This window comes from Pseudomonas sp. NPDC096925 (assembly GCF_044762545.1).
Taxonomy (GTDB): domain Bacteria; phylum Pseudomonadota; class Gammaproteobacteria; order Pseudomonadales; family Pseudomonadaceae; genus Aquipseudomonas.
Map to the genome: position 1 here is coordinate 1,158,233 of NZ_JBIWEM010000001.1, position 102,779 is coordinate 1,261,011.

Annotated in this window: 95 protein-coding genes (1 of these 95 cut by a window edge); 51 read left to right on the forward strand and 44 right to left on the reverse strand. The window is 63.5% G+C overall.

The genetic code is table 11. The features are described from left to right. The 3 genes in view from ACIQYU_RS05535 to mfd are tightly spaced (at most 9 nt apart) and all read right to left on the reverse strand, a layout consistent with a single transcriptional unit that may run on beyond the window. Positions 1-1,672, reverse strand: the 5' portion of a protein-coding gene (locus tag ACIQYU_RS05535) for a DEAD/DEAH box helicase (protein WP_233694885.1). 1,637 nt of this gene lie to the left of the window's left edge; only the first 1,672 of its 3,309 coding nucleotides appear in the window; it begins with the start codon at positions 1,670-1,672; its stop codon lies beyond the left edge, outside the window. Between the two features lie 4 nt (positions 1,673-1,676). After that, positions 1,677-2,249 carry a CsiV family protein gene (locus ACIQYU_RS05540; protein WP_207831690.1) on the reverse strand — a complete coding sequence of 191 codons (573 nt, stop codon included), beginning with the start codon at positions 2,247-2,249 and terminating at the stop codon, positions 1,677-1,679. Between the two features lie 9 nt (positions 2,250-2,258). Next, complete coding sequence (gene mfd, locus ACIQYU_RS05545; protein WP_207831688.1) at positions 2,259-5,708, reverse strand: transcription-repair coupling factor; 3,450 nt, start codon at positions 5,706-5,708, stop codon at positions 2,259-2,261. Positions 5,709-5,875: 167 nt separating this feature from the next. Here mfd and ACIQYU_RS05550 point away from each other — a divergent pair, with 167 nt between their 5' ends. From ACIQYU_RS05550 to sthA, 3 genes are all read left to right on the forward strand, one after another. Further along, on the forward strand, positions 5,876-7,339 hold the full coding sequence (locus ACIQYU_RS05550; protein WP_207831686.1) for a glyceraldehyde-3-phosphate dehydrogenase: 1,464 nt from the start codon (positions 5,876-5,878) through the stop codon (positions 7,337-7,339). A 195-nt stretch (positions 7,340-7,534) separates the two neighbouring features. Further along, positions 7,535-8,533: an FAD:protein FMN transferase gene (locus tag ACIQYU_RS05555; RefSeq protein WP_402798472.1), complete on the forward strand. Its 999-nt coding sequence runs from the start codon at positions 7,535-7,537 to the stop codon at positions 8,531-8,533. A 202-nt stretch (positions 8,534-8,735) separates the two neighbouring features. After that, a complete protein-coding gene (gene sthA, locus ACIQYU_RS05560; RefSeq protein ID WP_063913906.1) occupies positions 8,736-10,130 on the forward strand; it encodes a Si-specific NAD(P)(+) transhydrogenase in 1,395 nt (464 codons plus the stop codon). A gap of 48 nt (positions 10,131-10,178) precedes the next feature. On the opposite strand, the gene ACIQYU_RS05565 is transcribed toward sthA, so the two are convergent. Together ACIQYU_RS05565 and ACIQYU_RS05570 are read right to left on the reverse strand one after the other, a co-directional pair. Further along, entirely contained in the window at positions 10,179-10,895 is a 717-nt protein-coding gene (locus ACIQYU_RS05565; protein WP_402798474.1) for a glycerophosphodiester phosphodiesterase, read from the reverse strand. Positions 10,896-10,926: 31 nt separating this feature from the next. Then, positions 10,927-11,511, reverse strand: a complete 585-nt coding sequence (locus tag ACIQYU_RS05570) for a PilZ domain-containing protein (RefSeq protein WP_063913908.1) — start codon at positions 11,509-11,511, stop codon at positions 10,927-10,929. A 93-nt stretch (positions 11,512-11,604) separates the two neighbouring features. Between ACIQYU_RS05570 and ACIQYU_RS05575 the strand changes: the two genes are divergently transcribed. The 3 genes from ACIQYU_RS05575 (at position 11,605) to ACIQYU_RS05585 (ending at position 14,849) form a co-directional block, all read left to right on the forward strand. Further along, entirely contained in the window at positions 11,605-12,855 is a 1,251-nt protein-coding gene (locus ACIQYU_RS05575; RefSeq protein WP_015269543.1) for a lipoprotein-releasing ABC transporter permease subunit, read from the forward strand. Positions 12,856-12,862: 7 nt separating this feature from the next. Beyond that, on the forward strand, positions 12,863-13,546 hold the full coding sequence (gene lolD / locus ACIQYU_RS05580; RefSeq protein WP_169774647.1) for a lipoprotein-releasing ABC transporter ATP-binding protein LolD: 684 nt from the start codon (positions 12,863-12,865) through the stop codon (positions 13,544-13,546). Between the two features lie 61 nt (positions 13,547-13,607). After that, positions 13,608-14,849 carry a lipoprotein-releasing ABC transporter permease subunit gene (locus ACIQYU_RS05585; RefSeq protein WP_085601690.1) on the forward strand — a complete coding sequence of 414 codons (1,242 nt, stop codon included), beginning with the start codon at positions 13,608-13,610 and terminating at the stop codon, positions 14,847-14,849. A gap of 134 nt (positions 14,850-14,983) precedes the next feature. Here ACIQYU_RS05585 and ACIQYU_RS05590 read toward each other — a convergent pair whose 3' ends face one another. Further along, entirely contained in the window at positions 14,984-16,336 is a 1,353-nt protein-coding gene (locus tag ACIQYU_RS05590; protein ID WP_402798478.1) for a heavy metal sensor histidine kinase, read from the reverse strand. Then, a complete protein-coding gene (gene cinR, locus ACIQYU_RS05595) occupies positions 16,333-17,013 on the reverse strand; it encodes a two-component system response regulator CinR (protein ID WP_015269546.1) in 681 nt (226 codons plus the stop codon). Before cinR ends, ACIQYU_RS05590 begins: the two co-directional genes overlap by 4 nt. A gap of 264 nt (positions 17,014-17,277) precedes the next feature. Here cinR and queF point away from each other — a divergent pair, with 264 nt between their 5' ends. Continuing rightward, complete coding sequence (gene queF / locus ACIQYU_RS05600) at positions 17,278-18,108, forward strand: NADPH-dependent 7-cyano-7-deazaguanine reductase QueF (RefSeq protein WP_233687103.1); 831 nt, start codon at positions 17,278-17,280, stop codon at positions 18,106-18,108. 143 nt (positions 18,109-18,251) lie between these two features. Here the strand turns inward: queF and ACIQYU_RS05605 are convergent, their stop codons facing one another. Beyond that, positions 18,252-18,515 (reverse strand): DUF4404 family protein, encoded by a 264-nt coding sequence (locus tag ACIQYU_RS05605; RefSeq protein WP_207831674.1) that lies wholly within the window; start codon positions 18,513-18,515, stop codon positions 18,252-18,254. Between the two features lie 122 nt (positions 18,516-18,637). Beyond that, positions 18,638-19,204 (reverse strand): phosphonoacetaldehyde phosphonohydrolase-related protein, encoded by a 567-nt coding sequence (locus ACIQYU_RS05610; RefSeq protein ID WP_207831672.1) that lies wholly within the window; start codon positions 19,202-19,204, stop codon positions 18,638-18,640. A gap of 201 nt (positions 19,205-19,405) precedes the next feature. Here ACIQYU_RS05610 and ACIQYU_RS05615 point away from each other — a divergent pair, with 201 nt between their 5' ends. Continuing rightward, positions 19,406-20,113, forward strand: a complete 708-nt coding sequence (locus ACIQYU_RS05615) for a VacJ family lipoprotein (protein WP_137163349.1) — start codon at positions 19,406-19,408, stop codon at positions 20,111-20,113. A 153-nt stretch (positions 20,114-20,266) separates the two neighbouring features. On the opposite strand, the gene ACIQYU_RS05620 is transcribed toward ACIQYU_RS05615, so the two are convergent. Next, a complete protein-coding gene (locus ACIQYU_RS05620; protein ID WP_207831670.1) occupies positions 20,267-20,566 on the reverse strand; it encodes a PilZ domain-containing protein in 300 nt (99 codons plus the stop codon). 281 nt (positions 20,567-20,847) lie between these two features. Between ACIQYU_RS05620 and rssB the strand changes: the two genes are divergently transcribed. Beyond that, complete coding sequence (gene rssB / locus ACIQYU_RS05625) at positions 20,848-22,032, forward strand: two-component system response regulator RssB (RefSeq protein WP_063914082.1); 1,185 nt, start codon at positions 20,848-20,850, stop codon at positions 22,030-22,032. Continuing rightward, a complete protein-coding gene (gene rssC / locus ACIQYU_RS05630; RefSeq protein WP_051098867.1) occupies positions 22,029-22,511 on the forward strand; it encodes an anti-sigma factor antagonist RssC in 483 nt (160 codons plus the stop codon). Before rssB ends, rssC begins: the two co-directional genes overlap by 4 nt. A gap of 139 nt (positions 22,512-22,650) precedes the next feature. On the opposite strand, the gene ACIQYU_RS05635 is transcribed toward rssC, so the two are convergent. From ACIQYU_RS05635 to ACIQYU_RS05655, 5 genes are all read right to left on the reverse strand, one after another. Beyond that, positions 22,651-24,501, reverse strand: a complete 1,851-nt coding sequence (locus ACIQYU_RS05635; protein ID WP_233694845.1) for an alkaline phosphatase D family protein — start codon at positions 24,499-24,501, stop codon at positions 22,651-22,653. Positions 24,502-24,707: 206 nt separating this feature from the next. Beyond that, the gene (gene tal / locus ACIQYU_RS05640) at positions 24,708-25,634 is read right to left on the reverse strand and encodes a transaldolase (protein WP_207831665.1); all 927 of its coding nucleotides are present in this window, start codon (positions 25,632-25,634) and stop codon (positions 24,708-24,710) included. Between the two features lie 346 nt (positions 25,635-25,980). After that, positions 25,981-26,958: a tRNA dihydrouridine(20/20a) synthase DusA gene (dusA, locus tag ACIQYU_RS05645; RefSeq protein WP_207831663.1), complete on the reverse strand. Its 978-nt coding sequence runs from the start codon at positions 26,956-26,958 to the stop codon at positions 25,981-25,983. 236 nt (positions 26,959-27,194) lie between these two features. Further along, entirely contained in the window at positions 27,195-28,064 is an 870-nt protein-coding gene (locus ACIQYU_RS05650; protein WP_207831661.1) for a GyrI-like domain-containing protein, read from the reverse strand. Positions 28,065-28,374: 310 nt separating this feature from the next. After that, positions 28,375-30,786, reverse strand: a complete 2,412-nt coding sequence (locus tag ACIQYU_RS05655) for a TonB-dependent receptor (RefSeq protein WP_233688176.1) — start codon at positions 30,784-30,786, stop codon at positions 28,375-28,377. A 244-nt stretch (positions 30,787-31,030) separates the two neighbouring features. Between ACIQYU_RS05655 and ACIQYU_RS05660 the strand changes: the two genes are divergently transcribed. Further along, the gene (locus ACIQYU_RS05660) at positions 31,031-32,068 is read left to right on the forward strand and encodes a sterol desaturase family protein (RefSeq protein ID WP_233688177.1); all 1,038 of its coding nucleotides are present in this window, start codon (positions 31,031-31,033) and stop codon (positions 32,066-32,068) included. Positions 32,069-32,403: 335 nt separating this feature from the next. After that, on the forward strand, positions 32,404-33,933 hold the full coding sequence (locus ACIQYU_RS05665; RefSeq protein WP_333957970.1) for an FAD-dependent oxidoreductase: 1,530 nt from the start codon (positions 32,404-32,406) through the stop codon (positions 33,931-33,933). 18 nt (positions 33,934-33,951) lie between these two features. Here ACIQYU_RS05665 and ACIQYU_RS05670 read toward each other — a convergent pair whose 3' ends face one another. Further along, complete coding sequence (locus ACIQYU_RS05670; protein ID WP_402798486.1) at positions 33,952-34,845, reverse strand: polysaccharide deacetylase family protein; 894 nt, start codon at positions 34,843-34,845, stop codon at positions 33,952-33,954. Further along, entirely contained in the window at positions 34,845-35,717 is an 873-nt protein-coding gene (locus tag ACIQYU_RS05675; RefSeq protein WP_063913925.1) for a GNAT family N-acetyltransferase, read from the reverse strand. The genes ACIQYU_RS05670 and ACIQYU_RS05675 overlap by 1 nt, the downstream gene beginning before the upstream one ends. Before the next feature lie 296 nt (positions 35,718-36,013). Between ACIQYU_RS05675 and ACIQYU_RS05680 the strand changes: the two genes are divergently transcribed. Further along, a complete protein-coding gene (locus ACIQYU_RS05680) occupies positions 36,014-36,874 on the forward strand; it encodes an OST-HTH/LOTUS domain-containing protein (RefSeq protein WP_333957967.1) in 861 nt (286 codons plus the stop codon). Between the two features lie 214 nt (positions 36,875-37,088). On the opposite strand, the gene ACIQYU_RS05685 is transcribed toward ACIQYU_RS05680, so the two are convergent. The 5 genes from ACIQYU_RS05685 to ACIQYU_RS05705 form a co-directional block, all read right to left on the reverse strand. Next, complete coding sequence (locus tag ACIQYU_RS05685) at positions 37,089-37,448, reverse strand: cupin domain-containing protein (protein ID WP_019472176.1); 360 nt, start codon at positions 37,446-37,448, stop codon at positions 37,089-37,091. Beyond that, entirely contained in the window at positions 37,445-38,038 is a 594-nt protein-coding gene (locus tag ACIQYU_RS05690) for a GNAT family N-acetyltransferase (protein WP_402798489.1), read from the reverse strand. The genes ACIQYU_RS05685 and ACIQYU_RS05690 overlap by 4 nt, the downstream gene beginning before the upstream one ends. Positions 38,039-38,384: 346 nt before the next feature. Then, entirely contained in the window at positions 38,385-38,891 is a 507-nt protein-coding gene (locus ACIQYU_RS05695) for a GNAT family N-acetyltransferase (RefSeq protein WP_082888368.1), read from the reverse strand. A gap of 110 nt (positions 38,892-39,001) precedes the next feature. After that, the gene (locus ACIQYU_RS05700) at positions 39,002-40,078 is read right to left on the reverse strand and encodes an NAD(P)/FAD-dependent oxidoreductase (RefSeq protein ID WP_402798492.1); all 1,077 of its coding nucleotides are present in this window, start codon (positions 40,076-40,078) and stop codon (positions 39,002-39,004) included. A 107-nt stretch (positions 40,079-40,185) separates the two neighbouring features. Then, positions 40,186-40,746: a nucleotidyltransferase family protein gene (locus tag ACIQYU_RS05705; RefSeq protein ID WP_063913929.1), complete on the reverse strand. Its 561-nt coding sequence runs from the start codon at positions 40,744-40,746 to the stop codon at positions 40,186-40,188. A gap of 288 nt (positions 40,747-41,034) precedes the next feature. Here ACIQYU_RS05705 and ACIQYU_RS05710 point away from each other — a divergent pair, with 288 nt between their 5' ends. The 9 genes from ACIQYU_RS05710 (at position 41,035) to ACIQYU_RS05750 (ending at position 49,210) form a co-directional block, all read left to right on the forward strand. After that, positions 41,035-41,325 carry a hypothetical protein gene (locus ACIQYU_RS05710; RefSeq protein ID WP_063913930.1) on the forward strand — a complete coding sequence of 97 codons (291 nt, stop codon included), beginning with the start codon at positions 41,035-41,037 and terminating at the stop codon, positions 41,323-41,325. A gap of 11 nt (positions 41,326-41,336) precedes the next feature. Continuing rightward, the gene (locus ACIQYU_RS05715; RefSeq protein ID WP_063914083.1) at positions 41,337-41,969 is read left to right on the forward strand and encodes a hypothetical protein; all 633 of its coding nucleotides are present in this window, start codon (positions 41,337-41,339) and stop codon (positions 41,967-41,969) included. A gap of 413 nt (positions 41,970-42,382) precedes the next feature. After that, complete coding sequence (locus tag ACIQYU_RS05720) at positions 42,383-42,538, forward strand: hypothetical protein (protein ID WP_241106455.1); 156 nt, start codon at positions 42,383-42,385, stop codon at positions 42,536-42,538. Positions 42,539-42,641: 103 nt separating this feature from the next. Beyond that, positions 42,642-42,929 (forward strand): DUF3077 domain-containing protein, encoded by a 288-nt coding sequence (locus ACIQYU_RS05725; RefSeq protein ID WP_207831651.1) that lies wholly within the window; start codon positions 42,642-42,644, stop codon positions 42,927-42,929. Between the two features lie 117 nt (positions 42,930-43,046). Next, positions 43,047-43,622 (forward strand): hypothetical protein, encoded by a 576-nt coding sequence (locus tag ACIQYU_RS05730; protein ID WP_207831649.1) that lies wholly within the window; start codon positions 43,047-43,049, stop codon positions 43,620-43,622. Positions 43,623-44,086: 464 nt separating this feature from the next. Beyond that, positions 44,087-44,569: a formate dehydrogenase subunit gamma gene (locus tag ACIQYU_RS05735; RefSeq protein WP_015269625.1), complete on the forward strand. Its 483-nt coding sequence runs from the start codon at positions 44,087-44,089 to the stop codon at positions 44,567-44,569. Continuing rightward, entirely contained in the window at positions 44,563-46,131 is a 1,569-nt protein-coding gene (locus ACIQYU_RS05740; protein WP_333957965.1) for an NADH-ubiquinone oxidoreductase-F iron-sulfur binding region domain-containing protein, read from the forward strand. Before ACIQYU_RS05735 ends, ACIQYU_RS05740 begins: the two co-directional genes overlap by 7 nt. After that, positions 46,128-49,010, forward strand: a complete 2,883-nt coding sequence (gene fdhF / locus ACIQYU_RS05745; RefSeq protein ID WP_233688184.1) for a formate dehydrogenase subunit alpha — start codon at positions 46,128-46,130, stop codon at positions 49,008-49,010. The genes ACIQYU_RS05740 and fdhF overlap by 4 nt, the downstream gene beginning before the upstream one ends. Further along, positions 49,007-49,210: a formate dehydrogenase subunit delta gene (locus ACIQYU_RS05750; RefSeq protein WP_233688185.1), complete on the forward strand. Its 204-nt coding sequence runs from the start codon at positions 49,007-49,009 to the stop codon at positions 49,208-49,210. The genes fdhF and ACIQYU_RS05750 overlap by 4 nt, the downstream gene beginning before the upstream one ends. 130 nt (positions 49,211-49,340) lie before the next feature. Here the strand turns inward: ACIQYU_RS05750 and ACIQYU_RS05755 are convergent, their stop codons facing one another. Continuing rightward, positions 49,341-50,204 (reverse strand): universal stress protein, encoded by an 864-nt coding sequence (locus ACIQYU_RS05755; protein WP_284382739.1) that lies wholly within the window; start codon positions 50,202-50,204, stop codon positions 49,341-49,343. Positions 50,205-50,359: 155 nt separating this feature from the next. Here ACIQYU_RS05755 and ACIQYU_RS05760 point away from each other — a divergent pair, with 155 nt between their 5' ends. After that, complete coding sequence (locus ACIQYU_RS05760; protein WP_402798497.1) at positions 50,360-50,977, forward strand: tRNA-(ms[2]io[6]A)-hydroxylase; 618 nt, start codon at positions 50,360-50,362, stop codon at positions 50,975-50,977. 22 nt (positions 50,978-50,999) lie between these two features. Here the strand turns inward: ACIQYU_RS05760 and ACIQYU_RS05765 are convergent, their stop codons facing one another. Next, positions 51,000-51,320: a YqjD family protein gene (locus ACIQYU_RS05765; RefSeq protein WP_207831642.1), complete on the reverse strand. Its 321-nt coding sequence runs from the start codon at positions 51,318-51,320 to the stop codon at positions 51,000-51,002. A 129-nt stretch (positions 51,321-51,449) separates the two neighbouring features. Between ACIQYU_RS05765 and ACIQYU_RS05770 the strand changes: the two genes are divergently transcribed. Beyond that, entirely contained in the window at positions 51,450-51,713 is a 264-nt protein-coding gene (locus ACIQYU_RS05770) for a hypothetical protein (RefSeq protein WP_025338356.1), read from the forward strand. 18 nt (positions 51,714-51,731) lie between these two features. On the opposite strand, the gene ACIQYU_RS05775 is transcribed toward ACIQYU_RS05770, so the two are convergent. Next, positions 51,732-52,214: an LEA type 2 family protein gene (locus tag ACIQYU_RS05775; protein WP_207831640.1), complete on the reverse strand. Its 483-nt coding sequence runs from the start codon at positions 52,212-52,214 to the stop codon at positions 51,732-51,734. Between the two features lie 135 nt (positions 52,215-52,349). Here ACIQYU_RS05775 and ACIQYU_RS05780 point away from each other — a divergent pair, with 135 nt between their 5' ends. Both ACIQYU_RS05780 and ACIQYU_RS05785 read left to right on the forward strand, forming a co-directional pair. Continuing rightward, entirely contained in the window at positions 52,350-53,471 is a 1,122-nt protein-coding gene (locus ACIQYU_RS05780; protein ID WP_207831639.1) for a sigma-70 family RNA polymerase sigma factor, read from the forward strand. 230 nt (positions 53,472-53,701) lie between these two features. Further along, positions 53,702-56,128: a TonB-dependent receptor gene (locus ACIQYU_RS05785; RefSeq protein ID WP_402798537.1), complete on the forward strand. Its 2,427-nt coding sequence runs from the start codon at positions 53,702-53,704 to the stop codon at positions 56,126-56,128. 114 nt (positions 56,129-56,242) lie between these two features. Here the strand turns inward: ACIQYU_RS05785 and ACIQYU_RS05790 are convergent, their stop codons facing one another. Then, on the reverse strand, positions 56,243-57,133 hold the full coding sequence (locus ACIQYU_RS05790; RefSeq protein WP_207831637.1) for a LysR family transcriptional regulator: 891 nt from the start codon (positions 57,131-57,133) through the stop codon (positions 56,243-56,245). Between the two features lie 102 nt (positions 57,134-57,235). Here ACIQYU_RS05790 and ACIQYU_RS05795 point away from each other — a divergent pair, with 102 nt between their 5' ends. The 6 genes from ACIQYU_RS05795 (at position 57,236) to ACIQYU_RS05820 (ending at position 62,807) form a co-directional block, all read left to right on the forward strand. Beyond that, positions 57,236-58,315, forward strand: a complete 1,080-nt coding sequence (locus ACIQYU_RS05795; protein ID WP_063913944.1) for an extracellular solute-binding protein — start codon at positions 57,236-57,238, stop codon at positions 58,313-58,315. A 25-nt stretch (positions 58,316-58,340) separates the two neighbouring features. After that, positions 58,341-59,306 (forward strand): agmatinase, encoded by a 966-nt coding sequence (gene speB / locus ACIQYU_RS05800; protein ID WP_063913945.1) that lies wholly within the window; start codon positions 58,341-58,343, stop codon positions 59,304-59,306. 208 nt (positions 59,307-59,514) lie between these two features. Beyond that, positions 59,515-59,832 (forward strand): hypothetical protein, encoded by a 318-nt coding sequence (locus ACIQYU_RS05805; RefSeq protein ID WP_063913946.1) that lies wholly within the window; start codon positions 59,515-59,517, stop codon positions 59,830-59,832. Between the two features lie 23 nt (positions 59,833-59,855). Continuing rightward, the gene (locus tag ACIQYU_RS05810) at positions 59,856-61,004 is read left to right on the forward strand and encodes a PQQ-dependent sugar dehydrogenase (protein ID WP_207831631.1); all 1,149 of its coding nucleotides are present in this window, start codon (positions 59,856-59,858) and stop codon (positions 61,002-61,004) included. 100 nt (positions 61,005-61,104) lie between these two features. Further along, positions 61,105-62,211, forward strand: coding sequence for a cell division protein ZapE (gene zapE, locus ACIQYU_RS05815; protein ID WP_233688188.1), 1,107 nt, complete (start codon positions 61,105-61,107; stop codon positions 62,209-62,211). A 14-nt stretch (positions 62,212-62,225) separates the two neighbouring features. Continuing rightward, positions 62,226-62,807 (forward strand): DinB family protein, encoded by a 582-nt coding sequence (locus ACIQYU_RS05820; protein WP_207831627.1) that lies wholly within the window; start codon positions 62,226-62,228, stop codon positions 62,805-62,807. Between the two features lie 317 nt (positions 62,808-63,124). Here the strand turns inward: ACIQYU_RS05820 and ACIQYU_RS05825 are convergent, their stop codons facing one another. Beyond that, positions 63,125-63,562 (reverse strand): YqaA family protein, encoded by a 438-nt coding sequence (locus ACIQYU_RS05825; protein ID WP_207831624.1) that lies wholly within the window; start codon positions 63,560-63,562, stop codon positions 63,125-63,127. Beyond that, positions 63,562-63,990 carry a DUF411 domain-containing protein gene (locus tag ACIQYU_RS05830; RefSeq protein ID WP_402798539.1) on the reverse strand — a complete coding sequence of 143 codons (429 nt, stop codon included), beginning with the start codon at positions 63,988-63,990 and terminating at the stop codon, positions 63,562-63,564. The genes ACIQYU_RS05825 and ACIQYU_RS05830 overlap by 1 nt, the downstream gene beginning before the upstream one ends. Before the next feature lie 238 nt (positions 63,991-64,228). Here ACIQYU_RS05830 and ACIQYU_RS05835 point away from each other — a divergent pair, with 238 nt between their 5' ends. Then, the gene (locus ACIQYU_RS05835) at positions 64,229-64,879 is read left to right on the forward strand and encodes a hypothetical protein (RefSeq protein WP_207831622.1); all 651 of its coding nucleotides are present in this window, start codon (positions 64,229-64,231) and stop codon (positions 64,877-64,879) included. Positions 64,880-64,888: 9 nt separating this feature from the next. Here the strand turns inward: ACIQYU_RS05835 and yegQ are convergent, their stop codons facing one another. Then, positions 64,889-66,208, reverse strand: coding sequence for a tRNA 5-hydroxyuridine modification protein YegQ (yegQ, locus tag ACIQYU_RS05840; protein ID WP_207831620.1), 1,320 nt, complete (start codon positions 66,206-66,208; stop codon positions 64,889-64,891). 133 nt (positions 66,209-66,341) lie between these two features. On the opposite strand from yegQ, the gene ACIQYU_RS05845 reads away from it, so the two are divergent. Both ACIQYU_RS05845 and ACIQYU_RS05850 read left to right on the forward strand, forming a co-directional pair. Continuing rightward, positions 66,342-67,406 (forward strand): AI-2E family transporter, encoded by a 1,065-nt coding sequence (locus tag ACIQYU_RS05845; protein ID WP_207831618.1) that lies wholly within the window; start codon positions 66,342-66,344, stop codon positions 67,404-67,406. A gap of 81 nt (positions 67,407-67,487) precedes the next feature. After that, positions 67,488-68,894 carry a PLP-dependent aminotransferase family protein gene (locus ACIQYU_RS05850; protein ID WP_233694869.1) on the forward strand — a complete coding sequence of 469 codons (1,407 nt, stop codon included), beginning with the start codon at positions 67,488-67,490 and terminating at the stop codon, positions 68,892-68,894. Here ACIQYU_RS05850 and panB read toward each other — a convergent pair. The 3 genes from panB to ACIQYU_RS05865 form a co-directional block, all read right to left on the reverse strand. Next, positions 68,882-69,697, reverse strand: a complete 816-nt coding sequence (panB, locus tag ACIQYU_RS05855; RefSeq protein WP_402798504.1) for a 3-methyl-2-oxobutanoate hydroxymethyltransferase — start codon at positions 69,695-69,697, stop codon at positions 68,882-68,884. The two genes, ACIQYU_RS05850 and panB, sit on opposite strands and share 13 nt — an antisense overlap. Positions 69,698-69,821: 124 nt before the next feature. Then, positions 69,822-70,649, reverse strand: coding sequence for a phosphonoacetaldehyde hydrolase (gene phnX / locus ACIQYU_RS05860; RefSeq protein ID WP_207831612.1), 828 nt, complete (start codon positions 70,647-70,649; stop codon positions 69,822-69,824). 34 nt (positions 70,650-70,683) lie between these two features. After that, positions 70,684-71,790, reverse strand: coding sequence for a 2-aminoethylphosphonate--pyruvate transaminase (locus tag ACIQYU_RS05865; protein ID WP_207831610.1), 1,107 nt, complete (start codon positions 71,788-71,790; stop codon positions 70,684-70,686). Positions 71,791-71,902: 112 nt separating this feature from the next. On the opposite strand from ACIQYU_RS05865, the gene ACIQYU_RS05870 reads away from it, so the two are divergent. The 12 genes from ACIQYU_RS05870 to ACIQYU_RS05925 all read left to right on the forward strand — a co-directional run bounded on the left by ACIQYU_RS05870 (position 71,903) and on the right by ACIQYU_RS05925 (position 86,872). Next, a complete protein-coding gene (locus ACIQYU_RS05870) occupies positions 71,903-72,766 on the forward strand; it encodes a LysR substrate-binding domain-containing protein (RefSeq protein WP_233688192.1) in 864 nt (287 codons plus the stop codon). Positions 72,767-72,830: 64 nt separating this feature from the next. Then, positions 72,831-73,853, forward strand: a complete 1,023-nt coding sequence (locus ACIQYU_RS05875) for an AraC family transcriptional regulator (RefSeq protein ID WP_207831605.1) — start codon at positions 72,831-72,833, stop codon at positions 73,851-73,853. 359 nt (positions 73,854-74,212) lie between these two features. After that, positions 74,213-78,760, forward strand: a complete 4,548-nt coding sequence (locus tag ACIQYU_RS05880) for an NEL-type E3 ubiquitin ligase domain-containing protein (RefSeq protein WP_402798505.1) — start codon at positions 74,213-74,215, stop codon at positions 78,758-78,760. Positions 78,761-78,888: 128 nt separating this feature from the next. Beyond that, positions 78,889-80,535, forward strand: a complete 1,647-nt coding sequence (locus ACIQYU_RS05885) for an acyl-CoA synthetase (protein ID WP_233688195.1) — start codon at positions 78,889-78,891, stop codon at positions 80,533-80,535. Positions 80,536-80,548: 13 nt separating this feature from the next. Further along, the gene (locus ACIQYU_RS05890; protein ID WP_207831597.1) at positions 80,549-81,316 is read left to right on the forward strand and encodes an SDR family NAD(P)-dependent oxidoreductase; all 768 of its coding nucleotides are present in this window, start codon (positions 80,549-80,551) and stop codon (positions 81,314-81,316) included. Between the two features lie 11 nt (positions 81,317-81,327). Then, positions 81,328-82,521, forward strand: coding sequence for an acetyl-CoA C-acyltransferase (locus ACIQYU_RS05895; RefSeq protein WP_087502979.1), 1,194 nt, complete (start codon positions 81,328-81,330; stop codon positions 82,519-82,521). A gap of 8 nt (positions 82,522-82,529) precedes the next feature. Beyond that, complete coding sequence (locus tag ACIQYU_RS05900; RefSeq protein ID WP_025338375.1) at positions 82,530-83,657, forward strand: acyl-CoA dehydrogenase; 1,128 nt, start codon at positions 82,530-82,532, stop codon at positions 83,655-83,657. A 13-nt stretch (positions 83,658-83,670) separates the two neighbouring features. Next, on the forward strand, positions 83,671-84,444 hold the full coding sequence (locus tag ACIQYU_RS05905; protein WP_207831593.1) for an enoyl-CoA hydratase: 774 nt from the start codon (positions 83,671-83,673) through the stop codon (positions 84,442-84,444). 564 nt (positions 84,445-85,008) lie between these two features. After that, a complete protein-coding gene (locus ACIQYU_RS05910; protein WP_003259022.1) occupies positions 85,009-85,413 on the forward strand; it encodes a TraR/DksA C4-type zinc finger protein in 405 nt (134 codons plus the stop codon). 178 nt (positions 85,414-85,591) lie between these two features. Further along, complete coding sequence (locus ACIQYU_RS05915) at positions 85,592-85,786, forward strand: hypothetical protein (protein WP_025338376.1); 195 nt, start codon at positions 85,592-85,594, stop codon at positions 85,784-85,786. Positions 85,787-86,192: 406 nt separating this feature from the next. Beyond that, positions 86,193-86,663 (forward strand): hypothetical protein, encoded by a 471-nt coding sequence (locus ACIQYU_RS05920; protein ID WP_207831591.1) that lies wholly within the window; start codon positions 86,193-86,195, stop codon positions 86,661-86,663. Beyond that, on the forward strand, positions 86,660-86,872 hold the full coding sequence (locus tag ACIQYU_RS05925; RefSeq protein ID WP_003259019.1) for a hypothetical protein: 213 nt from the start codon (positions 86,660-86,662) through the stop codon (positions 86,870-86,872). Before ACIQYU_RS05920 ends, ACIQYU_RS05925 begins: the two co-directional genes overlap by 4 nt. Before the next feature lie 12 nt (positions 86,873-86,884). Here ACIQYU_RS05925 and ACIQYU_RS05930 read toward each other — a convergent pair whose 3' ends face one another. The 7 genes from ACIQYU_RS05930 to ACIQYU_RS05960 all read right to left on the reverse strand — a co-directional run bounded on the left by ACIQYU_RS05930 (position 86,885) and on the right by ACIQYU_RS05960 (position 94,043). Beyond that, on the reverse strand, positions 86,885-87,250 hold the full coding sequence (locus tag ACIQYU_RS05930) for a Na+/H+ antiporter subunit G (RefSeq protein WP_233688196.1): 366 nt from the start codon (positions 87,248-87,250) through the stop codon (positions 86,885-86,887). Beyond that, complete coding sequence (locus tag ACIQYU_RS05935; protein ID WP_003259015.1) at positions 87,247-87,525, reverse strand: K+/H+ antiporter subunit F; 279 nt, start codon at positions 87,523-87,525, stop codon at positions 87,247-87,249. The genes ACIQYU_RS05930 and ACIQYU_RS05935 overlap by 4 nt, the downstream gene beginning before the upstream one ends. Further along, a complete protein-coding gene (locus tag ACIQYU_RS05940; protein WP_241106461.1) occupies positions 87,522-88,010 on the reverse strand; it encodes a Na+/H+ antiporter subunit E in 489 nt (162 codons plus the stop codon). Before ACIQYU_RS05940 ends, ACIQYU_RS05935 begins: the two co-directional genes overlap by 4 nt. Beyond that, on the reverse strand, positions 88,007-89,686 hold the full coding sequence (locus ACIQYU_RS05945) for a monovalent cation/H+ antiporter subunit D (protein WP_207831587.1): 1,680 nt from the start codon (positions 89,684-89,686) through the stop codon (positions 88,007-88,009). Before ACIQYU_RS05945 ends, ACIQYU_RS05940 begins: the two co-directional genes overlap by 4 nt. After that, a complete protein-coding gene (locus ACIQYU_RS05950; protein WP_013971840.1) occupies positions 89,683-90,027 on the reverse strand; it encodes a Na+/H+ antiporter subunit C in 345 nt (114 codons plus the stop codon). Before ACIQYU_RS05950 ends, ACIQYU_RS05945 begins: the two co-directional genes overlap by 4 nt. Further along, on the reverse strand, positions 90,027-92,942 hold the full coding sequence (locus ACIQYU_RS05955) for a monovalent cation/H+ antiporter subunit A (protein ID WP_207831584.1): 2,916 nt from the start codon (positions 92,940-92,942) through the stop codon (positions 90,027-90,029). The genes ACIQYU_RS05950 and ACIQYU_RS05955 overlap by 1 nt, the downstream gene beginning before the upstream one ends. Before the next feature lie 150 nt (positions 92,943-93,092). Next, positions 93,093-94,043, reverse strand: a complete 951-nt coding sequence (locus ACIQYU_RS05960) for a DMT family transporter (RefSeq protein ID WP_241106462.1) — start codon at positions 94,041-94,043, stop codon at positions 93,093-93,095. A gap of 83 nt (positions 94,044-94,126) precedes the next feature. Here ACIQYU_RS05960 and ACIQYU_RS05965 point away from each other — a divergent pair, with 83 nt between their 5' ends. Further along, positions 94,127-94,690 (forward strand): helix-turn-helix domain-containing protein, encoded by a 564-nt coding sequence (locus tag ACIQYU_RS05965; protein ID WP_207831580.1) that lies wholly within the window; start codon positions 94,127-94,129, stop codon positions 94,688-94,690. Positions 94,691-94,835: 145 nt separating this feature from the next. Here ACIQYU_RS05965 and ACIQYU_RS05970 read toward each other — a convergent pair whose 3' ends face one another. After that, positions 94,836-95,384, reverse strand: a complete 549-nt coding sequence (locus tag ACIQYU_RS05970; RefSeq protein WP_402798508.1) for a cysteine hydrolase family protein — start codon at positions 95,382-95,384, stop codon at positions 94,836-94,838. A gap of 82 nt (positions 95,385-95,466) precedes the next feature. On the opposite strand from ACIQYU_RS05970, the gene ACIQYU_RS05975 reads away from it, so the two are divergent. Continuing rightward, the gene (locus ACIQYU_RS05975; protein ID WP_343586060.1) at positions 95,467-96,450 is read left to right on the forward strand and encodes a helix-turn-helix domain-containing protein; all 984 of its coding nucleotides are present in this window, start codon (positions 95,467-95,469) and stop codon (positions 96,448-96,450) included. A gap of 106 nt (positions 96,451-96,556) precedes the next feature. Then, a complete protein-coding gene (locus ACIQYU_RS05980; protein ID WP_207831575.1) occupies positions 96,557-96,913 on the forward strand; it encodes an antibiotic biosynthesis monooxygenase in 357 nt (118 codons plus the stop codon). Between the two features lie 2 nt (positions 96,914-96,915). Here the strand turns inward: ACIQYU_RS05980 and ACIQYU_RS05985 are convergent, their stop codons facing one another. Together ACIQYU_RS05985 and ACIQYU_RS05990 are read right to left on the reverse strand one after the other, a co-directional pair. Continuing rightward, positions 96,916-97,686, reverse strand: a complete 771-nt coding sequence (locus ACIQYU_RS05985; RefSeq protein ID WP_207831573.1) for a S9 family peptidase — start codon at positions 97,684-97,686, stop codon at positions 96,916-96,918. Next, a complete protein-coding gene (locus tag ACIQYU_RS05990) occupies positions 97,670-98,782 on the reverse strand; it encodes a DUF3182 family protein (protein WP_402798512.1) in 1,113 nt (370 codons plus the stop codon). Before ACIQYU_RS05990 ends, ACIQYU_RS05985 begins: the two co-directional genes overlap by 17 nt. Positions 98,783-99,008: 226 nt before the next feature. Between ACIQYU_RS05990 and ACIQYU_RS05995 the strand changes: the two genes are divergently transcribed. Next, positions 99,009-100,817: an aminopeptidase P family protein gene (locus ACIQYU_RS05995; RefSeq protein WP_207831568.1), complete on the forward strand. Its 1,809-nt coding sequence runs from the start codon at positions 99,009-99,011 to the stop codon at positions 100,815-100,817. A gap of 37 nt (positions 100,818-100,854) precedes the next feature. Here ACIQYU_RS05995 and ACIQYU_RS06000 read toward each other — a convergent pair whose 3' ends face one another. Then, positions 100,855-101,136 carry a hypothetical protein gene (locus ACIQYU_RS06000; protein ID WP_025338390.1) on the reverse strand — a complete coding sequence of 94 codons (282 nt, stop codon included), beginning with the start codon at positions 101,134-101,136 and terminating at the stop codon, positions 100,855-100,857. Between the two features lie 190 nt (positions 101,137-101,326). Next, the gene (rhtA, locus tag ACIQYU_RS06005) at positions 101,327-102,214 is read right to left on the reverse strand and encodes a threonine/homoserine exporter RhtA (RefSeq protein ID WP_343586052.1); all 888 of its coding nucleotides are present in this window, start codon (positions 102,212-102,214) and stop codon (positions 101,327-101,329) included. Between the last annotated feature and the right edge of the window lie 565 nt (positions 102,215-102,779).

Genomic DNA, 102,779 nt, shown 5'->3' on the forward strand with positions numbered 1-102,779 from the left:
CATAGGGCAAGGCAACGCGCAGGGCCGGGGCATCGAGGCGGCCGCGGTTGAGGTCGATCAGCAGGTGCTCGTCGTCACTGCGCCGGGCCAGTTCGCTGGGGCGCAGCAGTTCCGGGTTGCTGCGCAGCAGTTGCAGCACGATCGGCAGCAGGCTGTGACGCTGGCCATCGACCACGATGCCCAGCTCCAGGTCGAACCATTCATGGCCGGGCGCTTCGTCGATGGTCGCGTACCAGTCGTCCACCTCCTGCAGGTTGAAGGCGAAGTCGCGGTGGATATCGATGTCCCAACCGGCTTCGCGCAGGTGCGGCAGGCCTTCGCGGGCAAAGCGCAGCCAGGCTTCGTCATCGGGCAGCTGGAGCATCTCGCCGGCGCTGTCAGGCAGGGCCTTGCTCTGACGGGTCGCGGCCTTGAATCCGAGGTCGCGTAGCACCTTGCGCAGCGCCTGCTCAGCCTGGGGCTGGCGGCGGATGCGCTGGCTGGTGTCGCCGACCAGGCGGGTCAGCGGTTTGTCGTCGCTGCCGCTGGCGCGCAGCCCGTCGTAGTCGAATGCCAGCGCTGCACGGTGTTGCATCTGCCGTTGCATCCGCCCGGTCTTGGGCATGTAGGCGCTGAATTCGAGGCTGCCGAGGGTCAGGTGCGGCCTGGGTGGTAGATCGTCGATGAGTTGTTCGTTCAGCGTTGTCGGCGTCGGGAGTTGGTGGTTCAAGGCGTTGAGCTTGTGGCTGAGGGGGACTACGAGGTGTTCCGGGACATCGGGGGCGATTGTCAGTTGCAGGGCAATGTGTGAATCGAGTGAGTGTTCGATCTTGCCCACTTCACTGGTGGCGAAATTGAAATAATAAAGGGGCAGTAGCGGAATCACGCAGTTCAGGGGCGTTTCGCCGTGATACCAGATGCCGCGATAGTGGCCGTTGTCCAGGCGTACCCAGCGGAATTCCGCCGCAAGCGTCGCACCCTCGCGCAGCATTGGCTTGTATTCGTCGTAAAGCATGCGGCCGGTATCCAGGGCGCGCTGGAACAATTCGCCGCCTTCACGGCCCTTGAGCTGGTAACCACGGTCCTGGCTGCCGACCTGATTCAGGGCCGAAAGCAGGCGCAGGATGCGGATATCCTCTTCCCTGACGAAGCGAGGGGGCTCGTACAGAAATTCATACAGTGACTGCACGCGGCTGTAGCGTATGCCGTTTTCTTCGCGGATGCCTTTGCGCACTCGCAAGGCGCAGCCAGGCTCGTCGGTCAGCCTGAGCTGATAGCAGACCATGCGGCCGCGTTTGTCTTGCGCTTCGGCGGGTTGCTGAGCTGGCTGTTCCAGGCCCTTGAGCCAGCGTTGGAGGTTGGCCGGCAGTGTCTCACCGCCATTGTCCCACGCGGCCTGCGGCTCGCTCAAAACGAACAAGGCAGCGGCGCAATGCTTGCAATTGTGTCCTACGGGGCAGCTGCACTGGCCGCGTACGTGGCAGCGGCCAGCCATGGCGCTGAGCGTGATCTTCTGGCGATACGGGCTGCCTTCGCTTCCGCAGCAGGTGGCTTCGATGAGCGGGCCACTGCATTTTTCGATTTTTACCCGGTCTTCCCGGGCGTAACGCTCACCGCGCTGCAGAACCGGGTCGGTGAACGACTGGGTCCAGTTCGGGTACTCGCGCAGCAACTGGAGAGCGTCACGACTCATTGCATCACTGCTCCATCATCTCCGGGTCCATCACCGGCATTTTCGGCGTACCCGGTGGCGTCACCTTCAGCAGCACCGCCAGGTGCCCGCCGTCGAGGAAGGTCAGCTGGCCGCCCTTGACGTTGCTGTTGCTCTGCTTGAACTGTTCGCTTTGCAGCACGCTGCCGTTGCCGTCCAGCTGGTTGACCCAGAAGTTGGCCTCGACCGCGATGAAGCGGCCCTCGGCGATGCTCAGGTTGCCTTCGATAGGGAAGTGGCCGAACTGCTCGGCGCCTTCGCCCAGGGCGATGCGGCTGGGCTCGCTGCCCACGTGCTGCTGCCAGGCCTTGTGCAGCAGCACGGTGTAGTCGGCGGTGGCTTCCAGGCGGGTGGCTTCGTCTTCCAGCGCCAGGCGGCGCTCGGCGTCCTTCTCCAGGCGTGGAGCGCCGGCGCTCCAGTCTTCGGGGGCGAACGGGCTGGTGAAGGCGGGCACGCTGTTCTGCCGCACCAGGATCATTTCTACCTGATACAGGCCTTCGGCGAAGGCGGCCGGGGCGAACAACGCCAGCAGCAGGGTCAGGCAACGGATGGCACGCATGGGTCTTCCTTAAGCAGGCTGTGGGGTCAGGCGCTCGAACAGCGCCTCCAGGGTATTGAAGCGTTCGTCGGGGCGTTCCATCGGCACCAGGAAGCGGAACTGGGTGGCGCCTTCGAACTTGTAGCGTTTGGGCTGGCCCTGGATCAGCTTGATCAGGGTCAGCGGGTCGACCGGGGTCTCGGCCTCGAACTCGAGCTTGCCGCCGTTGGGGCCGGCGTCGACTTTCTTGATGCCGAGCTTTTCCGCGTGCAGCTTGAGCGAGGTCAGACGCATCAGGTTCTTGGTCGGCTCGGGCAGCAGGCCGAAGCGGTCGATCATTTCCACTTGCAGGTCCTTGAGGCCTTCTTCGTCGGCGGCCGAGGCAATGCGCTTGTACAGGATCAGCCGCGCATGCACGTCGGGCAGGTAGTCCTCGGGGATCAGTGCCGGCAGGCGCAGGTTGATTTCCGGGCCGCCGCCCAGCGGCTGCTCAAGGTTTGGCTGGGTGCCCTTGCGGATCGCCTTGACCGCGCGTTCGAGCATTTCCATGTACAGGGTAAAGCCCACCGCCTGGATCTGCCCGCTCTGGCCTTCGCCCAGCAGCTCGCCGGCGCCGCGAATTTCCAGGTCGTTGGTGGCCAGCACGAAGCCGGCGCCCAGGTCCTGGGTGTTGGCAATCGCCTCCAGGCGTTTTTCGGCGTCGGCACTGACCTTCTGCCGGGTTGGCGTCAGCAGGTAGGCGTAGGCCTGGTGGTGGCTGCGGCCCACCCGGCCGCGCAGCTGGTGCAGCTGGGCCAGGCCGAACTTGTCGGCGCGCTCGATGACGATGGTGTTGGCGCTGGGCACGTCGATGCCGGTTTCGATGATGGTCGAGGCCACCAGCACGTTGAAGCGCTTGTGGTAGAAGTCGCTCATCACCTGTTCCAGCTCGCGCTCGCGCATTTGCCCGTGGCCGATGCCGATGCGCGCCTCGGGCACCAGTTCGGCAAGGTCGGCGGCGCATTTCTCGATGGTTTTCACATCGTTGTGCAGGTAGTACACCTGGCCACCGCGCAGCAGCTCACGCAGCAGCGCCTCCTTGACCGTGCTCTTGTTCTGTTCCATGACGAAGGTGCGTACCGACAGGCGGCGCGCCGGCGGCGTGGCGATGATCGACAGGTCGCGCATGCCCGCCACCGCCATGTTCAGCGTGCGCGGGATCGGCGTGGCGGTGAGGGTGAGGATGTCCACCTCGCTGCGCAGGGCCTTGAGCTGTTCCTTCTGGCGCACGCCAAAGCGGTGTTCTTCGTCGATGATGGCCAGGCCCAGGTCCTTGAAGCGCACATCGTCCTGCAGCAGCTTGTGGGTGCCGATGAGGATGTCGATCTTGCCTTCGGCCAGGTCGGCGGCGGCGTTGGCCACTTCCTTGGCCGACTTGAAGCGGCTCATCACTTCCACGGTCACAGGCCAGTCGGCGAAGCGGTCGCGGAAGCTGTTGTAGTGCTGTTGGGCGAGCAGGGTGGTGGGTACCAGCACGGCCACCTGGCGGCCGCTGTGCACGGCGATGAACGCCGCGCGCATGGCCACTTCGGTCTTGCCGAAGCCGACGTCGCCGCACACCAGGCGGTCCATCGGCTTGGGCGCCAGCATGTCGGCGCGCACGGCTTCGATGGCAGCTTGCTGGTCCGGGGTTTCCTCGAACGGGAAGCCGGCGCTGAAGGTGGCGTAGTCGGCGGACGGGTCGGCAAACGCATAGCCCTTGCGCGCGGCGCGGCGGGCATAGATGTCGAGCAGTTCGGCAGCCACGTCGCGCACCTGTTCAGCGGCCTTGCGCTTGGCCTTCTGCCAGGCCTCCGAGCCCAGCCGGTGCAGCGGTGCCAGGGCATCGTCGCTGCCGGTGTAGCGGGCGATCAGGTGCAGGTTGGCCACCGGCACGTACAGCTTGGCGCCCTCGGCGTATTCCAGGGTGAGGAATTCGGCGGCCTGGCCGTCGATTTCCAGGGTGGCCAGGCCCAGGTAGCGGCCCACGCCATGGTCGATGTGCACCACCGGTGCGCCTTCGCGCAGCTCGGTAAGGTTCTTGATCACCGCGTCGTTGGCAGTTTCGCCGCGCTTGTCGCGGCGGCGGCGCTGCATCACCCGCTGGCCGAACAGCGGGCTTTCGGCGACCAGGGCCAGGCCTGGGTCGTCCAGCAGCAGGCCGTCGTCCAGCGGGGCGATGGTGATCGCCAGGCGCTCGCTGCCGGTGATGAAGTCGGCCCAGCCGTCGACGCTGTGTGGGCGCAGTTTCAGCCGTTCGAGCAGCTCCAGCAGCACTTCGCGGCGGCCCGCCGATTCGGCGGTGAACAGCACGCGGCCGGGGAACTGGTCGAGGAAATTGGCCAGTTCGGCCAAGGGCTGGTTGGCCTTGGCCTCGATTGCCAGGTTGGGCAGCGCGCGCGCCGGGAAGCGCTCGCGGCCCGCGCCCGGGTCGAGGTCTTCAGTGCTGACCACTACCCGTGGCCATTGCTTGAGCCGGGCGAAGCAGTCTTCCACCGGCAGGAACAGCTCGGCCGGCGGCAGCAGCGGCCGGCTCAGGTCGCCACGGCGGTCTTCATAACGCCCGCGCACGTCGTTCCAGAAGTGTTCGGCGGCCTGTTCCACGCCAGGCAGCGAAAACACCTGGGTGTCGGCCGGCAGGTAGTCGAACAGGGTCGAGGTTTCTTCGAAGAACAGCGGCAGGTAGTACTCGATGCCAGCGGGGATGATGCCGCTGGCCAGGTCCTGGAAGATCGCGCTGCGGCGGAAGTCGACGTCGAAGCGTTCACGGAAGCGCGCCTTGAAGCGGGTCACTTCTTCTTTCTGCATCGGGAACTCGCGCGCCGGCAGCAGGCGTACCGAATCCACCTTGTCGATCGAGCGCTGGGTCTCGGGGTCGAAGGTGCGCAGCGTCTCGATTTCGTCATCGAACAGGTCGATGCGGTAGGGCAGCTTGCTGCCCATCGGGAACAGGTCGATCAACGCGCCACGTACGGCGAACTCGCCATGCTCGTAGACCGTGTCGACGCAGCGGTAGCCGCTGGCCTCCAGGCGCAGGCGCATCTGTTCCACGTCGATGGTCTGGCCCACGTCCAGCACCAGGCTGCTGCCCAGCAGGAAACGGGTCGGCGCCAGGCGGTGAAGGGCGGTTGTGACCGGCACCACGAGGATGCCGTGGCTCAGCTCCGGCAGGCGGTAGAGGCTGGCGATGCGCTGGGAAATGATGTCCTGGTGCGGCGAGAACAGGTCGTAGGGCAGGGTTTCCCAATCGGGGAACGGCAGCACCGGCAGGTCCGGGGCAAAGAAGCGAAGTTCCTGTTCCAGACGATCGGCAGCCTGGCTGTCGGCAGTCAGCAGCAGAGTGAAGCGGCCCGCGCTGCTGGCGGCCTCGGCGATGGCCAGGCTGAGGGCGGCACCGGGTAGATTGCCCCAGGTTTGTTTGCCGGCCGTGGCCGACATTTGCGGTAGGCGCAGAACTGACACGGGAGATCGCACTCCAAGCGTTGCGGCAAAGAGATCGATTGTACCGGTGACGATGCCGGCTGTCAGGCTCGAAAGGGCATGAACGCTGGCTTGCGTGGTCGCGACAGGCGCTCATTGCCCGCAACGCGTTGGGGCGTCATAATGTAGCCCCTTTTTTCTGTCCCTACATGTGGAAGGTTCCCGTGACTCAGAAGCCCGACCAGTGTCTTGGTGAGTGGATCGATCGTGAAGCCCTGGCTGAAGCGATGATCCCGCTTATCGGTCAGCTCTACCGCAACAACAATGTGGTGAGCTCGATTTATGGCCGTAGCCTGATCAACCGTTCGGTTATCTCGATCCTCAAGGCGCACCGCTTTGCGCGTCATCGTCAAGCCGACGAAACCGAACTGTCCGTCCACGAGACATTCCCCCTGCTCAAGGCCATGAGCGAGCTGAAACTGGGCGCCGCTTCGGTCGACCTGGGCAAGCTGGCCAACAAGTTCAAGCAGGAAGGCAATGGCCGTACTGCCGAGCAGTTCGTCCGTGAAGAACTGGCCGAGGTGGTTGGCCAGCAGAACGCTTCGGCGCGCAAAGGCACCGACGTTGTCCTGTACGGCTTCGGCCGCATCGGCCGCCTGCTGGCGCGTATCCTGATCGAGAAGACCGGTGGTGGCGACGGCCTGCGCCTGCGCGCCATCGTCGTGCGCAAAGGCGCCGAGAACGACCTGGTCAAGCGTGCCAGCCTGCTGCGCCGTGACTCGGTGCACGGCCCGTTCGATGGCACCATCACCATCGACGAAGCCAACAACACCATCACCGCCAACGGCAACCTGATCCAGGTTATCTACGCCAAGAGCCCGAGCGAAGTCGACTACACCCAGTACGGCATCGAAAACGCGCTGATCGTCGACAACACCGGCGTATGGCGTGATGCCGACGGCCTGGGCCAGCACCTGGCCTGCCCGGGCGCTGCCCGCGTGATCCTTACCGCACCTGGCAAGGGCGCGCTGAAGAACATCGTGCACGGCATCAACCACGGTGACATCGCTGCCGATGACAAGATCATCTCGGCCGCTTCCTGCACCACCAACGCCATCGTGCCGGTGCTCAAGGCCATCAACGACCAGTACGGCATCGTCAACGGCCACGTCGAAACCGTTCACTCGTTCACCAACGACCAGAACCTGATCGACAACTTCCACAAGGGCAGCCGCCGTGGCCGTGCCGCGCCGCTGAACATGGTCATCACCGAAACCGGCGCCGCCACTGCTGCCGCCAAGGCACTGCCAGTGCTGAAGGGCAAGCTGACCGGCAACGCCATTCGCGTACCGACGCCGAACGTTTCGATGGCCATCCTCAACCTGAACCTCGAGAAGGCCACCAGCCGCGACGAGATCAACGAGTACCTGCGCCAGACCGCCATGCACTCGGAACTGCACAAGCAGATCGATTACGTCAGCTCGCAGGAAGTGGTTTCGACCGACTTCGTAGGTTCCCGCCACGCCGGTGTGGTTGACGCCGAAGCGACCATCTGCAACGACAACCGCGTTGTTCTGTACGTGTGGTACGACAACGAATTCGGTTACAGCTGCCAGGTGGTTCGTGTGATGGAAGAGATGGCCGGTGTGAACCCGCCAGCGTTTCCGCGCTGATCCGCTTGTAAGGCAATGAAAAAACGGGAACCTTCGGGTTCCCGTTTTTTTATCCAGAATTTGTGTTGCCTGTGCCGGCCTCTTCGCGGGTGAACCCGCTCCCACAGGGGCGCGTCGTCCGTGAGGGCAGTGGTATACCTGTGGGAGCGGGTTTACCCGCGAAGAGGGCGGCACAGGCAACCGAGAGCCCGAACCTTGCGCACAGCCTTGCTGTTCATCCTCATGCTGCTCACCGCCTGCGACCAGGGCCCCACCCTGGAGCGCCTGGGCGGCCCGACCATGGGCAGCAGCTACAGCATCCAGTACGTGCGCGAGCCCGGTGGCCCGGCGCCGGCCCAGGTGCAGGCTGCGGTCGAAACCATCCTGCATGACATCGACCAGCACTACTCGACCTACCGCGGCGACTCCACCGTCAGCCGTTTCAACCAGTTGCCCGCCAACCAGTGCCTGGCCCTGCCGCCCGACATGCTCGAACTGGTCAGCCTTGGTCAGCAGTTGGCCGAGCAGAGTGATGGCGTCTTCGACCTCACCGTCGAGCCCTTGCTCGACCTGTGGGGCTTCGGCCCCCAGGCCCGCCACGAGCAGGTACCCGACCCGTTGGCCCTGGCCCAGGTGCGTCAACGCGTGGGTTACCGACACTTGCACATCGACGGCCAGGCCCTGTGCAAGGACGCCCCGGTACAACTCGACTTCAACAGCCTCGCCGCCGGCCACGCCGTCGACCTGGTTGCCGCGCGTCTGCAGGCCATGGGCGTGTCCAGCTTTGTCGCTGAAGCCACCGGCGAGCTCAAGGCCGTCGGCCGCAAGCCCGATGGCAGCCCTTGGCGCATCGCCCTGGAGCTGCCCCGCGAAGACCGCCAGATCGCTCGCCATATCATCCCGGTCAATGGCCTTTCAGTATCAACCTCGGGTGACTATCGGCACTATTTCGAGGAGAATGGCCGGCGCTATTCGCACGCCTTCGATGCCCGCCTCGGGCGCCCGGTACAGCACGACCTGGCCGCGGTCACCGTGCTCGATGCCTCGGCGCTGCAGGCCGACGGCTATTCGACGCTGCTGTTGATCCTCGGCCCGGAACGTGGCTGGGATTTTGCCGTGGCGCATGGCCTGGCCGCAGTATTGGTGACTCGGGCCGAGGGTGGCTTCGTCTCCCGAGCTACGCCCGCATTCGAACGGGCAGTGAAAGGCGAGTGAAAGCACAAGCAGGGATGATCGCCGCCAGGGAATGGTTCATACATGTAGTGCGGGCAAAATTGGCCTACGACGCGACCAAGGGTTAATGTGCGCGGCGTTCACGCTTGATTAGACTGCACCCGAATTTTCTCATGACGCCCTGGCGGCATGATCGCGCCCCGCGAGCGACCGTGGCTTGCGGGCCAGTTCTGAAGGAGTACGCATGGCTGTCTACAACTACGACGTAGTGGTGCTGGGTTCCGGCCCGGCCGGAGAAGGTGCGGCAATGAACGCCGCCAAAGCAGGGCGCAAGGTGGCGATGGTCGATAGCCGTCGTCAGGTCGGGGGCAACTGCACCCACCTGGGCACCATCCCGTCCAAGGCACTGCGTCACTCGGTGCGGCAGATCATGCAGTTCAACACCAACCCGATGTTCCGTGCCATCGGTGAGCCGCGCTGGTTCTCGTTCCCGGACGTGCTGAAAAGCGCCGAGAAAGTCATCGCCAAGCAGGTAGCATCGCGCACCGGCTACTACGCCCGTAACCGCGTCGACGTATTCGTCGGCACCGGCAGCTTCGCCGACGAGCAAACCGTCGAAGTGGTCTGCCCGAACGGTGTGGTGGAAAAGCTCAACGCCAAGCACATCATCATTGCCACCGGCTCGCGCCCGTATCGCCCGGCCGACATCGACTTCCACCACCCGCGTGTCTACGACAGCGACACCATCCTCAGCCTCAGCCACACCCCGCGCAAGCTGATCGTGTACGGTGCCGGCGTGATCGGTTGCGAATACGCCTCGATCTTCAGCGGCCTGGGTGTATTGGTAGAGCTGGTAGACAACCGTGGCCAGTTGCTGAGCTTCCTCGACTCGGAAATTTCCCAGGCGCTGAGCTACCACTTCAGCAACAACAACATCACCGTGCGCCACAACGAAGAGTATGAGCGCGTCGAAGGCCTGGATAACGGGGTGATCCTGCACCTGAAGTCGGGCAAGAAGATCAAGGCCGATGCCTTGCTGTGGTGCAACGGCCGTACCGGCAACACCGACAAGCTGGGCCTGGAAAACATCGGTATCAAGGTCAACAGCCGTGGCCAGATCGAGGTCGACGAGGCCTACCGCACCAGCGTGCCGAACATCTACGGTGCCGGCGATGTGATCGGCTGGCCGAGCCTGGCCAGTGCCGCCCATGACCAGGGCCGCTCTGCCGCTGGCAGCATCGTGGATAATGGCAGCTGGCGCTTCGTCAACGACGTGCCGACCGGCATCTACACCATTCCGGAGATCAGCTCGATCGGCAAGAACGAGCAGGAACTGACCCAGGCCAAGGTGCCGTACGAAGTGGGCAAAGCCTTCTTCAAGAGCATGGCCCGTGCGCAGATCGCCGGCGAGCCGCAAGGCATGCTGAAGATCCTGTTCCACCGCGAAACGTTGGAAGTACTGGGCGTACACTGCTTCGGCTACCAGGCTTCGGAAATCGTTCACATCGGCCAGGCGGTGATGAACCAGCCGGGCGAGCTGAACAACCTGAAGTACTTCGTCAACACCACATTCAACTACCCGACCATGGCCGAAGCCTATCGGGTAGCTGCCTACGACGGCCTGAACCGGCTTTTTTGAGCGGCTCCGACCGGTGGCCTGAGCCGGTCGGAGAGACCGATTTCAACCCTACCCGAGGGTGGTCTTGGCCAAACCGGGAAAGTCTGTAATCAGGCTGTCCACGCCAAAGTCAGCGAGCCGGCGCATCAGTGCCGGTTCGTTGACCGTCCACACCGACACGTGCAAACCCTGGGCCTGAGCTTTCAGCAGGCGCTCGGGGGTGCACAGTGTCCAGTTCAATGCCAGCAGCTCGCAGCCGTAGTTCTGAGCTACCTTCAACGGGTCGAGCCAGGCGTATTCGGCCACCAGCCCGCGTTTGACATCCGGTACCAGTTCCAGGGCAGCGCCCAGCACTTCGCGTGAGCTGGAAGTGATGGTCACCTTGTCCAGCAGGCCGTATTGCTGGGCCAGTTCGCGGATCGCCAGCACGGTGGTGGCGGCACGGGTGCGCGAGGCACTTTTCACTTCCAGCTGCCAGTGCTCGAACGGGCACTTATGGAACAGTTCTTCCAGTTTCGGGATCGGGCAGGGCTGTACGTGGCCCGGGCCGCCTTTGCGGGCATCGATCTTGACCAGGTCGGCGGCCGAGTGCTCGACCACCTTGCCGCGTTTGCCGGTGGTGCGCTTGAGGGTGGGGTCGTGGATCACCATCAGCTCGTTGTCGGCCGACAGGTGCAGGTCCAGCTCGCAGCGGGTCACGCCATGGGCGAGGCATTGCTGGAAGCTCTTCAGGGTATTCTCGGGCGCTTCGCCCTTGGCGCCACGATGGCCGTAGATCAGGGTCACGTTCGTTCCTTCAAATCAGAGAAAAATGGGCTCAGGAGGCAGGGGCGTTCTGTTCCAGCTGCTGGCGACGTTGCTGCTGCTGGCGCTGCAGGATATAGCGGGCCAGCAGTTGCCGTTGGGCGTCGGTCATGTCGATGAATTCGGTGCCGACCTCAAAGCCGCCCTCCGGGTGCGGGTCGCAGTGGGTGACCTTGCCGCGCAGCAGTAGGCCATGGGCGCGCGGCATCAGCACCATCTTCACCTTCACCCGGGTGCCGGGGGCAACCGCTGTAGCTTGCGCGAATTCGATGCCGCCCTCGGAGATGATCACCGGCTGGGGCTGGCCAACTTCGCCGATCAGGGTCTGGGCAACCACCGCGCTAAGCAGGTCGAGGCGTTTGTTCTGCGCGCGCAGGAAGGCGGCGAGGGTGCGGTCCTTTTCGCTCAGCTGGCGTAGCAGGTGCTGCGACTCGAAGTCGGACAGGTGCAGTTCACTGAGCAGGTTGAATAGTGGTGAATCATCTTGCAACACATCTGGGTCAAGGGCTTCGGCCGCGCTAAGGGGGCTGATTTGAAGTGCGATCCGATCTTCGATGCGGTAGTATTCGCGGCGATCTTCTTCGTCTAATGTCGTCATGGCGAACCCAAGGTAGCGGCGGTGGTCCGAGTGTAAAGCCGCCGTAGGCGCCTCGCCACAAGGACGTTCCCTTTCATCCGAACAAGCCCCGACATGTTCAGACCTCTTTTCGCATTCATCGGCACGCGTTATACCCGTGCCAAACGTCGCAATCACTTCGTCTCGTTCATTTCCCTGACCTCGATGATCGGCCTCGCCCTGGGCGTGGTGGTGATGATCGTGGTGCTGTCGGTCATGAACGGTTTCGACCACGAGATGCGTACCCGCGTGTTGGGCATGATCCCCCATGCCACGCTGGAGAGCGGCCAGCCCATTGCCGACTGGCCGGCCCTTGCCCAACAAGTAAAGCAGAATCCGCAGGTGGTGGCGGTTGCGCCCTTCACCCAGATGCAGGGCCTGCTGACCCATGAAGGCAAGGTGCAGAAGGTGCTGCTCAACGGCATCGACCCGGCCCGCGAGCGCGAGGTTTCGATCATCGACAAGTTCGTCCTGCAAGGCCGCCTCGACCAGCTGGCGCCGGGCGAGTGGGGCATCATGATCGGCGACAAGGCCGCGGCCAAGCTGGGCGTGGGCATCGGCGACAAGCTCACTTTCGTCGCCCCCGAGGTCAGTGTGACCCCGGCCGGCATGTTCCCGCGCATGAAGCGCTTCACCGTGGTTGGCACCTTCCACGTAGGTGCGGGCGAGATCGACGGCTACCTGGGCCTGACCAACATCAGCGACCTGTCCCGCCTGCACCGCTGGAAGCCCGACCAGGTCCAAGGCCTGCGCCTGAAGTTCGACGACCTGTTCCAGGCGCCGCGGGTGGCCTGGGACATCGCCCAGCGCCTGGGCGACCAGGAGTTCTACAGCCGTGACTGGACCCGTACCCACGGCAACCTGTACCAGGCGATCCGCATGGAGAAGGCCATGATCGGCCTGCTGTTGCTGCTGATCGTGGCGGTGGCGGCGTTCAACATCATTTCCACCCTGGTGATGGTGGTCAACGACAAGCGTGGCGACATCGCCATCCTGCGTACCCTGGGCGCCACGCCCGGGCAGATCATGCTCATCTTCATGGTCCAGGGCACGGTGATCGGGGTGATCGGTACCCTGATCGGCGCCGTGGTCGGGATCGTCGCCGCGCTGAATGTAAGCGCGGTGATCGCCGGCATCGAGAAACTGATCGGGCACAAGTTCCTCAACGCCGATGTGTACTTCATCGATTACCTGCCGTCGCAGATCCAGGCCCAGGACGTGTACATGGTCTGTGGTGCGGCGCTGGTCCTGAGTTTCTTCGCCACCCTGTACCCGGCCTGGCGTGCGGCCCGCACCCAGCCGGCGGAGGCGCTACGTTATGAGTGAGTCGCGCATGAGTGATAAAGCCGTTCTGAGTTGCCGCAACCTGGGCAAGTCCTACGACGAGGGCCCGGAGTCGGTGCAGGTGCTGTCCGGGCTCAACCTCGAACTGCACGCCGGTGAGCGGGTGGCTATCGTGGGTAGCTCCGGCTCGGGCAAGAGTACCTTGCTCAACCTGCTGGGTGGCCTCGACCGGCCGACCCAGGGCAGCGTCTGGCTGGCCGGTGAGGAGCTGTCGGCACTGGGCGAGCGTGCCCGTGGCCTGCTGCGCAACCGCGAGCTGGGCTTTGTCTACCAGTTCCACCACCTGCTGCCGGAATTCACGGCCATCGAGAACGTGTGCATGCCGTTGCTGATCGGTCGCACGCCCATCCCCGAGGCCCGTGAGCGTGCCGAGGCGCTGCTCAAGCGCGTGGGCCTGGCGCACCGCTTCAACCACAAGCCGGCCGAGCTGTCCGGTGGTGAGCGCCAGCGGGTGGCGATTGCCCGGGCACTGGTCAACCGCCCTGGCCTGGTCATGCTCGACGAGCCGACCGGCAACCTCGACCACCACACGGCCCAGGGCATCCAGGAGTTGATGCAGGAACTGTCCAGCGCGTCGCGCACGGCGTTCCTGGTGGTTACCCACGACCTCAACCTGGCGCGCCAGATGGACCGTGTATTGAAGCTCGACGACGGCCACCTGGTGGCGATCTGATCGACTGCACGGGGTGGCCGGTGTCGCCCCGTTTTCCTGTTTTCATTGGGTGTTTTCGTACATGTTCAGACCCTTGCCCATCTTCATCGGCGCGCGCTACACCCGAGCCAAGCGCCGCAACCACTTCATCTCGTTCATCTCGATGACCTCGATGATCGGCCTGTCGCTGGGCGTGCTGGCGATGATCGTGGTGCTGTCGGTGATGAACGGCTTCCAGCGCGAAATGAGCTCGCGCATCCTCGGCCTGGTGCCGCATGCTGCCATCCTTGGCGTGCAGCCGCTGGACGACTGGCACAAGGTGGCCGACGCGGCCATGCGCGACCCGGCGGTGATGGCTGCGGCGCCGATTACCGAAATGGAAGGCATGCTGTCGTACAAGGGCGCGATGCAGCCGATCCAGGTCGGCGGTATCGACCCGGCCGAAGAGGGCAAGGTCTCGATCGTCGGCCAGCACATCGTCCAGGGCCGCTTGCAGGATTTGCAGCCGGGTGAGTTCGGCGTGGTCATCGGTGAGTTGACTGCGCGGCGCTTCCGCCTGAACACCGGCGACAAACTGACCCTGATCGTGCCGGAAATCAGCAAGGAGCCGGGCGGCATCACCCCGCGCATGCAGCGCCTGACCGTTGTCGGCATCTTCAAGGTCGGTGCCGAGCTGGATGGCTCGCAGGCTTACATTCACGTGGCCGATGCTGGCGCCATGCAGCGCTGGGCGCCGGGCCAGGTGCAGGGCGTGCGCCTGAAACTGCACGACCTGTATGCCGCGCCACAGGTGTCCAAGGCCATCGCTGCCGGGCTCGGCGACGCCTACCGCGCCGATGACTGGTCGCATACCCAGGGTAGCCTGTTCAGCGCCATGAAGATGGAAAAGACCATGATCGGCCTGCTGCTGATGATGATCATTGCGGTGGCCGCGTTCAACATCATCGCTACCCTGGTGATGGTGGTGAACGACAAGGGGCCGGACATCGCCATCCTGCGCACCCTGGGCGCCACGCCGGCGCAGATCATGGGTACGTTCATGGTCCAGGGCAGCCTGATCGGCATTGTCGGTACGCTGATCGGTGGCGTGCTGGGGGTGATCGCGGCGTTCAACGTCAGCCAGATCGTCGGTTGGCTGGAGCGGGTGAGCGGGCAGCACATCTTTACTTCGGATGTGTACTTCGTCAGCAGCTTGCCGTCGCAGTTGCAGTGGGGCGATGTGGCGATCATCTGCACGGCCGGGTTGGTGATGAGCTTCCTGGCGACCATTTACCCGGCTTATCGGGCATCGCAGGTGCAGCCGGCGATTGGCCTGGCGGTTTAATGTCTACTTCAGCTTATCGAGCGGCTCTGTGGGAGCGGGTTTACCCGTGAAGATTCCAGCACGGTGCATGGCACCGGCTGCGCCGGTGTTCGCGGGTAAACCCGCTCCCACAGGGTGGCGTGCCAGCCCTGATGTCACCGATCTTCAGTGAAGTCGATCACGAATCGCGTCCATCCGTCCGCACACTCCGCCCTGATGTGTCCGCCATGGGCCTGCACGATCGACCGGGTAATCGCCAACCCCAACCCGGCATGCTCGCTACTGCCTTCCCGCCGTGCCGGGTCCACCCGGTAGAAGCGGTCGAACAACCGCGGTAACGCAGCCGGTTCGATAGCCGCTCCGGTATTGGCCACGCTAATCCTCAGCCCTGGCCCCAAGGTCACTCGTATCTGCCCTCCCGCCGGGGTAAAGCGCAAGGCGTTGTCCAGCAAGTTGGACAGCGCCCGGCGCAGCATATGCCGGTCGCCCTGCAGCAGCGCCTGACCCTCGCGCAGCATCTGCACACCGCTGTCCTCTGCCAGCGGCGCGTAGTACTCCATCAGCGCATCCACCTCGTCATGCAGCACCAGCGGTGTTTGCCCCGGCACCAGCAGGCCGTGGTCGGCCTTGGCCAGGAACAGCATGTCGTTGATCATCTGCGCCATCCATTGCAACTCCTCGAGGTTGCCGTGCAGGGCCTCGCGGTACTCTTCGAGGCTGCGCGGGCGGGTGAGGGTGACCTGGGTGTGGGTCAGCAGGTTGGACAGCGGCGTGCGCAGTTCGTGGGCGATGTCGGCGGAGAATGCCGAGAGGCGCTGGAAGGCATCGTCCAGGCGCTGCAGCATCGCGTTCATGCTGCCGGCCAGCTCGGCCAGCTCTTCGGGCATCTGTGCCACCGGCAGGCGGGTGGTGAGCGAGCGCGCCGATACGCTGGCGGCCACCTGGCCCATCTGCCGCAACGGGCGCAGCCCGCGGCGTGCAGCCCAGGCACCGAGCAGCGCGGTGGCCAGCGCCGACAGCCCTACCGTCAGCCAGATCAACCGTTGCATGCCCTGCAGGAAATGCTGGTGGTGGGTGATGTCGAGGTACAGGGTCAGCTGTGGCGACTGCGGGGCGCCTTGCGCCAGGTGCACGGCCAGGCTGCGGTAGTCGGTGCCTTGCGCGTGCAGGGTTGCCAGTCCGTCGGGCAGCGGTGCCAGGGGCAGGCCTGTGCGGCTTTCGAACCAGGTGGCGCCGTCGCTGCCGTTGATGCGCAGGGCCAGGTCGGCCTGGTGGCCCAGTTCATCACGCAGGGCCGGCAGGCGCGCCTGCAGCTCGGCCGGGGTGGTGATACCGGCCAGCTGGGTGCGGAACAGCGACAGGCGCGAGTCCAGCAGTTGCTGGTCCAGTTCGACGAAGTGCTGCTCGCTGGCCCGGCTGAATATCAGGCCGGCGCCGAGCGAGACAGCGGCAGTGCAGGCGGCGAACAGCAGGGCCAGGCGGCTGCCGAGGGAGACCGGGCGCATCACTCCGCGCGCTCTTCGAGTACGTAGCCCATGCCGCGTACGGTGTGGATCAGCTTGTTGGGGTGCGGGTCGTCGATCTTCAGGCGCAGGCGGCGGATTGCCACTTCGATCACATTGGTGTCGCTGTCGAAATTCATGTCCCACACCTGCGAGGCGATCAGCGATTTGGGCAGTACCTCGCCCTGGCGGCGCAGCAGCAGTTCAAGCAAGGCGAACTCCTTGGCGGTCAGGTCGATGCGCTGGCCGGCGCGCTCGGCGCGGCGGCGGATCAGGTCCAGGCGCAGGTCGGCCAGGCCCAGGGTGGTGTCCTGGCTGGGGCTGGTGCCCCGGCGCAGCAGGCTGCGCACCCGGGCCAGCAGTTCGGAGAAGGCGAACGGCTTGACCAGGTAATCATCGGCGCCCAGCTCCAGGCCGTGTACCCGGTCTTCCACGGCATCGCGGGCGGTGAGGAACAGCACCGGGGTGTCCAGGCCGGCCTGGCGCACGGCCTGGAGGATCTGCCAGCCGTCACGGCCGGGCAGCATCACATCGAGAATCAGCAGGTCGTGGTCGCCGGTCAGGGCGAGGAACTGGCCGGTCTCGCCATCTGTGGCCAGTTCGGTGGCGAAGCCGGCCTCGTTCAGGCCCTGGCTCAGGTACTGGCCGGTACGGGCCTGGTCTTCGACGATCAGCAGTTTCATTGGGTGAATTGACTCCAGCAAGCGGCGCAAAGCCCTGTGGGAGCGGGTTTACCCGCGAAGAATTCAACACGGTGCATGGCACCGGCTTTGCCGGTGTTCGCGGGTGAACCCGCTCCCACAGGGACCGGGTGATGCTGAGATGATACGTGACGATGCACCTGCTCGCCCCAAACTGACGAAGTTGTAATCCCGCTGACTTGCGCTGCAAGGCAGGGGGCAAAACCGGTAGACTAGGGGCAATTTCGAACCTTCAGGTCAGTTTCCATGCATCCCGCTGCCGAACATTCCCCGCTGGGCAAGTCCAGCGAATACATTGCCACCTACTCCCCGGAGCTGCTGTTCCCGATTCCGCGTGCCGCCAAGTGGGCCGAGCTGGGCGTTACCGCCCAGACCTTGCCCTGGCAGGGTGTGGATTACTGGAACTGCTTCGAGCTGAGCTGGTTGTTGCCATCGGGCAAGCCGGTGGTGGCGATCGGCGAGTTCGCCATCCCCGCCGATTCGCCGAACATCATCGAGTCCAAGTCGTTCAAGCTGTACCTGAACTCGCTGAACCAGACGGTGTTCGCCTCGCCTGGCGAGCTGCAGGCGTGCCTGGAAAAAGACCTGTCCGCCGCCGCTGGCAAGCCGGTTGGCGTGAAGGTGCGCACCCTGGGTGAGGTCGAGGCCCAAGGCGTGGTGGCCTTGCCAGGGCAGTGCATCGATGTGCTGGACGTTGCCATCAGCAACTACGAACAGCCGCAGCCAGAGCTGCTGCACTGCAACCCGCAGCGGCTGGTGGAAGAAACCTTGCACAGCCACTTGCTGAAGTCCAACTGCCCGGTCACCGGCCAGCCGGACTGGGGTAGCGTGGTGGTCGAGTACAAGGGCAGGGCGCTGGACCATGCCAGCCTGCTGACCTACCTGATCAGCTTCCGCCAGCATGCCGACTTCCATGAGCAGTGTGTGGAGCGGATCTACCTGGACCTGAAGAACCTGCTGCAGCCGGAGCATTTGACGGTGTATGCGCGCTATGTGCGCCGGGGTGGGCTGGATATCAACCCGTATCGCAGCACTGGGGCGATCAGCCCGGAGAACCAGCGCCTGGTTCGCCAGTAAGGTTCAAGTACGCTGGGGGCGCTTCGCGCCCCTATCGCGACACAAGGCCGCTCCCACAGGTACAGCGCAAGATCCGAGGCTTGCGCTGTACCTGTGGGAGCGGCCTTGTGTCGCGATAGGGCCGCAAAGCGGCCCCGGTACTTCTAGATCCCCATGCTGTGCAGCGAGTTGGCAATGCTGCGCAGGGTGGCGGTGAGGTCGGGGTGGTCGGCCTCGAAGCGTTCGATCGCCAGGTTCACGCCGTCCACCAGGTTATGGTCTGGCGTGGCTTCCTCAAGCTTCAGTTGCGCCTCGATCTGGCGCGCTTCTTCGTGCAGCGCGGCCATCTCTTCGTCCGAAAGCGGCACGTTGCGTTCCAGTTGCTCGCGCAAGCTGTTCAGGCGCTCTTGCAATTCGCGGGCAGGCATTGGCAGTTCTCCATCAATGGCTTGGCAAGCCATGGACCTCAGCGAAGCGGCAAAGGTTCTGGCCTGTCTTCAGCGTAATCCACCTGCCGTTGCTTTGCATGATCCGCGTCAAAGGTGCTGTATCAGGGTTTTTCACCCTTGCGCCGGCGCTGGGCGATGTCCTGCAGGCAGGTGTCCAGCGCTTCGAGGTGGTCGATCACCGAGTGCACGCCCAGGCTGAACAGTTCCAGCGTCGCCTTGCCACGGGCCAGGTCCTGTTCCTGCGGGGTCATGGCTTGCCATTGCCGCGAGCTGCGGTCGCAGAACGGGCTGCAGGCGGCCAGCCCTACCGTCCACAACCCCGCGTTGAGGCCAGATTGCAGCAGGCGTGGGTCGCCGCTGACCAGCACACAGCCGTCCAGGCGTTCGCTGTCCAGCGTCATCAGGGCCTGCCAGCAGGCGTGCGGCGCCGGCCAGCGCACGCCGTTCACCGAATGCCCCGGCAGCCAGGCAGGCAAAACGTGGGCCAGGCGCCTGCTTTGGCTGGCGTCGAGGTCATCCAGCCAGATGCACGGCACCTGGCGCTGGCGCAGGCTGGCAAGGGTGGCCAGGGCGCCGGGTGCGGGGGAGGGGGCGCCACCATTGGCGGCTTGCACAAGGCAGCCGCGCAAGCCGAACAGCACAGCGGTGAAGGCGGGTGCAGCGTCCATGGCAACTTCCCTCAAATAGTCCGCAGGCTATTCGGCGATTGTTACCACCCTGTGACAGCGGGCGCCGCGCAACAGTTGTTCACAAAATATTGAGCAGAGATGTGTAAAGCTGTTTATCAGCCCGCAAGCCTCTATACTGCCGCCGTACAGCAGCGCGACCCGTTTGCGCTTGCGGCCGAGAAATTCGATGGAGAAACACCTATGCGTAGGATCGGTGCCAGTGTGATCGAACGAGTCACCCAGGCCTGTGTCTGCGCCAGCATGCTGCTGGCGCCCGTGGCAGCCACCCAGGCCGCCACCGAGGAAGATCCCTGGGAAGCGGTCAACCGCCCGATCTTCCGGTTCAACGATACCCTCGACACCTATGCCCTCAAGCCATTGGCCAAGGGCTACCAGGCGGTCACCCCGCAGTTCCTCGAAGATGGCATCCACAACATCTTCCGCAACCTGGGTGACGTGACCAACCTGGCCAACGACCTGCTGCAGTTCAAGCCCCATGCGGCGGGCGTGGACACGGCGCGGCTGATCGTCAACACCACCTTCGGCCTGGGCGGCTTCTTCGACGTGGGCACCAAGATGGGCCTGCAGCGCAACGACGAGGACTTCGGCCAGACCCTCGGCTACTGGGGCGTGCCGAGCGGCCCGTACGTGGTCATCCCGCTGCTGGGCCCGAGCACCGTGCGTGACGGCGTGGCCAAGTACCCGGACACCTACACCGAACCCTACCGCTACATCGACCATGTGCCGACGCGCAACTCGATCTTCGCCCTGGACATCATCGACACCCGCGCCGACCTGCTGTCGGCCGAGAAGCTGATCCAGGGTGACAAGTACATCTTCATTCGCAATGCCTACCTGCAGAACCGCGAGTTCAAGGTCAAGGATGGCGAAGTCGAAGACGACTTCTGATCCTGCGCGGTCCGTGTGGGAGCGGGCTTGCCCGCGAAGCAAGCGACGCAGTGGATGGCACGGGCTTCGCCCGTGTTCGCGGGCAAGCCCGTTCCCACAGTGAGCGCATGTGCTTTTAAATTTTGAGCAAGACAGTTGCTCCCACAGGGCCGATCAATGCATCGCCAGGATCCGCAACCCGAACTTCTGCTGCCCGCCCGGCTGGTCGGCAATCCACACCACTTCGGTGCTGGCATGCAGCCCCTTCAGCGCCGGGTGTTCGGATTCGATCCGCACCTCGATAGGGTCCCCTACCCGGAAGCGCTGCGGTGCCTGCACCTGCATGCCGCTGCTGGACAGGTCCAGGCACACGGCCGCGATCACCTGGCCTTCGTGCAAAAGGCTGACTTCGGTGTCGATGCGCATGCGGATGAAATCGCGTTTCTCGCCATGGCTGGAGGGCGTGTGGGGCATGCTGCATCCTTCTCATCGGGTTGCACTGGTCGACTTTCTTATAACTCCCGGTGATTTGCCCTGTAAAGTGCGGCGAGGTCGACCCTTGCATGCTTGAAACGCTTGGCGGATGGGAGTACCGTCTGCGCCTTACAAGGTAGCTCTCACAGTTGCCGGACAGTTGCCGGGCAGGTGTTCTTGTCCTACAACTCAAGTAGAGTGTGACCATAAAGAATTCCCGTAGCTGGCCGTCTGCCTTGCCGACACCGCTGCACCAACCCAAATCGGCGCCGTTCGCCCACATGCAGAAAACCAGTGCAACGCTGCTGATCATCGATGACGACGACGTGGTCCGTGCAAGCCTCGCCGCCTATCTTGAAGACAGTGGCTTCAGCGTCCTCCAGGCCGGCAATGGCCAGCAGGGGCTTCAGGTCTTCGAAGAACACCAGCCCGACCTCGTGATCTGCGATCTGCGCATGCCGCAGATGGGCGGCCTCGAACTGATCCGTCAGGTCAGCGAGCGCGCCCCGCAGTTGCCGGTGATCGTGGTGTCCGGTGCCGGCGTCATGAGTGATGCGGTGGAAGCGTTGCGCCTGGGCGCCGCCGACTACCTGATCAAGCCGCTGGAAGACCTGGCCGTGCTCGAGCATTCGGTGCGCCGAGCCCTCGACCGCTCGCGCCTGGTGCTGGAAAACCAGCGTTATCGCGACAAGCTCGAAGCCGCCAACCGCGAACTGGAGGCCAGCCTGCACCTGCTGCAGGAGGACCAGACCGCCGGTCGCCAGGTGCAGATGAACATGCTGCCGGAAAGCCCTTGGGTGGCCGGCGAGTTCGCCTTCGAGCACCAGATCATCCCGTCGCTGTACCTGTCGGGTGATTTTGCCGATTACTTCCGTGTGGACGAACGGCGCATCGCTTTCTATCTTGCCGATGTCTCCGGGCATGGCGCGTCGTCAGCGTTCGTCACCGTGCTGCTGAAGTTCATGACCACACGGCTGTTGTTCGAATTCAAGCGCGGCAGCAAAATGCGCGAGTTCAAACCCTCGCAGGTGCTCAGCCACATCAACCGCGGGCTGATCAACTGCAAGCTGGGCAAGCACGTGACCATGGTTGGCGGGGTGATCGACGAAGACACCGGCCTGCTGACCTACGCCGTTGGCGGCCATCTGCCGCTGCCGGTGCTGCACACCCCCGAGCACACCCGCTACCTGGAAGGCCGTGGCCTGCCGGTGGGGCTGTTCGACGAGGCTACCTACCAGGACCTGGTGGTGGAGCTGCCGCCGCAGTTCAGCCTCAGCCTGATGTCCGATGGCATTCTGGACCTTTTGCCGGGTGACACGCTCAAAGATAAAGAAGCCGCCCTGCCGGAAATCGTCAGGGCCGCAGGTGGCAGCCTGGATGGGCTGCGTCAACGATTTGGATTGGCTACGCTTGGGGAGATGCCGGATGATATCGCCCTATTGGTGTTGAGCAGGAACCTTCAATGAGTACCGGTAGAATCCAGTTCGCCGAGCAGAGTGGTACCTTCGTCCTGAAATTTGTCGGTGAAGTGCGCCTGACCCTGTGTTCGGCGCTGGATGCGACGATCGAGAAGATTTTCACCGCGTTGAACTTCTCGGCGATTGTCATCGACCTGACCGAAACCGAGAGTATCGACAGCACCACCCTGGGCCTGCTGGCCAAGCTGTCGATCCTGTCGCGCCAGAAGGTGGGCCTGCTGCCGACCGTGGTCACCACCAACCCGGACATTTCCCGGTTGCTGCAGTCGATGGGCTTCGATCAGGTGTTCAACATCGTCGATCGCCCGATTCCGTGCCCGGAATGCCTGACCGACCTGCCGTCCCAGGACCAGAACGAAGACGTGGTGCGTTCCAAGGTGCTGGAGGCGCACAAGATTCTCATGGGCCTGAACGACTCCAACCGCGAAGCTTTCCATGACCTGGTCAGTGCGCTGGAGCGGACCTGATCTTCAGCCTGTACCGGCCTATTCGCGGGCACGCCCGCTCCCACAGGTACAGTGCATGACTCAAGGTTGGTGCATAACCTGTGGGAGCGGGCGTGCCCGCGAATAGGCCGGCAAGGCTAGCCAAGCATTACCTGCCTGATCACTCCCGCCGCGTAAACTCGGTCGCCTCACCCCCACCCGCATCCAGTTGATACACCCGCGCCGGTCGCCCCTGTTCATCGAAAAACACCTGCCCCAACCCCGCGCCATTCCACAACCGCTCGCCAGCCTTGCTATGGCTGGGCGTACGGGGCACCACCTGCATTTCCCGCCGCTTGGTAAACCAGTTGAGCGGCGAGCGCGGCGCATACAGCCAGCGGTTGAGCCGGTCGAGCACATCCAGCAAGCGCCGCGGGAATTCGTTCTTGATCCCGCTGCTGGTTACCTGCCACAAGTGCGGGCTGCGCTGTCGGTGGCGAATCAGCACTTCATAGACGAACGAGTAATGCACATCGCCGGACAGCACCACGTAGTGCCCCGGCGTGCGCGAGTGGCGGAAGATGTTGAGGATGACCTGCGCTGCACCGCGGTGGGCCATCCAGTTCTCGGCATCCACCAGCAGCGGGTAGCCCAGCCAGCTGAACAGCTTCTGCACCGTCTCGATCAGCTTCACGCCAAAAATCGGCGCAGGCGACACGATGATTGCCGACGGGTGGTCCAGCAATGCTTGCTGCAACTCGCTCAGCGCCTCCCAGTCGAGCAGGCCGGAGGGCTTGGCCAGGCTGCTTTCGCTGCGCCAGCGGCGGGTGCGGGTGTCCAGCACCAGCAAGGGCGGGTTGGTGGGCAGGCTGAACTGCCAGCCCTGGAAGCGCAGCAGCGCGCCGATCAACTCATCCTGGGTCTGACTGTTCAATGTCTGGCATTGCCCGACCAGGGGCTTGCAGCCCTGCGGGTCGTTACCCCAGGCCTGGCACAGCAGGTAGCCGAGCAGGGCATTGCCGATGATCCGCCGCGAGAAGGGGTGACCGTAGGCGGTTTCTTCCCACTGCGCCGAGAGGTTCCAGTCGTCGGTGATGTCGTGGTCGTCGAAGATCATCAGGCACGGCAGGTGGGCCATCACCCGCGCTACCTGGCCGAGGCCGTCGGCAAACGCCTGGATCAGCGGCAACTCCTGCCGGTAGCGGGCCTGGCGCGGGGCGGTGAGCCCGTTGGGCATGTCCAGGTTCACCAGCTGCCAGGGCACTGGTGACCACACCAGCAGGTACATGGCCATGACCTCGGCGAAGGTCACCAGATGGTTGTCGGCGTTGCTGGACGAGAAGATCGGCTTGCGCTTGCCGGCAAAAAAACGCTCGCGCAGGGTTTCGTTGCGTTCCTGCGCCGGCAGCAGGTCGGCGCGGTGGTAATAGCAGGCCGGGTGCTGGTACAGCGCCTGGCTGTCGGGCACCACCGCGCCCTCCAGTTGCTCGTCGAGCAGGCCCAGGCGTGCAATCAGGCTGTGGATGGCGCGCAGCATCGGGCCGGCGACATCGTCGGCATAGACCTGGTCGCCGGTCATCAGCAGCACGGCGGGGCGGTCTGCGGGTTTTTTGCAGGCCTGCAGCAGGCGGTCGGCGCACAGCAGGCCGTCGGCGGCCGGGTAATGCGGCTTGCGGCAGGAGCCGTGCAGCAGGTGGTCGAGCCGATCGCGCAGCACCAGGCTTGGGCGATCGGCGCCGGTGTAGAGCAGGTGCGGCGCCCAGCCGGCGATGCCCTGGCCGTTGATGAGCAGGTCATAGTCGAGCAACTGGTTGCAGGGCAGGGGGTGGGTGAAGTGGATGTCCAGCAGGTGGATGAAGGCGTGCTGGCCCACCGCGACCACCTGGCAATCGACCTGGGCCTCGCTTGCCGGAAAGATGAATTCGGGTTGCAGCGGTTGCGTGGCGACCAGCCAGATGGCCAGGCGCTGGGGTTCCAGGCGGCGCAGTACCGGGCCGGCGAGTACGAGGGGCAAGGGGGTAGGGGAGGTCATCGACAGCTCGGGTGGCTTCTCGGGCCTCTTCGCGGGTAAACCCGCTCCCACAGGTACAGCGCCAACTTCTGGCGTGTGGGGATCCCTGTGGGAGCGGGTTTACCCGCGAAGAGGCCCTGGAATTCAATACACATCTAAGGCCAGGTAAAACAAAGCGGGCGGAAAATGCTGAACACTTCCCGCCCGTCAGGCAAACCCGAAATGTATCAGGCCTTGTCAGCCATCAACTTCTCCAGCTTCTCCTGGTCCCGCGCGAACTGGCGAATACCCTCGGCCAGTTTCTCGGTACCCATGGCATCTTCGTTCATGGCCCAGCGGAACTGGCTTTCGTTCAGCTGCTGCTTGGGCTCGCCGGCATTGCCCGGCTTCAGTACCTGTGGCAGGTCGCCCTGGTCATCGCTGAGCTGCTGCAGCAGCTCTGGGCTGATGGTCAGGCGGTCGCAGCCGGCCAGCTGCTCGATCTGGCCGATATTGCGGAAGCTGGCGCCCATGACCACAGTGTTGTAGCCGTTGGCTTTGTAGTAGTTGTAGATGCGAGTGACCGACTGCACGCCCGGGTCTTCTGCGCCTACGTATTCCTTGCCGGTGCTCTTCTTGTACCAGTCGTAGATACGGCCCACGAACGGCGAAATCAGGAACACCCCGGCATCGGCGCAGGCCTGTGCCTGGGCGAAGGAAAACAGCAGGGTGAGGTTGGTCTGGATGCCTTCCTTCTCCAGCTTTTCGGCGGCGCGGATGCCTTCCCAGGTGGAGGCCAGCTTGATCAGCACGCGGTCGCGGCCAACACCGGCGGCTTCGTACAACTCGATCAGCTTGCGCGCCTTGGCCAGCAGGGCGGGTTCATCGAACGACAGGCGGGCATCGACCTCGGTGGAGATACGCCCCGGGATGACCTTGAGAATGCCCGAGCCCACGGCCACCGCGAACTTGTCGCAAGCCAGGTCGACATTACCCTTGGCATCGGCCTTGACCTGCTTGAGCAGCTCGGCATAGCCCGGGATGGCCGCAGCCTTGAGCAGCAGTGACGGGTTGGTGGTGGCATCGACCGGTTTCAGGCGGGTGATGGCGTCCAGGTCCCCGGTGTCGGCGACCACGGTGGTGAACTGCTTGAGTTGTTCCAGCTTGGAGGTCATGGGCGTGCTCTGTCCTGTGCAATGACTCGACATTACCCGAGCCCCGGCGGCCACTCAAGGGCCCGCGAAGCGCGGTGCGAAAGGTGAACCTTCGAGTCGCAAGCGGCCCTGAGGTTCCGTATCTGATTGCAAGGGCCACTGTGGATACTACCGGCTTACACAAATCCGGAAGTTTGCGCGATCCCGGTGGGAGCGGGTTTACCCGCGAACACCGGCGAAGCCGGTGCCATGCACCGCGTTGCCTTCTTCGCGGGTAAACCCGCTCCCACAGAATCTGCATATGTCTGAACTCCGGCAGCATTCTGCGGGAGGGCTGGCTTGCCGGCGAGTACGCCCGCCTGCTGAATCACCGCCCCTGTAACAACTCCACCGCCTGGTCGAACACCGCCAACGGCTCCGCCGCCTTGTGGATGTCCGCCGACAGCAACTGGCGGAAGCGCCGCGCCCCCTTGAACCCTTGGGCCAGCCCCAGAATATGCCGGGTAACGTGGTGCATCGCGCCACCACTTTCCATGTGCGCGACAATATAAGGCCGCAACTGCGCCAGCGCCTCGCTGCGGCTGACCACCGCCGCCTCGCTGCCGAACAGCTGCTGGTCCACCTCGGCCAGCAGGTAGGGGTTGTGGTACGCCTCACGCCCCAGCATCACCCCATCGAAGGTTTCAAGGTGTGCCTGGCACTCGGCCAGGGTCTTGATCCCGCCGTTGAGCACGATCTCCAGGTCCGGGAAGTCCGCCTTCAACTGCGCCGCCACGTCATAGCGCAAGGGCGGAATCTCACGGTTCTCCTTCGGCGACAGCCCTTCCAGGATCGCGATGCGCGCGTGCACGGTAAAACTCCGGCAGCCTGCCTCGCGTACCTGGCCGACGAAGTCGCACAGCTCGGCGTAGCTGTCGCGGCCATTGATACCGATGCGGTGCTTCACCGTCACCGGGGTCGATACCGCATCACGCATGGCTTTCACGCAATCGGCCACCAGCGCCGGGTGGGCCATCAGGCAGGCACCGATCATGTTGTTCTGCACCCGGTCACTCGGGCAGCCGACGTTGAGGTTGACCTCGTCGTAGCCGGCCTCCTCGGCCAGACGGGCACAGGCGGCCAGGTCGGCCGGCACGCTGCCGCCCAGTTGCAGCGCCAGCGGGTGCTCGGAGACGTCGTGGCGCAGGAAACGGTGGGCGTCGTTGTGCAGCAGGGCACCGGTGGTGACCATTTCAGTGTAGAGCAGGGTGTTTTTGGATAGTAGGCGCAGGAAGAACCGGCAGTGGCGGTCTGTCCAGTCCATCATCGGTGCAACGCTGAAGCGACGGGAAGGCTCAGAGCGCATGGTTGCTGGGTTAGAGCCTGGGTTTGTGGTCATATCGTTCAACGTGTCTTGTACCAAATTCAGCAGTTTCGAGGGTGTTTGCAGCAAACCGAGGAGCTCGACGTAGCAAAAGTCGGCGGCGGGAGATCGGTGATTGCCAAGGCAGGCGGCTAGTTTACCAAGAGAGCCGGGTATCCGTCTGGACTCGATCTATGCGCAGCCCTGCAGCCTTCTACCCAGATTAGCCACCAGCCAACCTACTTGAGCGGCACGTAGATGTCCGTTTGCCATTGCTCCAGCGGCGTTTCCGGATACACGCTCAAGTAGTGAAAGAACAACGGATGATCCCGCAGTTCCTCGTTGCTCGAAGGCAACCAGTCCCGATAAAGCGGATAGATGGTTTCGCCAATGTAGTCAGGCGACCCGGTATGCCGGATCACGGCGCAGCGGCCTGCCGGGATGACGCGTTCGTGTACGCCGAAATCATTGGGCTGCACGGCTTCGTCTATCTCGCCACACACGGCGAAGCGAAAGGCGTGCGCCGGGGTGGTGTCGGGGTTGTCGTAGGGAATGCCGAAGGTTCGGCTGCTGGCCACCGGTGACTGGCCGCTTTTAATGCGCCATTGGCGAAAACGCGCGACGCTTTCACTGACCAGGCCGGGCGCCCCTTGGTGTTCGAGCGCGGCCACATGGGTTTCGGCGAAATCCACGATACGGATCTGCATGGTGATACTCCTTGAAAGATGAGGAACAACGAAAACCGCACTCCAGGCCTGCCAGTTCGGGGCCTTGGCGAATACGCTCGGCGCCATGCCAAACGCACGCTTGAAAGCCCTGGAAAAGGCTTCGGGGCTTTCGAAGCCGGCGCCGAAAGCTGCTTCCAGTACGGAGATGGCCGGCGAGGCGACCAGTTGATGCGCCGCGCGTCGCAGCCTCATCAGTTGCACATACCGTGATACCGGAATGCCGATGTATGCCGTGAACTGCCGATGAAAGTGAAAGGCCGAGAAATTGGCGATGCGGCTCAGGGCATTTACCGACAGGTCGCCTTCGAGGTGGCTGTCGATGTAGGCAAGCACGGCTTCGAACCGTTTTGCGTAGGTTGGGTTGTGCTGTGAGTCAGTCAACGAACGGAATCTCCGGAAGGTGCGGTGAGCGCTAGCATCCGTTGTTCAGGCGTGGAGGTGCCTAGCCGTGATTGCTCTATCGGGGATTGTCTTGACCATGCTGTGGATGGCACCGGCGTTACCGGTGTTCGCAGGGGAGGGCAGGAGGGTGAGTACAGTACGATCACTGGCGCTTCCGTGCAGGTGGAAAGCGCCAGCGTAACTGCCCTCGCATGATCAGTCGACTGGGCGCAGCGGGTGGTTCACCCCGATCAATGATGCGCGCTGGCCACCGCAATGCTTTCGTCAGAATCGCTGAAGGCCGCCTGGGTCAGAACGCGTACACCAACGTGGCCGTGGCGCTACGCGGGCTGCCATACCAGCCACGCGAGCCAATTGCCGTGTAGTAGGTCTTGTCAAACACGTTGTCGAGGTTCAGTGAGACGCTGGTTTGTGGCGTGAAGGCATATTGCGCCATGAGGTTGACCATGCTGTAGGCGTCCTGGGTGAAGGTCTCGCGGTGGGGGCCTGCGTATTTTTTGTACTCCGCGCCCTGCCAGCGCACACCACCGCCCACTTTCACCTGTGGCAGTGACTGCAGGCGGTAGCTGGTGAACAGTTTGAGGGTGTCGCGCGGCACTTCGGTGAGCAGGCGGTCGCCATCCGCATTCTTGCTTACGGCATAGGTGTAGCTGGCCGACATTTGCCAGTCAGGCAGGATCTCGCCCGCCACTTCCATCTCGAAACCGCGGGTCTTGGTGTTGGACTCGGCACGGTAGGCCTGGTTGCCGTTCGGCGCCTTGTTGTCGCCGTCCTGCACGGGCAGGTTGTCCTGGTGCACTTCGAACACGCTGAGCGCAGCAGTCAGGCGCTTGTCCCAGAATTCGCTCTTCAGGCCCAGCTCATAGTTAACGCCCTCCAACGGGTCGAGGTAGCTGCCCGTTGCTGTCTGTTTGTCTTGCGGGTTGAAGATGGTGGTGTAGCTGGCATAGGCCGACCAGTTGTCGTCGATGTCGTAAACCAGCCCGACGTAAGGGGTGACGACCCCTGTTTCTTTTTGCGAGGTGCGTTCGGTTTTACCGCTCTCCAGCGTCTCGTGAGTTTCGTCACGTTGCCAGTCGATCACCCGGGCGCCGGTAATCAGCGACAGGTCATCGGTCAGGCTCCAGCGCACCGAAGCCACCAGGCCGTCCTGGGTTTCATCCAGCGCATCCTTTGTCGTCTTGTTGTAGATAGCGTCAGGTATTGGCAACGAGCCATCCCAGTCGTGGATGTTGTCGATATCCTGATACGTCCACAGATCGTAGCCGTCGTTGCGGTAGTAGGCCCGGTAGTGGCTTAGCCCGACGTACGCCTGGTGCTCGCGCGACAACAGTTCGAACGGGCCCGTAGCCGACAGGTCGAAGGAGGTCTGCCGAGGTTCGCCTGCCCAACGGCCAGTCCAGGTCTGGATGCCGCTGCCATCAGGTTTGACGGTGCCGCTGGCGGCGGTGGCAAATACGTCGTCATAGCTCCGGCGACTGTGTTCAGCGTTGAATTTCAGGTGCCAGCCGTTGGCCAGGTCGTGATCCAGCGTGGTGAACAGCGTCTTGGTGCGACGCTTGTGGTAGCTCCAGTCCGACGCCGAATTGAACGAGCGGGAAGGGCTGAAGTGACTGCCATCGGAGTTGAACATCGGGAAGCCATGGTTGCCGGCGCCGTCGTTGTCCATTTCCTGATACTCCGCCCCCACGGTCAGCATCGTGCTGTCGGTGATGTCCCATTCCAGCACCCCGTATGCCACTTGCCGTTCCAGGGACTGGCGGTCGACGTAGCTCTGGCTGTCGGTGTTCGAGGCGACCAGTCGCCCACGTACATTGCCGCTTTCCGACAACTTGCCGGACACGTCCAGCTCGGTGCGGTAGGTGTCCCACGAGCCTGCCTTCAGGGTCAGCTTGCGTTGCGTTTCAAACGTCGGCTTCTTGCGAATCAGGTTGACGGTCGCACCGGGGTCACCGGTGCCGGACATCAGCCCCGTGGCCCCGCGTACCACCTCGACCCGGTCATACGACACCATGTCGGCAAGGTCATCGCGAAAGCCAAAGCTGTCGGGCCGGTTGAGGCCGTCGACCTGGATGGTGCCGACCTCGAAGCCACGTACGTAGATATGGTTGGCGTCGCTGCCGGCCGGCCCCATGCTGTCGACGACCACGCCTGGGGTCTGTTCCAGTACCTGGGTAACATCGTTCAGGTTCTGGTCTTCGATCTGCTGGCGGGTCACCACGCTGATCGACTGTGGTGTCTCGCGTGCCGAGAGGCGCAGCCCGGTTGCCGTGTTGGCCGAACCTGTGGTGTAGCTGCCGGTGCCTTCGGTGGTGGCACCCAGCCCCACGCTGGAGACCGTCGTTGCAGCGAGCTCCATCGTGCCGTCCTGGCTGGGGCGGGCCAGCATGTAGTGCTTGGCTCCCGCTTGCTGCACCTGCAGGCCACTGCCTTGCAGCAGTTGCGCAAGGCCTTGCTCCAGCTCGTAACTGCCCTGCAGTCCCTCACTGCGCAGGCCAGCGATTTCTTCGTTGCCGAAGCTGACAATCACCCCGCTCGCCGTGGCGAACTGGTTGATGGCAGCCCCTAGCGGCCCCGCCGGGATGCTGTAGCTGACAGGCACGGCCCAGGCATTGGCACTGGCCAGCAGTGAGCCCGAAAGGCTCGCCACCAGCGCGGCTTGGCGAATGCTGAAGGCGGGGGGAGAAAAACAGGCGGACATCCATTGGCTCCTTTCGATGGACTATGCGGGCATCATTGTGAGAAGCGTATTGATAATAATAATTCTTCTCATAAATGCGGCCGGATAGTTATCTTTCCTCCTGCAGATGTCAATCGGTGGCTTGAGTTATTGCGGGCAGGGGCAAGCCATTGCCACGTGCTTGAAGCGACAGGGCATGGATAAAATCACTTGAGTAAATAAATCTGATTTACAATTGCGTCCCTTTTGCCGAGGCTGTCGTTTCGTGGATGCCCTGTCGCTTGTCTATGAGCACCTGACCGAGTGGGTGATCACGCCTGTTACCGACCAGTTCCTCGGCATTTTCAATCTGAACGGCCGTTTCGGGGTCTTGTTCCTTTGCATTTCCTATGGCGTCGCCTATGGCCTGTTCCGCTTCAGGAAGCAACGCGGCCTGAGCGACGCCCATTCGTTCTGGCAATTCATCGGCGGCGCCCGGGTACACCTGCATGCCTCGGCGCTGCTGGATTACCGCTACTACTTCGTGCGCGCCATTCTCAAGGTCGCGCTGGTGCTGCCCATCGTCCATCTGGTTGACCCCTACATCCTGCGCTCCGGCGATTACCTGGCCTTTTTCAGCAAGCTCTGGGGCGCACGCCCGCGTCTGGGCGAGAACCTGGCACTGTCCCTGCTCTACGGGTTAGGGGTGTTCCTGATCAAGGACTTCATCCATTACTGGGCGCACCGGGCCTTTCACTCCCGCTGGCTCTGGGCCTTTCACAAGGTCCACCATTCGGCGCCCGTGCTGGTGCCGGCGACGGCGAGCCGGGTGCATTTCGTGGAAAAGATCGTCGAGAAGCTGAGCACCGGCATTGGCATCGGCCTTTACGCCGGCTGTTTCTGGTACGTTTGCGGCGGTGAAGTCAGCCGCTACACCCTGTTCGGCGTGACCTACCTGGTGTTCATCTTCAACAGCCTGGCGGCCAACCTGCGGCATAGCCATGTCTGGTTGTCGTTCGGCCCGCAGCTGGAACATGTGTTGAACAGCCCGGCCCAGCACCAGATCCATCACAGTGACGCCCCGCGCCATTTCAACCGGAACTTCGGTACCAACCTGTCCCTCTGGGACTGGATGTTCGGCACGCTCTATGTCACCACGTCAACGCCTGAAAGCATCCGCTTCGGCACCGGCGAGCGAGACCACCAGCGTTACCTGACGGTCTACAGCCTGATCGTCACGCCCTTTGTCGACACAGGGCGTAAGGTCCTGGCGAAACGCCAGCGCAAGGCTGCGCTCGGCGCGTCCGGCAGGGCGGGCGGTTAGCTGATTCCGCTGTTGGCAAATTCTTCGCCAAGGAAGTCCCGTAGCGGCTCTCCAAAAGAACTTATTTCGCAAGCGCTCCGCGTAGCCAGTGGGAGCGGCTTAAGCCGCGAAGAATCCAGCGCGGTGCATGGCACCGGCTGCGCCGGTGTTCGCGGCTAAAGCCGCTCCCACAGGGGGCCTGCTGATTCAATAAGTTATGTGCGGTTCTGTGGGAGCGGGCGTGCCCGCGATGAGGCCAGCCCAGGCACTGATTGCGAACGACCTATGACTGGTTGACTTTGCATGCGCTCAAGAACATTTATGGCTCTGTAGTCATTTGTTTTTGAGGTGAGATCATGGCGGCGCAAACCGACGTTCTCATTGTTGGAGCTGGTCCTACCGGGCTGGCTCTGGCGCTTTGGCTCAACAGGCAAGGCGTCGCCGTAAGGATCGTCGACAAGAACCATGGTCCAGGCGAAGCCTCTCGCGCCATGGCTGTTCAAGCCCGCACGCTGGAGCTCTATCGCCAGCTCGATATGGCCGAGGCAGTGATAGATGCCGGCTACAAAACACCTGCCATGAACATGTGGGCCCGAGGCAGCCACAGAGCGCGCATCCCCTTGAAGGATGCAGGTGCAGAGATATCGGCATATCCCTTCGTGTTGATCTATCCCCAGGACCGCCATGAGCGATTACTGGTGCAGCAGCTCCATTCACTCGGCGTGGACGTGGAATGGCAGACTGAACTGCTGTCGTTCGAAGAGGGTGAAAGCCACATCACTGCCCTCCTGAAACAGGCGGATGGGCGGGAAGAGGCCTTGACTGCGGCTTACCTGGCAGGATGTGATGGCGCTCGGTCGCTCGTTCGGCATCAGATCGGCAGCGGTTTCGAGGGCGGCACCTATAAACACCTGTTCTATGTCGCGGATGTCAGGGTAACGGGCATCGAGCCTGCGGGTGAGGCACACATCGCTTTTGACAAGTCCGACTTTGTGCTGCTGCTGTGCTATGGCGAAAAGGACCAATACCGCCTGATCGGCACCGTGCGAGACGAGCGTGCCGAGCATCCTGAGCACCTGACGTTCACGGACGTTGCCCACGATGCCATCAACGGCTTGAACCTCAAGATTACCGAGGTGAACTGGTTTTCCACCTACCGGGTTCATCATCGTGTCACGGATCACTTCCGCCGTGGCAGAGCTTTTTTGCTCGGCGATGCTGCGCATGTCCACAGCCCGGCAGGCGGGCAGGGCATGAACACCGGCATTCTGGACGCGAACAACCTGGCCTGGAAGTTGGCAGCGGTGGTCAAAGGCAAGGCGCCCGATACGTTACTCGACAGCTACCAGACCGAACGCCAGGCATTTGCCCGCAAGCTGGTGGAAACAACCGACAAACTGTTCACGTTCGTTACCGCTCAGGGCGGGTTCGCGGACTTTGTGCGCACGCGCATCGCGCCGATCTTCGCCAGCGTTGCGTACAAGAGCGGGAGCGTGCGTGAGTTCCTGTTCCGGGTGGTTTCGCAAACGTCCCTTGATTACCGCGACAGTCCGCTGAGTCAAGGTAAGGCAGGTGAGGTTCAGGGCGGCGATCGTCTGCCTTGGCTGCCACGGGCCATTGCAGACAACTACGATTCACTGACAGCCATTCAGTGGCAGGTGCAGGTTTACGGTGAGGCCAAGGCAGACCTGGCCCAATGGTGCACAAAGCACGGCATTGCACTGCATGTTTTCGCTTGGGAGCATGCGTACGAGAAAGCCGGCATTGCCAGAAATGCAACTTATCTGTTGCGGCCGGATACCTATGTCGCGCTGGCTGATCCCGAGGGGGAAGCATCCACGTTGAACCGATATTTCGAGGAGCGCGGCGTTATGCTGCCCGCTTGAGGAATCGGTTGCCATCACTCAGGCGGGGAACTGGGCTATCCAGTGCCTGGCAATCTCTTCGCGCCGGCAGACCCACACCCCGTCATGGCCTTGCACGTAATCGAGAAAGCGCGCCAGCGCCATCGCACGACCAGCATGGCCACTGATCCGCCCATGCAGGCCCACGCTCATCATCTTCGGGTGGTGCGCACCCTCCTGCCACAGCAGGTCGAAAGCATCCTTGAGCAGCCGGAAGAAGTCTTCACCGCAGGCGAAACCATTCGGCAACAGATAGCGGGCGTCATTGTTGACCAGTGTGTACGGGATCACAAGGTGGGCGGGCGAGCCGGGGAGCCAGTAGGGCAGATCATCGTTGTAGGCGTCCGAGCTATAGAGAAACCCACCTTCCTCACGCAGCAGGCGGCGGGTGTTCTGGCTGACCCTTCCTGTATACCAACCTACGGGGCGTTTACCGCAGGTCTGCTCGATCACGTCGATGGTAAGGCGGATATGGTGTCGCTCCTGGTCCTCAGGCATCTTGCGATAGTCCAGCCAACGGTAGCCATGCCCGGCAATCTCATGCCCGGCAGCGTAGAGCGCATGGCCAATCGCCGGGGTCAGTTCCAGTGCTCGGCCAACGGCGAAGGCGGTCAGCGGCAGGCCCCTGGCGCCGAACAGCTCCAGAATGCGCCACACACCTGCGCGCGATCCGTATTCGTACATGCCCTCGACGCTCAGGTCCGGTTCCCCCACGCGCGGCGGGCGGCCCGGTAGTTCATGAAGCCAGGCCTCCGACTGTGCATCGCCATTGAGGATGCAAGACTCCGCGCCTTCTTCGATGTTGAGTACGAACTGGACCGCGACGCGCGCCTCACCGGGCCATCGCGGGTGGGGTGGGCAGCCGCCATAACCGATGAGATCGCGAACGGACATCAGCCCAGCTCGAAGGTCGTGACGGCGAACACACGTTCGTGTGCGATCGCCGGGGGCGGGCCGAGGTACATGCGTGCGCAGCCGAAAACCTCGATCATGCCCTGTTGGCGCACGAGCGCCATCGCGGCGGGGTTGTTCTCCGGGGCATCCAGAAACAGCGGGTGACCTTGCGCAAATGCTGCCAGGCGCGCGTAGAGGGCATTGGCTGCAAGGGCGTCATCGGCGAACAAGGGGCCGATCTTGTAGCCTTCCCGGCAGCGCCTTGCCACGCCATAGCCGCTAAGCCTGCCCTCGCGTCGGCAACCCACGGCGAGTGCATCAGCCTGGGTTATCCACCCGCTCAGGAAGGCTGCGCGCGCGGCGGGGAAGCAGATGCGGTCGTAATCGACCACCTCATCGAACGGGAAGGTGGCCAACGGGACGATGTCCAGATTGTCTACCTGCGAAGTCGCCGGGCGTTCGGTGGCCTTGGCACGAAAACGCAGGTTGCGATGGGAGAAGACGAACCCACCCTTGGCGTAGTAGTCCTGCATCGCGAAGACGCCGTCCATGCCAATGCTCGCGCCTGGGCGAAGGCGGGCGAGGAGTCGCTCGCGGCGTGCGTGCCAGAGGGTATTGCCCAGGCCTTGACCACGATACTCAGGCCGGACGATGAAAAAACCCATGAAACCGAATTCGCCGTTGTAGGAAGTGATGGCACCGCCACCGATCAATTCGTCGCCCCGGGACGCTGCGATGAAGGCGGCAGGGTCCGTAACCCAGAACAGCTCGGCATCGTGAACGCCGGGATTCCACCCCTCACGGGCAGCCCAATCGACGAGCTCGTCCAGTTCGGGACGGGTCATGTTGCGTATGACCAGCTGATTCGACACCGCGAAGTTCTCCCCAGTTGTTAAGCGGGCGTATGGTCCATCGCCAAGCTGAACTCTTAGGGTATAGCTTCAACCCGAGTATTGATCCAGGCCGTTACGCCACCAGCAGAACAGGCTCATTGCCATTGAATTGTCCTGAGCGCCTGGGCTAGCTGCCGACCGATGCGGGTAAAAAGATCCTCAACCTATACTCACGCTTGAAATGCGTCAGTCTTTCGCATTGCAGACCCTCCTTGCAGGGCAGCGCATTGCAGTGAATTACTCCAGCCCTGCCATTTTTGCGTGAGTCGTTGATCATGGATGAAGTCACTACTATGCCCGCAAATGATGTACCTGGCCTTCAAGCTGTGGTGCAGCGCAAGCTCGGACGGTGTCTGTTGCGTCTGCAACAATACGAACAGCTGCTGAAAGACATGGTCGCGCATGCTGAGTTGAGCGGCCCTGTGGATCGGCTGCATACCCTCCGTGAGCAGAAGGTCGCATGTACCGAGAAAAAAACCATGGGCATGTTGGTCGGGATGCTGACCGACAGCTTTCTGATCCAGTCGCCCCAAAATGAAGAGTCACAGACGGAAGCCGATGCTGGTGACCAGATCGGGTTCAGCTATCGAAACCAGTTGGAAATGCCAGTCGAGCACTATGAGGCAACGAAGGTGGCTATCAAGGCGTTGGTCGACCTGCGTAACAAGCTAGTTCACCACTTCATTGAGCATTTCGATCTCTGGTCAGCGTCAGGCTGCCAGGCTGCCGATGGTTATCTGGAGGAAAGCTACCAGACCATCAATCGGCATTGTTTGAATTTGCAGTGTTGGGCCAAGACCATGGTTGAGGCACGAGCTAAATTGGCGTTGTTTATACAGAGCCCGACATTTGAAAATGCGCTCGACGGAATACGGGAGGACGGCTCGGTCGATTGGCCTGACAGCGGGATCTGCTCCTGTTTACGTGAAGCAGAAGCCAAGCTTGCCGAAGGTGGCTGGACTCGACTGGAAGCAGCGATCCGCTGGATGAGTGATGCCAATCCAGAGCAGACGCCCAAGCGCTACAGGTGCAATAGCTGGAATCAGGTCCTGCACGAATCACGGCAGTTTGAAATACGAAAATCCCACGCTGATAGTGAACGGACGACCGTTTGGTATCGCAGCAAGGTCAGTTGAATGGGCTGCTGGATCGTCACTCTTTTTGTCAGCGCGTTGAGGGACTGCTTCTGACCGTTAGCTGCCCTCCGCCAAGGGTAAGCCGAGGGTCGAAAGCAGATGGTCATGACTGACCGCTATCGACCCGAAGCAGACACTGAACAGTGTATAGGCCGCCAGCCGGCAAGCATGCAAACTGTCCTTGCACTGCGCTCGATGAAACGCGACCCCTTGCCTAGTTAGCGGGCAAGAGGATCACGAAGTTCTTTTTCATGTCTTCCAGCACGGTCCATTTGCCCTTGGCGCCCGGTTCGATAATGAACGTGTCGCCAGCGGCCAGTGTGATGGGGGCGCAACCTTCAAGCTCGATGACGCAGCACCCACTCAGGACATGGCAGAACTCCCAGACTTTGTAGTCGATGCGCCAAGCTCCGGTGCTGGCTTCCCATTCTCCGGAAATGCGCCCTTGCTGTTCATCGTGATAGTACTTGGACGTCAGCGTATGAGGGGTGCCTTCCACGACTTCTTCAAAAAAGGGAAGGTCGCGCACCGGTTGGATATCCAGTTCGCGGAACACGGTCAGTTTCTTGTTCATGGTTGTTTCTCGAGCACGTTGTGGGTAGGGCGATACATCAAATAGGCTTCACCGGTTACGCCCAGCATCGGGTGTGGAACGATCTGGCAGGTTTTAACAATCTGAAAACCGTGACGTTCGTAGAAGCGGCGTGCACCGTGGTTTTCTGCATAATCGATCAGGCATAGCCCATCCAGGCCAGAGTCCTCAGCGCGCTGCTGGGCGTGGCGAAGAAACTGGGCGCCCAGCCCCTGGCTGCGCCAGGCCTCATCCAGGGCCAGGCTGGATATGTACAAGGTGTCGGGTATTTCCATGTCGGAATAAGGCGCGAGGACCGGGTCTGTCTCGACAGGCCTGTCAGGGGTCTCGCGCAAGACATAGCTATGCATCATGCCGATGACGCGCCCTTCGAAAGTGGCCATCAGGCAGTTCTTGTAGGAAAAGTCGCCCTGTTCCCTGGCATAGCGAGACGCACCGACACTCAGCAATGCTTCTCCAGGTGCGGCAAGCTTGCTCCATATGTAATCGGCCATGCCCTCCGATGTCAGTTGAAAGAAGCGTGCAATATCGTGCGCGTCCGAGGCTTGAGCGGGTCTGAAGTCGATAGGCATGTACAGTGCTCCCATGGCATCGGATGGTTGTTTTTCAAGGATTACGCCTTTGACAGGGTGGCAGGGTAGGCGGGTTCAACGGTTCCCATCATGCTCTGGGCGAACACCGTCAGCACAGCGTGCGACGCTACCCCATGCTCAAAGGCACGTGGCCGTCCAATGGCTCATGCCTGGGGAATCGATCGTGCAGTTGCCGGAGGTGGTGAGGCGAGAAGCGGGACGACCTGTACGTCCATGGTGGGATGGCTGGAATCAGAGCAGGGTTGCCTCCGTATGAGGTCGTATTTCACGAAAGGCAGCTACTGAGAGAGCTGCCTTTCGCAGCCAGCAGCTGTGGCCCCGGCACTCACCGGCTTGGCTCCGTCTCTTCCTGCTTAAAAATACGGAATCCGCGCGCTTGATAGTTTAGAAGCGCGGCAGGATGGTCAAATGTGCATGTATGTACCCAAACCCGCTCTGTACCTTGCCACCCCCATGCGGATCGAACAGCGTGACTTAATAGCGCTCCGCCGAACCCACACCCCACAAATTGTGGTGCCAGCCCAAAGTAGCGGATTTCGCTGTTACAGCCATCGGGGCGATAAAGCTCGTAATAGCCTGCTATCGCACCACGGTGATAGGCAACCCAAGTACGGTGGCAATCCTGTTCAACGAGTGCCTGCCAGTCAGAAAGACCCCAGGAATCAAGATCACCCCACTCCCAAGGCGTGCCAACAAGCTCGTATAGGAACCGATTAAATTCCGCCTGAGGCACTTCACATTCGATGATTTGGAGGTCGTGACGCTGTGGCTTTTCCTTCAGCTCGGACGCTGAAATCATTTCCAAGTAATAAGTGGTGTAAGACCGTTCCATCTTGGCTTCCCTGCACCTTCCCGCTAACGATCACATAAGTATGCAAGTTGCTGCTCGACTACCCAAGGATTACAGTGGATGACCTCCGCAGCTCTCACCGAATGGTCGCTTCACACCTGCCGGAAAAATCGATCTGGCCGGCATGGACCAAGAATGCTGGAAACCTCGCCATCGATAATCTCCTCGCTGGCAAGACGCCCCACTATCGCCGCCAACGTAATGCCAGGGTGTACTGCACACACATAGACGCCACCCACTGTTGGTAGATAACCGATGATGGGAATACCATCGGCAGGCATGGGCCTGAGCCCGACACAAGCGCACTCCGGCTCTATCGAAGCAGCCCCATGGAGCTCGTTCTGAATCGCCTTGGCCGTGCGCAGCGCTATCGCTGCCGGCTGATTCTCCACTGCGTCGTCCAGATAATCTTCTGCTGCCACCAGCGCACCATCCGTAGTTTGCCTTACTTCCATTTCAGGGCCGGAGATGATTGTGCGCACAAGGTTGGGTTGTGCCTTGTAGCGGATGAGAATGGCAGGTGAGGCCTCGATTGGAAGTGACACTTCCAACCTGTCCGTCAGCTTCGTGATGCCTGTCCCAGCTGCCACTACCACAACATCGGCATCGATGATGCCCGTTGTTGTTTCTACGCCGGTTATCGTTGCATGCTGGGTTGCAAAACCAAGCACCGGCGTTTGAGTGAGCACTTTCGCCCCATAGGCCCTGGCACCTGCGATTAACGCATGCACAGCGGTCACGGGGTCCAGCGCCCCCTCTGCTGGCGCATATGAAGCAGACTCAGGTGGGTGTTTGAGATTGGGCTCAAGCTCGAGAATCCGTGATCGAGAGACCCTGGCAGGCGCAGACGGGGTACTTGCAGCCGACGGCGCGCCACTCGACGTCCCGTTGTAAGACAAGGCGCCAGTCCATCGCACCGTCAGGCCCGGTAGCTCGGTTTCGAGTTGGCGGTATGCCTCGATTGCAGCACTGCGCAGTTGCGCGATGGGGTCCGATTCGGAGGATGAGGTATTGATCCATGCGAATGAACGGCCAGTCACGCCCGACGCTATGTTTTCAGCGTCGACCACGGTGACATTCGCACCTTTACGGGCCAGGTGATATGCCAGTGATGCGCCCACGATGCCTGCACCAATGACAACGACCCGTTTGCCCTGCCCAGTTGTCATACCAACCTCCGTTCTGTCGATGTGCCAATGGTAAGGTAGCGGGGGAATGCCTGTCAGGTAAGCAGTTTGGGGCCGCAAAGCGGCCCCTACAGGTCAAAAGCGCAGGTTCACTCAACCAAGGCAAGCCACGGCCAACGTGCCTGGTAGCTGGCAGCTTTCTCCCTGAACAAGCCTGGCCGTGGGTTCAGCTCGTTCATCCTGAGCAGGTCGTTCTGCAGGTCGTCCAGACTATGCGTGCTGTAAAGCTCGCCAGTGCCGACATCGACCCCCAGGCAGGTCGACCGGATCAGATACCGGTCGATGCCATCCGTGACCTTGCGCAATGGCGAATAGGTGCCGCCGAACTTCGCTTCGTACCACAAGTGAACACGGGCCTGATTGCGCACTTCCACGTTGATGCCCAGGTGCGCGCACGCCTGATGAACCCGGGCGATGACACGGTCCTCTGCCTCCCAGGACAAGTCGGCGTCGAAATAGGCGACGTCATAGTCCTTGATGCCCCATTCGGCAGGTAGCCCGGCGCGGTGGTTCCAGAACGTCTGGAACAGCGCGCCTGCCGTCAACATGCAGTGTGGGATATCCAGCGTTGGCAGGGTTGCCAGCAATGCCCGGTTTATCGGGTTCTCGCGGATGATTGCCAGCACCTGTTCGTTCGTCAGTGAATGCATGGGTACCGTCCTTGGTGGTTGCATTGCGCTGGGCTGAGCTTACCTGAATGGCGCCTCGGTAATGTGGCGATGAGAGCAGGTTTTGCCCTCAAATGGTCAGTCGGAAAAGGCCATGAAAGCGTTGGTTACATTGCTCCACGCCGCTCTGTGGTCGATGGGACCATGGTTCATGCGTGTTCCGGATCGCTGTCTTGAGCTGGCCGGGGTGCCACTGGTCGCCCAGGCTCGGCAAACGGTAGATTTGATTCGGGTTTTGTACGATGATTTTCGTATTGACAGGGATGAGCTATGAAATTCGGCTTCAGGGAGGCTCAGCAAGCGGTGATAGCGGCGCTTGAGTCAGGGGAGTATCAACACGTTTCACGCAGGGATATCGACGTAAAGAACCTGTTGGCTACAGGGGAAGTGTCAGCTGGCGAGGTTGCCGAAGTCGTTCGCTCATGCAGGGGTATTCATCACGTCAGCACCCCTCACCATGCCGTCGCAGCCATCGAGGTGCATGTGCTCAAGCGGGATGGTTGGTACATAAAGTTCTTTTTCATCGAGCCAGACACCTGGTTCATCAGCGTTCACCAGTGAGTACCCAGATCATGAAGATCTTTTTCGAAGGCGACAGAGGAAAAGCGCTTTGCGAGCATTGCCAGGCAGTGGTGCCCACGCACTATGCTCGCCGGGATGTGCCGTTTAGCGATGGCCAAGGGGTGGCCAAGGACATTCTGGTGGGCGTGTGCGCCCGTTGTGATGGCGTGGTCGCCATTCCATCGCAATCCACACCGGCCATCCGCGAGGCGCGCAAGCAGCAGCTCAAGTCGATCGAGGCGCGTTTGCCGGCGGTCTATCTGGATGTACTCGATGCCGCCATGCATGCGGTCAGTAATGAGGCGGGGGCAAATTTGCGCAAGTTGTTTCTTGCCCACTATTTCCAACAGTTAGTGCAGGCGCAGCAGTGTGGGCAGTTGCATGCGGCGCATCAAACGTTCCTGCAGGCGCTGGATGAACAGCGAGAGCAGCGCGGGCTTGCGCGTTCCAATGCTACTCGGCGCTTGTCGATGAAGGTCAATCCGTACATGGCGGAGGACATGCTTGCGCTTCAGCAGCATACAGCGATGAACCAGACCGAATTGCTGAAGGCTGTGATCGCGCGTATTCAGGCGGATGTGCTGGAGAATCAGGATCAGGAGGTGATTCGAGCTTTGCAGCGGCTGGCGCGGTTGGCGTTGTAGTGAGCATTTGAAAGAAGCACAGCGTACCGCCAAGCGCTGTGCTTCACACACGGATCTTGAGTCTTTTTAGAGAAACTCATATCGGTTCCTACAAGAACTAATCAGATTTTTCCCCTTCCTCGTAGTCCATTTCTGAATCATCCTTTTCAAGCCGTTTCACCATTGCGATGGAAACCTGAGCCCCCTAGTCTCGCCTTGTCGTTGCAAATTCAACGACCGGGTCTGCAAGCCCGATGCTTGGTTTGGTCTCAGTTTGCTGTTGGCTTCGTTCAACGGTGGCTGCGTGCGGGTGGTCTTCGGGCCAGCCGGGAATCGACCTCCAAGCCCGGTCTTGCAGGCCCGCATGTAGCCGCCACCCTATCATCTGCAAGTGATCTGGCGACGGTCCGACTTGTTATTGTCTGGAGGCTGTCATGCTGAAACTCGTTTCCGATCCACCTTTCTCCACCGACCCATCGATCATGACCCTGGCGGTCGTGCATGAAATGGAGGCTGTGCGCACGCTGCTGGAATCGGCGATTGCGCAGGTGCAGCTCAGGGGCAGGCAGCCGGTGCATACATTGCATTGATGGGCTGACTTTCAAATTTGGCGAGCCTGGGTGGTGCGGTTTTCCTACCAGCGACTGCAACCGGGAAATCGCACTGGCCGGCAGATTCACAAGAGGGTTTCAGATGGACAAGGAAATGGATGACGACACCGGCACACTGGGCCTGACCGTAGGTTCGGCCACGTTCCTGGATGGTGTGCTGGATGGCAAGAAACTGTTCCGCGTAGAACCGGGAAACTGCTGCGACCATGCCATCGAACAAGCGTCGGTATTGATGGACTGCTCTCGGCGAGCGTCGTTCATCGGGGTGATGGACAACGAACCGGTGCTGGTCTGGGCTTCGCACTTTCTCTGCGACATGGCCAAGGCGCTGATGGATGACGCCCACATGGGTATGCGCAAGAACCGATAGCCATGGGCGGCGATGTTGGCCCCCTGGTGTTGGCAGGGTGGGCTTGGCACCCTGCCAGTATTGTCTGATTGGCATGCAGGGGTTAGGTTGCAAGGCTCATTTCAAGGAAGATGACCGATGAAACGGACCCTACCTCTGGCATTCGCCTGCGCGCTTTTCCCCCTGCAAGCCTGGTCGGCGCTGGAAGTCGGCCAGTTCACCCTGGGCATGCCCAAGCCCCAGGCCATTGCCATTCTGCAGCAGCAGTTCGATGAGGTTGAGCATTTCACCGGCTATCACTACCAGGTGCCTACCGAGTTCTTTCAGGGGAATGACCCGAAGGGCAATTACAACCTGGGCGGTATTGCCATCACGCAAGTGAAGGCATCGTTCAACGAGGCCGACCAGCTTCGCCAGGTGGAGGTGCGGCTGGCCAGCACCGACGAGGCGCGGGTCCAGCAACTGTTGCCGATGACCAGGCAGGCCAAGCCTGTGCCGAATAGCGGCGGCCGGCTCGAGGCGTTTTCCGCGGACGGCGAACTGGTGTATTGGGTGTCCAAGGACCGGGACTGGACGGTGGTGACCATCGCCGACAAGGCCAGCTCGGAGAAGAACATCAAGGCGCGGGCCGAGAGTGACAAGCGCTCTGCTCAACTGAACCGCAAGTTCGACAAGCTGATCGAGACGGCCAAGGCAGTGGAAGGCAAGCACTGATCGACAAAGCCGTGCAGCCTTGAAGCCTTGCGCATACCATGCATTCATGGGACTGCACATAACTCATTGAATTGGCAGGGACCCTGTGGGAGCGGCTTTAGCCGCGAACACCGGCGCAGCCGGTGCCATGCACCGCGTTGGATTCTTCGCGGCTAAAGCCGCTCCCACAGGTTACGCGGGCCGCTTGCGAATTCAGTTCTCTAAGCGACAGCGCAGCAGAATAAGGCCAGAAACAGCCCGCGTCGGTTTCAGGATGCGCCTGGTCGTTCGCACGCAACCCCTCGACGCCACAAGTGCCATGCTTGCAGGATGCCTTCGGACCAGCGCGCGCAGACGTGCGGCCGTAGGCAAGGAGGCCGCTGGCACCACGCAACCGTGACGTGGCCGGCGCGCCGCAGCAGAACACGCCGGATACCTGCCCTCACAACAATTCAGGCAGGGTCCGTGATGCCGAGGTCCGCTGTATGCCTGATGAATTGCTCCACCTGCCTGTGATCCACCGCATTCTGGCCCGTGACAAGGATACCCCCGGCGCCCTGTTGCCGATCCTGCATGCCATCCAGCACGACATCGGCTACATCCCCGATGCCGCTGTCGCCGAAATTGCCCATGCCTTGAACCTCAGCCTGGCCGAGGTGCGTGGGGTGATCAGCTTCTACCACGATTTCCGCACCACGCCACCGGCGCGCCACACCTTGCGCCTGTGCCGCGCCGAGTCGTGCCAGAGCCGGGGCGCCGAGGCACTGGCCGCACAACTGCGCGAACAGCTGGCGCTGGACGACCATGGCACCAGCGCCGACGGTGCCATCAGCCTGCGTCCGGTGTACTGCCTGGGCGCCTGTGCCTGCTCGCCAGCGCTGGAACTGGACGGCCAGGTGCATGCGCGCCTTACCCCTGAGCGCCTGCGCGCACTGGTCAACGCTTGCCGGGAGGACGCAGCATGCTGAAGCTGTATATCCCCTGCGATTCGGTAGCCCGTGCCGTGGGTGCCGATCAGGTCGCCGATGCCTTGCAGCGCGAGGCCGAGCGCCGCCAGCTGCCGCTGGACATCCAGCGCACCAGCTCCCGCGGGCTGTACTGGCTGGAGCCGTTGCTGGAGTGCGACAGCGCGCAAGGGCGCCTGGGTTTCGGCCCGCTCACCCCGGAAGATGTGCCGTCCTTGCTCGACGCCTTGACCGGTGAGCCCGGCGAACCCGGAGGCCACTCGCTGGCGCTGGGGCCGGTCGAAGACATCCCTTACCTCAAGACCCAGCAACGCCTGCTGTTCGCCCGTGCCGGCATCACCCGCCCATTGTCGCTGGACGACTACCGCGCCCATGGCGGTTTTGCCGGCCTTGAAGCGGCCGTGGCCCTGGACGGTGCCGAAGTGGTCGCCGCCGTGCTCGATTCCGGCTTGCGCGGCCGCGGCGGTGCGGCGTTCCCGGCCGGCATCAAGTGGCGCACCGTGCGTGACGCCGGGGCCGGGCAGAAGTACGTGGTGTGCAACGCCGACGAGGGCGACTCCGGTACCTTCGCCGACCGCATGCTGATGGAAGGCGACCCGTTCCTGCTGATCGAGGGCATGATCATTGCCGGCCTCGCCGTGGGGGCCGACAAGGGCTACATCTATGTGCGCTCGGAATACCCCGACGCCATCCGCGCGCTCGACCAGGCCTTCGCCATCGCCCGCGACGCCGGCTACCTCGGCAGCGACGTGGCCGGCAGCGGCCTGGCCTTCGACCTGGAAGTGCGGGTCGGCGCCGGCGCCTATATCTGCGGCGAAGAAACCGCACTGCTCGAATCCATCGAAGGCAAGCGCGGCATCGTCCGCGCCAAGCCTCCGCTACCGGCGCTGCAGGGCCTGTTCGGCCTGCCGACGCTGGTGCACAACGTGCTTACCCTGGCCTCGGTCCCCATCATCATGGCCAAGGGCGCGGCGTTCTATCGCGACTTCGGCATGGGCCGCTCGCTGGGCACCATGCCGTTCCAGCTGGCCGGCAACATCCGCCAGGGCGGCCTGGTGGAACGCGCCTTTGGCCTGACCCTGCGCGAGCTGGTGGAAGGCTATGGCGGCGGCACGGCCAGTGGCCGGCCGTTGAAGGCCGCGCAGGTCGGTGGCCCGCTCGGTGCCTGGGTGCCGCCCAGCCACTTCGACACGCCGCTGGACTATGAAGCCTTCGCCGCCATGGGCGCGATGCTCGGCCATGGTGGTGTGGTGGTGGCTGACGACACCCTGAACATGGCCAGCATGGCGCGCTTCGCCTTGCAGTTCTGTGCCGAAGAGTCCTGTGGCAAGTGCACCCCGTGCCGCATCGGCTCGACCCGGGGCATGGAAGTGGTCGACCGGCTGATCGCCACCAGCGACATGACCGAGCGGCATGACCAGGCCCTGTTGCTGCGTGACCTGTGCGACACCATGCAATACGGCTCGCTGTGTGCCATGGGCGGCATGACCGCTTACCCGGTGGCCAGCGCCCTCAAGTACTTCCCTGCCGATTTCGGGCTGACCCACACGGAGGCCGCACAGTGATCAATTTCTTCGACCCCGCTTCTGATAAAAGCAGCGACCTCGGCACCCCGGCCCGTGACAGCGAGGTACAGGTCAGCCTGAGCATCGATGGCCGTGCCATCACTGTGCCCGCCGGTACCTCGGTGATGCGTGCCGCGGCCATGCTCGGCACCAGCATCCCCAAACTGTGCGCCACCGACAGCCTCGAAGCTTTCGGCTCGTGCCGCATGTGCATGGTGGAAATCGAAGGCATGCGCGGCTACCCGGCCTCCTGCACCACCCCGGTCAGCGAAGGCATGGTGGTGCACACCGAAACGCCGCGTCTGGCCGGCCTGCGCCGCAACGTGATGGAGCTGTACATCTCCGACCACCCGCTGGACTGCCTGACCTGTTCGGCCAACGGCAACTGCGAGCTGCAGACCGTGGCCGGCCAGGTGGGCCTGCGCGAGGTGCGCTACGGCTACGACGGCGCCAACCACCTGGCCGAGAAAAAGGACGTATCCAACCCGTATTTCGACTACGAGCCGAGCAAGTGCATCGTCTGCAGCCGCTGCGTGCGGGCCTGCGAGGACATCCAGGGCACCTTCGCCCTGACCATCACCGGGCGCGGCTTCGAATCGCGGGTGGCAGCGGCGGGGGGGGAAAACTTCCTCGCTTCCGAGTGCGTGTCGTGTGGCGCCTGCGTGCAGGCCTGCCCGACCGCGACCCTGACGGAAAAGAGCCTGGTGCAACTGGGCCAACCCGAGCGTGCGGTCATCACTACCTGCGCCTATTGCGGCGTCGGCTGCTCGTTCCGCGCCGAAATGAAGGGCGACCAGCTGGTGCGCATGGTCCCGGACAAGAACGGCGGTGCCAACCACGGCCACGCCTGCGTCAAGGGCCGCTTTGCCTGGGGCTACGCCACCCACCCGGACCGCATCACCAAGCCGATGATCCGCAAGCGCCTGGAAGACCCGTGGCAGGAAGTCAGCTGGGACGAGGCGGTGACCTACGCCGCCAGCGAGTTCCGCCGCATCCAGCTCAAGTACGGCCGCGACTCCATCGGCGGCATCACCTCCAGCCGCTGCACCAACGAAGAAGCCTACCTGGTGCAGAAACTGGTGCGCACGGCGTTCGGTAACAACAACGTCGACACCTGCGCACGGGTATGCCATTCGCCTACCGGCTATGGCCTGAAGCAGACCCTGGGCGAGTCGGCCGGTACGCAAAGCTTCGACTCGGTGATGCAGGCCGACGTGGTGCTGGTGATCGGCGCCAACCCTACTGACGCCCACCCGGTATTCGGCTCGCAGCTCAAGCGCCGCCTGCGCCAGGGCGCGCGACTGATCGTGATCGACCCCCGGCGCATCGACCTGGTCGATTCGCCGCATGCCCGCGCCGAGCTGCACCTGCAACTGCGCCCGGGCACCAACGTGGCCATGCTCAATGCGTTGGCCCACGTGATCGTCACTGAAGGCCTGCTGGCCCAGCGTTTCATCGATGCCCGCTGCGAAACCGAGGATTTCGCCCGCTGGCGCGACTTCGTCAGCCAGGCGGAAAACGCCCCCGAAGTGCTTGGCCCGGTCTGCGGCGTGCCTGCCGAGCAGATCCGTGCCGCCGCCCGCCTGTATGCAACCGGCGGCAACGCGGCCATCTACTACGGCCTGGGCGTCACCGAGCATAGCCAGGGCAGTACCGCGGTGATGGGCATCGCCAACCTGGCCATGGCTACCGGCAACATCGGCCGTGAAGGGGTAGGGGTGAACCCGCTGCGCGGGCAGAACAACGTGCAGGGCTCGTGCGACATGGGCTCGTTCCCCCACGAACTGCCCGGCTACCGGCACATTTCCAACGAGGGTGTGCGCGCCGAGTTCGAGCGTGCCTGGGGCGTGACCCTGCAGCCCGACCCGGGCCTGCGCATCCCCAACATGTTCGAGGCGGCGCTGGACGGCAGCTTCAAGGCCCTGTACTGCCAAGGCGAGGACATTGCCCAGAGCGACCCCAACACCCAGCACGTCACCGCGGCCCTGCTGGCCATGGAGTGCGTGGTGGTGCAGGACATCTTCCTCAACGAAACGGCCAAGTTCGCCCATGTGTTCCTGCCGGGCAGCTCGTTCCTGGAGAAGGACGGCACTTTCACCAATGCCGAGCGGCGCATTTCGCGGGTGCGCAAGGTCATGGAACCGCTGGCCGGCAAGGCCGACTGGGAGGCGACCGTGGCCCTGGCCAATGCCCTGGGCTACCCGATGAACTACCGCCACCCGTCCGAGATCATGGACGAAATCGCCCGCCTGACGCCCACCTTCCACCGCGTCAGCTACGCCGAGATCGACCGCCATGGCAGCCTGCAGTGGCCGTGCAACGACGCCGCGCCCGATGGCACGCCGACCATGCACATCGACCAGTTCGTGCGCGGCAAGGGGCGCTTCATGCTCACCGGCTACGTGCCCACCGACGAGAAGGTCAACACCCGCTACCCGCTGCTGCTGACCACCGGGCGCATCCTCAGCCAGTACAACGTCGGCGCCCAGACCCGGCGCACCGCCAATGTCGCCTGGCATGACGCCGACCGCCTGGAAATTCACCCGACCGACGCCGAAAGCCGTGGCATCCAGGATGGCGACTGGGTCGGCATCGGCAGCCGTGCCGGGCAGACCGTGCTGCGCGCCAAAGTCAGCACGCGGGTGGCGCCGGGGGTGGTGTACACCACGTTCCACTTCCCTGAATCGGGGGCGAACGTGATTACCACCGACAACTCCGACTGGGCCACCAACTGCCCTGAGTACAAGGTGACGGCGGTGGAGGTAGTGAAGGTGTTCCAGCCTTCGCAGTGGCAGAAGCGCTACCAGGACTTCAGTGACGAGCAGCGGCGCTTGCTGAAGGAACGCCGTATTGCGGAGAAAACCGAGGTGCGCCGATGAGCAGTGAGAACCTGGTCAAGATGGCCAACCAGATTGCCCATTACTTTGACAGCGAGCCAGACCGGGCGCTGGCGGTGCAAGGGGTACGGCAGCATCTGCAGAGCTTCTGGACGCCGGCAATGCGCCGGCAGCTGGCGCAATGGGCCGAGGCCAATGCAGGGGAGGGCCTGGACCCGAAGGTGCGGGAGGCGTTGGCTTAGAGGTTTCTTGTAAGAAATCCCTGTGGGAGCGGGTTTACCCGCGAATGCGTCGTTGGACTTACCGCCGCCTTCGCGGGTAAACCCGCTCCCACAAGGCCCTGCAATTTCAAGGAATCCTGTGTCCGCAAATTCAGCCGCGGGCCAATTCCGCCTGGTGGGCAATTGCCTCCTCGCTCTTGAGCACCAGCACATCCCCTTCCAGCGAATCCAGCACCACTTCCGAGGTATTGCCAATCAACGCCCCGGAAATCCCCGTACGGCACACGGTGCCGATCACCGTCACCACCGCATCGAGCTTCTGCTCGGTATACGGGATCAGTACATCAGCCGGCCCTTCGGCCACATGCAGGCACTCGTCGCTGATGCCGTACTCGGCCTGGAATGCCTTGCACGCCTCGCGGTAACGCTTCTCGATGGTTTCGGTCAACTGGTACACCGGGTCCGACGCCGACAGCATCGGCGAGGGATGGGCGCTGATGACGTGCAGCTCGCCCTTGGCCAGTTTGGCAATCTCGAAACCATGGTCGATGATGCTGGCATGCAGGCGGCGGTGGTCCTCGTCCTGGTTGCCTACGTCCACCGCGGCCAGGATCTTGCCGCCGGTCCACGGCCGCTCGCTCTTGACCATCAGCACGGCACACGGGCACTGGCGCAGCAGCTTCCAGTCGCTTGGGGTGAGCAGGGCCTTTTTCAGCGGGTTGTCCGGGCGGTGCTCCTTGATCACCAGCTCGCAGCCCTCGGCCTGCTGCACGTAGATGATGGTGTCGTGCAGGTTGTCGCGCCAGGCCTCTTCATGGGTGACGTTGTCGTACCCGTCATCATGCAACTGGCTGCTCAGCAGGCTCAGCAGCGCGCTGTGGTCATGCCTTCTGTCGCACATCAGCAGGTGCAGGCGCGCGCCGGTGAGGCCGGCGATCAGCTTGGCCCGGGTCAGTGCCCGGCTGTGGGCGTGCTCGGGGTCGAGAACGACGAGGATGCTGCGGACGGCTTGCATGGGCGTTAGCTCCCTTCAAAGGTGGCGACCAATGCCTGACTATAGTCGGCGCTTCCCCCGCTGGCGCTTGATGTACATCAAGCATAGTCACTGGCGCCGCCCGCCGCCGCCGGTATAATCGCCGGCCCTGCCTGGTTCAATGTGGTTGCACGCTCATGTCCCTGATCCCCGAAATCGACGCCTTTCTTGGTTGCCCGACGCCAGATGCCTGGATCGAAGCGGCGCTCGCCGACCAGGAAACCCTGCTGATCGACCACAAGAACTGCGAATTCAAGGCTGCCAGCACCGCCCTGAGCCTGATCGCCAAGTACAACACCCACCTTGATCTGATCAACATGATGTCGCGCCTGGCCCGCGAGGAGCTGGTGCACCACGAGCAGGTGCTGCGCCTGATGAAGCGCCGTGGCGTGCCGCTGCGCCCGGTGTCGGCGGGGCGTTATGCGTCTGGGCTGCGGCGCCTGGTGCGCGCCCACGAGCCGGTCAAGCTGGTGGATACGCTGGTGGTGGGGGCATTTATCGAGGCGCGCAGCTGCGAGCGCTTTGCCGCGTTGGTGTCGCACCTGGATGAGGAACTGGGCCGCTTCTACCACGGCCTGCTGAAGAGCGAAGCGCGCCATTACCAGGGTTACCTGAAACTGGCGCACAACTACGGCGATGAGGCAGACATTGCCCGCCGGGTGGAGCTGGTGCGCGCAGCGGAGGTGGAGCTGATCCAGTCACCGGACCAGGAGCTGCGCTTCCACAGCGGTATCCCGCTGGCACAGGCCGCCTGATTCGCACCAGGCGGCCCTGGCGTCAGTGACGACGGCCCAGCAGCAGGCCGGCTACCAGGCCGAGGCCCGCGGAAATGGCCACGGTCTGCCACGGGTGGCCACCGATGTAGTCCTGGGTAGCCTCCACCACCGGTTGCGCCCTGCTGCGTACCTTGCTGGCGGCATGGCGCGCCTGGCGTAGCTTGAGGCTTACCTGCGCGCGCAGGGTTTCGGCCTCGTCACCCACCAGGGCGGCACTGTCGTTCAGCAGCTTTTCCGATTCTTCGATCAGCGCCTGCAGTTCGCTGAATACCTGGTCCTTGATCTGATCGCTGTCGGCCAGCGTGGCGTTTTTCCGGGCCATGAACTCGTCCTCGTCGAAGGTGTGGTTTGAACAATGGATGCCGGCGCGTCGGGAAAGTTGCGGCGGCTTTGGGCTGTTGCTGTACCTGGGTGTAAGATAGCGGCCATTTTCAAATCTGCAGGTACCTTCATGAGTTTCAATCTGGCCAACATGAGCTTCGAGGAACGGGCGCAGATCGAGGCAGAGAAGGCCCGGCTGTTCGAGCTGTGGCAGAACAACCTGGGCAAGGCCAAGGGCGAAGCGGCGCGGTTGATCGCCGAAAAGCCACGGCGCAAAGGCAAATGGGCCGAGTGGGTGCGCGCCGAACTGGATGGCATGTCGCCGCCCGAATACGCCAACATGGTGCGCAGCGAAGTCAACAAGCTGATGGCCGCGGCCAGCGCCAACCGTTGATCACACCCCGCCGGGCGCTTACCAGGAGGCGCCTTTGGGCAGGTCCAGCCTGCCCTCGTCGGTGAAGCGCACGGTCCCCAGCAGCCCGCCGGCCAGCTTGCCGCGCAGTACATAGGGCAGGCCCTGCAGCGAATCCACATGGCCCAGCCCATAGGCCTGGCGCAGGAAGGAAAACGCCGTGATGCTCACCGGCACCACGATCACTGCTTCGCCATAACGGCCAATGTGCCCCTGCTGGTCGCTGACCCCGGCAGCCAGCGGCTGGCCGTTCACTTCCAGGTTCAGGGCGATGCCGTTGTAGTCGATGGGCGCCTCGTTGGGGTTTTGCACCCGCATCTTCACCGCCATGCGCAGTTCCAGCTCCTGGCCGGGTAGCGGCTCGATACCGATCACGCTGATATTGACCGGGTCGCGTGCCTGGAACAGCGCGCAGGCCCCCAGGCCGTAGGCCATCAGCAGGACCAGGAACAGGCGGGCGTAGCGTTGCAGACGGGCAGCCATGGGTTGCGACCTTGCCAGAGTGGGCGAATGGGCAGTGTGGCAAATGCGCGTCGGCGTTGAAAGTCTCCCTCCATATGAAAGATACTGTTTCTCATTAACGCCCGATAAACTTTCCTACTGGCTGTTCCCAAACCCATGCTGACCTCACCCGTGTCGGGCCTGCTGGCGAGTTTCCAGGAGCACTACGACGACCTGCTGCAGTTCCTGACCCGGCGCATGAGCGACCGCCAGCGTGCTGCCGACGTCGCGCAGGAAACCTACCTGAAGCTGGTGAACATCGACCAGCAGGCAGTGCCGGTGCTGCACGCGCGCAGTTTCATCTTCCGCGTGGCCGGCAACCTGGCGATCGATGCCTTGCGCCGCGAGCAGCGCATTGCCGCCAGCCACGACGATTGCGAGCGGGCAGGTGAGGTGGCCTGCCCGGCGCCGGCACCCGAGGCGGCGTTGCTGGCCCGGGAGCGTCTGCAGATTCTCGACCAGGCGCTGCTGCAACTGCCCGACAATGCCCGCCAGGCGCTGTTGCTCAACCGCGTCGAAGGCCTGACCCAGGCGCAGATCGCGCAACGCCTGGGGGTTTCCGAAAGCATGGTGGCGAAATACATCGGCCAGGCCCTGCGCCATTGCCGAGGCTGGCTCAAACAGGCGGGGGTGGCTGCTGCGCTGGTGTTGGCCGTTGGTGTGGCGGGTTGGCAGCAGGCGCCGGTGCTGCTGGCGGATTACCGCACCGGGGTGGGGGAGCGGCAGGTGGTGACCCTGGCCGATGGCACACGGGTGACGCTGAACAGCGCCAGTGCCCTGAGCGTGGTGTTCAGCGACCGTGAGCGGCGGGTGGTGCTGGCGTCTGGCGAGGCCTTGTTCGAGACCACCGATGATTCACGGCCCTTTGTGGTCGATACGGCCGGTGAGCGGGTGCAGGGGCGTGCGGCCACCTTCAGCGTGCGTCGCGATGGCCGCGTGGTATTGGCACAGGGTGAGGCCAAGGTTGGCGAGCATGAACTGGCAGTAGCGGCCGATGCCGGCACGCAGATGGCCTGGCAGCGCGGCAAGCTGATCTTCAACGGCAAGCCGCTGGGGCAGGTGCTGGCGGAGCTTGAGCGTTACCGGCATGGGCGCATTGTGCTGTCGGACAGCAAGCTCGCGGCGATGGAGGTGAGCGGGGTGTTCGACCTCGATGAGCCGGAGGCCCTGTTGCAGACACTTGAACAGCGCTATGGGCTGAAGGTGACCTACCTGCCGTGGCTGGCCGTGGTTCATTGACTCGCCTGTGTCGGCCCCTTCGCGGGCTTGCCCGCTCCCACAGGTATTCCACAGATCTTGAATCCTGTGGTGTACCTGTGGGAGCGGGCAAGCCCGCGAAGAGGCCGGCACAGAAATAAAAATATTTTCCATTTGGCACTGCAAGTTCCTGCCAGCCAGATCGTCGTAGAGGGACTGATCAGCAACCCATTCTCATTTACGACTTGTCAGGAAGCTCATTCGTGCCTCTGATGCTCAAGCCCTTGCACCGCCGCCGCGGCCCTCTTCACCATGCCCTGATGTCCTGCAGTGCCCTGGCCATGCTGGTCGGCCCGCTGCAGGCGTCGGCCTCGACCGCCACCGAACAGGCCCAGACCCAGGCTCGCCAGGTCCAGCTCGACCTGCCAGCCCAGCCGCTGGACCATGCCCTGACCACCTTCGCCGACCAGGCCGGCCTGCACCTGCTGTACACCACCGGCGATGTCGCCGGCCAGGCCAGCCCGGCCTTGCAGGGCAGCTACAGCATCGAGCAGGCCCTGCAACAGTTGCTGGCCGGCACTGGCATGAGCTGGCACTTCAGTGATGCCCGCACGGTGACCCTGCGTAAGGCCGACGCCGCGCCGCAAGCGGTCAACCTCAAGCCGATCGAGGTCAGCGTGGCCTCGCGCACCAGCACCGCGATCAGCGAAATCCCCGGCACCGTGTGGGTGGTCGACCAGCAGCAGTTGCGCGAGCAGATCGACAGCGGCGTCAGCCTGAAGGAAGCCATCGGCAAGCTGGTGCCAGGCCTCGACCTGGCGCCGGAAGGGCGCACCAACTACGGCCAGAACATGCGCGGGCGCAACGTGCTGGTGATGATCGACGGGGTCAGCCAGAACAGCTCGCGCGGCCTGTCGCGGCAGTTCGACAGCATTTCGCCGTTCAACGTCGAGCGCGTCGAAGTGCTGTCCGGTGCCAGTGCCATCTACGGCGGCGGCGCCACCGGCGGCATCATCAACATCGTGACCAAGAAGGGCGAACCCGGCCCGGCGCGCTTCGAGACCCAGCTCGGTGCCAGCAGCGGCTTCAACAACAGCGATGACCTGGCCACCCGCTTCGCCCAGTCGGTCAGCGGCGGCAACGAGCGGGTCAATGCCCGGCTGGGGGTTTCCGGCGAGCAGAACGAAGCCTTCTACGACGGCGCCGGCGACCAGATCTTCATCGACAACACCCAGACCGACCTGCAGTACAACCGCACCATCGACGTGCTCGGTACCTTGGGGATGCAACTGAACGACCAGCAGAGCCTCGACCTGCTGGCCCAGTACTATGACTCGGGCAACCACGGCAGCACCGGCATCTACTTCCCCCACCTGAACTACAACGCCCCGTCCGACCTGGAAGACGCCGAGCTGCGCAGCGGCTACTCGTCAGACCTGGAGCCGCGTACCCGGCGCCTGCTGCTGAACGCCAACTACCACCACACCGACGTGCTGGGCCAGGACTTCTACCTGCAGGCCTCGTACCGCAAGGAAGACGACAACTTCTACCCGTTCCCGTACTACAACCGCGCCACGCCCACCGGCTCGCGCGGGGTGTACTTCGCCGCCTCGCAGCAGAACTTCGAGGTCACCAGCCTCAAGGGCCTGTTCGCCAAGCAGTGGGATACGCTGAAGCTGACCTACGGCGTCGACCTGGACCGCGAGCGCTTCAACGCCGAGCAGACCACTTTCAACGCCCAGACATCGTCCGAGTCGGGTGGGCTGGAGCTGGAGAAGGACAGCAAGGCCGCCCGCTACCCCAGCTACCGGGTCGATGGCGTGTCGGTGTACGCCCAGCTGGACTGGCATGCCACCGATAACCTGACCTTGTCCGGCGGCGCCCGGCGCCAGCAGATGGACGTGGACGTCAGCGACTTCAAGGGCGTGCCGGGCGGCAGCAACGATTACCAGGTCAACCTGTTCAATGTCGGTGCCATCTACGACTTCAAGAATGGCCACCAGGTATGGACCAACTACGGCGAAGGCTTCGACCTGCCCGACCCGGCCAAGTACTACGGCAAGCCTGGCCTGAGCGTGGCCGACAACCCGCTGGCCGGCATCAAGAGCCGCCAGGTGGAGCTGGGCTGGCGCTATGCCGACCTGGACTGGGACGCCCAGGCGGCGCTGTACTACATCTGGTCGGACAAGATCATCAACGTCGATTCGCAGACGCTGACCATCAATGTGGAAGAGCAGAAAAGCCGTGACTTCGGCTTTGAAGGCGCGCTGACCCGGCACTTCCAGACGGGTTGGGAAGCCGGTGGCACCCTGCACCTGACCCGCTCCGAGGAAGAAGCTGTCGATGGCGGCTGGATCAAGCGCGATGCCCGCTATGCCTCGCTGTCCAAGGCTACCGCGTTCGTCGGCTGGAAGGGCGATGGCCGCAGTGCGCGGCTGCAGGCCAACCATGCCTTCAGCCTGAAGGACGATGCCGACCACGAGATCGACGGCTACACCACCTTCGACCTGCTGGGCAGCCAGGATACCGGCTTCGGCACCTTCAGCGCCGGCATCCAGAACCTGCTGGACAAGCAGTACAGTACGGTCTGGGGGCAGCGTGCGACGCTGTTCTACTCGCCAACCTACGGGCCGGCGTACCTGTATGACTACCAGGGGCGTGGACGCACCTACACCCTGACCTGGAGCATGGCTTACTGATGGGTGTTGTCTGTCCCGGCCTCTTCGCGGGTAAACCCGCTCCCACAGGCACGGCGCAGCCCTAAGGCTGTGTGAGAACCCTGTGGGAGCGGGTAAACCCGCGAAGAGGCCAGGTCAGGCAAACGCCGCCAGCAAATCCTGCGCAAACGCCTGCTGTGCCTCGCCAACCGCCTGCGCCCGGTGCCTGGCCAGGGTAAACGGCACCACAAAGTCCAGCCCCGGGTCCAGCGCCCACAACAGCCCTTCAGCCTCCCACCCCTGTGCGCAATGGCACGGCAGATAGCCAATATGCCGCCCCGACAGAATGAACGTCAGCACGCTCTCGATCTGCTCGGCCACCGCCATGCTGCGCTGGCTCTGGAACGGCTCGCCGCCCTTGAGCAACCGGTACGGATGGCGCACCTGGTCCATCGCCAGCAACCGCTCCCGCCCAACGCCAGCCTCACCGAACAGCACATGCCCCTTGCCGCAATACAGCCGTTGCCGCTCCTCGAACAGCGGCTGGTAATCGAAGGCTGCCTGGTTGCCGGAAAAGTAGCTGATGGCGTAATCCAGCCGCTGCTCCAGCAACAACCGCTCCAGCTCTGCCGGCGGGGCACTGATCAGTTCCAGCTGCACCGCCTCCTCGCGCCTGCGAAACGCCGCAATGGCCGCCGCCAGCTTCAGGCTTACCGCCTTGTCCTGGTGCTCCGCCATGCCGATCCGCACGGTCCCCAGCAGCCGCCCGGCAACGCCATTGGCCTGCTGGCGAAACTGCTCGATGTTCAGCAGCAACCCACGGGCGGCGTCCAGCAACAACGCGCCTTTTTCCGTCAGGTGAAAACCACCCTTGCCGCGGCTGCACAGGCGGTAGCCCAGCCGCGTTTCCAGCTGCGCCATGCGCTGGCTGATGGTGGGCTGACTCAGGCCCAGCACGCCTTGCGCGGCGCTGAAGCCACCGGCCTCGACTACAGTGACGAACAGCCGCAGCAGGTGCAGGTCGGGGTCGTGCACTTGTCCGAGCATTACATTGCTCCTGATGAATGTCAGCTTTGCAAACTTGCCATTCCTGCAATGTAACCCGGCTGGCATGCTCGCGGCATCCACCCATTTGCCGAGGTGTCCGCCATGCGTCGATCGTTGTGCCTGCTGTCCCTGGTCCTGGCCTTGCCGCTGCAGGCCGAAGAAAAGGTCGTCAACCTCTACAGCTGGGCCGACTACGTCGCCCCGCAAACCCTCCAGCGCTTCGAGCAGGAAACCGGCTACAAGGTCCGCTACGACACCTTCGACACCACCGAGGTACTGGAAACCAAGCTGCTGACCGGTGGCAGCGGCTATGACGTGGTGGTGCCGTCGTCGGCCGTGCTGGCCCGGGCGCTCAAGGCCAACGCCCTGCAACCGCTCGACCCCCAGGCCATGCCCGGCTACGCCAACCTCGACAAGGACCTGTTGGCCAAGCTCGCCGAGGCCGACCCCGGCAACCGCCATGCCGTGCCCTACACCTGGGGCACACTGGGCCTGGGGGTGAATGTGGAGGCCGTGCGCCAGCGCCTGGGCGATGTGCCGCTGGACAGCCTCGACCTGCTGTTCAAGCCCGAGTACGCCAGCCGGCTGAAGGACTGCGGCATCGCCATGCCCGACTCGCCGCAGGAGGTGATCGGCGTGGCCCTGAACTACCTGGGCAAGGACCCTTACAGCCAGAACAAGGACGACCTGGCCGCCGCGCAGAACCTGCTGAGCCAGCTGCAGCCGTCGATCAGCTACGTCGCCAATGGCCGACAGATCAGCGACCTGGCCAACGGTAGCGTGTGCCTGGCGCTGACCTACAACGGTGATGCGGCGATGGCCGCCGACCAGGCGCGCCGCGCCGGCAAGCCGTTCGAGCTGATCTACCGCATCCCCCGCGAAGGCACGCTGGTGTGGCAGGACAACCTGGTCATCCCCAAGGACGCCCCGCACCCCGAGGCCGCGCGGGCGTTCATCGCCTTCATGCTCAAGCCCGAGTCGGTGGCCGCGCTGACCAACACGCTGTTCTTCGCCAACGCCAACCAGGCGGCCACGCCGCTGGTGGATGAAGCGGTGCGCAACGACCCGGACATCTACCCGCCGGCCGCGGTGCGCCAGCGCCTGTATGCCGACCGCAGCATGGCCCTGGCCGACCTGCGCCAGCGCAACCGCCTGTGGACCGCGTTCCGCAGCCGCCAGTAACCCATGACGACAAAGGAGCCCGACCGTGGAGCAAGCAGCAAACAACGACCAGGCCATGACCCGCGACAGCCTGTATGGCACCGCTGCGGAAAGTACCTACGCCGGCATTACCAGTTTCTCCCGCCGCCGCTACAGCCGTGACCTGCGTGGCGTCGATGTGGTGGTCAGCGGTGTGCCGTTCGATACTGCCACCAGCAACCGCCCTGGTGCGCGCTTCGGCCCACGGGCGATCCGCGCCGCTTCGGTGCAGCAGGCCTGGGCCCGGCACTGGCCGTGGGCGTTCGACCCGTTCGACCACCTGGCGGTGATCGACTATGGCGATTGCGCCTTCGACAGCGGCACCCCGCAGTCGGTACCGGACAGCATCGAGGCCCATGCCACGCATATTCTGCAAGCAGGCTGCGCCATGCTCACCTTGGGCGGCGACCATTTCATCAGCTACCCGCTGCTCAAGGCCCATGCCCGCCGCCATGGTCCGCTGGCGCTGATTCACTTCGATGCGCACAGCGACACCTGGCCGGACGAGGAAGGCCAGCGCATCGACCACGGCACCATGTTCTGGCATGCGGCCCGCGAAGGCCTGGTGGACCCGGCCAGCTCGGTGCAGATCGGCCTGCGCACCACCAATGACGACAGCCAGGGTTTTGCCATCCTCGACGCCCGCCAGGTGCACCGACAGGGCACCGAGGCGGTGATCGCGGCGATTCGCCAGCGGGTGGGCGAGCGGCCGGTGTACCTGACCTTCGATATCGACTGCCTCGACCCGGCCTACGCGCCCGGTACCGGCACGCCGGTGTGCGGCGGGTTGAGCACGGTGCAGGCGCTGGAGATCCTCGGCGGGCTGCGCGGCATCAACCTGGTGGGCATGGACCTGGTGGAGGTGGCGCCGGCCTATGACCATGCCGACATCACCGCGCTGGCGGGGGCCACCCTGGCGATGGAAATGCTGTGCCTGTATGCGGCGCGGCACAAGGTGGACAAGGGCCAGTAACCTGGGGCCGCTTTACGGCCCATTCGCAGCACAAGGCTGCTCCACAGGGAGCGGCCTTGTATCGCTAAAGGGCTGCGCAGCAGCCCCCAAGGCCCATACTGAAACATCAGGAATCATCTCCACCCATATTCACACTTTTGCCGCGAACCCTCCGCGCCTTAGGCTATCAAACCCACCAGGCGCGGCATTTTCGTACAGGAGGTGAAGCATGACCCCGACATTGCCCATCCTGGCCCTCGGCCTGGCCCTGTACCTGCCTGTGCAAGCGGCCCCCGAACCGCCCTTGCAACTCGCCGCCGGCAACAACAACCCCTACAACAGCCCGATCCAGCGCGCCAACCCCAATAGCCGCCAGGGCAGCATGCCGGCCACACCGCCGGTGCGCGGCCCGTCCACCGACCCGTACCAGCGCACGCCAACCCTGGACAACCGCGGCATCGGCAACGGCGACAACCTGCGCCGCCAGCAGCAAACCCCGAACCTGGAGCCCACTCGACCACCCCGCGGCAACCCGCGCGCGCCGTGACCGCCCTACGAAAGGAATCCTGCATGCTTCGAGCACCCTGGCTTGTCACTCTGACCACCGCCGCACTGCTGCCCCTGCTGGCGCAGGCGGCGGCCGAACAGCAGTTCCGCAGTGAAGAAGGCACCTTGACCGTCAGCACAGTGGCCGATGGCCTGCGCAACCCTTGGGCCCTGGCATTCCTGCCGGGCGGCAAGGACATGCTGGTCACCGAGCGCGCCGGCAACTTGCGGGTGGTCAATGCCGAAGGCAAGGTCGGCCCGCCGATCAGCGGTGTGCCCAAGGTCTGGGCCGAGGGCCAGGGCGGCCTGCTGGATGTGGTGCTGTCGCCGGAGTTCGCCAAGGACCGCACTGTCTACCTGTCCTACGCCGAAGAGGGCAGTGATGGCAGGGCCGGCACAGCGGTCGGTCGTGGCCAGTTGTCCCAGGACCGCGCCCGGCTGGAAAACTTCAGCGTGATATTCCGCCAGCAGCCCAAGCTGTCGGAGGGCAACCACTTCGGCTCGCGCCTGGTGTTCGACCGCGACGGCTACCTGTTCATCGCCCTTGGCGAGAACAACCAGCGCCCGACTGCCCAGGACCTGGACAAACTGCAAGGCAAGATCGTGCGTATCTTGCCGGACGGCGAGGTGCCCAGGGACAACCCCTTCGTCGGCAAGGACAACGTGCGGCCAGAGATCTGGTCGTTCGGCCACCGCAACCAGCAAGGCGCCGCGCTCAACCCCTGGACCGGCAAGCTGTGGACCCACGAGCACGGCCCGCGTGGCGGCGACGAGATCAACATTCCCGAGCCCGGCAAGAACTATGGCTGGCCGATTGCGACCCACGGCATCAACTACTCGCTTCTGCCCATCCCCGAGGCCAAGGGCAAGCATGTGCAGGGCATGGTCGACCCACACCATGTGTGGGAGAAATCGCCAGGCATCAGCGGCATGGCGTTTTACGACAGCCCCACGTTCAAGGCCTGGGACCACAACCTGTTCATTGGTGCGCTGGCGACCCAGGAGCTGATCCGCCTGCAGCTGGATGGCGACAAGGTGGTGCATGAAGAGCGTTTGCTGGGTGAGCTGAAGGCGCGTATCCGCGATGTACGGGTGGGGCCGGATGGCTACCTGTATGTGCTGACCGATGACAAGGACGGCGCGCTGCTCAAGGTAGGCTTGGGCGACGCCTGATTACTTACTGCCGTACGCGGCCCCTGTGGGAGCCTTTTGAATTTGGGGCAGACGGTTGTTCCTGCGAGGTCCGCGGGGTGTCAGCCGTGTAGAATGCCGCATGGCTATCGATCCCCATTCCCTCTACCAGCAGGCCCTGAGCACCCAGGGTTATGTCGCCGACCCTGCCCAGGCCCGTGCCGTCGAGGCCTTGCAGGCCTGTTTCCAGGCTGTCGAGCAGGGCCGCCCCACCCGGGGTATCTACCTCTGGGGCCCGGTCGGTCGCGGCAAGACCTGGCTGATGGACCAGTTCCACCGCTGCTTGCGGGTACCCAGCCGGCGTCAGCATTTCCACCACTTCATGGCCTGGGTCCACCAGCGCCTGTTCCAGCTCAACGGCACCGCCGACCCGCTGCTGGCGCTGGCCGGGGAACTGGCCGGGCAGATTCGCGTGCTGTGCTTCGACGAGCTGTTCGTCAACGACATTGGCGACGCGATCATACTCGGCCGCCTGTTCCAGGTACTGTTCGACCAAGGCGTGGTGATTGTCGCCACCTCCAACCAGCCACCCGAGCAGCTCTACCGTGACGGCTTCAACCGCGAGCGTTTCCTGCCGGCCATCGCCGCCATCCAGCGGCACATGCAGGTACTGCCGGTAGCCGGCGAGCAGGACCACCGCCTGCACCCCGGTGCCGAGCGCCAGCGCTACTGGGTGGCGCAAGCGGGGCAGGCCAGCCAGCTGGGCGAGGTGTTCCGCCAGCTTAGCCCGAGCGATGCGGGCCACGATCAGCCCTTGGCCATCGGCTCCCGGCAGGTGCAGGTGGTGCGGCGCAGCGCGCAGGCCATCTGGTGCCGCTTCACCGACCTGTGCGAACAACCCTTGGCGGCCATGGAGTTCATGGCCCTGTGCGACCGTTTCCCGGCCATCCTGGTGTCGGGCATTCCTGCGCTGGGTGGGGAACAGCGGGCCGGGCGCATTGCCCGTGGCACCGAGGATGCTGCGGCGCGGGTGGTGGCGGGCGACCGCGAACTGCCGGCGCTCTCGCCCAAGGACGACGCGGTGCGCCGCTTCATTGCCCTGGTCGACGAATGCTACGACCGCCGCGTGGCGTTGTACCTGGAGGCACAGGTGCCGCTGGATGCCCTCTACACTCAAGGGTATCTGGCGTTCCCGTACCAACGGACCCTGAGCCGGCTACGGGAGATGCAACTGCAACGCTTCGCCTGAAAAGGAGCCGAACCATGGAGCCGCTGTCGCATCATCTGCTGACCCAGGCCTACAACAATGGCTGGGCCAACCACCGCCTGTACAAGGCCTGCCTGCAACTGACCCAGGACGAGTTCGTCGCCCCGCGCTGCAGCTTTTTCCCGTCGATCAAGGCCACCCTCAACCACTTGCTGACGGTGGACTGGTTCTACCTGCACATGCTCGAGTGCGAGCAGCGCGGCGAACTGCCTGACGCTGACGGCGAGCGTTTCTTCGAGCCGGAACAGCCCTTCGCCACCTGCACCGACCTGCATGCCGAGCAGGCCCAGGCCGATCACCGGCTGATCACCTATTGCCGGGGCCTGCGCGATGCTGAATTGGGGCGCTATGTGAACATCGTGCGCCCCGAGCGGGTACAGCGCGAGCAACGGCTGCGCCTGCTGGCGCACCTGTTCGAGCACCAGGTGCATCACCGCGGGCAGGTGCATGCGATGCTCAGTGATACGGCGGTGAGGCCGCCGCAACTGGATGAGTTTTTCTGCGAGGAAGAGGCGGGGTTGCGGGCAGGGGATTTTGCCGAGCTGGGCTGGACAGAGGAGCAGGTCTGGAAAGTGTAGGGGCCTCTGTGGGAGGCGTATGTCGTGAGATGTTCGGCGCCTGTGAGATCGAGCGCCGCCCGCGCGGCGCATCGCGAGCGAAGCTCGCTCCTACATCTGTTTCGGGCCAGTATCGCCTGTGCCAGCGCGCGCGACCGCCTTGTTTGTACCACCCGATATCGAGTCATGCGCCAAAGCGTTCGCGCGCAAATCCCACAGGAATAATTGGCCCGAAACAAACGTAGGAGCGAGCTTCGCTCGCGATGCGCCGCGCGGGCGGCGCTCGATCTCACAGGCGCCGAACATCTCACGACATACGCCTGTCAGCCCAACAGGTTTTACCAGGCGTGAAACCAGCCCAGGGTGACCATCGTCAGCACCGCATAGCGCCCGGCCTTGGCCAGGGCCACAAGCAGCAGGAAGCGCCAGAACGGCTCACGCATGATGCCCGCGATCAGCGTCAGCGGGTCGCCGATCACCGGCATCCAGCTGAGCAGCAGAGACCATTGCCCCCAGCGCTGGTAGCGCTGCTGCGCGCGCTCCAGCTGGGCAGGGCTGAACGGAAACCAGCGCTTGTCACGCAGGTGCTCGATGGCCCGCCCCAGCACCCAGTTGACCACCGAGCCCAGCACATTGCCCAGGGTAGCCACCAGCAGCAGGGTGGCCCAGGCCTCGGGCTGGCGCAGCAAAAGACCGACCAGCACAGCCTCCGATTGCAGCGGTAGCAGGGTGGCGGCGCCGAAGGCGCTGAGGAACAGCGCCCACAGGCTGAGCATCAGTAGTTGGCAACCACGGTGTCCTTGCCGTCCTGGGTCACGCCGATGACCTGGTAGGCATCCTTGTGGTCACCCATTTCCATGCCGGGCGAGCCCATGGGCATGCCTGGTACGGCCAGGCCCTTGAGGTCGTTGCGCTTGGTCAGCAGGCGCACCTGCTCGGCCGGCACGTGGCCTTCGACGAACTTGCCATCGATCACCCCGGTATGGCACGACGCCAGGCGTGGTGCCACGCCCAGGCGTTGCTTGACCTCGCTCATGTTCGGCTCGACATGGTCGTTGACGGTGAAGCCGTTGTCGCGCAGGTGGCTGATCCAGGCCTTGCAGCAGCCGCAGTTGGGGTCGCGGTAGACGTCGATGGTCTCGGCGGCCTGGGCCAGGCCGGTGACGGCCAGCAAGCCCAGGGTCAGCAAGTGTTTATGCAGCATCATGAAGCACTCCTTTGGAAACACAGGTGGACACCAGTGACCAGGCCTGCACCTTGCTTGCGTCCGGCGTCGTTGCGGCCCGAGGTTCGGTCCAGTATCCAGCGGTTGGCCAGCAGCATAGCGCAAGTGGCCCCCAGTCGCAGCGCGGCCGGTTTATCTGCCAGGTACTGGTTCCGGATGCCGGCCCGCCAGCATGCGGGCTAACGTTTGGCCGACCTATCCGAGAGCCTGGTTGATCATGACCCTACCACTGGACTGCCTGTTGTACTCCAAGACCAATCTGATTGGTATCGGACCAAACCTGTCTGAAGAGGAGCGCCTGGACGTGCAAACGTTGCTGGACCATGCCGACGAGTTCGCAAGCCGCTTCCTCGACCGGGACGAGCTATGGAAGAGTTGGTTCGACCGCTTCCGCAATCGCCTGGAGAAACATGGCTGCGTAAGGACGGCCGCCCTGGAGTTACCGCCCCAGGTCATCAGGGACCATGACGACTTCGATACCAGGCTCGGGCCCATCGGCACAGGCAGCACACCGACGCTGTTGGCCCAGCTGGCGCGTGCGTCCATGCAGGAATTGCGAATCAGTGCACACGCCAGGAAGTTTTTGCAGTCTGGCTGGCAGGACGACGTCGCCTCATCGTTTCTGATAACCCCCTGCCAGAAGGACGAGACCGGCCAGATCCATCTGGCGGTCTACGCCTTCCGTTTCAACGGCACCGTCGAGTTACGGGACTTCGGATTCTGGAGCGAGACCCAGCGTGACATCGTCGTGTGGAACACTGGTACTGCTTACCGTTTCGATGTGGAACGGTTTGCCGCTTTTCGTCAGCAGATCCGTAAAGAGTTGGGCGCCCGACGGCTTGGCGCCGTTACCAGGATTGAACTCTAGCCACCTCGCTCAAGTTGGCAGGTCACGCATCAACAGGCCGTATGCCAACGGCACCTGTTCGGGAACAGGGAGGTAGATGGTGTGGCCATCGCCCGGGGCGACCTGCAGCGGTTGCTGCTGGCCGTTGCTCATGTGCTCGAGATCGAAGTGGTAGTTGCCGCGCGGGGTCATCAGTTCCAGGTGGTCGCCCACGGCGAAGCGGTTCTTCACCTTGACCTCGGCCAGGCCGTCGACGCGCTCCCCGGTCAGCTCGCCAACGAACTGCTGGCGCTCGGACACCGAGTTGCCGCGCTGGTAGTTCTGGTATTCGTCGTGCACGTGGCGGCGCAAAAAACCTTCGGTGTAACCGCGTTGGGCCAGGGATTCGAGGTTGTCCATGAGTGAGCGGTCGAAGGGCCGCCCAGCCACCGCATCGTCGATCGCCTGGCGGTACGACTGCACGGCGCGGGCGCAATAGAAGTGCGACTTGGTGCGGCCTTCGATTTTCAGCGAGTGCACGCCCATGGTGGCCAGGCGCCCGACGTGCTGGATGGCGCGCAGGTCCTTGGCGTTCATGATGTAGGTGCCATGCTCGTCTTCGAACGCTGGCATTTCGCTGCCGGGGCGGTTGCTCTCCTGCAGCAGGAATACCTGCTCGGTCGGCGCACCCAGGCCCAGAGTCGGTTGCACTTCGCGCACGATGTCGCCGGTGGCATTCTCGGTGGCGGGGGTGGCGTCGTACTTCCAGCGGCAGGCGTTGGTGCAGGTACCTTGGTTGGCATCGCGCTTGTTGAGGTAGCCCGACAGCAGGCAACGGCCGGAGTAGGCCATGCACAGGGCGCCGTGGACGAATACCTCCAGCTCCATGTCCGGCACCTGTTGGCGGATTTCCTCGATCTCTTCGAGCGACAGTTCGCGCGACAGGATCACCCGGCTCAGGCCCAGCCGCTGCCAGAACTGCACACTGGCCCAGTTGACCGTGTTGGCCTGCACCGACAGGTGCACCGCCATTTGCGGGAAGTGCTGGCGCACCAGCATGATCAGGCCGGGGTCGGACATGATCAGCGCATCCGGCGCCATCTCGATCACCGGTGCCAGGTCTTTGAGGAAGGTCTTGAGCTTGGCATTGTGCGGGGCAATGTTGACCACCACGTAGAAGCGTTTGCCCAGGGCATGCGCCTCCTGGATACCCAGGGCCAGGTTGGCATGGTCGAACTCGTTGTTGCGCACCCGCAAGCTGTAGCGCGGCTGGCCGGCGTAGACCGCGTCGGCACCATAGGCAAAGGCGTAGCGCATGGTCTTGAGGGTGCCGGCGGGGGCCAGCAGTTCGGGCTTGGCGGTAGGGTTCATGTGCGCACCGGGGCAAAAGGCGAGGATGCTAGGGCTGGCGGACACGGCGCGTATTGATTTGCATCAAGGGAAAAGCGGCACTTTTGCCCAGACGTGGTGCACTAATACCGCATAAGCCATGCGAGGACCCGCGATGAACCAGACCGCCCTGCAGAACAAAGCCCTGGCAGTACTGCTGGCGCTGGTGACCATTGCCTTCGTCTGGATCCTGCTGCCGTATTACGGTGCGATCTTCTGGGCGGTGATACTCGGCATCCTGTTCGCCCCGCTGCAGCGTCACCTGCTGCTGCGTTTCGGCCGCCGGCGCAACCTGGCCGCGGCTACCACCTTGCTGGTATGCCTGCTGGTGGCGATCCTGCCGGTGATCATCACCAGTGCACTGCTGGTGCAGGAGGGCGCCGCCCTGTACCAGCGCATCGAGCACGGGGAGCTGGATATTGCCGGTTATGTCGAGCGCGGCAAGGACATGCTCCCGGCGTTTGCCCAGCAGGGCCTGGACAGCATGGGCATGGGCAACCTCGACGGGCTGCGCGACAAGATCAGCAAGTGGGCCACCCAGGGTAGCCAGGTGCTGGCCAGCCAGGCGTTCAACTTTGGGCAGGGAACATTCGAGTTCGTGATCAGCTTCGGCATCATGATGTACCTGTTGTTCTTCTTCCTGCGCGAAGGCGCGGAGGTGGCCCGCCAGGTGCGTCTGGCGGTGCCGCTGCCCGAGCAGCAGAAGCGCCGTTTGCAGCTGAAGTTCAACCGTGTGGTACGGGCGACGGTGAAAGGCAACGTGCTGGTGGCCATTACCCAGGGGGCGCTGGGCGGTTTCATCTTCTGGGTGCTGGATATCCCGAGTGCGCTGGTGTGGGCGGTACTGATGGCGTTTCTGTCGCTGTTGCCGGCGGTAGGGGCGGGGATCGTGTGGGCGCCGGTGGCGGCGTATTTCCTGCTGACCGGGGCGATATTGCCGGGGCTGATCCTGACCGCGTTCGGCGTGCTGGTGATCGGTTTGGTGGATAACCTGCTGCGGCCGATCCTGGTGGGTAAGGACACGCGCATGCCGGACTACCTGATCCTGGTGTCGACGCTGGGCGGGCTGGCGGTGTTCGGGCTCAACGGCTTCGTGATCGGGCCGTTGATCGCGGCGCTGTTCGTGTCGAGCTGGGCGATCTTTGCCGCGACCAAGCCGCAGGTGCAGTTGCCACAGTAGGGCTTTACCGGCGGGCCTGTCGGGTTCAGTGTAGGCGCGACACAAGGACGCTCCTATAAAAAGCCGTGCATGGATCAGGTTATGGAAAACAGGCCGAACAGCAACCCCGAATACACCTACCAAGCGGTTTACCGCTACCTGCTCGAGCGGATCGAGGCAGCCCCATGCAACGTGGAACAACGCCTACCGTCGCTGCGCGAGCTGGCTCGGCGCCTTGGCGTTTCGGTATCCAGCACCAAGTACGCCTATGCGCTGCTCGAAGATGAAGGGCGGGTGTATGCACGTCCCAAGCAGGGCTACTTCACCCGCACTCGCCCATCTGCATTGCGCGGGCATTCCCCGGGCCTGCTTGACACGGTATTCGCCAGCGCCCGTCAGCCGGGTATGCTCGCCTTGGGCAGTGATGCGCCAGCCATGCTGCTGTCGCTGGAGCAGCCACTGCTGATGATCGAGCGCGAACTGGCGCGCCAGTACCCACGTGCACAGGCCCCCCTGTACCAACCGTTCGGTGAGCCGGAGCTGCGCAGTGTGCTGGCCGACCGCTACACCCATTCGGCGCAGCACTACTGGCAGGCCAACCAGGTGTTCATCGGTGCAGACCTGCGCAGCGTCCTTGAATTGGCATTGCGCGCCCTCGGCCTCGAGGGCCAGGTGGCGCTGGTGGAGTCGCCTTGCAACTGGGCGGTATTGCGGCAGTTGCAGGCGGCAGGCATGACCATCATTGAAGTGCCATTGGGTGAGGACGGGCGTTTCGACCTGCAGCACTTTCACCAGTTGCTGTGCGATCAACCGGTTCGCCTGGCCGTGCTGTCGTCGGCGGCCAACGTGCCACAAGGTGGGCTGATGCCGGCAGCAGACAAGCAGCAGATCTGCCAATGGCTGGCCGAGTGCAATGTGTGGCTTTTCGAAAACGATGCTTACGGCGAGTTGTGTTTCCATCCGGCAGCGCCACGCTACCGCGACTTCGCCGACCCCGACCGGCTGCTGGTGTTCTCTACCTTCGACAAGCTGATTGGTGCGGAGGCGCCCTTTGGCTATCTGCTATGCCGGCATCATGTCGATCGCTTGCAGCAGCTCTTTCTTGAGCGCGCCTTCCGCCTTTCACCCATTCGTCAGCGAGCGATCGCCAGGCTGTTCACCTCGCGCCGGCTTGAGCAGCATCTACAGCGGTTGCGGCCCCTGCTGCAGGAACGCCTGCAACAGATGGCGGCGCTATTGCAGACGCACGGCCAGGGGCGCCTGCATATCGTCGAGCCGCAGGGCGGGGCCAGCCTGTGGTTGCAGGCGACCCGCCCGGTGGACATGCGCCGGGTCTTCGCCCGGTTGCTGACGCAGCGCATCGTCATTGCCCCAGGGGAAATCTTCAGCCAGTGCGGCCTTTGGCGCAGCCACCTGCGGCTGTGTTGCAGCGTGGACTGGAGCAAGGATATTGCCTTGGCCTTGCAATGCCTGGTCAAGGCCATCGAGGATGAAGCTCAAACGCCGTAGCAGTGTTGCCGGGTTGGAAACATGCCGTTGCGTACTTCTTGCGCATAGCTGTTACAGGCCTCGCGGATTACCTGGCCGACGTCGGCATACTGCTTGACGAAGCGCGGTACATGAGCGCTGCCCAGACCTAGCAGGTCTTCGGTCACCAGCACCTGGCCATCGCAGGCGGGTGAGGCGCCAATACCAATGGTCGGTTTGGCGCTGGCTTCGGTGATGGCGCGGGCCACTGGCTCGGCCACGCCTTCGAGCAACAGGCTGAAAGCGCCGGCGCGCAGGTTGGCCTGCGCGTCGGCCCGTAGCGTTGCAGCACTGTCCTCGCTCAGCCCCTGGGCCTTGTAACCCCCCATGGCATTGACGAACTGGGGCATCAGGCCGATGTGCGTCATTACCGGTATGCCACGTGCGACAAGGAACTCGACGGTGCTCGCCAACGCCTGGTTGGCCTCCAGCTTGACGGCATCGCAGCCGCTGCTGGCCAGTACCTTGGCGCAGTTGCGAAACGCCTGTTCATGGGACTCCTGGTAGCTGCCGAACGGCATGTCGGCGATCACGCAGGCCAGGCGGGTGCTGTCGACCACGGCGCGGGTATGGGCAATGGTCTCGTCCAGGCGCATGCCGAGGGTGGAGGGTCGACCGTAGCCGACCATGGCCGTGGAGTCGCCGACCAGGATGAAGTCGACCAGCGGGTCGATCACTTGAGCGATGGTGCTGGAGTAGGCGGTCAGCGAGACGATCTTCTGCTGACCTTTCATGGCCACCAGTTGCGGGATTGTCAGGCGCCGGGTGCGGGTGTGTGTGCTCATTGGGGCTGGGCATCTCAGGACAGGGAGGGCCCATGTTTTGGCAATTTCAGTGGCAACTCAATGTACAGATTCGGGCCAGATCGCAACCCAGAACAAGGGGCCGCAAAGCGGCCCCAATGCCGGCTCAGGAGGTTTGCGGCATCTCGCCCTTGGCCAGGCGGCGGTTGATGTCGGCGATCACTTCGGGCAGTTCGTTGATGGTGTCGATCAGGTAGTGCGGACGGCTGCCGGCGAACAGTGCGTGGATGCGCTGGCGCTCGCTTTCCAGCTTCTCGGCGCTTAGCGCGCGGTAGCCTTCCCAGGTCAGCCCCAGGGCATTGCCCGAGCACACCAGGGCCACGGTCCACATGCCGGCGCGGCGGCCTTCGAGAATGCCCGGCACGGTGTCGTCGACCTTCACGCACGCCGCCACATCGTCGATACCCAGCGCGATCACGTTGGCCAGGGCCTGGGCCGGCCATGGGCGGCCGTTCGGGGTTTCGTCGGTGGCCACCACATGGTCGGCCACGTAGCCGTTCTGCGCGGCCAATTCCACCACCTTGTCCATCACCACCTTCGGGTAGCCCGAGCACGAGCCGATCTTCAGGCCGTCCTGGCGCAGCCCGGTGAGGGTTTCCAGGGCCCCGGGGATCAGCGCCGAGTGCACGGCGATCTTCTCGATCTGCAGTGGCATGAAGCGGTTGTAGATGGCGGTGACATCATCGTCGGTCGGGGTGCGGCCGAATACCTTGCGGTAGCGCTCGGCAATTTCCGGCACATCGCACAGGGTGCGGATGTGGTCCCACTTGCCCATGCCCATCGGGCCACGGGCTTCTTCGATGGACACCTGCACATCGAATTCGGCAAAGGCTTCGACAAAGATCTGGGTCGGGGCAAAGGAGCCGAAGTCGACCACGGTGCCGGCCCAGTCGAGGATGGCGGCTTGCAGCTGGGTGGGGTTGCTGTAGTTCATGTGCGCTTGTTCCTGAGATCGGGTGGGCAAAGGGTCAGATGTCCAGCACTTCCATTTCCCGCAGCACCTCGGCCACGGCATTCACGGCGGCCTGCATGCCATCCGCTCCGACCACGCCGATGCAGCCGACGCGGAAGGTTTCCACCTGGGTCAGCTTGCCCGGGTAGAGGATGAAACCCTTGGCCTTGACTCGCTCGTAGAAGTCCTTGAACTGGTAGCGGGCATCCTTCGGTGCGTGGAAGGTGACGATGATCGGCGCCTGGATCTCGGCGGGCAGGAAGCTGCGCAGGCCGATGGCAGCCATGCCGTCGAGCAGGGTCTTGCAGTTGTCGGCGTAGCGCTGGTGGCGCGCCGGCAGGCCACCTTCCTCGTTGTACTGCTGCAGCGCTTCGTGCAGGGCGGCGACCACATGGGTCGGCGGGGTGAAGCGCCACTGGCCGGTCCTGGCCATGTAGGTGTGCTGGTCGTGCAGGTCCATGGCCAGCGAATGGGCATTGCCTTCGGCGGCAGCCAGGGCGGTTTTTTCGGCGAATACGAAGCCCATGCCGGGTACGCCTTCCAGGCACTTGCCGGAAGCGGCGATCAGCGCTTCGAAGGGGATTTTGCGGGCGTCGATCGGCAACGCACCGAACGAGCTCATGGCGTCGATGATCAGGCGCTTGCCGTGGCCTTTGACCACCTGGGCGATCTCGGGCAGCGGGTTGAGGATGCCGGTGCTCGTTTCGCAGTGGATCAGCGCGACATGGGTAATGCCCGGGTCGGTGGCCAGCAGGCGGTCGACGTCGGCGGCAGTGGTCGGCTGGTCCTCGGCGGTTTCGAAGGTGCTGTAGGCGCGGCCCAGTACCTTGCAGATCTTTGCCAGGCGCTGGCCATAAGCGCCGTTGATCAGCACCAGCACCTTGCCGTCCTGCGGCACCAAGGTACCGATAGCCGCTTCCACGGCGAAGGTGCCGCTGCCTTGCAGGGGCACGCAGTGGTGGCTGGCGCTGCCGTCGATGATCGCCAGCAATTGCTCGCAGACACTGGCAGTCAGTTGGTTGAAGTCGCGGTCCCAGGAGCCCCAGTCCACCAGCATGGCTTGGCGGGTGCGGATTGATGTGGTCAGGGGACCGGGGGTAAGCAGAATCGGGGCGTTGCTCATTCCGTTATTCCTCACAAGCGGTGGGCTGAAACTACGGGGCCTAGGTTGCAATTCCCGCTTGTATCAATCAAATTGTTTGTTGTTATCCGAGCTATAAGTCAGGCCGATAGAAATGAACCTGTTCCAGCTGCGTGCCTTCGACGCCGTTGCCCGTGAAGGCAGCTTCACCCGCGCTGCGGCGCGGCTGTTCATCAGCCAGCCGGCAGTGACTGGCCACGTCAAGGCGCTGGAGGAGCATTACCAGATCACCTTGCTGCGCCGCACTGCCCGGCGGGTGGAACTGACCGAAGAGGGCACCCGCCTGGCGGCGATAACCCGCGCCATGTTCGGCCTTGCCGAAGAGGCGCAGGCCATGCTCGAGGCCAACCGCCAGTTGCTGACCGGGCGTCTTGAGGTGGCTGCCGATGGCCCGCACCGGGTCATGCCGATGCTCGCGGTACTGCGTGAGCGTTACCCGGGCATCACGGTGAACCTGCGCCTGGGCAATGCCCAGGAAACCTTGGCCGCACTGCTCGGCGAGCATGCCGATGTGGCGGTGCTGACCGAGATCGAACCGCGCAAGGGCCTGCATCTGCAGCCGCTCTGCGAGTCGCGCCTGTGCGCCTTGCTGCCGGCGGGGCACGCCTGGGCCAGCGCCGAAGGCGACTTGCCACTGACCGAGCTGCACCAGCAGATCATGGTGCTGCGCGAGCCGAGCTCGACCACCCGGCGTACTTTCGACAAGGCCTGTATCAGCGCGGCAGTGCAGCCCAAGGTGTTGCTCGAACTGGATAGCCGTGAGGCGGTTACCGAGGCGGTGGCATCGGAGCTGGGCATTGGTGTGGTGTCATCCACCGAGGTGGCCAATGACCCGAGGGTTGTGGCACGCCCGCTGGCCGGTGCAGGGCTGGTCAATCAGCACATGCTCGGCTGCCTGGAGCGCCGTCGTGAATTGCGCCTGATTCAGGCCTTCCTGGGTTTGGCTGCCGGCCTGTAGGTCAGGGCTGGTGTTTTTTGCGGGCAGGCCTAAGATGGCCGGCATAGAGCAGACTGGATGGCCGATGAGCGAAAAAGACACCATCTCCATGCAACTGGTGCGCGAAGCGCTGTTGCAGACCTGCCCGGCCGGGCAACCCGATGCTGGTTTGCTGGCCCGTGCCGGTATCGACATCCGGCAACTTGAATTGCCCGAGGCCCGGGTCAGTGCCGAATCCTACGCAAACCTCTGGCGGCTGTTGGCCCGTCGCTGCAACGACGAATTTTTCGCCATGGACCCGCGTGGGCTGCGCACTGGCAGCCTGGCGTTCATGTGCCGGGCGAGCATGGCCCAACCCACCCTGGCCGAAGGGTTGGAAACGTTGTTGGCCTTTCTGTCCCTGATGCTCGAAGACTTGCAGCCGGGCCTGGTACGCCAGCAGAGCCTGGCCGAGATCGTCATCAACGAGCCGCGGGACCAACCTCGGCGTGCCTTCACCTATTTCACCTTCTGGATGATCGTGCACGGCGTGGCCTGCTGGCTGGCGGGGCGGCGAATTCCGATCCTGGCCGTGGACCTGCGTTGCGCCGAACCGCCGTTCTGCGATGACTACCGGGTGATGTTCTCGGAAAACCTGCAATTCGGCCGCCCACGCACGCGCATGATCATCGCCGCCGACTGCCTTGACCTGCCGCTGCGGCGCTCGGCAGATGACCTGCAGCGCTTTCTGGCCGAGGCGCCTGGCAACATTCTTGTCAAATATCGTGACCCGGCCAGCCTGGGGCGGCGTATCCGTACCAACCTGTTGCACCTGGACCCTGGCGCATGGCCCGATGCCGATGCCGTGGCCCGCCAATTGAGTCTGTCAGCCTCGACATTGCGCCGACGCCTGGGGGAGGAGGGGCAGACTTACCAAGGGTTGAAGGACAGTGTGCGGCGCGAACTGGCCATCGCCTGGCTCAGCCAGGGTGAACGGCCCATGGCCGAGATCGCCGAGCATCTGGGCTTTGCCGACAGCAGCTCGTTCTACAAGGCATTTCGCAAATGGTTCGGCTGCAACCCAGGGCACTACCGTGCCGTGATCCAGGCGCGAGATGGGCTGCGCTGAGGAGCCAGCCCTTCCCGCTACGCTTGCCTTACGGCTCATCCAGGATGAAGTGAACGTGCCGGCAGAGTTTATAGAAAACACATAAATCACTGATTAGCACGGCCCCAGTGGGAGCGGCTTTAGCCGCGAACACCGGCGAAGCCGGTGCCATGCACCGCGTTGGATTCTTCGCGGCTAAAGCCGCTCCCACAGGGTACGCGGACCGCTTGAGAACTCGGTTCCCTACGCTACAGCTCAGCCCAAAGGGCTGGGCAACCTCCCATGCGTCCAGGCTCGATCTTGCCTAGCCGAATTTCCTCCTGCACGAAGCGCTCGTGCCGGAGGAGGGTGATCGCCTTCCCTGTCACCTGGAGATCGCCATGCCTGAACTGCACGAACATGCCAAGCTTGCCTACCCGGTAAACGACTTCATTGTCGAGATACTGCCTGAATGGCTGAAGAAGGCCAGGAAGGAATCGATCAATGCACTGCGTGCAGCGTCGACTGCCCACCTGGCGAGCCGCAAGCAGCTGGCACCGTTATTGGGCCGCTTGCTGCCGCTCGATCAATTCGCCAAGGCGCGCCTCGGTCCCGCCATCGAAGCGAAACTCGAGGTGCAACTCGACCTGGACAAGGTGGTGTGGCGTGAAGAGCGCCTTCGCGCCATCGCTCGGCCGTTCGACCCCTTACCGGGACTGTTGCCCCCGGACCTGCAGCAGGTGCTGGTCTACGAGCCGTTGTTGCAGAAATTGTTGCAGAACTTCACGGATGGCGAGTCGTTCTTCGAACAGACGGCGGTCATCAGGCAGCAACCGGCCGATGGCTCATCGGCACAGGTACTGACCTGGCAGATCGATGACCTGGTCGCCTTGTGTCGGGACACCGATGTCGGCGGTGCTTACCAGCGCCATCTTGACCAGGTGCTGACACCGGAACTGACCACGGCCCTGGGCAATGATCAACGCACTGGTCTGGCGTTGGTCATTGAAATCGCCGCGCTGCGGGCACAGCTCAAAAACAGTGATCTGGACATGCTTCGTCTGCTTGTCCAGGGCAAGGCGGCTCGCCATGCCCAGGGCTGGAATGGCATTGCCAGAGCCGTGCAGGTTCTCGACTGCCGAGTGGAAGGTGCCATGGCCTTCGAACTGGTCGAACCGCCGCGTCGGCAGAGTGATTTCCCGGCTGGCCCGCCAGACAGTCTCAAGGGCGTGATCCTGTACTTGCCGGACGACCATGAGCAGCCCTTGCGGCGTTTTGCTGACTGGGATGCGGTGAATGATGCGCTGGTCCGGCACATGCGGGACGAGCCATTCAGAAGCGCGTTCGTCCAGCGCATCGCATTAAGCCAGCGGGCTCAATTCCTGACGTTACTGGATAAGCGCTTGAGTGACGATCAACCGGACCTGCAGCCATCCCGGCTAGCGCTAAAGGATGATCCCTTCCTCGATGCGGCCAGGCGACATGCCTCGCGCATCAGGGAAGACGCCCGCTTCCTGGCGGTGCCAACGGCTGAGGTGGACCGGCGCGCCAGCACTGAGCGGCTGGCAGCGCTCCAGGAGGCGGGGCTGGCGCTGGTTGGCCTGGCAGGGCTGTTCGTGCCAGCCATCAATGCCGTGCTGCTGGGCGACTTCGCCAGGCAGTTGCTGACCCAGGTTTATGAAGGCGCCAGCCACTGGGCGCAGGGGCATCGGCATGAGGCGCTGGAGCATCTGGTGGACCTGGTCGCATCGGTAGCTGTGCTGGGAACGGCCGCAGCGGGAATCCATACCATCCGCTGCGCCTTTGCCGACACCCTCGAGCCCGTTACCACCGAATCGGGCTCGCAGCGGCTCTGGCAGAATACCCTGAGCCCTTATCGTACGGCAGGCTCCGACATTTCGCTGACCGAGCGGCACGATGGCTTGTTTTCTGGGGACGACCAGCTCTGGTGGCATGACCAGGGCACCTTCTACGCTGTGCGCCAGGACCGCGAAGGGAGCTGGCGGTTGCTGCATCAGGATGGCACCGAACGGTTCGGCCCGGCTTTGCGAGGCAATGGCGAGCGTGGCTGGTGGCTGCGGATTGACCGTCCCCTGGAGTGGCAGGGCAATGCCAGGCTGTTGACCGCCCTGTGGCCAGCTGCCAGGGCACTGTCTGACGAGCAGGTCGGGCAAATCCTGACAGTGGCCGGGCTGGATGAAGCGATGCTGCGGCAGTTGCTGGTGGAAAGCCGGCCGCTGCCGGTCGCGCTGCGAGACACGCTGCAGCGGTTTGCGGTGCAGGCTGAGAATGAAGCCTTTTTTGCTCAGACCAGTGAAGGGCCGCAGTACGCCGAGCGCCTGAGTTGGTGCATCGAGGAGTTGTCGCTGCAGGGCCAGGACCCGGCCGAACAGATGGATGCAATCCACGAGGCGGCTCAGCGCTTGCGTCAGCCCATGCTTGATCATTTCGCCGAAGCCAGCCTGCCAGACGACCCGGCGACGGCGGTGATCCGGCGCGACTTCCCCGGCCTGCCCAAGGCTTATGCGCGGGAGCTGCTCAAAGCCGCTTCGCCGTTCATGCGCCAGCGGATGGTCGAGGATTTCCGCTTGCCGTTGGCTTTGGCCCAGCAGGCGCGGCTCCTGCTGCTGGAGGTGCGGCTGGTAAGAATGCGCGAGGCCTTGTACCTGCAGGGCAGCTATTGTGCCGACCTGGTGCGTCTGGTGTTTGCGCTTCTGCGAAGTCAAGGCGTTGCCGCAGAAAAGATGAACCTGGTGTTGCGCGACCGGACTTCCACTGGCGCGGTGCAGGACCGGTTGTTGCCAGCCTTTGGTGATGCAACTCAGACCTTCGACCTGGTATGGAAAGACGGCAGCTTCCAACTGTATGACGAAAGAGGCCTGGCCAGCGAGCTTGAGGTTGCGGAGCCGCAAGGTGTGTTCGAAGTACTGGCGGCAGTACTTTCTGACAGTTTCCTTCAGCGTTCGGGTTGGGTTGGTAAAGACGTGCCTGGCCTCATCCGGGCCAGTATGCAGGTCTGGTTGCCGCGTGATCGCAAGGCCTTGCTTGCATTGCTGGACTGGCGAGAAGCCAGGCCACTGGGCGCAATGATCCAGCGCCTGGGCGATGGCCGTGTGGGTTACCCCCTCGGCCCTGTGCTTTCGTGCATGGAGTCACCGGCGTGTACCCTGCGGCGCCGGGTACGTAGCCTTTACCCCGGTTTCAGCGAAGCACAGGTCGAGCGGTTCATTCACTTCTTGCTTCTACGCAGGGCCTCTCCCTTTACCACCTTGCTGCGGCAGGAAATGGAATATGCAGCGCTGGACCGCAGCTTGAGAGCCTGGGCGCGACAGGGGGATGCCGGGCAGTGGAGGCTGCGCACGTCGGCCGGCGACGAAATTCGCCGTGTCTGGCGCCTGGAGGGGCCGCGGATCGAGGATGACGTGGAGGGCGAAAACGGGGAGGACCCACGCTGGAGCATGCGTTTGTCCCTTTCCAATTGGCCGTTGGGGGATTTGCCCGATATTCCTGCGGGCACTGACTTTTCTCATGTGACGCGTTTGACCCTGGTCAATTTGCGGCTCACGGTGTTGCCCGCGGGCTTCCTTGAGAATTTCCCCTCCCTGCAGAACCTGGACCTGAGTTTCAACGAACTTCACGCGCTGCCACAGGGGCTGGAACGCCTTCACGATCTGCGCGAGCTGACCCTGGCCGGTAACCGTCTGCGTCTGACACAGGCACAGGCCGATGTGCTGGCTGGCCTTACCGCGTTGCGCCACCTCGACCTGAGTGACAACCCGCTCGGCGCCGCTACCTTGCGGGTCGGGCGACTGGCTGACTTGCATGCGCTGGTCATGCGAAGTGCCGGCCTGCGGGCGATGCCCGAAGAGCTCGAACGCTGCGAACGGCTCACGTTCATCGATTTTCGCAATAACCAGATCGAAGCCCTGCCACCCGCACTGCTGCGTTCCCGCGTGATGCGGCGGCAAATGATGGTGCTTACTGGCAACCCGGTTGTTGCGACACTTGACAGCCAATTGCTTCGACATCGCTTGGCGCCTATCGAGAATGTCGAGCCTGCACTGTCCGCCAACAGGTGGCTGTCGACCCTTGATGCAGCTGATTACACGGCCCGTAGTACGCAGTGGGACACGCTACGTGCCATGCCGGGTAGTGACGCGTTCTTCGGTCTGCTCGACGAGTTGGTCGAGAGTGCCGATTTCAGGGCCGCTGCGCAGGCTACTGCCGAGCGGGTCTGGCGCGTTGTCGGAGCGGCCGCCGAGGACCCTCGCATTCGTCAGGACTTGTTCGACATTGCCGCTGATCCGCGTACGTGCGCCGACAGTGTGGCGCATTGTTTCAGCAACCTTGAGGTGCAGATGCACGTGTCGCAGTTCACTCACAACGGCGCGCCCGGTGCCACCAGCGTCGAGCGCATGCAACTTGCCCAGCGGCTGTTCCGCCTGGAGAGGGTCAATGCCCTGGCCCGGGCGTTCATGGATGAACGTTACGGAAGCGGGCAGTGGCAGGTTACGCACGCAGAAGAGGAGGTGGAGGTGAGCCTGGCCTTCCGCACCGGCCTGGCCGAGCGCCTGAACCTGCTGGGGCAGCCGAGAAACATGCTGTTCGGCTCTCTGGCAGGTGTCACCCAAGCGGATCTGGACAACGCTTATCAGCAGGTACTGAGCGCCGAAACGGGCGAGGAGCGGGCTGTCTTCATCAGTCAGCGCGACTTCTGGGTAGCAGCCTTGCGTGAACAGCACGCCGAGGCATTCTCCGCCATCGATGATGCGTTCCAGAAACGATGGCAGGCTGTCGAAACCCAGTGGGAGTCGGCAGCCACCAGTGAAGCAGCATTGGGTCATCAGGAGTACCTGCGTCAGGCCACGAACCTGCGAAGGGAGCGCGAGATGGCGTTAGCCGCACTGGCCTTGAGACTGACCCGCGAAGCATTGGAAACCCCTGTGTAGCAATCCTGTACAAGCGGCCAAACCGATCATCCAGATTGACAGCTTTGGCCATTGTCGCGCCGCCTGCGCGGCGCGAACATCATCGGACCGATGGTTCACTCCAAAAACAAGAAACCAGGAGTCCGACGATGCGCGATTACGCCGAGGCCGCTCGTGCGTTCGACCATGCCCAGGCCGCTGCGGTGGCATTGCATGGCAACCTCGAAGCCCTCAATGCCTGTGTCGAATGCTGTGACCGCCATGCCGGTGAGGGCAAGCTGGCGCTGATCTACGAAGACCGCGATGGCAACAGTGCCCGCTACAGCTTCGATCAGCTCAAAAACCAGGCCGCCCGCTTCGCCAACGTGCTCAAGACGCAGGGCGTAGGCCCCGGTGATCGGGTTGCCGGGCTGATGCCGCGAACCCCCGAGCTGCTTGTTACCATTCTCGCTACCTGGCGCCTCGGCGCGGTGTACCAGCCGCTGTTCACTGCGTTCGGCCCCAAGGCTATCGAGCACCGGCTTGAGCAATCCCATGCCCGGGTGGTCATCACCGACAGCCACAACCGCGCCAAGCTGGACGATGTGCACGCCTGCCCGACCATCATCACTGTCAAGGCCCGCAGCGGCGAGCTGGACTTCCAGCAGTGCCTGGACAGTGCCGCAGACGTATGCGAGCCGGTGATGCGCTCGGGCAACGACCCGTTCCTGCTGATGTTCACCTCCGGCACCACCGGCCCGGCCAAACCGCTGGAAGTGCCGCTGCGCGCCATCGTCGCGTTCCAGGGCTACATGCGCGATGCCATCGATCTGCGCCCCGAGGACAACTTCTGGAACCTGGCCGACCCGGGCTGGGCCTATGGCCTGTATTACGCAGTCACTGGGCCGCTGTCGCTGGGCCATGCCACCACCTTCTACGATGGCCCGTTCAGTGTTGAAAGCTGCGCGCGGGTGATCGACAAGCTGGGCATCACCAACCTGGCCGGCTCGCCCACCGCGTACCGCCTGCTGATTGCTGCCGGGGATGGTTTCGCCGCGCCGATCAAGGGCCGCCTGCGAGTGGTGAGCAGTGCTGGCGAACCGCTCAACCCGGAAGTGATCCGCTGGTTCGCCGACGAACTGGGTGTGACCATCCACGACCACTACGGGCAGACCGAGCTGGGCATGGTGCTGTGCAACCACCATGGCCTGCAGCACCCGGTACATCTCGGCTCGGCAGGCTTCGCCATCCCTGGTCACCGCATCGTGGTGCTGGACGAGCAGGGCCACGAGCTGCCCGCCGGTCAGCCGGGCATCCTCGCGGTCGACCGCGAGCAGTCGCCGCTGTGCTGGTTCGCGGGCTACCACGGCCTGCCGACCAAAGCCTTCGTCGGCAAGTACTACCTCAGCGGCGACACCGTCGAGCTGAACCAGGACGGCAGCATCAGCTTCGTCGGCCGCAGCGACGATGTGATCACCACTTCCGGCTACCGGGTCGGCCCGTTCGACGTGGAGAGCGCCCTGATCGAGCACCCGGCGGTGATCGAAGCGGCGGTGATTGGCAAACCGGACCCCGAGCGTACCGAGTTGATCAAGGCCTTCGTGGTATTGGCCAGCGGTTGCCAGGGCAGCGCCGAGCTTGAAGAGGCTTTGCGCCAGCACGTGCGCCAACGCCTGTACGCCCATGCTTACCCAAGAGAAATCGAATTCGTCAGCGAGCTGCCCAAGACCCCGAGCGGCAAGCTGCAACGCTTCATCCTGCGCAATCAGGAAGTCGCCAAACAACAAGCGCAACAGGCCACCCCTGCCAGCGCCTGAAAGGAAACCGATCATGCAAATAGCCAACAAACACTTCATCGTCAGCGGCGCTGCCTCCGGGCTGGGCGCGGCAACCGCGCAGATGCTGGTCGAGGCCGGCGCCAAGGTCATGCTGGTCGACCTCAATGCCCAGGCCGTGGAAGCCAAGGCCCGCGAGCTGGGCGACAACGCCCGTTTCGCAGTGGCCGACATCAGCGACGAGCAAGCGGCGCAGGCGGCGGTCGATGCGGCCGTCAGCGCTTTTGGCAGCATTCATGGGCTGGTCAACTGCGCCGGCATCGTCGGTGCCGAAAAGGTATTGGGCAAACAGGGCCCGCATGGCCTGGCCAGCTTCGCCAAGGTCATCAACGTCAACCTGATCGGCAGTTTCAACCTGCTGCGCCTGGCCGCTGCGGCCATGGCCGAAGGGGCTGCCGATGAGGGTGGCGAGCGCGGGGTGATCATCAACACCGCTTCCATCGCCGCCTATGACGGCCAGATCGGGCAGGCCGCCTACGCAGCTTCCAAGGGTGCCATCGCCAGCCTGACCTTGCCGACCGCGCGTGAACTGGCGCGCTTCGGCATCCGTGTAATGACCATTGCCCCTGGCATCTTCGAAACGCCGATGATGGCCGGCATGACCGAGGAAGTACGCGCCTCGCTGGCTGCCGGTGTACCGTTCCCGCCGCGCCTGGGTCGCCCGCAGGAATACGCCGCGCTGGCCCGTCACATCATCGAGAACAGCATGCTCAACGGTGAGGTGATTCGCCTCGACGGTGCACTGCGCATGGCTGCCAAGTAAGGAGAACGAACATGACCCTCGCCAATGACCCGATCGTTATCGTCAGCGCCGTGCGTACGCCCATGGGTGGCCTGCAGGGCGACCTCAAGAGCCTGACTGCACCGCAACTGGGCAGCGCGGCCATCCGTGGCGCCGTGGAGCGCGCCGGCATCGATGCCGCCAGTGTCGAACAGGTGCTGTTCGGCTGCGTGCTGCCGGCCGGCCAGGGCCAGGCCCCGGCCCGCCAGGCCGCGCTGGGCGCCGGGCTGGACAAGCACACCACCTGCACAACCCTGAACAAGATGTGCGGTTCGGGCATGCAGGCGGCGATCATGGCCCATGACCTGCTGCTGGCCGGCACCGCCGATGTGGTGGTGGCCGGTGGCATGGAAAGCATGACCAACGCGCCGTACCTGCTGGACAAGGCCCGTGGCGGCTACCGCATGGGCCACGGCAAGATCATCGACCACATGTTCATGGATGGCCTGGAGGACGCCTATGACAAAGGCCGCCTGATGGGCACCTTTGCCGAAGACTGCGCGCAGGCCAACGCCTTCAGCCGCGAAGCCCAGGACCAGTTCGCCATTGCCTCGCTGACCCGTGCCCAGGACGCAATCAAGAGTGGCCGGTTTGCTGCCGAGATCGTGCCGGTGGAAGTCACCGAGGGTAAGGAAAGGCGCGTCATCAAGGACGATGAACAGCCGCCCAAGGCGCGCCTGGACAAGATCCCGCAGCTCAAGCCGGCCTTCCGCGAAGGCGGCACGGTAACCGCCGCCAACTCCAGCTCGATTTCCGACGGCGCTGCGGCGCTGGTGCTGATGCGCCGCTCCGAAGCCGACAAGCGCGGCCTCAAGCCGCTGGCGGTGATCCACGGCCACGCCGCCTTCGCCGACACCCCGGCTCTGTTCCCGACCGCGCCGATCGGTGCCATCGACAAGCTGATGAAACGCACTGGCTGGAATCTGGCCGAGGTCGACCTGTTCGAGATCAACGAGGCCTTCGCCGTGGTTACCCTGGCGGCCATGAAGCACCTCGACCTGGCACACGACAAGGTCAATATCCATGGCGGCGCCTGTGCCCTCGGCCACCCGATCGGCGCTTCCGGTGCGCGCATCCTGGTGACCCTGCTGTCGGCCCTGCGCCAGAACAACCTGCGCCGTGGCGTGGCGGCCATCTGCATCGGCGGTGGCGAGGCCACGGCCATGGCTGTCGAATGCCTGTACTGAGGTGAAGCATGCTGGTAACTGACGAGCAACAACAGATCGCCGACGCGGTACGCGCCTTTGCCCAGGAGCGCCTGAAGCCGTTTGCCGAGCAATGGGACAAGGAACACCGCTTCCCCAAGGAGGCCATCGAGGAGATGGCCGAGCTGGGCCTGTTCGGCATGCTGGTGCCGGAGCAGTGGGGCGGCAGCGACACCGGTTACGTGGCCTATGCCATGGCTCTGGAAGAAATCGCCGCCGGTGATGGCGCCTGCTCGACCATCATGAGCGTGCACAACTCGGTGGGCTGTGTGCCGATCCTGCGTTTTGGCAGCGAGCAGCAGAAAGAGCAGTTCCTTACCCCGCTGGCCAGCGGTGCGATGCTCGGTGCCTTCGCCCTGACCGAACCGCAGGCCGGCTCCGACGCCAGCAGCCTGAAGACCCGTGCTCGTCTGGATGGCGACCACTACGTGCTCAACGGCAGCAAGCAGTTCATCACCTCCGGGCAGAACGCCGGGGTGGTGATCGTGTTCGCCGTGACCGACCCGGACGCTGGCAAGCGCGGTATCAGCGCCTTCATCGTGCCTACCGATTCGCCCGGCTATCAAGTGGCGCGGGTCGAGGACAAGCTCGGCCAGCACGCCTCCGACACCTGCCAGATCGTCTTCGACAATGTGCGTGTGCCGGTGGCCAACCGCCTGGGCGCCGAAGGCGAGGGCTACAAGATCGCCCTGGCCAACCTCGAAGGCGGCCGCATCGGCATCGCCTCGCAGGCGGTGGGCATGGCCCGTGCTGCGTTCGAAGTGGCGCGCGACTATGCCAACGAGCGGCAGAGCTTCGGCAAGGCGCTGATCGAGCACCAGGCGGTGGCTTTCCGCCTGGCCGACATGGCGACGAAAATTGCCGTGGCTCGGCAGATGGTGCTGCATGCTGCCGCACTGCGTGATGCCGGGCGCCCGGCATTGGTGGAGGCCTCGATGGCCAAGCTGTTTGCCTCGGAAATGGCCGAAAAGGTCTGTTCGGATGCCTTGCAGACCCTGGGCGGTTATGGCTATCTGAGTGACTTCCCGCTGGAGCGGATCTACCGCGACGTTCGGGTTTGCCAGATCTACGAAGGCACCAGCGACATTCAGCGCATGGTCATTGCGCGCAATCTTTGAAGGAGCAGTCTGCATGGCATTCGAAACCATCCTGTTGGACATCCACGGCAAGGTCGGCCTGATCACCCTCAACCGCCCGCAGGCGCTGAACGCGCTGAACGCGCAGATCGTCGGCGAGATCAACCAGGCCCTGGACCAGCTCGAGCGTGACCCGAACATCGGCTGCGTGGTGCTGACCGGCTCCGCCAAGGCTTTTGCCGCTGGCGCCGACATCAAGGAAATGGCCGAGCTGCAATACCCGCAAATCTACGTTGACGACCTGTTCAGCGATTCCGACCGTATTGCCAACCGGCGCAAGCCGATCATTGCTGCAGTGTCCGGTTTTGCCCTGGGCGGCGGCTGCGAGCTGGCGATGATGTGTGACTTCATCCTGGCGGCGGACAATGCCAGGTTCGGCCAGCCGGAAATCAACCTTGGCGTGCTGCCGGGCATGGGCGGCACCCAGCGCCTGACCCGCGCGGTGGGCAAGGCCAAGGCCATGGAACTGTGCCTGACCGGTCGCCTGATGGGCGCTGAGGAAGCCGAGCGTGCTGGCCTGGTGGCGCGTATCGTGCCGCAGGCGGAGCTGGTGGAAGAGGCGCTGAAGGTGGCGGCGACCATTGCCAGCAAGTCGATTCCGGTGAGCATGATGGTGAAAGAGAGCGTCAATCGTGCGTTCGAAGTCACCCTTAGCGAGGGTGTGCGCTTTGAGCGACGGGTGTTCCATGCCGCCTTTGCCACTGAAGACCAGAAAGAAGGTATGGCTGCGTTCATTGCCAAGCGTGAGGCGCAGTTCAAGGATTGTTGATCTGGTTGGGGTTTTGCGCTGGGCCTCTGGGTGCATGCCTTGAGAGGTCCGGCGCCTGTGAGATCGAGCGCCGCCCGCGCGGCGCATCGCGAGCGAAGCTCGCTCCTACATTTGTTTTGGGCCAGTAACGCCTGCGCCAACGCGCGCGACCGCCTTGTTTGTTCCTCACGATATCGAGGTGGACACCAAAGGGCCGCGCGCCTCTGCCTCAGGATCGACTGGCCCGAAACAGATGTAGGAGCGAGCTTCGCTCGCGATGCGCCGCGCGGGCGGCGCTCGATCTTCCAGACGCTGCAAATGCTGTGGCGAGCACCTAGCGGCCCTGGCCCAATTCCCCGCCATGCTCCACGGCCCCTACCAAGCATCTTCTTTGCACCGACCAGCGGATTCCGAGCAATAGAAGCAAATTCACACCCATTTGCAGTTGCTCCACGCGACGCAGCGCCTTAGACTGCCGCCCCCTGTAAAAGAGTGCCGGTTGGCGCTTGAAGAATTCCGCTGCCGATGCCAAGGCGTCGGCGGCACCCGAATCGCCCAAATGCACATTTTTTCATAGAGAATTCGATGACCAAGGAACAGTTGCTGGCCATGTCGGCCGATGACTACATGAACGCTGACCAGCTGGCTTTCTTCGCTGGCCTGCTGCAGGCGATGAAAGTCGAAACCCATGAACGCATCGAGCTGAGCCGTGCCACCATCGAAGGCCTGGACACCCCGTCGGACCCTGCCGACGTGGCTTCGGTCGAAGAAGAGCGTAGCTGGCTGGTGAATGCCATCGACCGCGACCAGCGCCTGCTGCCGCAGTTGGAAATGGCCCTGGACCGTATTGCCGACGAAAGCTTCGGCTGGTGCGATGACAGCGGTGAGCCGATCGGCCTGAAGCGTCTGCTGATCAGCCCGACCACCAAGTACTGCATCGAAGCCCAGGAGCGCCACGAGCAGCTCGACCGCCACCAGCGCCAGGTGTAACCCCGCGCGGTGCGCCAAGCCCCACGGAGCGATCCCTGGGGCTTTTTGCGTTTCTTGCCGGCGGCGGTTTTGTTGCCCCGCAGGTAACACTGCTGTACCGGGATGCGCTGTTTCCACGCCGCGAGCAGGCGTATCATGGCTTTATCGTTAGGGTGCTAATTAAATTCCGGAGGGAATGATGAATAGCCGCGTCGATGTAGCCGTGATGATTGGTTCGGGTGTGCCGGCCACACTGCGGGCGCTGGGTAAACGTATCTGCTGGGTGGTGCTGGTCAATGGCGAGCGCCGTGGTACCGCATTCGCCACGCGCGAAGAGGCGCTGGAGTGCCAGGCGGCCTGGCAGCAGCAGTTGAAGAAGGGCCTGGCCGCCTGAGCGCATTGAGTGCTTCCGGCGAGCGAGCGGAGTGTCGTTCAGGGCGATCTCCTGCAAGAAATGCACTTTGCCTCTCGACGGATTTCGGTGTTTTCGTGCATATTCTTCCCCCAGTAATGCGCTGATGAATTGCAGGGCCGGTTGTCACGTGCGCTCTGGCATTGCCTGCCGCATCTTTCCTGGCGGTTTTGCTGTCAGGCATTACGCTTCCCGAATCGGGAATATGCCGAAAGCCTGTATGTGGCCATATCTGGCAAGCCAGAGTAAAGAATCCTGCGCGCTGCATCGCCAGCGGGCACAGACATTTCGCATATCGTTTTATTACTCTTTTCGCCTATCGATAGAAATGACCGTGTCTCACCGAACTTGGGTGAGGGCGGGTTGTAACCGGTTGAGGATTACTTCATTGGCAGTCAGCACTCTTGATACCCATGCGTTGTTCGCCCTGGGCGACTTGCGCGGTAAATTGGCCCAGCTGTTTCAGGGTCGCTTTGTCTATGTCACCGAACAGAATCCCGAAGGCCTGTACATGGCCGAAATCGATACCGAAAGTGCATTGGTGGTCGATGACAAGCAGCGTTTGGAGCTGAAGGTCGGCGACCACTTTCGCGCCGCCGTACTGCCCAGCCGCGAAGGCGGCAAACTGGAAATGCGCTTTCGCGATATCAAGCTGAATGTATATGGTGTGGGCGACTACGCCTTCGTGTCGGTACCTGAAGGCGAGGGCATCGTGTTCCGTGAAGGCCACGGTGTGATGCTGGTGTTCGCCGCGCAGCAACAAGTGCAGGAAGGCCTTGGCAAGTTGCTCAAGGCGGTGACCGGCAAGGTTGCCAAATGGCGCAAAGGTGAGCTGACCACCTTCAAGGCCAGTGAATGACCCACAGTGACGACGCGCCTGCAACGCGTGCCGAGTTCCATCGGCAGCACCAGGCAGATGCCGTGGCCGAGGCCGAGCGTTTGCTGGCCAGGCGCGAAGAACTGCAAGGCGCCTGGTTGAACTGGGTGGCAGGCGAATTGTACCGCCTCGGCCCGCCGCCTTATGCGGCCATGGTCCGGCGCGAGTTGCAGCGCCTTGCCCAAGGCTGAGGCGGCGACTCTTCAGTTACCGCGATCGCGGCCGCTGCTGACTTCTTCAGGGACCGGCTCGTTTGCCATGCGCTTGCGGAACAGCGCCGCCCGCGCCAGCAACAGCGTGGTTACCGGTACGGTGATCGACAGCAGGATCGGAATCAGCCAGGCGTGCAGCACCGGTGCTTCCTTGAGCCAGGAAAAGTAGATGATCGAGGCCAGTGCCACGCACCAGGCACCAATGGTCGAGGCCAGTGCCGGCGGGTGCATGCGCTGGAAGTAGTCCTTCAGGCGCAACAGGCCAACGGCACCGATCAGGGCGAACAGGCTGCCGGTCAGCAGCAGCGTGGCGGTAACCAGCTCTAGCCAGAAGGGGAGTTGCAGGGTTTCAGTCATTCGATCACCTCACCGCGCAGCAGGAACTTGGCCAGGGCAAACGAGCCAACGAAACCGAACAGCGCAATCAGCAGGGCACCTTCGAAGTAGGTGTCACTGGCATAACGGATTCCCAGCACCAGCATGGTCAGCATGGCCAGGATGTACAGGTAGTCCAGTGCCAGCACCCGGTCCTGGGCGGACGGGCCGCGGAACAGCCGGATCAGCGCCAGGGCCATGGCCAGGGCGAAGATGAACAGGCTGGCGAGGACAGCATTGGCGAGCAGGCCTGTCATTGGAATATCTCCATCAGCGGGCGTTCGTAGGTGTCCTTGAAGTGCTGGATGAAAGCCGCCTCATCGCCCAGGTCGAACACATGCAGCAGCAATACGCTGCGGTCCAGCGCCAGTTCGGACCAGACCGTGCCGGGCACCACCGTGGTAATCATCGACAGCGCCGCCAGGCCATGCGGGTCGCGCAGGGCCAGCGGGATGTGCACGAACGCCGAGCGTGGTGGCTGCTTTCCGGCACGCAGCACGCCACGGGCAACCAGCAGGTTGGACATGATCACATCGATGCCGACCCGGCCAATCAGCCGGGCGATGGCCAGCGGCCGTCGCACATGGGCATGCTGCGGGCGCAGCGGCGCCATCAGCAGCGGCGCCAGCACGCCGAGCGCGGTAGCCAGCAGCAGGTTGCCGGGGCTGACCGAAAGGTTCAGCAACAGCCACAGGCCGAACAGTGAAACCGATAACAGCGGTGCGGGGAACAGTCGATTCATGGCTGCACCTGTACGTCGAGCGAGGTGGGGCCAGGAACCGGCCGGGCAGCCATCACGGCTTCGATATAGGCGTCGGGGGCCTGCAGGCTGGCGGCGGTGTCCTGGGTGTAGCGCAGCAGCGGTTCGGCCTTGAGGCTGAGGATGATGCACAGGCTTAGCAGGATGACGATGGGCAGGCATTCATAGCGGCGCAGCACCGGCGACGGGCGCTCCTCCGGCTTCCAGAAACGCTGGATGCCGACGCGGCCGAAGGCGATCAGCGAGGCCATGCCAGAGAGGATCAACAGCGCCACCAGGCCCCAGCCCGCCGTGCCCAGCGGTTGCTCGGGAGGCACGCCCAACCCCTGTGGGTTGAACAACGCGCTGATCAGGTTGAGCTTGCCGACAAAGCCGGACAGCGGCGGCATGCCGATGATCAGCAGGGCGCAGGCGATGAAGCTGAGGCCGAGGAAGGCCATGGTCCACGGGATGATCTGGCCGATCACCACCTTTTGCTCATCGTCGAGGTTGATGCCCTTGGGCGGGTGCAGTGACTCCAGCGGTGGCGGCATGGCGCCTTCTTCGTCCTCAAGTGGCGCTTCGTTGGCCGAACGCGAACGTTCGACCAACTCGGCGAGCAAGAACAGCGCGCACAGCGCCAGGGTCGAGTTGACCAGGTAGAACAGGGCCGCACCGGTCAGCGCCGACTGAGCAAAACCGACGGCGCCGAGCAGGGTGCCGGCCGAGACCAGGATGCTGAGGGCAGCCATGCGCTCCAGGCGCTGCGCGGCCAGGATCGATACCGCCGCCACCGCCAGGGTGACCAGGCCACCGTACACCAGCCATTCACCACCGAAATGCGCCGAGGCCCCGGCCTGCCCGGAGAACAGCAGTGTCCACAGGCGCAGCACCGCATACAGGCCGACCTTGGTCATGATGGCGAACAGTGCCGCCACCGGCGCGCTGGCCGAGGCATAGGCCGGCACCAGCCAGAAGTTCAACGGCCAGATGCCGGCCTTGACCAGGAAGGCCATGGCCAGGATCGCCGCGCCAGCGTGCAACAGGCCACGGTCGGCCTCCGGTACCAGCGGAATCTTCAGGGCCAGGTCGGCCATGTTCAGGGTGCCGGTCACGCCATACAGCATCGCTGCGCCGACCAGGAACAGCGACGAGGCGAACAGGTTGATGGCAATGTAGTGCAGGCCGGCACGCACCCTGGCGCGGCCCGAGCCATGCAGCAGCAGGCCATAGGAAGCGGCCAGCAGCACTTCGAAGAACACGAACAGGTTGAACAGGTCGGCGGTGAGGAAGGCGCCGTACAGGCCCATCAACTGGATCTGGAACAGCGCGTGGAAGCTGGCCCCGGCACCGTCCCAGCGGGCGCGGGCAAACAGCAGGGCGCTGAAACCGATGATGCCGGTGAGGGTCAGCAGCAGGGCCGACAGGTGGTCGACCACCAGCACGATGCCGAACGGCGCTGGCCAGTTGCCCGGCAGGTAGACACCGATCGATTCCGCCTGGCCCTGGGTGCGCACCCACTGCAGCAGGCTGACCGCGATGGCCAGGCCGGCGAAGGTCGACAGCAGGTTCAGCCGGGCCTTGATCTGCCGGTGTTTCTCGCCCAGCAGCAACATCACTGCCGCCGTCACCAGCGGCAGCAGGATGGGCGCGATGATCAGTTGGCTCATGCCACTCATTCGTCACGCTCCCGGCCATCCACGTGGTCGGTACCGGTCAGGCCGCGCGATGCCAGCAACACCACCAGGAACAGCGCGGTCATGGCGAAGCTGATGACGATGGCGGTGAGCACCAGGGCCTGCGGCAGCGGGTCGGTATAGTGCAGCAGGTCCTGTGGCACGCCGTCCTTGATGATCGGTTCCTTGCCGATGAACAGGCTACCCATGCTGAAGATGAACAGGTTGACCCCGTACGACAGCAGGCACAGGCCCATGATCACCTGATAGGTTCGCGGGCGCAGGATCAGCCACACCCCCGAGGCGGCCAGGACGCCGATGGCAACTGCAATCACTTCTTCCATCAGGCGGCTCCTGCTTGGCTGGTTTTCGCCGGGTTGCCCGGGCGGTAGGCGCGCACCGACTGGTGCGCCAGGGCAGTGAGGATCAGCAGGGTCGAGCCGACCACCACGGTGAACACGCCGACATCGAAGAACAGCGCGCTGGCCACGTGCACATCACCGAGCAACGGCAGGTGCAGGTGGGCGGTATGGGTGGTGAGGAACGGGTAGCCCAGCAGCATGGCACCCACCCCGGTCAGGGTTGCGCACAGTAGCCCGGTGCCCATCCAGCGCAGCGGGCGCAGGCTCATCTGCGCCTCGACCCACTGGGTGCCGGCCACCATGTACTGCAGGATGAACGCCACCGACATCACCAGGCCGGCGACAAAGCCGCCACCGGGCTGGTTGTGGCCGCGCATGAACAGGTACATCGACACCAGCAGGGCGATCGGCAGCAGCAGGCGCACCAGTACCGCGGGCACCATCATGAAGCCCAGGGCGGTGTCGGTGGCATGCCGCGGGTTGATCAGGTCGGTGACCACGTCGGGTGCCAGCTGGCGCTGCTGCGCCGGCAGTTGCATGCTTTCCTTCGGCGGGCGGAAGCGCCGCAACAGGGCGAACACGGTCAACGCCACGGCCACCAGCACGGTGATTTCACCAAGGGTATCGAAGCCACGGAAGTCGACCAGCATGACGTTGACCACGTTGGTGCCACCGCCCTGGGGCAGCGCCCGGCTCAGGTAGAACGAGGAAATGTCGTTGGGTGTCGGCCGGGTCAGCATGGCGTAGGACAGCACGGCCATGCCGCCACCTACCAGCACCGCCAGCAGCAGGTCGCGCAGGCGGCGCATGCGCGCGCGCTCCAGGCTGCCCGGAAGTGGTGATACGCCTTCGATCCGCCGCGGCAGCCAGCGCAGGCCGAGCAGGATCAGCACGGTGGTGACCACTTCCACGACCAGTTGGGTCAGGGCCAGGTCGGGTGCGGAGAACCAGACGAAGGTGATGCAGGTCATCAGGCCGCAGACGCTGACCATGATCAATGCCGCCAAGCGGTGATACTTGGCCTGGTAGGCGGCGCCGATGGCGCAGGCAATGGCGATCAGCCACAGCGCGACGAACACGCCCGAGCCCGGAATCTTCGGCCGGTCGCCCCAGCTCAGGCCGCTGTAGAGCATAGGCGTGAGGCCGGCGAGGAAGGCGGCGAGCACCAGCATGAACAGCTGCGACTGCAGGCGGCGGCTGGTGAGCAGGCGCTCGATGCGCCGGGCCAGCAGCATCAGCTGCACCTGGCCGTGTTCGAACAGGCGCTTGCCGTTGAAGCGCTCGATCACCGGCGGGTAGGGGAAGCGGCCCAGGCGCAGCTGCTTGCGCAGCAACAGGTACAGCACGATACCGCCGCTCATGGCCACCAGGCTCATGATCAGCGGCGCGTTCCAGCCATGCCAGATGGCCAGGCTGTATTCCGGCAGGGTGCCGCCTACCACCGGCAGGGCGGCGGCAGCCAGCAGCGGGCCGACCGACTGGGCAGGGAAGATGCCCACCACCAGGCAGGTGAGCACCAGCAGTTCGACCGGCGCACGCATCCAGCGTGGCGGCTCGTGGGGGGTATGCGGGAGGTCTTGCGCAGTGGGGCCGAAGAACACATCGACGGTGAAGCGCAGGGCATAGGCCACGCTGAAGGTGCCGGCCAGGGTGGCGATCACCGGCAGCGTGGCTTCGACCCAGGCAGTGGAGCTGATGAACACCGTTTCGGCGAAGAACATTTCCTTGGACAGGAAGCCGTTCATCAACGGCACGCCGGCCATCGAGGCGCTGGCCACCATGGCCAGGGTGGCGGTGTATGGCACCAGGCGGATCAGCCCGCTGAGGCGGCGGATGTCACGGGTGCCGCTTTCGTGGTCGATGATGCCGGCGGCCATGAACAACGAGGCCTTGAAGGTGGCGTGGTTGAGAATGTGGAACACCGCTGCGACGGCAGCCAGCGGGCTGTTCAGGCCCAGCAGCAGGGTAATCAGGCCCAGGTGGCTGATGGTCGAGTACGCCAGCAGGCCCTTGAGGTCGTTCTGGAACATGGCGGCGAAGGCGCCGAGCAGCAGGGTGAGGGCGCCGGCACCGCCGACGATCCAGAACCACTCCTCGCTACCCGACAGCACCGGCCATAGCCGCGCCAGCAGGAATACCCCGGCCTTGACCATGGTCGCCGAGTGCAGGTAAGCCGATACCGGGGTGGGGGCCGCCATGGCGTGGGGCAGCCAGAACTGGAAGGGGAATTGTGCGCTCTTGCTCAGGGCGCCGATGAGGATCAGCGGCAGCAGCACCGGGTACAGTGCATGCTGGCGAATGGTGTTGCCGGCAGCCAGGACCTTGTCCAGGTCGTAGCTGCCGACCACATGGCCGAGCAGCAGGGCACCCACCAGCAGGCACAAACCGCCTGCGCCCGTGACCATCAGCGCCATGTAGGCGCCGCGGCGGGCGTCGGCACGGTGGTGCCAGTAGCCGATCAGCAGGAAGGAGAACAGGCTGGTGAGTTCCCAGAAGAACACCAGCTGGATCAGGTTGCCGGAGATCACCAGGCCGAGCATGGCGCCCATGAAGGCGAGGAAGAAGGCGAAGAAGCGCGGTACCGGGTCTTGCGGCGACATGTAGTAGCGAGCATACAGCGACACCAGCGCACCGATGCCCAGCACCAGCAGCGAGAACAGCCAGGCGAAGCCGTCCATGCGCAACACCAGGTTCAGCCCCAGGCTGGGCAGCCAGAGGAACTCTTCGCGAATTACGCCACCGTGGGCAACCTGAGGGTACAGCAGTGCTACCTGGACAGTGCCGACCAGGGCCACGAGCCCGGCGAGAATGGACTCCGCGTTACGTGCGTTGTGCGGCAGCACGGCTGCCAGGCAACTGCCCACGAACGGCAGAAGCAATAGCACTATCAATGACATAGCGTTCTATTCTGGAGAAGTTTGCAAAGAATCATACGTGTCGAGGGGGTGATCACCAACACGCAAGCTGTCGCAGAATCCTACAAACAGGCTGTGACAAGCTGTTTTTTTATAACAGTTTTTTACAAAGCATAGCCGCAGTTGGCGGCTTTACAGGCCGGCCTGGCGTTCGCCTTCATCCTGCACTTCTGGTGTTTCGGTCGCTTCGCGCGGGCGGCGCACCTTGAGTTCGCTGACCACCACCGCGATCACGATCAGCAAGCCACCGAGCAGTGCCACGCCCGGCAAGCGCTCACCGGCGATGCGCCCGACGATCCCGGCCCACACCGGTTCACCGGCATAGATGAGGGTGGCGCGGGTGGGCGAGACCGACTTCTGCGCCCAGTTCATTGCCACCTGGATCACCGCGCTCATGGCGCCCAGGCCCACGGCGCTGGCCAGCAGCAGCCAGGAGAAGTCGGGCAGGCGCTCCTGGGTCGGTACGATCATCAGGAACGCCAGCAGCGAGGCGGTTGCCAGTTGCACCACGGTGACCCGGCGCACATCGACCTGGCCGGCGTAGCGGCTGATCAGGATGATTTCGCCGGCGATGGCCACGGCGCTGACCAGGGTCACCAACTCGCCCTCGCTGAAGTGCAGGCTGCCGCCCTCCGGCCCGGCCAGCAGCATCAGGCCGATGAACGCCAGGCCGATACCGATGCTGGGCATCAGGCCGGGGCGCCGGCCCAGTACCAGCCACTGCAACAGCGGCACGAACGGCACGTACAGTGCGGTGATGAACGCCGACTGACTGCTGCTGATGGTTTGCAGGCCCATGGTCTGCAGGCCGTAGCCGAGCATGATCGACACGCCGATCAGCATGCCGGCTTTCAGCTCGGTGAAGGTCAGCCCTGGCAGCGCCCGCGCCGAGACCACACCAACGAACAGGGCGGCTGCAGCGAAGCGCAGGCCGACGAAGAACATCGGGCCGCTGACGGTCATCACGTTATGCACCAGCAGGAAGGTGCCGCCCCACAGCATGGTGATGAAAACCAGTACAAGTTCGGCCTTGCTCAGGCGAAAGGTAATGGCAGGGGTCGGCTTGCTGCTGGGCTGGTTCATGGTCTTGCGCACTCGAAGGGGGCGGCGCACAATCGCCGCAAAGTGGGCAGTATACTGCGCAATATCGACCAGTGAGCAATATAGTGCACAATGATTCCTCGCACCGGGCATCGGTGCTGCAACATGTCAGCTTCAATGTACGCAGCCTGCGCAACGCTGCGGGCATGAGCCAGACGGCGCTGGCCGAGCGCTCCGGGGTCAGCCGGCGCATGCTGGTGGCGATCGAAGCGGGCGAAAGGAATGTCAGCCTGACCACCCTTGACCTGATTGCCGAAGCCTTGGGCGTGGCTTTCAGTACCCTGATCCAGGCGCCTGACCAGCGCGACCCCGGGCGTATCGAAGAGCTGGCCTGGGCCGGTGAGCACCCGCAGAGCCGGGCGGTGCTGCTGGGCAGCAGTGTGGCGCGACGCGAGGTGGAGCTGTGGGAGTGGACGTTGGCGCCAGGCGAGTGCTATTCCAGCGAGGCTGATGCCGAAGGCTGGAGCGAGCAGATCTACGTAGCGCAAGGGCAACTGACGCTGATTATCGAAGGGGCCGAGCATCGCCTGCAGGTCGGGCAGTTCCATGTGTTTCCCAGCAATTGCCGATATGCGTATCGCAACGATGGGGCGGAGGCGGTGCGGTTTGTGCGCAATGTGGTGATTTGAGGTAGCCGGTTTTGGGGCTGCTGCGCAGCCCATCGCGACACAAGGCCGCTCCCACAGGTGCCGCGCAAATCTGATGTCTGGCACGGTACCTGTGGGAGCGGCCTTGCGTCGCGATGGGGCGCAAAGCGCCCCCAAATTCCACTGATCAGCTATTCAGCAACTCATCGGTCCTGACCACCTTGGCATAGGCAAACGCCAACGCTGCCATCACTGAATCATGCACCTGCGCCGCCGGCACCCGCTTGCCATCGAACTCCAGTGGCAGGGTGGCACAGGCATCGTGCGCCACGGTCACGTCATAACCCAGGTCGGCCGCGGCGCGGGTGGCGGCGTCAACGCACATGTGGCTCATGCTGCCGACGATGGTCAGGGCTTCGACGCCATGCCGGTCCAGCGTGTGCTCAAGGTCGGTACCAAGGAAGGCGTTGACCTTGTGCTTGAGGAACACTGGCTCGCCCGCCACCGGCTCGACCTTGGCGTGGATGGCCGCACCCTGCGAGCCTGGCGCGAAGAACGGCGCATCGGCGCTGTCGAACTCATGGCGCACATGCACCACCAGATCGCCCCTTTGACGCGCCGCCGCCAGCAGGCGAGCGGCATTGTCAGCCGCCTGCTCGGCGCCATCGAGGGTCCATTTGCCGCCCGGGAAGTAGTCGTTCTGGATGTCGATGATGATCAGCGCCTGCTTGCTCATGCTGCCTCCTGTGGCAGTGGTCGTTGGATGACGTTAGTTATAGGCTGTGCGCACTGACCTGAGGATTGGCGCGAACGACACTATGCGGGCAAAAACTGACAACCCTGCCAGACTGGACATCGGCCTGCTGCTGTACCCCGGTGCGCAACGTGCTGCCGTGCATGGGCTGGCCGACCTGTTCCTGGTGGCCAACCGGGTGGCTGCCGAACTGGGGGCCATCGAGTTGCCAGCGGTGCGTATCAGCTTCTGGCAGGCAGACGAGGCGGGGCAGTTGCAGCCTGCCCCAGAGAGCCCACCTGCCGTCGCGTCCGAGCTGCAGGTACTGATCATTCCGCCGAGCCTGGAGTCGGCACCCCAGGGTGAGCTGCTTGAGCGCCATCGCGCGTCGTTGTGCCAGTTGCACGGGCACGGAACGGTGCTGGCATCGGTGTGCATCGGGGTGTTCTTCATCGCCGCCAGTGGCCTGCTCGACGGGCGCCCGGCCTGTACCCACTGGAACTACGTGCATTCGCTTGCCCAGCGTTTTCCCCGCGTGCGGGTCGAGGCCCAGCAACCGTTGCTGGACGATGGAGACATCGTCACCTCGGCCGGGTTGATGGCCTGGACCGAGCTGGGCTTGCGCTTGCTGGAGCGCTTCATGGGGGCGACGGTGGCGCGGGAAACTGCCCGCTACCTGGCGGTCGATCCGGTCGCGGCGCCGCTGCCCGGTGCCGTGTTCAACCCGCGCCTGGACCATGGCGATGAGGCTGTGCTGAAAGTGCAGCACTGGTTGCAGGGCAACGGAGGGCAGGATGCCGACCTGGCCAGCATGGCCGCATGCGCGGGGCTGGAGGAACGCACCTTCCTGCGGCGTTTTCGTGCTGCCACGGGGCTACGGCCGACCGAGTACTGCCAGCAGGTGAGGGTGGGGCGTGCGTGCCGCTTGCTGGAGTTTACCCGGCGCAATGTCGAGCAGATTGCCTGGGGCGTCGGTTACCAGGACCCGGGTGCGTTTCGCAAGGTGTTTCAGCGCATCACCGGTCTGACCCCGAGTGATTACCGGCGGCGCTTCGCGGTATCGGGTTAGGGCGCGAGGGGCGTTCCCGGGGTGGAAACCACTTGACCTTGACATAACTTGAGGTTTTACCCTGCTCGGCGTCGCGCTGCATGCGTCCGTCGCCAGGAGACCTTTCATGACGGCAACATCTCATCCCCTGTGGTTTACCCAGATGATCGAATATGAAGTGCCCGGCAGGTGCCAGCAGGCGTTGGCTCAGGCGCTGGTGGCGCGCAGCGAAGAGCTGGCCGCGCGCTGCGAAGGCCTGCTGGGTGTCAGCATCCAGGCCAGTGATGATGGCAGCCGGGTGCTGCAGTACCTGCAATGGCAGTCCCGCCAGGCGTGGGCGGCGGCGGCGGTGCTTTTCGTCGAGGAGCCGTTCCTTGAACTGCTTGGCCAGCATCAGGCGCGTAGCGTCAACTTTGCCGCCTACCAGACCCTGCGCAGCCTGGTACGTGGCGCCGATGGCAGCCTGCTTTGCCAGGTGGGTTAGCCTCAGGCATACCAGGGCGCGTAGTGCGGGTAACGGTCCAGGCGCGCGCCAATGACCATTTCGCTGACCCATGCCGCCAGGATCGAGCTGTAGGCTTTCTGGCTCTCTTCGCTGGACAACGCGTGGTCGGCACCGTCGACGATGCGGTGGGTGAGCGAATGGGCACTGACGAATGCCGAGCGGTAGCTCATCAGCGTGCTGTGCGGCACGTAGTCGTCTTGCTCGGACTCTACCAGCAGTACATCACCACCGAACTCGGCACAGGCCGCCAGTGCGCGGTTGTCCCCCGGGCCGAGCGGGCGCTGGCGGTAGGCGTTCAGCCGTTGCCGGTCGAGGGTTTGCTTGGGGAGGTTCCATTCGTCGTCCCAGTACATGGCGGGTACCCGCAAGGCCAGCCATCTGACCGGCCGCTCGCGGGTCAGCAGGGTGGCCAGGTAGCCGCCATAACTGCTGCCGATGATGGCGATGGCACTGGGGTCGACGACCGGGTGGCTCACCAGCCGGTCGTAGGCCACCAGCAGGTCGGTCAGATTCTGTTCGCGTGTCACCGTCAGCCGTTGGCTTTCGGTTTTTTCGTGGCCGCGCAGGTCGAAGGTCATGCACACGCAGCCCAGCCCGGTGATATGCCGGGCACGGGCCAGGTCGCGTTGCTGGCTGCCACCCCAGCCGTGGACGAAGAGGATGCCCGGCATCTTGCTGCCAGGGCTGACCAAGGTGCCGACGATGCTGTCATCCTCGACCTGCAGTTCAACGGTTTCACTCTGAATGGTCATGTTCGCGAATCCGCGCAAATTTGCTGAGTTGTCCCAGTTCACTGTCGTTTCCTTGGTAAAAGAGGGTGGCGTCAGCGGGCAGTTCGGGGGTGCCGAACACTTCATGGGTGGAGGCACGCACCCGTTGCAATGCCGGGTCATCGGCAAACGCCTGCAAGGCCAGCAGCTCGGCACTGCTGGCGCCGCCCAGGCGCCAGGATTGTTCGAGTACGCCGCTGCGCAGGCGACCCAGAGGGTTCATGCCGCGGGCGATGTCGTAGTTGCGTCGTGAGGCGATGAAGCCGGGGAAGTGCTGTTCGGCGGCCTGTTCGTAGGCCATCGCCTGGTTGATGGCCAGGCGCAGCGGCTCGTCCAGCGGCAGTTGCAGCAGTGCCTGGTAGTCACCGCGTACTACCACCAGGTCGGAGCCGCCGTACACTTGCGTGCCCTGATGATCACGGGTCAGTTGCTGGGTGCCGTGATAGCTGCAGGTCAGGCCGGCGACGCGTACCTGGCCGACGCTGAAGGTTTGCACCTCGCTCAGGTCTTCTTCGAGCACCAGCCCCCATAGCGCAAGGTCCTGGTCATCCATGCGGGCCAGCAGTGGTTCCAGTTCATCCACCGTGGTGATGACCTGTTGCCCGCGGCCTGCACAGGCCAGTACCGGCTTGATCCGCAACGGGCCGTCCGCCAGCAACAGCTGTGCGGCGGTGCGCGCATCGGCCTTGCTGAACACGGTGTAGCCGCGTAGCAGGGCGTCGCTGGCTTGCCGGGCGAAGGCATCGGTCCAGCCCGGCGGAAAACTGGCTCCGGCCGGCAGCGGGTGGGAGATTGCCTTGGTCGCCATGTAGGGGTGTGCGACCAGCCCGCCGAACAGGTCTTGCTCGCTGCAGATGCCCAGGGCGGCATAGCGCTTGGGATCGACCAGGGTTTCGGTAGGCAGGTAGTAGTAGCCATCGGCGGCGCCCGGAGGCTGGCTGGGTTGCACGTGCGGGCAGCCCAGCAGGCGGGCCAGGCCATCGGCAAGCTTCAGATGCACGGCATGCTCGTGGTCAGGGGTGTGCGCGCGGGTGTCGAGCAGCACCACGCCGCTTTTAGGGGCGCAGGCATTGGGCATGGTCTTTTGCCTGTGTGTAATGAATGTACTGTGTGTGAAGCCCGTGCTTTGGGGAAGTTCAGCGGAACTTGATCGGTGGTCCTGGCCATGCTGTAGGAAATGTCTGTTTTACGCAGGGCGTGGCGGGCAATGCATGCCGAGTGCCGGTCGCCACGATTGCAGGGCTTGGGCGGCTGTTCCATTATCGGCACACTGGATCAACCGTGATGTAGCCGCAGGAGAGCGCATGAACGTTCAGACCACCCTTGGGCAAAGCGTGCCGCAGCGCCTGGCGCAGGTGCGCCAGGTCATGGCCGCAGAGGGCATCGATGCCTTGCTGGTACCCTCGGCCGACCCCCATCTTTCCGAATACCTGCCCGGTTACTGGCAGGGGCGCCAGTGGCTGTCGGGTTTCCACGGCTCGGTCGGCACGCTGGTGGTCACGGCTGGCTTTGCCGGGTTGTGGGTCGATAGCCGCTACTGGGAACAGGCGGAGCGCGAGTTGGCAGGCAGTGGCATCGAGTTGATGAAGCTGTTGCCGGGCAAGCCTGGCGCGCTGGAGTGGCTGGGCGATCACGTCGAGCCCAATGGCAACGTTGCGGTAGATGGTGCGGTCATGGCCTTGGCTTCGGCGCGCCAGCTGGGTGACCGGCTGAAAGCGCGCGGGGCGCGACTGGTGACTGACAAGGACCTGCTGAGCCAGGTCTGGGAAGGGCGACCGGCACTGCCGGGCAACACGGTCTACCAGCATTTGCCACCGCATGCCACGGTGAGCCGGGCGGAAAAACTGGCGCAGTTGCGCCAGAGCGTGCAGGCCAAGGGCGCCGACTGGCACTTCATCGCCACCCTGGATGACATCGCCTGGCTGTTCAACCTGCGCGGCAGCGATGTGTCCTACAACCCGGTGTTTGTGGCCTTTGCCCTGATCAGCCAGCAGCAGGCGATCCTGTTCGTTGGCCAGGACAAGCTCGATGACCATCTACGCCAGGTGCTGGCGGTCGACGGTATCGAGGTGCGTGACTACGCCGAAGCCGGCAAGGCCCTTGGGGCCATGCCGGCCGGCAGCCGATTGCTGGTCGACCCGGCCCGGGTAACCTGCGGCCTGCTCGACAACCTGCCGGCCGAGGTAGAGTTGGTCGAGGGGCTCAACCCCAGCACCCTGAGCAAGTCGTGCAAAGGTGATGACGATCTGGTGCACATCCGCCAGGTGATGGAGCAGGACGGCGCGGCCCTGTGCGAGTTCTTCGCCTGGCTTGAGGCCAACCTCGGTCGGGAGCGGATTACCGAGCTGACGGTCGACGAGCGGCTGAGTGCCGCGCGAGCCCGCCGCCCAGGCTTCGTGTCACTGAGCTTCTCGACCATTGCCGCCTTCAATGGCAATGGCGCGATGCCGCATTACCGTGCCACCGAGCAGTCGCATGCGGTGATCGAGGGCGATGGTTTGCTGCTGATCGATTCGGGCGGCCAATACCTGGGCGGCACCACCGACATCACCCGCATGGTGCCGGTGGGCAACCCCAGCCTTGCGCAGAAGCAGGATTGCACGCGCGTGCTCAAAGGCATGATCGCCCTGTCGCGCGCCACCTTCCCGCGTGGCGTGCTGTCGCCGTTGCTCGACGCCATTGCCCGGGCACCGATCTGGGCTGACCAAGTGGATTACGGCCACGGTACCGGGCATGGGGTGGGGTACTTCATGAACGTGCACGAGGGGCCGCAAGTCATTGCCTACCAGGCGGCACCCACGCCGCAGACGGCGATGCAGGTGGGCATGATCAGCTCCATCGAGCCGGGTACGTATCGCCCAGGGCAGTGGGGTGTGCGCATCGAGAACCTGGTGGTCAATCGCGAGGCTGGCAAGAGCGCCTTCGGCGACTTTCTGAAGTTCGAGACCCTGACGCTGTGCCCGATCGACACCCGCTGCCTGGTGCCCGAGCTGCTGGCCAGGGAAGAGCTGGACTGGTTGAACGGCTATCACGCCATGGTGCGCGAGCGCCTGGCGCCCTTGCTCAAGGGCGAAGCGCTGGCCTGGCTGCAGGCGCGTACTGCGCCGTTGTAAGGCAAATGAAAAGGGCAGCTTGCGAGCTGCCCTTTTCCTACTTGCAGATGACGATCATGCTGCGGCTGGTGTAACCCGCCGGATTGATGCCGAACAAATAGTCACCGGGTTCTTCATCGCTATCGCCCGAGCGTGCAATGACCCGGTAGCCGCGCGTGCTGCAGGAACTCGCGGCCTTGCTGTAGCAGTTGTCCCATGAGGAAGAAAGGCCGGAGCAATTGATATGCAGGCCCTTCTTGCCCCTTTTGACCTCGGTCTTGGCCGTGGCGGCACATCCAGCAATAGCCAAGATGGCCAGGATGAGCAAAATACGTTTCATTCCTGTCCTTAAATGCAGGGCGGATCCGCTGTCTGGCCCCGTCGTTATCGCTTTGGTTCTTCCTGAAATTTCCCCAGCGTCCGTGTTCGGTCCAGTAGATAGCGCAAAGATGATGATTCGGTGACAGCTTAATCAGCGAGGCGGGCCGCTACAATCACTAATCCTGTCTCAAATGAAAATATTTCTCATATCAGTCTGCTGCGACGGCCGGGCTGGGTTCCGTGCGCATGGACAGGGTGGTGCCGACCGACGCAGTAATGATCGCCAGGATAGCCAGCCACTGGGTGAGCGTCAGCACCTCGCCCAGGAACAGCAGACCAGACAGTGCACCAAATGCGGGTTCGATGCTCATGAGGGTGCCGAAGGTGCGTGCCGGGATGCGCGTGAGGGCAACCATTTCCAGGCTGTAGGGCAGGGCAGTGGACAGCACTGCGACGCCTAGGGCCATGGGGATCAGGGCGGGCGTGAGCAATGCGCTGCCGGCGTGGGCGATACCGATGGGGGCAACGAACAGTGCGGCGACCACGACGCCCAGGGCGGCGCTCTGGATACCGTGCTCGGCCCCGGCGCGCTGGCCGAACAGGATGTACAGCGCCCAGCACACCCCTGCGCCCAGGGCAAAGGCGGCGCCGACCGGGTCGAGGGCCTGCCCGCCATGGCCGGCAGGCAGCAACAGCAGCAGGCCGACGATGGCCAGGGCAATCCACAGGAAGTCGATCGGCCGACGCGAGGAGAAGATCGCCACGGCCAGCGGGCCGGTGAACTCCAGCGCCACGGCAATGCCGATCGGTACTGTTTGCAGAGCCATATAGAAGAGGAAGTTCATGCCACCCAGCGCCATGCCATAGATGATGACGTTGCGCAGGGTGTTGGTGGTCATGCGTACACGCCACGGGCGCAGTATCAGCAGCATGATGATGCTGGCGAAGATCAGGCGCAGGGTGGTGGTGCCTTGGGCGCCGACGAGGGGGAACATGCTTTTCGCCAGGGAGGCACCAGACTGTATCGATGCCATGGCGATGAGCAGCAGACCGATCGGGAAGAGGGTAGCGGCCAGGCTGCGGGGCTGGGTGTTCATTTCTGTGCGGCGATCCTTGAGTGGGGTGGGGGTGAGCAATATAGTGCGCAATTACGGCGCGTGGGGGCAAGGTGCCCGGCGTTGTTATTTCGGCGCTCGATCTCATAGGCGCAGAAGGTGTTGTGGCGAGCACCTGGCGGCCCTGATGCGGTCTTCTCCAAAAAGATTCTAAATTATTGAAATTAAAGGTTGACCTCCTGGAAAGCCGCCCTATAATGCGCACCACTCCAACACGGTAGCGAAGCAAAGCCAGCCACCCTGTTGAGTCAAGTGTTTGAAGCCAAACGAGTTTCTCGCAAAAAACTTCAAAATAAACGCTTGACAGCAAATGAGGAAAGCGTAGAATGCGCGCCTCGGTTGAGACGAAAGGCTCTTAACCAAACGCTCTTTAACAAATCGAATCAAGCAATTCGTGTGGGTGCTTGTGAGTACGGACTGATAGTCACAAAGATTATCAGCATCACAAGTGACCATGCGAGAAATCACATAGTCATTTGAGATTGCTGAGCCAAGTTTAGGGTTTCTTAAAAACCCAAGCAGTATTGAACTGAAGAGTTTGATCATG

Bases quoted from the DNA above. Each gene is read 5' to 3' on its own strand.
- ACIQYU_RS05540 (WP_207831690.1), bottom strand. From the start codon at position 2,249: ATGCGTGCCATCCGTTGCCTGACCCTGCTGCTGGCGTTGTTCGCCCCG.
- ACIQYU_RS05550 (WP_207831686.1), top strand. From the start codon at position 5,876: ATGTGGAAGGTTCCCGTGACTCAGAAGCCCGACCAGTGTCTTGGTGAG.
- sthA (WP_063913906.1), top strand. From the start codon at position 8,736: ATGGCTGTCTACAACTACGACGTAGTGGTGCTGGGTTCCGGCCCGGCC.
- ACIQYU_RS05570 (WP_063913908.1), bottom strand. From the start codon at position 11,511: ATGACGACATTAGACGAAGAAGATCGCCGCGAATACTACCGCATCGAA.
- ACIQYU_RS05575 (WP_015269543.1), top strand. From the start codon at position 11,605: ATGTTCAGACCTCTTTTCGCATTCATCGGCACGCGTTATACCCGTGCC.
- lolD (WP_169774647.1), top strand. From the start codon at position 12,863: ATGAGTGATAAAGCCGTTCTGAGTTGCCGCAACCTGGGCAAGTCCTAC.
- ACIQYU_RS05585 (WP_085601690.1), top strand. From the start codon at position 13,608: ATGTTCAGACCCTTGCCCATCTTCATCGGCGCGCGCTACACCCGAGCC.
- cinR (WP_015269546.1), bottom strand. From the start codon at position 17,013: ATGAAACTGCTGATCGTCGAAGACCAGGCCCGTACCGGCCAGTACCTG.
- queF (WP_233687103.1), top strand. From the start codon at position 17,278: ATGCATCCCGCTGCCGAACATTCCCCGCTGGGCAAGTCCAGCGAATAC.
- ACIQYU_RS05605 (WP_207831674.1), bottom strand. From the start codon at position 18,515: ATGCCTGCCCGCGAATTGCAAGAGCGCCTGAACAGCTTGCGCGAGCAA.
- ACIQYU_RS05610 (WP_207831672.1), bottom strand. From the start codon at position 19,204: ATGGACGCTGCACCCGCCTTCACCGCTGTGCTGTTCGGCTTGCGCGGC.
- ACIQYU_RS05615 (WP_137163349.1), top strand. From the start codon at position 19,406: ATGCGTAGGATCGGTGCCAGTGTGATCGAACGAGTCACCCAGGCCTGT.
- ACIQYU_RS05620 (WP_207831670.1), bottom strand. From the start codon at position 20,566: ATGCCCCACACGCCCTCCAGCCATGGCGAGAAACGCGATTTCATCCGC.
- rssB (WP_063914082.1), top strand. From the start codon at position 20,848: ATGCAGAAAACCAGTGCAACGCTGCTGATCATCGATGACGACGACGTG.
- rssC (WP_051098867.1), top strand. From the start codon at position 22,029: ATGAGTACCGGTAGAATCCAGTTCGCCGAGCAGAGTGGTACCTTCGTC.
- ACIQYU_RS05635 (WP_233694845.1), bottom strand. From the start codon at position 24,501: ATGACCTCCCCTACCCCCTTGCCCCTCGTACTCGCCGGCCCGGTACTG.
- tal (WP_207831665.1), bottom strand. From the start codon at position 25,634: ATGACCTCCAAGCTGGAACAACTCAAGCAGTTCACCACCGTGGTCGCC.
- dusA (WP_207831663.1), bottom strand. From the start codon at position 26,958: ATGCGCTCTGAGCCTTCCCGTCGCTTCAGCGTTGCACCGATGATGGAC.
- ACIQYU_RS05655 (WP_233688176.1), bottom strand. From the start codon at position 30,786: ATGTCCGCCTGTTTTTCTCCCCCCGCCTTCAGCATTCGCCAAGCCGCG.
- ACIQYU_RS05665 (WP_333957970.1), top strand. From the start codon at position 32,404: ATGGCGGCGCAAACCGACGTTCTCATTGTTGGAGCTGGTCCTACCGGG.
- ACIQYU_RS05670 (WP_402798486.1), bottom strand. From the start codon at position 34,845: ATGTCCGTTCGCGATCTCATCGGTTATGGCGGCTGCCCACCCCACCCG.
- ACIQYU_RS05680 (WP_333957967.1), top strand. From the start codon at position 36,014: ATGGATGAAGTCACTACTATGCCCGCAAATGATGTACCTGGCCTTCAA.
- ACIQYU_RS05685 (WP_019472176.1), bottom strand. From the start codon at position 37,448: ATGAACAAGAAACTGACCGTGTTCCGCGAACTGGATATCCAACCGGTG.
- ACIQYU_RS05690 (WP_402798489.1), bottom strand. From the start codon at position 38,038: ATGCCTATCGACTTCAGACCCGCTCAAGCCTCGGACGCGCACGATATT.
- ACIQYU_RS05695 (WP_082888368.1), bottom strand. From the start codon at position 38,891: ATGGAACGGTCTTACACCACTTATTACTTGGAAATGATTTCAGCGTCC.
- ACIQYU_RS05700 (WP_402798492.1), bottom strand. From the start codon at position 40,078: ATGACAACTGGGCAGGGCAAACGGGTCGTTGTCATTGGTGCAGGCATC.
- ACIQYU_RS05705 (WP_063913929.1), bottom strand. From the start codon at position 40,746: ATGCATTCACTGACGAACGAACAGGTGCTGGCAATCATCCGCGAGAAC.
- ACIQYU_RS05710 (WP_063913930.1), top strand. From the start codon at position 41,035: ATGAAATTCGGCTTCAGGGAGGCTCAGCAAGCGGTGATAGCGGCGCTT.
- ACIQYU_RS05715 (WP_063914083.1), top strand. From the start codon at position 41,337: ATGAAGATCTTTTTCGAAGGCGACAGAGGAAAAGCGCTTTGCGAGCAT.
- ACIQYU_RS05720 (WP_241106455.1), top strand. From the start codon at position 42,383: ATGCTGAAACTCGTTTCCGATCCACCTTTCTCCACCGACCCATCGATC.
- ACIQYU_RS05725 (WP_207831651.1), top strand. From the start codon at position 42,642: ATGGACAAGGAAATGGATGACGACACCGGCACACTGGGCCTGACCGTA.
- ACIQYU_RS05730 (WP_207831649.1), top strand. From the start codon at position 43,047: ATGAAACGGACCCTACCTCTGGCATTCGCCTGCGCGCTTTTCCCCCTG.
- ACIQYU_RS05735 (WP_015269625.1), top strand. From the start codon at position 44,087: ATGCCTGATGAATTGCTCCACCTGCCTGTGATCCACCGCATTCTGGCC.
- ACIQYU_RS05740 (WP_333957965.1), top strand. From the start codon at position 44,563: ATGCTGAAGCTGTATATCCCCTGCGATTCGGTAGCCCGTGCCGTGGGT.
- ACIQYU_RS05750 (WP_233688185.1), top strand. From the start codon at position 49,007: ATGAGCAGTGAGAACCTGGTCAAGATGGCCAACCAGATTGCCCATTAC.
- ACIQYU_RS05755 (WP_284382739.1), bottom strand. From the start codon at position 50,204: ATGCAAGCCGTCCGCAGCATCCTCGTCGTTCTCGACCCCGAGCACGCC.
- ACIQYU_RS05760 (WP_402798497.1), top strand. From the start codon at position 50,360: ATGTCCCTGATCCCCGAAATCGACGCCTTTCTTGGTTGCCCGACGCCA.
- ACIQYU_RS05765 (WP_207831642.1), bottom strand. From the start codon at position 51,320: ATGGCCCGGAAAAACGCCACGCTGGCCGACAGCGATCAGATCAAGGAC.
- ACIQYU_RS05770 (WP_025338356.1), top strand. From the start codon at position 51,450: ATGAGTTTCAATCTGGCCAACATGAGCTTCGAGGAACGGGCGCAGATC.
- ACIQYU_RS05775 (WP_207831640.1), bottom strand. From the start codon at position 52,214: ATGGCTGCCCGTCTGCAACGCTACGCCCGCCTGTTCCTGGTCCTGCTG.
- ACIQYU_RS05780 (WP_207831639.1), top strand. From the start codon at position 52,350: ATGCTGACCTCACCCGTGTCGGGCCTGCTGGCGAGTTTCCAGGAGCAC.
- ACIQYU_RS05785 (WP_402798537.1), top strand. From the start codon at position 53,702: ATGCTCAAGCCCTTGCACCGCCGCCGCGGCCCTCTTCACCATGCCCTG.
- ACIQYU_RS05790 (WP_207831637.1), bottom strand. From the start codon at position 57,133: ATGCTCGGACAAGTGCACGACCCCGACCTGCACCTGCTGCGGCTGTTC.
- ACIQYU_RS05795 (WP_063913944.1), top strand. From the start codon at position 57,236: ATGCGTCGATCGTTGTGCCTGCTGTCCCTGGTCCTGGCCTTGCCGCTG.
- ACIQYU_RS05805 (WP_063913946.1), top strand. From the start codon at position 59,515: ATGACCCCGACATTGCCCATCCTGGCCCTCGGCCTGGCCCTGTACCTG.
- ACIQYU_RS05810 (WP_207831631.1), top strand. From the start codon at position 59,856: ATGCTTCGAGCACCCTGGCTTGTCACTCTGACCACCGCCGCACTGCTG.
- zapE (WP_233688188.1), top strand. From the start codon at position 61,105: ATGGCTATCGATCCCCATTCCCTCTACCAGCAGGCCCTGAGCACCCAG.
- ACIQYU_RS05820 (WP_207831627.1), top strand. From the start codon at position 62,226: ATGGAGCCGCTGTCGCATCATCTGCTGACCCAGGCCTACAACAATGGC.
- ACIQYU_RS05825 (WP_207831624.1), bottom strand. From the start codon at position 63,562: ATGCTCAGCCTGTGGGCGCTGTTCCTCAGCGCCTTCGGCGCCGCCACC.
- ACIQYU_RS05830 (WP_402798539.1), bottom strand. From the start codon at position 63,990: ATGCTGCATAAACACTTGCTGACCCTGGGCTTGCTGGCCGTCACCGGC.
- ACIQYU_RS05835 (WP_207831622.1), top strand. From the start codon at position 64,229: ATGACCCTACCACTGGACTGCCTGTTGTACTCCAAGACCAATCTGATT.
- yegQ (WP_207831620.1), bottom strand. From the start codon at position 66,208: ATGAACCCTACCGCCAAGCCCGAACTGCTGGCCCCCGCCGGCACCCTC.
- ACIQYU_RS05845 (WP_207831618.1), top strand. From the start codon at position 66,342: ATGAACCAGACCGCCCTGCAGAACAAAGCCCTGGCAGTACTGCTGGCG.
- ACIQYU_RS05850 (WP_233694869.1), top strand. From the start codon at position 67,488: ATGGAAAACAGGCCGAACAGCAACCCCGAATACACCTACCAAGCGGTT.
- panB (WP_402798504.1), bottom strand. From the start codon at position 69,697: ATGAGCACACACACCCGCACCCGGCGCCTGACAATCCCGCAACTGGTG.
- phnX (WP_207831612.1), bottom strand. From the start codon at position 70,649: ATGAACTACAGCAACCCCACCCAGCTGCAAGCCGCCATCCTCGACTGG.
- ACIQYU_RS05865 (WP_207831610.1), bottom strand. From the start codon at position 71,790: ATGAGCAACGCCCCGATTCTGCTTACCCCCGGTCCCCTGACCACATCA.
- ACIQYU_RS05870 (WP_233688192.1), top strand. From the start codon at position 71,903: ATGAACCTGTTCCAGCTGCGTGCCTTCGACGCCGTTGCCCGTGAAGGC.
- ACIQYU_RS05875 (WP_207831605.1), top strand. From the start codon at position 72,831: ATGAGCGAAAAAGACACCATCTCCATGCAACTGGTGCGCGAAGCGCTG.
- ACIQYU_RS05880 (WP_402798505.1), top strand. From the start codon at position 74,213: ATGCCTGAACTGCACGAACATGCCAAGCTTGCCTACCCGGTAAACGAC.
- ACIQYU_RS05885 (WP_233688195.1), top strand. From the start codon at position 78,889: ATGCGCGATTACGCCGAGGCCGCTCGTGCGTTCGACCATGCCCAGGCC.
- ACIQYU_RS05890 (WP_207831597.1), top strand. From the start codon at position 80,549: ATGCAAATAGCCAACAAACACTTCATCGTCAGCGGCGCTGCCTCCGGG.
- ACIQYU_RS05895 (WP_087502979.1), top strand. From the start codon at position 81,328: ATGACCCTCGCCAATGACCCGATCGTTATCGTCAGCGCCGTGCGTACG.
- ACIQYU_RS05900 (WP_025338375.1), top strand. From the start codon at position 82,530: ATGCTGGTAACTGACGAGCAACAACAGATCGCCGACGCGGTACGCGCC.
- ACIQYU_RS05905 (WP_207831593.1), top strand. From the start codon at position 83,671: ATGGCATTCGAAACCATCCTGTTGGACATCCACGGCAAGGTCGGCCTG.
- ACIQYU_RS05910 (WP_003259022.1), top strand. From the start codon at position 85,009: ATGACCAAGGAACAGTTGCTGGCCATGTCGGCCGATGACTACATGAAC.
- ACIQYU_RS05915 (WP_025338376.1), top strand. From the start codon at position 85,592: ATGAATAGCCGCGTCGATGTAGCCGTGATGATTGGTTCGGGTGTGCCG.
- ACIQYU_RS05925 (WP_003259019.1), top strand. From the start codon at position 86,660: ATGACCCACAGTGACGACGCGCCTGCAACGCGTGCCGAGTTCCATCGG.
- ACIQYU_RS05930 (WP_233688196.1), bottom strand. From the start codon at position 87,250: ATGACTGAAACCCTGCAACTCCCCTTCTGGCTAGAGCTGGTTACCGCC.
- ACIQYU_RS05935 (WP_003259015.1), bottom strand. From the start codon at position 87,525: ATGACAGGCCTGCTCGCCAATGCTGTCCTCGCCAGCCTGTTCATCTTC.
- ACIQYU_RS05940 (WP_241106461.1), bottom strand. From the start codon at position 88,010: ATGAATCGACTGTTCCCCGCACCGCTGTTATCGGTTTCACTGTTCGGC.
- ACIQYU_RS05945 (WP_207831587.1), bottom strand. From the start codon at position 89,686: ATGAGTGGCATGAGCCAACTGATCATCGCGCCCATCCTGCTGCCGCTG.
- ACIQYU_RS05950 (WP_013971840.1), bottom strand. From the start codon at position 90,027: ATGGAAGAAGTGATTGCAGTTGCCATCGGCGTCCTGGCCGCCTCGGGG.
- ACIQYU_RS05955 (WP_207831584.1), bottom strand. From the start codon at position 92,942: ATGTCATTGATAGTGCTATTGCTTCTGCCGTTCGTGGGCAGTTGCCTG.
- ACIQYU_RS05960 (WP_241106462.1), bottom strand. From the start codon at position 94,043: ATGAACCAGCCCAGCAGCAAGCCGACCCCTGCCATTACCTTTCGCCTG.
- ACIQYU_RS05970 (WP_402798508.1), bottom strand. From the start codon at position 95,384: ATGAGCAAGCAGGCGCTGATCATCATCGACATCCAGAACGACTACTTC.
- ACIQYU_RS05975 (WP_343586060.1), top strand. From the start codon at position 95,467: ATGCGGGCAAAAACTGACAACCCTGCCAGACTGGACATCGGCCTGCTG.
- ACIQYU_RS05980 (WP_207831575.1), top strand. From the start codon at position 96,557: ATGACGGCAACATCTCATCCCCTGTGGTTTACCCAGATGATCGAATAT.
- ACIQYU_RS05985 (WP_207831573.1), bottom strand. From the start codon at position 97,686: ATGACCATTCAGAGTGAAACCGTTGAACTGCAGGTCGAGGATGACAGC.
- ACIQYU_RS05990 (WP_402798512.1), bottom strand. From the start codon at position 98,782: ATGCCCAATGCCTGCGCCCCTAAAAGCGGCGTGGTGCTGCTCGACACC.
- ACIQYU_RS05995 (WP_207831568.1), top strand. From the start codon at position 99,009: ATGAACGTTCAGACCACCCTTGGGCAAAGCGTGCCGCAGCGCCTGGCG.
- ACIQYU_RS06000 (WP_025338390.1), bottom strand. From the start codon at position 101,136: ATGAAACGTATTTTGCTCATCCTGGCCATCTTGGCTATTGCTGGATGT.
- rhtA (WP_343586052.1), bottom strand. From the start codon at position 102,214: ATGAACACCCAGCCCCGCAGCCTGGCCGCTACCCTCTTCCCGATCGGT.